The organism is Pseudoxanthomonas sp. CF125, assembly GCF_900104085.1.
Classification (GTDB): domain Bacteria; phylum Pseudomonadota; class Gammaproteobacteria; order Xanthomonadales; family Xanthomonadaceae; genus Pseudoxanthomonas_A.
The window spans coordinates 1,222,331-1,335,425 of the sequence record NZ_FNLD01000001.1 but is presented as its reverse complement, the minus strand read 5'-3'; the positions used below and the strand labels follow the sequence as shown (position 1 = coordinate 1,335,425).

General features: G+C 63.6%; 106 protein-coding genes, 3 tRNA genes and 1 pseudogene (1 of these 110 only partly in view). 45 read left to right on the top strand and 65 right to left on the bottom strand.

All coding sequences use genetic code 11. The features are described from left to right. The 9 genes from bamA to BLR66_RS05960 all read right to left on the bottom strand — a co-directional run. On the bottom strand, positions 1-1,473 hold the 5' portion of the coding sequence (gene bamA / locus BLR66_RS06000) for an outer membrane protein assembly factor BamA (protein ID WP_093284425.1). Its footprint begins 969 nt before the window's first position; 1,473 of the gene's 2,442 nt are visible here — the first part of the coding sequence; its start codon is at positions 1,471-1,473; the stop codon falls past the left edge of the window. A 119-nt stretch (positions 1,474-1,592) separates the two neighbouring features. Then, positions 1,593-2,954 (bottom strand): RIP metalloprotease RseP, encoded by a 1,362-nt coding sequence (rseP, locus tag BLR66_RS05995; protein WP_093281267.1) that lies wholly within the window; start codon positions 2,952-2,954, stop codon positions 1,593-1,595. After that, entirely contained in the window at positions 2,951-4,168 is a 1,218-nt protein-coding gene (gene dxr, locus BLR66_RS05990) for a 1-deoxy-D-xylulose-5-phosphate reductoisomerase (protein ID WP_093281264.1), read from the bottom strand. Before dxr ends, rseP begins: the two co-directional genes overlap by 4 nt. A 1-nt stretch (position 4,169) precedes the next feature. Then, positions 4,170-5,054, bottom strand: a complete 885-nt coding sequence (locus tag BLR66_RS05985) for a phosphatidate cytidylyltransferase (protein ID WP_093281260.1) — start codon at positions 5,052-5,054, stop codon at positions 4,170-4,172. Further along, a complete protein-coding gene (gene uppS, locus BLR66_RS05980; protein ID WP_176943776.1) occupies positions 5,051-5,818 on the bottom strand; it encodes a polyprenyl diphosphate synthase in 768 nt (255 codons plus the stop codon). The genes BLR66_RS05985 and uppS overlap by 4 nt, the downstream gene beginning before the upstream one ends. A 25-nt stretch (positions 5,819-5,843) precedes the next feature. Beyond that, positions 5,844-6,401 carry a ribosome recycling factor gene (gene frr / locus BLR66_RS05975; protein WP_093281254.1) on the bottom strand — a complete coding sequence of 186 codons (558 nt, stop codon included), beginning with the start codon at positions 6,399-6,401 and terminating at the stop codon, positions 5,844-5,846. Between the two features lie 93 nt (positions 6,402-6,494). Beyond that, positions 6,495-7,397: a cation diffusion facilitator family transporter gene (locus BLR66_RS05970; RefSeq protein WP_093281251.1), complete on the bottom strand. Its 903-nt coding sequence runs from the start codon at positions 7,395-7,397 to the stop codon at positions 6,495-6,497. A 213-nt stretch (positions 7,398-7,610) separates the two neighbouring features. After that, positions 7,611-8,336 carry a UMP kinase gene (gene pyrH, locus BLR66_RS05965; protein WP_093281248.1) on the bottom strand — a complete coding sequence of 242 codons (726 nt, stop codon included), beginning with the start codon at positions 8,334-8,336 and terminating at the stop codon, positions 7,611-7,613. A gap of 36 nt (positions 8,337-8,372) precedes the next feature. Next, positions 8,373-8,750 (bottom strand): cupin domain-containing protein, encoded by a 378-nt coding sequence (locus BLR66_RS05960; protein WP_093281245.1) that lies wholly within the window; start codon positions 8,748-8,750, stop codon positions 8,373-8,375. Positions 8,751-8,827: 77 nt separating this feature from the next. Between BLR66_RS05960 and BLR66_RS05955 the strand changes: the two genes are divergently transcribed. Beyond that, positions 8,828-9,523, top strand: a complete 696-nt coding sequence (locus BLR66_RS05955; RefSeq protein ID WP_093281241.1) for an AIM24 family protein — start codon at positions 8,828-8,830, stop codon at positions 9,521-9,523. 163 nt (positions 9,524-9,686) lie between these two features. Here the strand turns inward: BLR66_RS05955 and tsf are convergent, their stop codons facing one another. The 7 genes from tsf to BLR66_RS05920 all read right to left on the bottom strand — a co-directional run bounded on the left by tsf (position 9,687) and on the right by BLR66_RS05920 (position 16,452). Further along, positions 9,687-10,565, bottom strand: a complete 879-nt coding sequence (gene tsf / locus BLR66_RS05950; protein ID WP_093284420.1) for a translation elongation factor Ts — start codon at positions 10,563-10,565, stop codon at positions 9,687-9,689. Positions 10,566-10,717: 152 nt separating this feature from the next. Beyond that, entirely contained in the window at positions 10,718-11,560 is an 843-nt protein-coding gene (gene rpsB / locus BLR66_RS05945; RefSeq protein WP_093281238.1) for a 30S ribosomal protein S2, read from the bottom strand. Between the two features lie 300 nt (positions 11,561-11,860). After that, on the bottom strand, positions 11,861-13,846 hold the full coding sequence (locus tag BLR66_RS05940) for a carboxypeptidase-like regulatory domain-containing protein (protein ID WP_093281234.1): 1,986 nt from the start codon (positions 13,844-13,846) through the stop codon (positions 11,861-11,863). Beyond that, positions 13,843-14,643, bottom strand: a complete 801-nt coding sequence (locus BLR66_RS05935; RefSeq protein ID WP_093281231.1) for a COG1470 family protein — start codon at positions 14,641-14,643, stop codon at positions 13,843-13,845. The genes BLR66_RS05940 and BLR66_RS05935 overlap by 4 nt, the downstream gene beginning before the upstream one ends. Beyond that, on the bottom strand, positions 14,643-15,122 hold the full coding sequence (locus BLR66_RS05930; RefSeq protein ID WP_093281225.1) for a hypothetical protein: 480 nt from the start codon (positions 15,120-15,122) through the stop codon (positions 14,643-14,645). The genes BLR66_RS05935 and BLR66_RS05930 overlap by 1 nt, the downstream gene beginning before the upstream one ends. After that, positions 15,119-15,754: a hypothetical protein gene (locus BLR66_RS05925; RefSeq protein ID WP_093281220.1), complete on the bottom strand. Its 636-nt coding sequence runs from the start codon at positions 15,752-15,754 to the stop codon at positions 15,119-15,121. The genes BLR66_RS05930 and BLR66_RS05925 overlap by 4 nt, the downstream gene beginning before the upstream one ends. Before the next feature lie 74 nt (positions 15,755-15,828). Further along, on the bottom strand, positions 15,829-16,452 hold the full coding sequence (locus BLR66_RS05920; RefSeq protein ID WP_093281215.1) for a hypothetical protein: 624 nt from the start codon (positions 16,450-16,452) through the stop codon (positions 15,829-15,831). 446 nt (positions 16,453-16,898) lie between these two features. Here BLR66_RS05920 and map point away from each other — a divergent pair, with 446 nt between their 5' ends. The 6 genes from map to asnB all read left to right on the top strand — a co-directional run bounded on the left by map (position 16,899) and on the right by asnB (position 24,954). Next, positions 16,899-17,693: a type I methionyl aminopeptidase gene (gene map / locus BLR66_RS05915; RefSeq protein WP_093281212.1), complete on the top strand. Its 795-nt coding sequence runs from the start codon at positions 16,899-16,901 to the stop codon at positions 17,691-17,693. Continuing rightward, positions 17,690-20,314, top strand: coding sequence for a [protein-PII] uridylyltransferase (gene glnD / locus BLR66_RS05910; RefSeq protein WP_343123916.1), 2,625 nt, complete (start codon positions 17,690-17,692; stop codon positions 20,312-20,314). Before map ends, glnD begins: the two co-directional genes overlap by 4 nt. A gap of 19 nt (positions 20,315-20,333) precedes the next feature. Continuing rightward, positions 20,334-21,185 carry a 2,3,4,5-tetrahydropyridine-2,6-dicarboxylate N-succinyltransferase gene (gene dapD, locus BLR66_RS05905; protein ID WP_343123915.1) on the top strand — a complete coding sequence of 284 codons (852 nt, stop codon included), beginning with the start codon at positions 20,334-20,336 and terminating at the stop codon, positions 21,183-21,185. 128 nt (positions 21,186-21,313) lie between these two features. Then, the gene (locus BLR66_RS05900; RefSeq protein ID WP_093281200.1) at positions 21,314-21,673 is read left to right on the top strand and encodes an arsenate reductase; all 360 of its coding nucleotides are present in this window, start codon (positions 21,314-21,316) and stop codon (positions 21,671-21,673) included. Next, on the top strand, positions 21,670-22,800 hold the full coding sequence (gene dapE, locus BLR66_RS05895) for a succinyl-diaminopimelate desuccinylase (RefSeq protein WP_093281195.1): 1,131 nt from the start codon (positions 21,670-21,672) through the stop codon (positions 22,798-22,800). Before BLR66_RS05900 ends, dapE begins: the two co-directional genes overlap by 4 nt. Positions 22,801-23,265: 465 nt before the next feature. Continuing rightward, positions 23,266-24,954, top strand: a complete 1,689-nt coding sequence (gene asnB / locus BLR66_RS05890; RefSeq protein ID WP_093281190.1) for an asparagine synthase B — start codon at positions 23,266-23,268, stop codon at positions 24,952-24,954. Between the two features lie 132 nt (positions 24,955-25,086). Here asnB and BLR66_RS05885 read toward each other — a convergent pair whose 3' ends face one another. Beyond that, positions 25,087-27,477, bottom strand: a complete 2,391-nt coding sequence (locus BLR66_RS05885; protein WP_093281185.1) for a penicillin acylase family protein — start codon at positions 27,475-27,477, stop codon at positions 25,087-25,089. A gap of 142 nt (positions 27,478-27,619) precedes the next feature. Here BLR66_RS05885 and bfr point away from each other — a divergent pair, with 142 nt between their 5' ends. Beyond that, complete coding sequence (gene bfr, locus BLR66_RS05880; RefSeq protein ID WP_093281180.1) at positions 27,620-28,102, top strand: bacterioferritin; 483 nt, start codon at positions 27,620-27,622, stop codon at positions 28,100-28,102. Positions 28,103-28,262: 160 nt separating this feature from the next. Here bfr and parC read toward each other — a convergent pair whose 3' ends face one another. Both parC and BLR66_RS05870 read right to left on the bottom strand, forming a co-directional pair. Then, the gene (parC, locus tag BLR66_RS05875) at positions 28,263-30,509 is read right to left on the bottom strand and encodes a DNA topoisomerase IV subunit A (protein ID WP_093281175.1); all 2,247 of its coding nucleotides are present in this window, start codon (positions 30,507-30,509) and stop codon (positions 28,263-28,265) included. A gap of 110 nt (positions 30,510-30,619) precedes the next feature. After that, positions 30,620-30,706: transfer RNA gene (locus BLR66_RS05870), tRNA-Leu, on the bottom strand. Positions 30,707-30,802: 96 nt separating this feature from the next. Between BLR66_RS05870 and rnr the strand changes: the two genes are divergently transcribed. From rnr to rhtA, 4 genes are all read left to right on the top strand, one after another. Beyond that, on the top strand, positions 30,803-33,277 hold the full coding sequence (rnr, locus tag BLR66_RS05865; protein ID WP_093281171.1) for a ribonuclease R: 2,475 nt from the start codon (positions 30,803-30,805) through the stop codon (positions 33,275-33,277). Positions 33,278-33,443: 166 nt separating this feature from the next. Further along, positions 33,444-34,187: a 23S rRNA (guanosine(2251)-2'-O)-methyltransferase RlmB gene (gene rlmB / locus BLR66_RS05860; RefSeq protein ID WP_093281166.1), complete on the top strand. Its 744-nt coding sequence runs from the start codon at positions 33,444-33,446 to the stop codon at positions 34,185-34,187. Positions 34,188-34,236: 49 nt separating this feature from the next. Further along, complete coding sequence (locus BLR66_RS05855) at positions 34,237-35,439, top strand: DmpA family aminopeptidase (RefSeq protein WP_218119599.1); 1,203 nt, start codon at positions 34,237-34,239, stop codon at positions 35,437-35,439. Positions 35,440-35,515: 76 nt separating this feature from the next. After that, a complete protein-coding gene (gene rhtA / locus BLR66_RS05850) occupies positions 35,516-36,397 on the top strand; it encodes a threonine/homoserine exporter RhtA (protein ID WP_093281161.1) in 882 nt (293 codons plus the stop codon). Between the two features lie 4 nt (positions 36,398-36,401). Here rhtA and rnt read toward each other — a convergent pair whose 3' ends face one another. The 12 genes from rnt to BLR66_RS05790 all read right to left on the bottom strand — a co-directional run bounded on the left by rnt (position 36,402) and on the right by BLR66_RS05790 (position 47,435). Continuing rightward, a complete protein-coding gene (gene rnt / locus BLR66_RS05845; protein ID WP_093281156.1) occupies positions 36,402-37,028 on the bottom strand; it encodes a ribonuclease T in 627 nt (208 codons plus the stop codon). A 131-nt stretch (positions 37,029-37,159) separates the two neighbouring features. Further along, a complete protein-coding gene (locus tag BLR66_RS05840) occupies positions 37,160-37,909 on the bottom strand; it encodes an HvfC family RiPP maturation protein (RefSeq protein WP_093284413.1) in 750 nt (249 codons plus the stop codon). Next, the gene (locus tag BLR66_RS05835) at positions 37,902-38,756 is read right to left on the bottom strand and encodes an HvfB family MNIO-type RiPP peptide maturase (RefSeq protein ID WP_093281152.1); all 855 of its coding nucleotides are present in this window, start codon (positions 38,754-38,756) and stop codon (positions 37,902-37,904) included. The genes BLR66_RS05840 and BLR66_RS05835 overlap by 8 nt, the downstream gene beginning before the upstream one ends. Before the next feature lie 18 nt (positions 38,757-38,774). After that, the gene (locus BLR66_RS05830; protein WP_093281149.1) at positions 38,775-39,209 is read right to left on the bottom strand and encodes an HvfA family oxazolone/thioamide-modified RiPP metallophore; all 435 of its coding nucleotides are present in this window, start codon (positions 39,207-39,209) and stop codon (positions 38,775-38,777) included. A gap of 141 nt (positions 39,210-39,350) precedes the next feature. Continuing rightward, complete coding sequence (locus BLR66_RS05825) at positions 39,351-39,893, bottom strand: RNA polymerase sigma factor (RefSeq protein WP_093281144.1); 543 nt, start codon at positions 39,891-39,893, stop codon at positions 39,351-39,353. A 126-nt stretch (positions 39,894-40,019) separates the two neighbouring features. Continuing rightward, complete coding sequence (phoU, locus tag BLR66_RS05820; protein WP_093281140.1) at positions 40,020-40,730, bottom strand: phosphate signaling complex protein PhoU; 711 nt, start codon at positions 40,728-40,730, stop codon at positions 40,020-40,022. A 37-nt stretch (positions 40,731-40,767) separates the two neighbouring features. After that, positions 40,768-41,625 carry a phosphate ABC transporter ATP-binding protein PstB gene (gene pstB, locus BLR66_RS05815; RefSeq protein ID WP_176943775.1) on the bottom strand — a complete coding sequence of 286 codons (858 nt, stop codon included), beginning with the start codon at positions 41,623-41,625 and terminating at the stop codon, positions 40,768-40,770. Then, positions 41,618-42,487, bottom strand: a complete 870-nt coding sequence (gene pstA / locus BLR66_RS05810) for a phosphate ABC transporter permease PstA (protein WP_093281130.1) — start codon at positions 42,485-42,487, stop codon at positions 41,618-41,620. The genes pstB and pstA overlap by 8 nt, the downstream gene beginning before the upstream one ends. Further along, positions 42,487-43,455 (bottom strand): phosphate ABC transporter permease subunit PstC, encoded by a 969-nt coding sequence (gene pstC / locus BLR66_RS05805; protein ID WP_093281125.1) that lies wholly within the window; start codon positions 43,453-43,455, stop codon positions 42,487-42,489. The genes pstA and pstC overlap by 1 nt, the downstream gene beginning before the upstream one ends. A gap of 141 nt (positions 43,456-43,596) precedes the next feature. Beyond that, on the bottom strand, positions 43,597-44,691 hold the full coding sequence (gene pstS, locus BLR66_RS05800; protein WP_093281120.1) for a phosphate ABC transporter substrate-binding protein PstS: 1,095 nt from the start codon (positions 44,689-44,691) through the stop codon (positions 43,597-43,599). Between the two features lie 322 nt (positions 44,692-45,013). Next, entirely contained in the window at positions 45,014-46,033 is a 1,020-nt protein-coding gene (pstS, locus tag BLR66_RS05795) for a phosphate ABC transporter substrate-binding protein PstS (protein ID WP_176943774.1), read from the bottom strand. Positions 46,034-46,208: 175 nt separating this feature from the next. Further along, entirely contained in the window at positions 46,209-47,435 is a 1,227-nt protein-coding gene (locus tag BLR66_RS05790) for an OprO/OprP family phosphate-selective porin (protein ID WP_093281111.1), read from the bottom strand. A gap of 181 nt (positions 47,436-47,616) precedes the next feature. Here BLR66_RS05790 and arsC point away from each other — a divergent pair, with 181 nt between their 5' ends. Next, positions 47,617-48,054, top strand: a complete 438-nt coding sequence (gene arsC, locus BLR66_RS05785; RefSeq protein ID WP_176943773.1) for an arsenate reductase (glutaredoxin) — start codon at positions 47,617-47,619, stop codon at positions 48,052-48,054. A gap of 169 nt (positions 48,055-48,223) precedes the next feature. Here the strand turns inward: arsC and nth are convergent, their stop codons facing one another. From nth to BLR66_RS05770, 3 genes are read right to left on the bottom strand one after another with little or no spacing between them, the layout of a single operon-like run. Next, positions 48,224-48,901, bottom strand: a complete 678-nt coding sequence (gene nth, locus BLR66_RS05780) for an endonuclease III (protein ID WP_093281106.1) — start codon at positions 48,899-48,901, stop codon at positions 48,224-48,226. Then, positions 48,898-49,206, bottom strand: a complete 309-nt coding sequence (locus BLR66_RS05775) for a hypothetical protein (RefSeq protein WP_093284403.1) — start codon at positions 49,204-49,206, stop codon at positions 48,898-48,900. Before BLR66_RS05775 ends, nth begins: the two co-directional genes overlap by 4 nt. Before the next feature lie 55 nt (positions 49,207-49,261). Continuing rightward, positions 49,262-50,044 (bottom strand): enoyl-CoA hydratase/isomerase family protein, encoded by a 783-nt coding sequence (locus BLR66_RS05770; RefSeq protein ID WP_093281101.1) that lies wholly within the window; start codon positions 50,042-50,044, stop codon positions 49,262-49,264. A gap of 160 nt (positions 50,045-50,204) precedes the next feature. Here BLR66_RS05770 and BLR66_RS05765 point away from each other — a divergent pair, with 160 nt between their 5' ends. The 3 genes from BLR66_RS05765 to BLR66_RS05755 all read left to right on the top strand — a co-directional run bounded on the left by BLR66_RS05765 (position 50,205) and on the right by BLR66_RS05755 (position 52,766). Continuing rightward, a complete protein-coding gene (locus tag BLR66_RS05765) occupies positions 50,205-50,915 on the top strand; it encodes an FKBP-type peptidyl-prolyl cis-trans isomerase N-terminal domain-containing protein (protein WP_093281096.1) in 711 nt (236 codons plus the stop codon). Positions 50,916-51,117: 202 nt separating this feature from the next. Next, a complete protein-coding gene (locus tag BLR66_RS05760) occupies positions 51,118-51,918 on the top strand; it encodes an NUDIX hydrolase (protein ID WP_093284399.1) in 801 nt (266 codons plus the stop codon). Beyond that, positions 51,915-52,766: a sulfurtransferase gene (locus BLR66_RS05755; RefSeq protein ID WP_093281092.1), complete on the top strand. Its 852-nt coding sequence runs from the start codon at positions 51,915-51,917 to the stop codon at positions 52,764-52,766. The genes BLR66_RS05760 and BLR66_RS05755 overlap by 4 nt, the downstream gene beginning before the upstream one ends. Before the next feature lie 66 nt (positions 52,767-52,832). On the opposite strand, the gene BLR66_RS05750 is transcribed toward BLR66_RS05755, so the two are convergent. Beyond that, a complete protein-coding gene (locus tag BLR66_RS05750; RefSeq protein ID WP_093281088.1) occupies positions 52,833-53,609 on the bottom strand; it encodes an enoyl-CoA hydratase/isomerase family protein in 777 nt (258 codons plus the stop codon). Positions 53,610-53,674: 65 nt separating this feature from the next. On the opposite strand from BLR66_RS05750, the gene BLR66_RS05745 reads away from it, so the two are divergent. Beyond that, the gene (locus BLR66_RS05745; protein ID WP_176943815.1) at positions 53,675-54,124 is read left to right on the top strand and encodes a copper chaperone PCu(A)C; all 450 of its coding nucleotides are present in this window, start codon (positions 53,675-53,677) and stop codon (positions 54,122-54,124) included. Positions 54,125-54,335: 211 nt separating this feature from the next. On the opposite strand, the gene BLR66_RS05740 is transcribed toward BLR66_RS05745, so the two are convergent. Together BLR66_RS05740 and uvrA are read right to left on the bottom strand one after the other, a co-directional pair. Beyond that, positions 54,336-54,740: an acyl-CoA thioesterase gene (locus tag BLR66_RS05740; RefSeq protein WP_255402382.1), complete on the bottom strand. Its 405-nt coding sequence runs from the start codon at positions 54,738-54,740 to the stop codon at positions 54,336-54,338. A 14-nt stretch (positions 54,741-54,754) separates the two neighbouring features. Beyond that, positions 54,755-57,733, bottom strand: coding sequence for an excinuclease ABC subunit UvrA (gene uvrA, locus BLR66_RS05735; RefSeq protein WP_093281078.1), 2,979 nt, complete (start codon positions 57,731-57,733; stop codon positions 54,755-54,757). Positions 57,734-58,073: 340 nt separating this feature from the next. Between uvrA and rplU the strand changes: the two genes are divergently transcribed. The 3 genes from rplU to obgE all read left to right on the top strand — a co-directional run bounded on the left by rplU (position 58,074) and on the right by obgE (position 59,969). Continuing rightward, positions 58,074-58,394, top strand: a complete 321-nt coding sequence (rplU, locus tag BLR66_RS05730) for a 50S ribosomal protein L21 (RefSeq protein ID WP_093281073.1) — start codon at positions 58,074-58,076, stop codon at positions 58,392-58,394. 11 nt (positions 58,395-58,405) lie between these two features. Then, a complete protein-coding gene (rpmA, locus tag BLR66_RS05725) occupies positions 58,406-58,666 on the top strand; it encodes a 50S ribosomal protein L27 (protein ID WP_093281069.1) in 261 nt (86 codons plus the stop codon). A 253-nt stretch (positions 58,667-58,919) separates the two neighbouring features. Then, positions 58,920-59,969: a GTPase ObgE gene (gene obgE / locus BLR66_RS05720; protein ID WP_093281063.1), complete on the top strand. Its 1,050-nt coding sequence runs from the start codon at positions 58,920-58,922 to the stop codon at positions 59,967-59,969. A 148-nt stretch (positions 59,970-60,117) separates the two neighbouring features. Here obgE and rpsT read toward each other — a convergent pair whose 3' ends face one another. Beyond that, positions 60,118-60,387, bottom strand: a complete 270-nt coding sequence (gene rpsT / locus BLR66_RS05715; protein ID WP_093281058.1) for a 30S ribosomal protein S20 — start codon at positions 60,385-60,387, stop codon at positions 60,118-60,120. Positions 60,388-60,500: 113 nt separating this feature from the next. Between rpsT and murJ the strand changes: the two genes are divergently transcribed. The 6 genes from murJ (at position 60,501) to BLR66_RS05685 (ending at position 67,679) form a co-directional block, all read left to right on the top strand. Further along, positions 60,501-62,132 carry a murein biosynthesis integral membrane protein MurJ gene (murJ, locus tag BLR66_RS05710; RefSeq protein WP_093281054.1) on the top strand — a complete coding sequence of 544 codons (1,632 nt, stop codon included), beginning with the start codon at positions 60,501-60,503 and terminating at the stop codon, positions 62,130-62,132. A gap of 30 nt (positions 62,133-62,162) precedes the next feature. Continuing rightward, complete coding sequence (locus tag BLR66_RS05705; protein ID WP_093284392.1) at positions 62,163-63,110, top strand: bifunctional riboflavin kinase/FAD synthetase; 948 nt, start codon at positions 62,163-62,165, stop codon at positions 63,108-63,110. Continuing rightward, the gene (ileS, locus tag BLR66_RS05700; protein ID WP_093281049.1) at positions 63,107-65,938 is read left to right on the top strand and encodes an isoleucine--tRNA ligase; all 2,832 of its coding nucleotides are present in this window, start codon (positions 63,107-63,109) and stop codon (positions 65,936-65,938) included. Before BLR66_RS05705 ends, ileS begins: the two co-directional genes overlap by 4 nt. A gap of 168 nt (positions 65,939-66,106) precedes the next feature. Then, on the top strand, positions 66,107-66,610 hold the full coding sequence (gene lspA, locus BLR66_RS05695; protein ID WP_093281044.1) for a signal peptidase II: 504 nt from the start codon (positions 66,107-66,109) through the stop codon (positions 66,608-66,610). Between the two features lie 7 nt (positions 66,611-66,617). Further along, positions 66,618-67,568, top strand: a complete 951-nt coding sequence (gene ispH, locus BLR66_RS05690; protein WP_093281039.1) for a 4-hydroxy-3-methylbut-2-enyl diphosphate reductase — start codon at positions 66,618-66,620, stop codon at positions 67,566-67,568. Between the two features lie 35 nt (positions 67,569-67,603). Beyond that, positions 67,604-67,679, top strand: a tRNA-Thr gene (locus tag BLR66_RS05685). Positions 67,680-67,721: 42 nt separating this feature from the next. On the opposite strand, the gene arsH is transcribed toward BLR66_RS05685, so the two are convergent. The 5 genes from arsH to BLR66_RS05660 all read right to left on the bottom strand — a co-directional run bounded on the left by arsH (position 67,722) and on the right by BLR66_RS05660 (position 70,962). Further along, on the bottom strand, positions 67,722-68,441 hold the full coding sequence (arsH, locus tag BLR66_RS05680; RefSeq protein WP_093281034.1) for an arsenical resistance protein ArsH: 720 nt from the start codon (positions 68,439-68,441) through the stop codon (positions 67,722-67,724). Further along, on the bottom strand, positions 68,434-69,084 hold the full coding sequence (locus tag BLR66_RS05675) for an aquaporin (protein ID WP_093281029.1): 651 nt from the start codon (positions 69,082-69,084) through the stop codon (positions 68,434-68,436). Before BLR66_RS05675 ends, arsH begins: the two co-directional genes overlap by 8 nt. Beyond that, the gene (locus BLR66_RS05670) at positions 69,081-69,584 is read right to left on the bottom strand and encodes an arsenate reductase ArsC (RefSeq protein WP_093281024.1); all 504 of its coding nucleotides are present in this window, start codon (positions 69,582-69,584) and stop codon (positions 69,081-69,083) included. Before BLR66_RS05670 ends, BLR66_RS05675 begins: the two co-directional genes overlap by 4 nt. Positions 69,585-69,605: 21 nt before the next feature. Further along, the gene (locus BLR66_RS05665) at positions 69,606-69,926 is read right to left on the bottom strand and encodes an ArsR/SmtB family transcription factor (protein ID WP_093281020.1); all 321 of its coding nucleotides are present in this window, start codon (positions 69,924-69,926) and stop codon (positions 69,606-69,608) included. Positions 69,927-70,095: 169 nt separating this feature from the next. Further along, positions 70,096-70,962: an ankyrin repeat domain-containing protein gene (locus BLR66_RS05660; protein WP_255402313.1), complete on the bottom strand. Its 867-nt coding sequence runs from the start codon at positions 70,960-70,962 to the stop codon at positions 70,096-70,098. Between the two features lie 148 nt (positions 70,963-71,110). Here BLR66_RS05660 and BLR66_RS05650 point away from each other — a divergent pair, with 148 nt between their 5' ends. From BLR66_RS05650 to BLR66_RS05640, 3 genes are all read left to right on the top strand, one after another. Continuing rightward, complete coding sequence (locus BLR66_RS05650; RefSeq protein ID WP_143014566.1) at positions 71,111-73,618, top strand: Tle-like phospholipase domain-containing protein; 2,508 nt, start codon at positions 71,111-71,113, stop codon at positions 73,616-73,618. A gap of 93 nt (positions 73,619-73,711) precedes the next feature. Next, a complete protein-coding gene (gene radA, locus BLR66_RS05645; RefSeq protein WP_093281006.1) occupies positions 73,712-75,091 on the top strand; it encodes a DNA repair protein RadA in 1,380 nt (459 codons plus the stop codon). Between the two features lie 142 nt (positions 75,092-75,233). Further along, positions 75,234-75,851: a hypothetical protein gene (locus BLR66_RS05640; RefSeq protein ID WP_143014565.1), complete on the top strand. Its 618-nt coding sequence runs from the start codon at positions 75,234-75,236 to the stop codon at positions 75,849-75,851. Positions 75,852-75,894: 43 nt separating this feature from the next. Here the strand turns inward: BLR66_RS05640 and BLR66_RS05635 are convergent, their stop codons facing one another. The 5 genes from BLR66_RS05635 to ccsA form a co-directional block, all read right to left on the bottom strand. After that, positions 75,895-77,484, bottom strand: coding sequence for a DHA2 family efflux MFS transporter permease subunit (locus BLR66_RS05635; RefSeq protein ID WP_093280996.1), 1,590 nt, complete (start codon positions 77,482-77,484; stop codon positions 75,895-75,897). 7 nt (positions 77,485-77,491) lie between these two features. Beyond that, positions 77,492-78,694: an HlyD/EmrA/EmrK family protein gene (locus BLR66_RS05630; protein ID WP_093280991.1), complete on the bottom strand. Its 1,203-nt coding sequence runs from the start codon at positions 78,692-78,694 to the stop codon at positions 77,492-77,494. Then, positions 78,691-80,169, bottom strand: a complete 1,479-nt coding sequence (locus BLR66_RS05625) for an efflux transporter outer membrane subunit (protein WP_093280986.1) — start codon at positions 80,167-80,169, stop codon at positions 78,691-78,693. The genes BLR66_RS05630 and BLR66_RS05625 overlap by 4 nt, the downstream gene beginning before the upstream one ends. Positions 80,170-80,173: 4 nt before the next feature. After that, positions 80,174-80,635 (bottom strand): MarR family winged helix-turn-helix transcriptional regulator, encoded by a 462-nt coding sequence (locus tag BLR66_RS05620; protein WP_093280982.1) that lies wholly within the window; start codon positions 80,633-80,635, stop codon positions 80,174-80,176. A 240-nt stretch (positions 80,636-80,875) separates the two neighbouring features. Then, on the bottom strand, positions 80,876-81,670 hold the full coding sequence (gene ccsA / locus BLR66_RS05615; RefSeq protein ID WP_093280977.1) for a cytochrome C assembly family protein: 795 nt from the start codon (positions 81,668-81,670) through the stop codon (positions 80,876-80,878). Positions 81,671-81,779: 109 nt separating this feature from the next. Between ccsA and ffh the strand changes: the two genes are divergently transcribed. From ffh to rplS, 6 genes are all read left to right on the top strand, one after another. Beyond that, positions 81,780-83,150: a signal recognition particle protein gene (gene ffh, locus BLR66_RS05610; protein ID WP_093280971.1), complete on the top strand. Its 1,371-nt coding sequence runs from the start codon at positions 81,780-81,782 to the stop codon at positions 83,148-83,150. A 25-nt stretch (positions 83,151-83,175) separates the two neighbouring features. Next, the gene (locus tag BLR66_RS05605; RefSeq protein WP_343123914.1) at positions 83,176-84,120 is read left to right on the top strand and encodes an aminotransferase class IV family protein; all 945 of its coding nucleotides are present in this window, start codon (positions 83,176-83,178) and stop codon (positions 84,118-84,120) included. Between the two features lie 161 nt (positions 84,121-84,281). Then, entirely contained in the window at positions 84,282-84,545 is a 264-nt protein-coding gene (gene rpsP, locus BLR66_RS05600; protein ID WP_093280962.1) for a 30S ribosomal protein S16, read from the top strand. Between the two features lie 38 nt (positions 84,546-84,583). Beyond that, positions 84,584-85,096 carry a ribosome maturation factor RimM gene (gene rimM, locus BLR66_RS05595; protein ID WP_093280956.1) on the top strand — a complete coding sequence of 171 codons (513 nt, stop codon included), beginning with the start codon at positions 84,584-84,586 and terminating at the stop codon, positions 85,094-85,096. Beyond that, a complete protein-coding gene (gene trmD, locus BLR66_RS05590) occupies positions 85,096-85,857 on the top strand; it encodes a tRNA (guanosine(37)-N1)-methyltransferase TrmD (protein WP_093280951.1) in 762 nt (253 codons plus the stop codon). Before rimM ends, trmD begins: the two co-directional genes overlap by 1 nt. Before the next feature lie 319 nt (positions 85,858-86,176). Further along, positions 86,177-86,587 (top strand): 50S ribosomal protein L19, encoded by a 411-nt coding sequence (gene rplS / locus BLR66_RS05585; protein ID WP_093280946.1) that lies wholly within the window; start codon positions 86,177-86,179, stop codon positions 86,585-86,587. A gap of 117 nt (positions 86,588-86,704) precedes the next feature. On the opposite strand, the gene BLR66_RS05580 is transcribed toward rplS, so the two are convergent. Both BLR66_RS05580 and BLR66_RS05575 read right to left on the bottom strand, forming a co-directional pair. After that, positions 86,705-87,121, bottom strand: coding sequence for a GFA family protein (locus BLR66_RS05580; RefSeq protein ID WP_093280941.1), 417 nt, complete (start codon positions 87,119-87,121; stop codon positions 86,705-86,707). A gap of 61 nt (positions 87,122-87,182) precedes the next feature. Further along, the gene (locus BLR66_RS05575; RefSeq protein WP_093284389.1) at positions 87,183-87,608 is read right to left on the bottom strand and encodes a GNAT family N-acetyltransferase; all 426 of its coding nucleotides are present in this window, start codon (positions 87,606-87,608) and stop codon (positions 87,183-87,185) included. A 509-nt stretch (positions 87,609-88,117) separates the two neighbouring features. On the opposite strand from BLR66_RS05575, the gene BLR66_RS05565 reads away from it, so the two are divergent. Further along, positions 88,118-88,513: an RNA-binding S4 domain-containing protein gene (locus tag BLR66_RS05565; protein ID WP_093280932.1), complete on the top strand. Its 396-nt coding sequence runs from the start codon at positions 88,118-88,120 to the stop codon at positions 88,511-88,513. 369 nt (positions 88,514-88,882) lie between these two features. Here BLR66_RS05565 and BLR66_RS05560 read toward each other — a convergent pair whose 3' ends face one another. The 3 genes from BLR66_RS05560 to mutS form a co-directional block, all read right to left on the bottom strand. Beyond that, a complete protein-coding gene (locus BLR66_RS05560) occupies positions 88,883-89,500 on the bottom strand; it encodes a DUF937 domain-containing protein (RefSeq protein ID WP_093280927.1) in 618 nt (205 codons plus the stop codon). 211 nt (positions 89,501-89,711) lie between these two features. Continuing rightward, the gene (gene katG, locus BLR66_RS05555; RefSeq protein ID WP_093280922.1) at positions 89,712-91,964 is read right to left on the bottom strand and encodes a catalase/peroxidase HPI; all 2,253 of its coding nucleotides are present in this window, start codon (positions 91,962-91,964) and stop codon (positions 89,712-89,714) included. A gap of 405 nt (positions 91,965-92,369) precedes the next feature. Further along, positions 92,370-94,940: a DNA mismatch repair protein MutS gene (mutS, locus tag BLR66_RS05550; RefSeq protein WP_093280917.1), complete on the bottom strand. Its 2,571-nt coding sequence runs from the start codon at positions 94,938-94,940 to the stop codon at positions 92,370-92,372. A gap of 340 nt (positions 94,941-95,280) precedes the next feature. Here mutS and BLR66_RS05545 point away from each other — a divergent pair, with 340 nt between their 5' ends. The 9 genes from BLR66_RS05545 to BLR66_RS05505 all read left to right on the top strand — a co-directional run bounded on the left by BLR66_RS05545 (position 95,281) and on the right by BLR66_RS05505 (position 105,276). Further along, positions 95,281-97,854 carry a TonB-dependent receptor gene (locus BLR66_RS05545; RefSeq protein WP_255402311.1) on the top strand — a complete coding sequence of 858 codons (2,574 nt, stop codon included), beginning with the start codon at positions 95,281-95,283 and terminating at the stop codon, positions 97,852-97,854. Between the two features lie 136 nt (positions 97,855-97,990). Further along, on the top strand, positions 97,991-98,488 hold the full coding sequence (locus BLR66_RS05540; protein WP_176943772.1) for a CinA family protein: 498 nt from the start codon (positions 97,991-97,993) through the stop codon (positions 98,486-98,488). Positions 98,489-98,578: 90 nt separating this feature from the next. Continuing rightward, positions 98,579-99,541 (top strand): hypothetical protein, encoded by a 963-nt coding sequence (locus tag BLR66_RS05535; protein ID WP_143014564.1) that lies wholly within the window; start codon positions 98,579-98,581, stop codon positions 99,539-99,541. A gap of 17 nt (positions 99,542-99,558) precedes the next feature. Next, positions 99,559-100,194, top strand: a complete 636-nt coding sequence (lexA, locus tag BLR66_RS05530) for a transcriptional repressor LexA (protein ID WP_093280902.1) — start codon at positions 99,559-99,561, stop codon at positions 100,192-100,194. A 212-nt stretch (positions 100,195-100,406) separates the two neighbouring features. Then, positions 100,407-101,441: a recombinase RecA gene (gene recA / locus BLR66_RS05525; protein ID WP_093280897.1), complete on the top strand. Its 1,035-nt coding sequence runs from the start codon at positions 100,407-100,409 to the stop codon at positions 101,439-101,441. 49 nt (positions 101,442-101,490) lie between these two features. Beyond that, on the top strand, positions 101,491-101,988 hold the full coding sequence (locus tag BLR66_RS05520) for a regulatory protein RecX (protein ID WP_093280891.1): 498 nt from the start codon (positions 101,491-101,493) through the stop codon (positions 101,986-101,988). 109 nt (positions 101,989-102,097) lie between these two features. Continuing rightward, positions 102,098-104,746: an alanine--tRNA ligase gene (gene alaS, locus BLR66_RS05515; protein ID WP_093280887.1), complete on the top strand. Its 2,649-nt coding sequence runs from the start codon at positions 102,098-102,100 to the stop codon at positions 104,744-104,746. 145 nt (positions 104,747-104,891) lie between these two features. Further along, entirely contained in the window at positions 104,892-105,104 is a 213-nt protein-coding gene (csrA, locus tag BLR66_RS05510; RefSeq protein ID WP_093280882.1) for a carbon storage regulator CsrA, read from the top strand. Positions 105,105-105,183: 79 nt separating this feature from the next. Continuing rightward, a tRNA-Ser gene (locus tag BLR66_RS05505) sits at positions 105,184-105,276 on the top strand. A gap of 36 nt (positions 105,277-105,312) precedes the next feature. On the opposite strand, the gene BLR66_RS05500 is transcribed toward BLR66_RS05505, so the two are convergent. The 12 genes and pseudogenes from BLR66_RS05500 to BLR66_RS19160 all read right to left on the bottom strand — a co-directional run. Next, a complete protein-coding gene (locus BLR66_RS05500; RefSeq protein ID WP_176943771.1) occupies positions 105,313-105,534 on the bottom strand; it encodes a helix-turn-helix transcriptional regulator in 222 nt (73 codons plus the stop codon). Then, positions 105,521-105,709, bottom strand: a complete 189-nt coding sequence (locus BLR66_RS05495) for a hypothetical protein (RefSeq protein WP_093280878.1) — start codon at positions 105,707-105,709, stop codon at positions 105,521-105,523. The genes BLR66_RS05500 and BLR66_RS05495 overlap by 14 nt, the downstream gene beginning before the upstream one ends. Then, positions 105,709-106,071, bottom strand: coding sequence for a hypothetical protein (locus tag BLR66_RS05490; RefSeq protein ID WP_093280873.1), 363 nt, complete (start codon positions 106,069-106,071; stop codon positions 105,709-105,711). The genes BLR66_RS05495 and BLR66_RS05490 overlap by 1 nt, the downstream gene beginning before the upstream one ends. Positions 106,072-106,444: 373 nt before the next feature. Next, complete coding sequence (locus BLR66_RS05480) at positions 106,445-106,942, bottom strand: hypothetical protein (protein WP_143014563.1); 498 nt, start codon at positions 106,940-106,942, stop codon at positions 106,445-106,447. After that, positions 106,939-107,175, bottom strand: a complete 237-nt coding sequence (locus BLR66_RS05475) for a hypothetical protein (RefSeq protein WP_093280861.1) — start codon at positions 107,173-107,175, stop codon at positions 106,939-106,941. Before BLR66_RS05475 ends, BLR66_RS05480 begins: the two co-directional genes overlap by 4 nt. Positions 107,176-107,434: 259 nt before the next feature. Further along, positions 107,435-109,165: a hypothetical protein gene (locus BLR66_RS05470; protein ID WP_093280856.1), complete on the bottom strand. Its 1,731-nt coding sequence runs from the start codon at positions 109,163-109,165 to the stop codon at positions 107,435-107,437. A gap of 228 nt (positions 109,166-109,393) precedes the next feature. Further along, entirely contained in the window at positions 109,394-110,131 is a 738-nt protein-coding gene (locus tag BLR66_RS05465; RefSeq protein ID WP_093280851.1) for a hypothetical protein, read from the bottom strand. Continuing rightward, complete coding sequence (locus BLR66_RS05460) at positions 110,128-110,511, bottom strand: DUF551 domain-containing protein (RefSeq protein WP_143014562.1); 384 nt, start codon at positions 110,509-110,511, stop codon at positions 110,128-110,130. The genes BLR66_RS05465 and BLR66_RS05460 overlap by 4 nt, the downstream gene beginning before the upstream one ends. A 175-nt stretch (positions 110,512-110,686) precedes the next feature. Beyond that, a complete protein-coding gene (locus BLR66_RS05455) occupies positions 110,687-110,959 on the bottom strand; it encodes a hypothetical protein (RefSeq protein WP_093280841.1) in 273 nt (90 codons plus the stop codon). Continuing rightward, entirely contained in the window at positions 110,956-111,576 is a 621-nt protein-coding gene (locus tag BLR66_RS05450) for a lambda exonuclease family protein (protein ID WP_093280836.1), read from the bottom strand. The genes BLR66_RS05455 and BLR66_RS05450 overlap by 4 nt, the downstream gene beginning before the upstream one ends. Further along, on the bottom strand, positions 111,573-112,412 hold the full coding sequence (locus BLR66_RS05445) for a hypothetical protein (protein ID WP_093280831.1): 840 nt from the start codon (positions 112,410-112,412) through the stop codon (positions 111,573-111,575). The genes BLR66_RS05450 and BLR66_RS05445 overlap by 4 nt, the downstream gene beginning before the upstream one ends. A gap of 420 nt (positions 112,413-112,832) precedes the next feature. Then, positions 112,833-113,095: pseudogene (locus tag BLR66_RS19160) on the bottom strand (hypothetical protein); the annotation flags it as partial.

Genomic DNA, 113,095 nt, shown 5'->3' with positions numbered 1-113,095 from the left:
ATTGACGAAGGAGAACGAATAACGCTGCAGGTAGTCGCTGCGCTGGGCTTCCACCGAGACCCGGTTGCCGCCGCCCAGGAAGTTGTTCTGCGACAGCTGGATGGAGGTGGTAAGGCCGGACAGCTGCGAATAGCCAAGGCCGAACACGAAGCTGCCCGAAGTGGTTTCCTTGACGTTGAAGACCACGTCCACTTCGTCGTTGCTGCCGGGCACCGGCGGCGTTTCCACGTCGACGGTCTCGAAATAGCCCAGGCGCTGCAGGCGGATCTTGGAACGGTCGATGGCGGCCTGCGAATACCAGCTGCCTTCGAACTGGCGCATCTCGCGGCGCAGCACTTCGTCGGCCGAACGGGTATTGCCCTTGAACACGATCCGGCGCACGTTCACGCGCGGGCCGGGGACGACCTGCAGGTTGATGGCGACCGTGCGGTTTTCGCGGTCCACGGTGGGGATCGGATTGACCTGCGAGAAGGCGTAGCCGATGTTGCCCAGGGTCGAGGTGATGGCGTCGGAGGTGTATTCGAGCACCGCCCGCGAGAATATCTGGTCTTTCTTTACAAGCACGAGTCTTTCGATGTCCTCGACCGGAAGAATGGTGTCGCCGGTGACTTTCACATCGGACACCTTGTACTGCTCGCCTTCGGTGATGCCGGCGGTGAGGTACATGTCCCGCTTGTCGGGACTGATCGCCACCTGGGTGGAGTCCAGCGAGAAATCCACGTAGCCGCGGTCGAGGTAGTAGGAGTTCAGCTTCTCGATGTCGCCCGAGAGCTTTTCGCGCGAGTACTGGTCGTCGCGGCGGTACCAGGACAGCCAGTTGCTTTCCTTCGATTCCCAGTTGTCCAGGATGTCCTTGTTCTCGAACTTCTCGGCGCCGATCAGGTTGATGTGGCGGATCTTGGCGGCCTTGCCTTCCTTGACATTGATGGTGATGTCGACCCGGTTGCGGTCCAGCTTGGTCACGGTCGGGTTGATTTCGACGTTGTACTTGCCGCGGTTGTTGTACTGCTTGGTCAGCTCCTGGGTGACGCGGTCCAGGGCCAGACGGTCGAAGGTTTCGCCTTCGGCCAAGCCGATGTCCTGCAGTCCCTTGGTCAGGTCTTCGGTCTTGATGTCCTTGTTGCCGCTCAGAGTCAGCTTGTTGATCGCCGGGCGCTCGGCCACGGTGATCACCAGGATGTCGCCCTGGCGATCGAGTTTGACGTCCTCGAAGAAGCCGGTCCTGTACAGCGCGCGGATCGCTTCGCCGATCTTGGTGGAGTCGACCGTGTCGCCGCGCTCGATCGGCAGGTAGGTGAGTACGGTACCGGCCGAAATGCGCTGCAGGCCGTCGATGCGGATGTCGCTGGCGGTGAAGGCGTCCGCACTGGCGGTCGCCGGCAGGCCGAATTCCGTCGTCTGCGCCCAGGCCGGCAATGCGATGGCCGAGGCCAGGGCTAGGGCGAGCAGGCGGCGGGTGGGGAGTCGCGTCATCATCACATCCGATAAGGTGGGTGCTGCTGTTGCCTGCAAGGGCGCAGGGGTTTGCCGAAAAGGGGCCGGCGGGGAAATCAGGGGAAAGCGAGCCGGGAATATCCGGGAAAGCAGGGCCATCAGGTCACCAGACGGAAAATGTCGTTGTAGAACGCCAGACCCATTAGGCTGGCCAGCATGGCCAGACCCACATATTGCCCGGTGGCCATGGCGCGCTCGCTAAGCGGACTGCCTTTGACCAACTCTATAAGGTAATACAGCAGGTGCCCGCCGTCCAAGACCGGGATCGGCATGAGGTTGATGATGGCCAGGCTCAGCGAGAGCAAAGCCAGGAAATACAGGAACCAGTCGACCCCGCGTTTGGCCGTAGCATTGGCGACTTGGGCGATGGTGATGGGGCCGGAAATATTCTTGATGGAGGCCTGCCCGGTCAGCATGCGGCGAATCATGCCCAGCGAACCGGAAGCCAACTTGCCGGTTTCCCTGAACGCTGCGGGGATCGCGGCCAGCGGGCCGAATTGCTGCTTGGCGTCGTAGGCCGCAGGCTGCAACTGGGCAGGGGGGGCGATGCCCAGGGTCCAGTATTCCTTGCCCGAGTCCGGGTCGCGCCACCAGGCCGGCTGGATGTCGAGCGCCAGGCGTTCGCCGTTGCGTTCGACTTCGATCATGGCGCCGCCGCCCTTGGTGCCCAGTTTCTGCACGAGCGGGGAGATATCGCTGAAGCTGCGGACGGGATCGCCATCGACAGCGGTGATCCGGTCGCCCGGAATCAGCACCTTGGAGGCCGGCGAACCGGGCTGGGTTTTCTCGACCAGTGCCGGGGCCAACTGGTGCTGCCAGGCGAAACCGGCAAGCCCGGCCACGTTTTCCTGGTCGAAGCCGGGCGGTAGATCCGAAAGCGAAAGGTTGCGGGTGTGCTCGACCCCCATCCGATCGGAAACCACGATCTGCGGGTCATGGCGGTCCAGCGCCGCTGTGGTCATGGCCTGCAGGGCGTCGCCCCAGGTGTTGATGACCTGGCCATCGACCGTCTGGATCCTGTCGCCGGCCACAAATCCTGCTTTGGCGGCCAGGCCTTGCGCCTGACCGACCGTGGCGCTGTAGTCCTGCCGCCCGATCACGAACATCGCCCACAGCAGCGCCACGCACAGCACCAGGTTGGCGATGGGCCCGGCCGCTACGATGGCGATGCGTTGCAGCACCGGCTTGCGGTTGAAAGCCTGCGGCAGTTCGGCGGCGGGGACGTCGCCTTCAGCCTCGTCCAGCATCTTCACGTAGCCGCCCAACGGGATGGCGGCGATGGCGAATTCGGTCCCATGGCGGTCGCGGCGCGACCACAGCGGCTTGCCGAAACCGACCGAGAAACGCAGCACTTTTACGCCGCAGCGCTTGGCTACCCAGTAATGGCCGAATTCGTGGAACGTCACCAGGACGCCCAAGGCCACGACCATCCACCAGATTGAGCCAACGATGTCACTCATGCGGGGAGCTTGTGGCCTTGTGATTGCGCTAGTTGTGAGACGGCATGCTGTGTGAGGGCGTGTTCGGTGAGGCGTCGCGCCTGCGCGTCGGCCGCCAGCAGCGCTTCCAGCGATTCGGCCGGGGCTGCGGGCAATCGGGCGAGAGTCTCCTCGACCAGCGCGGGAATGGCTAGGAAACCGATTCGGCCCTGAAGAAAGGCTGAAACAGCGACCTCGTTGGCGGCGTTCAGCACCGCGGGCGCGCTGCCGCCGGCTTCCAGCGCCTGCCAGGCCAGGCGCAGGCAGGGGAAGGCGTCGGTGTCGGGCGCTTCGAAATCGAGCCGGCCCTGGGCCAGCAGATCCAATCCGGCCACGCCCGATTCGATCCGCTGTGGCCAGCCCAGGCCTACCGCCAGCGAGGTGCGCATGTCGGGCAGTCCCATTTGAGCCAGTGTCGAGCCATCGACGAATTCCACCAGCGAATGCACCAGGCTTTGCGGATGCACCAGTACGCCCAGCTTTTCGCCGGGCATGTCGAACAGATGGTGGGCCTCGATCAGTTCAAGGCCCTTGTTCATCAGCGTGGCCGAATCGACCGAGATCTTGGGGCCCATCGACCATTTGGGGTGGGCGATGGCCTGCTCGCGCGTGACCGAGGCCAGCGAATCCCGGCTGCGGCCCCGGAAAGGACCGCCCGAAGCGGTGAGCACGATGCGCCGCACATCGCCCTGAGTCTGGCGTGAACGCAGGCACTGGAAGACGGCGTTGTGCTCGCTGTCGATCGGGATGATTTCGGCATTTGCGCCGTTAGCAGCGGCCATCAGCAGCTCCCCGGCCAGTACCAGCGATTCCTTGTTGGCCAGCAGCAGGCGCTTGCCGGCGCGTGCCGCGGCCAGGGTGGAATGCAGACCGGCGGCGCCCACGATCGCGGCAATGACCGTGTCGCACGCGTCGCCCGAAACCAGGGCCTCCAGCGCGGCGTCCCCGGCATGCGCCTGAGTGTCCAGCCCGGCCTCGCGCAGACCGTCGCGCAGCGCAGCGAAACGCAATGGGTCGGCGATGACCGCGTGGGCAGGGCGATGGGAGACGCAAAGCGCAATCAGTGCATCTACCTGCGTACCGGCGCTGAGCACCGAAGCCCGCAACCGGTCGGGATGGCGCGCGATCACGTCCAGCGCCGAGGCGCCGATCGAGCCGGTGGCTCCAAGTACCGCGATGGCGCGCGCAGAGGTCATGTCAGAAACCGAACAGTTCTTTACCCAGCGCGAAGATCGGCAAAGCTGCCAGCACGCCGTCTAGGCGATCCAGGAAGCCGCCGTGGCCGGGAATCAGAGTGCCCGAATCCTTCGCGCCGACGTGGCGCTTGAGCAGGCTCTCGAACAGATCGCCCACTACCGAGAACAATACCGTGACGACGGCCACTACGATGAAGGCCGGAACCTGGGGAGGGGTCAGCCCGGCGAATGCCGCGAACAGAAGCCCCGCCGCGACGCCGGCCAGCAATCCTCCCAACAGGCCTTCGATGGTCTTGTTGGGGCTGATGCGCGGCGCGAGTTTGCGGTTTCCGAACAACCTGCCGCCGAAATAACGGCCGGCGAAGTAGGCGCCGCTATCGGCGGCCCACACGATGACCAATGCGGCAAGAAGCCAGAGATGGCCCCGCAGGTCGTCCACGCTGTCGGCGGCGGGCGTCTGGAAGTTGTCGGAGTGGATCAGGCAAAGTGCGCACCAGGCGGGAACTACGGCAAGCGTGCCGGCAGCCAGTTTGAAGACCCGCGCGTAGGTCTCGTGGTCGGAGGCGAAGTTGAAGAACCGCAGCCATAACAGAGACAGGAACCACCAGCCCACGCCGGCCAGAACCACGATCTGGAACAGCGCTGGCGAAAGCCCGGACCCGGTGCGCGAAGCCCACAGCAACAGCACCATCAGCATCAGGTTGGCTATGAGCAGCACGGTGCGCGACAACGTGTCGTCGATTTCCGCCAGCTTGAACCATTCCCACAGTCCGATCAGGAACACCAGCGCCACGGCCGCCGACAGCCATTGCGTGGGCAGGAACAGGATGGCGGCGATGGCGACGGGCGCCATGACCAGCGCGGCGATGATTCGGGTTCTGGTCATGCGGATGGTTGCTCCGTGGCGGCATCGGCCACCTGTGCGCTGGTCAGTCCGAAACGACGCTCGCGGCGCGCGTAATCGTCGATGGCCGATTGCAGGGTGGCGGCATCCAGTTCCGGCCAGAGAAGTTCGGTGAACCACAGTTCCGTATAGGCCAGCTGCCACAGCAGGAAGTTGCTGATGCGGTGGTCGCCGCCGGTACGGATGAAAAGATCGGGCGGTGGCAGATCGGACAGCGCCATTCTTGATGCGACCGCCGCTTCGTCGATGTCCTCCACGCGCAACAGGCCTGCGGAGACGTCGGCGGCCAGCGCGCGCGCAGCGGCGGCGATGTCCTGGCGTCCGCCGTAGCTGGCAGCGATGACCAGGTCGAGACGCTGGTTTCCGCGGGTCTGGTTTTCGGCGGCGTCCATGCGTTCGCGGATGCCCAGGGAAAAGCGCTCGCGTTCGCCGATGAAGCGCACGCGCACGCCGCGGCGGTCCAGTTCCTCCACCTCGCGGTCCAGCGCATTCATGAAAAGCTTCATCAGCGCGCCCACTTCTTCCTGCGGCCGCCCCCAGTTTTCGCTGGAGAAAGCGAACAGGGTCAGCGCGCGTACCCCTCGTTCGAGGCAGAAGTCGATGCAGACGTTGACCGCGCGCGCGCCGGCGCGATGGCCGATGATGCGCGGACGCCGGCGGCGCTCGGCCCAACGCCCGTTGCCGTCCATGATGACGGCGAGGTGTCGCGGCACGGCAGCAGGGAGGGGGGTGGATGCGGGCGGCATGGCAGTCATCGGGTATGCGACTGCGTCAGACGGACATCAGTTCCTGTTCTTTGGCCTTCACCACCTCATCGACATCCTTGATCGCCTTGTCGGTGAGCTTCTGGATCTCGTCCTGGGTCTGACGTTCCTCGTCCTCGGTGATTTCCTTTTCCTTCAACAGGTCCTTGACCTGCTGGTTGGCGTCGCGACGGATATTGCGGATGGCGATCTTGGAGTTTTCGCCTTCGCCATGCACATGCTTGGACAGCTCGCGGCGGCGTTCTTCGGTCAGCGCGGGGATATTGATGCGGATCACCGTGCCGGCGGTATTGGGGGTCAGGCCCAGGTCCGAGGCCAGGATCGCTTTTTCCACCGCCGAGACCATCTGCTTTTCCCACGGGCTGATCGTGAGCGAACGCGCATCGGTCACCGTCACGCTGGCGACCTGGGTCAGCGGCATGTCGGAGCCGTAGTAGTTGACTTTCAGATGATCGACCAGCGCGGTGGTGGCGCGGCCGGTGCGCAGTTTGGTCAGGTCGTGACGCAGCGCCTCGATGCTCTTGGCCATGCGCGCCTGGGCGTCTTTCTTGATTTCGTTGAGCATCGCCGGATCCCATAGCAGTTTCTACGAACCCCTGATTATACGGGGTTTGCCTGCTGGACCGGTTGGGGTTCCAGGGCGGCCGGCCTGCCGCGATCAATGCGAATGATGCGGCGCCGCATCGTGCAGGTCGTGCCCGCAGGCCATGCCGCGTTCGATCTGCAAGGTGGCGTGGTTGATGCCGAAACGATGGTCCAGCGCATGCGTGGTGGCGTCGATGAAGGCATCGTGATCCTGGTCTTCCGGACGCACCAGATGCGCGGTAAGGGCGATCTCGTTGGCGCCCAGCGGCCAGATGTGCAAATGATGGACCGCCTTCACCCCGGGTTGGGACGAAAGGAAGGCCTGCACTTCCGACTGGTCGATATTGGCCGGCACCGCGTCCATGGCCGCGTTGAAGCTGTCGCGCAGCAGGCCGAAGGTGCCGACCGCGATCACCACGCTTACCAGCAGGGCAATGGCGGGGTCCAGCCAGGCCCATCCGAACGCCAGCATGCCCGCGCCCGCCAACACCGCCGCCAGCGAGACCGCCGCATCTGCGATCAGGTGCAGGAACGCGCCGCGCTTGTTCAGATCGTGCCCATGCCCGTCGCGCAGCAGCCACGCCGCGCCCAGATTTACGAAGATCCCTATCCCCGCAACCACCATCACCGGTATGGCCGGGATGGAGGGCGGCGCACTGAAGCGCCGGATGGCTTCCCAACCCAATGCCCCGGAAAACGCCATCAACAGGATGGAATTGGCCAGTGGCGACAACAGCGTGGCGCGGCGCCATCCGTAGGTGTGGCTTTGAGTGGGCGGACGTTGCGCCAGCTTGGCGGCTGCCCAGGCCAGCCCCAGCCCCAGCACATCGCCCAGGTTGTGCAGGGCGTCGGAGAGCAGGGCCAGCGAATTGGTGTGGAAACCGTAGCCGGCTTCCAGGGCCGTATAGGCCAAATTGACCACAATGGCCCAGCCGAAGGCTTGCGTAGCGGAGTCGTGGGAGTGGATATGCGCCATGTGCGATAGCCTGGCTAATGCAGCTTGGTGGACACAATTACATCGGGAATCGGCCGGTGCCTCCCCCTTTGAAAAAGGGGGATTGAGGGGGATTTGCTTTTGCTTTTGCTTCGCTGTTGCTCGTCTTAAAGCAAGATCAAGAGCAAATCCCCCCGTAGCCCCCTTTTCCAAAGGGGGCAAAGCAAGAACCTTCCCCAGTTCCCGTTTCCAGTTTTACCCGCGGCCCTTCACCAGCGTGCCGATATTCTCGCCACGCAGGATGCGCATCAGGTTGCCCGGCACCGACAGGTCGTAGATGCGCAGCGGCACGTCGCTGTCGCGGCACAGGGCGAAGGCGGCGGTATCCATGACCTGCAGGTCGCGGCTCAGGACTTCGTCGTAGGTCAGTTGGTCGAAACGCACGGCATCGGGGAACTTGCCGGGGTCGCGGTCGTATACGCCGTCTACCTTGGTCGCTTTCAGCAGAAGGTCCGCACCGATCTCGATCGCGCGCAAGGCCGCGCCCGAGTCGGTGGTGAAGAACGGATTGCCGGTACCGGCGGCGAAAATGGCGATGCGGCCCTTCTCCAGATGGCGCACGGCACGGCGGCGGATGTAGTCCTCGCACACGTCGTTGATCTTCAGCGCGCTCATGACGCGCACGCGCGCACCCAGCTTTTCCAGGGCGTCCTGCATGGCCAGCGCATTGATCACCGTGGCCAGCATGCCCATCTGGTCGCCGGTCACACGGTCCATGCCGCTGGCGGCCAAGCCGGCGCCGCGGAAGATGTTGCCGCCGCCGATCACCAGGCCGATTTCTGCACCCGCTTCGCGCGCCTCGATGATCTCGCGGGCGATGCGTCCGATCACGGCCGGATCGATTCCATAATCCTCGGCCCCCATCAAAGCCTCGCCGGAAAGTTTGAGCAGGATGCGGCGATAGGCGAGGGGAGCGGTCATGGATGCCTCTAGGCGTTGGGTGTCAGCGTGCTCATTCTAGCCGAGCGCATGCCTATCGTCAGGCTCGGGTTCGTAAACCGCGTAGAGTTTGCGTGCGGGTTCCAATACTTCCCATACGCCTTCGAAACCGGCGGGTATGACGAAACTGTCGCCTGCCTGCAGCGTGATCTCGCAGGCGTCGTCGCCGATCAGACGCACGCGCCCGGCCAGCAGATGGCAGAACTCGTGCTCGGCATAACTGACGCGCCACGCGCCCACTTCGCCCTCCCAAAGGCCGCAATGGAAGGCATTGCCCGCATCCGAGTAGGCGTTGGCGACGGTCTGTCTGGGCGTGCCCGCGACCAGCCGTTCGCTGGCCACGGCTTCCGGCGTACTGCCGGTGGTGTGGTGCGGAATGCGGACGATGCCGGGCATGGTCAAGCTCCAGGATGGGAAGGACTTATTATGGCGATCGTGGCGAATCGTCGCCCGTCCATCATCAAGGAGTAGATATGAGTGTGCGTACCCTGCAGGAATTCCTGGCATCGTCGAAGGAAAAAGACGTAGGCAGCGATGCCTTCGAACTGGAAAGCGCGCATATGCTCGAGGTGCGCCTGAACGGCATGGTCTGGGCCAAGGCCGGGTCCATGGTGGCGCGCAAGGGCAGCGTGAAGTTCACCCGCCAGGGCATCATGGAGCAGGGCCTGGGCAACCTGCTGAAGAAAATGGTCAGCGGCGAAGGCATGCAGCTGATGAAGGTGGAAGGCGAGGGCCGCGTGTACCTGGCCGATGCCGGCAAGAAGATCACTTTGCTGCGTTTGGCCGGCGAAGCCATTTTCGTCAACGGCAACGACGTGCTGGCGGTCGAGTCGGGCATCGAAAGCAAGATCACCATGATGCGCAAGGTGGCCGGCATGCTTTCCGGCGGCCTGTTCAACGTGCGCCTGAGCGGCAGCGGCATCGTCGCCATCACTTCGCACTACGAGCCGCTGACGCTGCCGGTCAACGCGCAGACCGGCCCGGTGTTCACCGACCCCAACGCCACCGTCGCCTGGTCGGGCGGGCTTGCGCCGGAAATCGTCACCGATATTTCCCTGGGCACGCTGCTGGGCCGCGGCTCGGGCGAAAGCGTGCAGTTGAGGTTCGCCGGCGAAGGCTGGGTAGTGGTGCAGCCCTACGAAGAAGTGGTGTTCCAGGCCAAGGAATGAAGTAGGTCGGGGCTACGTCCCCGACAAGAGTCATGCGCGCAACCGAAAATCAGGGCCGGCATGGACTTATGGCAAACATCGCGTCGGGGGCGTAGCCCCGACCTACACCAACAAAAAAGCCGCGGAATCCGCGGCTTTTTTGCTTGCTGCGGGGAGCCGGCGCTTACGCCAGGCCCGCCTGCTTCATCACTTCGGCGGCGTAGTCTTCAACCACCTTCTCGATGCCTTCGCCTACAGCCAGACGCTGGAAACCCACCACTTCGGCGCCGGCGGCCTTCAGCACGGCTTCCACGTTCTGGTTGGTGTCCAGCACGTAGGGCTGGCCGTACAAGGTGACTTCGTTGACGATCTTGGCGATCTTGCCGCCGATGATCTTCTCCAGGATGTCGGCCGGCTTGGCCTTGTCCTTGTCGGTCATCTTGGCCAGTTCGATTTCCTTTTCCTTGGCCACGAAGTCGGCCGGCACATCGCTGGCTTTCACGTAGGGCGGATTCATCGCCGCGACGTGCATGGCCAGGCCGCGCGCCAGTTCGGCGTCGCCGCCCTTTACTTCGACCAGCACGCCGATCCTGCCGCCGTGCACATAGGCCGCGACGTTATTGGCGCTGTCCACACGGGCCAGACGGCGGATCAGGATGTTCTCGCCCAGCTTGGCGATGGCGGCGGCGCGGGATTCCTCGACGGTCTCGCCGGAAGCGACTTTGGCCGTCTTCAGTGCGTCGGCATCGGCAGCACCGGAGGACAGGGCGGCCTGGGCCACCGAGTCGGCGAACGACAGGAAGTTGGTGTCCTTGGCGACGAAGTCGGTTTCGGAATTGATTTCGACCAGCACGGCCTTGCCGTCGGCCTGGGCCACGGCGATGCGGCCTTCGGCGGCGACGCGGTCGGCCTTCTTGTCGGCTTTGGCCAGGCCCTGCTTGCGCAGCCACTCGGCGGAGACGTCGATGTCGCCGCCGTTTTCGGTGAGCGCCTTCTTGCACTCCATCATGCCGGCGCCGGTGCGCTCGCGCAGTTCCTTGACCAGGGAAGCTGTGATTTCCACGGAATTACCTCGATATGCGTAGGGCGGGCCCAGGCCCGCCGTTATGAAATAGCCGGTCAATTCGAAACCGGCCATCGCTGAAACAATGGTGGGCCGGGCCCACCCTATGGATAGGCGGCCGCGCATCGTCGCGCGGCCGCATTGCGCCGTGATTACTCGGCGGCTTCCTTGTCGGCCGCTTCGTTCTCGGCTACTTCGGCGTTGGCAGCTGCCGAAGCGGTCTTCTTGGCCGGAGCGCGGCCGCGCGGGGCCTTCTTGCCATCGGCGCCCAGCTCCACGAACTCTTCTTCGCGCACGGAGGCGGAATTGGGAGCGGCGGCCTTGCCTTCCAGCACGGCGTCGGCGGCGGCGCGTGCGTACAGCTGCACGGCGCGGATGGCGTCGTCGTTGCCCGGGATCGGGTAGTCGACCAGGGCCGGGTCGTAGTTGCTGTCGACCACGGCGATCACCGGAATGCCGAGCTTCTTGGCTTCCTTGATGGCGATGTCTTCATGGCCGATGTCGATCACGAACAGCGCGTCGGGCAGGCGGTTCATGTCCTTGATGCCGCCCAGCGAAGCGAACAGCTTTTCGCGCTCGCGGCGCAGGCCCAGCACTTCGTGCTTGACCAGCTTGTCGAAGGTGCCGTCGGTTTCGCCGGCTTCCAGCTCCTTCAGGCGCGCCACCGACTTCTTCACCGTGGCGAAGTTGGTCAGGGTGCCGCCCAGCCAGCGCTGGGTCATATACGGCTGGCCGCTGCGGATGGCTTCTTCCTTCATCGGCTCGCGCGCGCTGCGCTTGGTGCCGAGGAACAGGACGATGCCGCGCCTCTGGGCGATGCCGGAGATGAAGTTCATCGCGTCGGTGAAGAGCGGGACGGTCTTCTCGAGATTGATGATGTGGATCTTGCCGCGGGCGCCGAAGATGTACGGCGCCATCTTGGGATTCCAATAGCGGGTCTGGTGGCCGAAATGGACGCCGGCTTCCAGCATCTGGCGCATGGTGACTTGGGGCATTGCGGTAACTCCTGATGGGGAACCGGCCGCCAGCTTTGGGTAAAGGCGGTTGCCCGACCGCTGAGTGCGGGCAGGCGATGGTTCCGGGGTTGGGCCTCCCTGCGGCTTCCGTGTCCGAACCCCTTGATTCCAAAGGAATCTTGAGGCACCCCGGCACGGGCTGTGGCAGCAGGTGTGTATTTGCCGGTGTCGCCCGGCATGGGCGGTCTTGCGGGTTTGGCCCGACAAAGCCGCGGAATTATAGCCGTCCGTAGCCGCCAGGCGCAAACCGGGCCGGATGCTGAGCCAAGAGCGAGGGACTCAGCGCTGCCTGCGCGCGCCTATCTCCACCCGCGCCGCCTGCCGGACCGCCACCTGCACCACCCGCTGGGCCGCCGTATCGTCGATGTACCAGGGCAATGGCAGATTGTCCGGCACCACGGTCACGCGGTGCGACCCGGCGGCGACCCGCGGGAATTCGAAATTGCCCAGACTGTCGGTGCGCATCGCGTAGCGGCCGTCCAGCAGCACGGTGATGTTGGCGGCCGGTTGTTCGGAGGCGGCGCGCACGCCATCGCCGTTCTCATCCAGGAACAGACTGCCGGCTATCGAGCCGGTGGGGCCGCCGGCTGCGCCGCCCAACACCGCCTGCGGCCGTCCGGCGCTGCGTTCGTAACGCAATGTCAGGAAGACCGAGCGGTCGCGCGGCAACGAGATGAAAGGGGTTTCGGTGACCAGCGGATCGAGGACGAAGGGAGACCGCTGCGAACCGGTGCTCTGGTAGAGCGCCGCGTTCACCGACCAGCGCGGAGTCATGCGCCAGTTCAAGCCCAGATTGAAATCGGTGCCGCGCACCGCGCTATCGCCGTCGCCGTGGGTCCAGCGCGCGCTGCCGTCGATCGACAGGCGCTCGCTTATGTCGCGCCCGCCATACAGCGAAAGCGTGGCGGCGCGGGTCGCTTCGTCCTGATCTTCGTAGCGCAGCTCGCCATAAGCCAGGGAAGCCGAAAGGCGAGTGCCCTGCTGCAAGGGCAGCGCTTGGTCCACGCTGACCTGCCAACTTTCCTGATCGCCGCCGGTGCCGGCCTGATCGATTTGCACGCGGGTCTGGCCCCAGGCGGTGCTCTTGTCCAGGAACAACTGTGCGCTATGGGCGGTGTCGCTGGAATGGCGCAGATTGAGGCTGGCGCCGTAACCGAGCGTGCTGTCGGCTTGGTAACGTGCGTATCCGGTAGCGTAAGTGCCGTCGAAGCCGGCGCCGGAGATGGATTCGATGCGGTCCACGCTGGCGTTCCAGATCCAGCGCGCGTACTGATAGGCGATGCGGTAATAACCGCCCTGGATATCGTTGTTGATCGGCAAGGCGCCCCAGGAGAGGTCGGGCTGCAAGCGGTACCCGCCGTAGTTGTGCGTGTAGCGTCCGCGCCGCGCGCTGGCGTCGATCCACGCGCCCGCAGCGTCGCCGATGTCGCTGTCGCTGGCCAGCAGATTCAGCTGCACGCTGTCGCGTTCGCCCTGCCAGGCGGTAGCGGCGTACAAAGCCTGGGTGTCGCCCGGTTCGAACACCGCTTCGCCGCTATCGTCCGGCACGATGCGGCCATGGGTGCCCAGGAACGATGCGGCGCTGCTCCACTGCGGCGACCATTGCCATTGCGCGCCCAGCGAAGCCGCTTCGCCGTCGGCCAGTTCGAAGCCCACCACTCGTGTGCCGTTGTACAGACCGGCTCGGCCGAAGGAACCTTGCACCAACAGTCCGCGCCGATCGTCCTGCCATTCGCTGCTGACGCCTGCGAAGGCCACGGTAGGCAGGTAGAAACGGTATTGGCTGCGTTGCAGCGGAGTCGATGGGGTGTTCAGCACGCCGAGGCCATTGTTCACGCGCCAGCCGCCATTCAAATACAGATCGCGTTGCCACAGCGTGGCCGCGCCTCCCAGTCCGCCTTGGCTGCCTTGCAGTCCATCGAAACGCTTGCGGTCGCTGTCGAACAAGGTGGCGTCCAACGAGAACGCGCCCCAGTCCGCGGTTTCCCAATGGCCGCCTGCGGAAATTCCGTACTCGTCGTAGCGGTCGCCGCCGCGCTCGTTGCGGCTGGCCAGCAGTTCGATGCGGAATGATCGCGGCAATCCGTTGCCGTCCTGTTCGGCTTCTTCGTCGGGCGGCAACGCTTGCAGATCATGCGTTGCGATGATTCGGTCGCGGTACGCTGGAGCGGCATCGGCCTGCTGCGCGTATGCGGTGCGCATCGCCAGAATGCCGGCGATGCCCAAAGCAAGCGCCAGGCGCGGATGTCCGGTGCGCGGATTCATCGCGACAGGGTCGTCTCGATATCCAGATGCTGCTTGCCCCAGTCCAGGCGGCCTTTCAGCTGCAGGGGATAAGTCAGCGTCGGAGCGGGCGCGTCCTCGCTGTCGCCCTGCGGCGTGAGCGGAATCTCGCGGGTTTCGCCGGGCAGGATGGGCAGCGTGGAGGGTGCGAACGCGAAGGTCTTGCCGCTGCCGTCCTTGCCATCGACAAAACCTTGCAAGCGCGCGTGCGCGTTGCCGTTATTGCGCACCGACAGCATCGGCAGCAGCCGTCCATCGACCGTCCGCAGCTTCTGGCCGGCGATCGCCAGTTGTGCGGCGGCATCGCCAAGGGTGAGGTAGACGATGACGCCGATACGTCCGGACACCGGAATGGCGACGCCGCCGTCCACGCTTTCCGGATCGCCTTCGATCATGATCGCGAAACGGCATTCGCCGCTGGGGGCATCGGCCGGCACCGCCACTTCGAAGCGGTAGCGCTTCTTGCCGTTGGCGGCCATGTTCAGTTCGCCCGCTTCCAATCCCACCCACGGGCGGCAACTGCTCGGCGCCAGCGCCTCGGAGAACTGCACGGTGTCGTCCGCCTGCAGTGTCCAGTCGGCGGTCTTCACCGTGTAGTGCGCGGCGTTGTCGGAAACATTGGTGATTTCGATGACGTTGCGGTAGGTCTCGCCGGGCTTGGCGCTGTCTTCGATCCGCGGTGGGGAAACCAGGGCGGAGAATCCTTGTCCCCAGGCCAGGCCGGGCGCCAGGCAGCAAAAGGCGACGAGGATCCGTCGGAGGTGGCTTTGCGTGAGCATCATGGTGTTCCCAAATCGATTTCGAACGCGAAGGCCAGTTGCTCGTCGCGGCGGAGTTTGCGTCCATCGGCCTGGATCGCCAGGCGCAGGGTGTCTTCCAGGGTGTCGGTCTGAATCGGGCCTGCGTAGACCAGGGTGCGTTCCCCGCTGCGGAGCTCGCCGGGCAACAGACGCCCTCGGGTGCTCCAGCGGGTGGCGATCGCGGCGCCCGGCTGCGTCGGAACGGTCAGATAGATACGCGCCTGATGGCCTTTCCAGGGCGACACATCCAAGCGCACGGCCACGGCGATCTCGCCGGCGACGTTCGAATCCAATTGGCCGCGCCCGGCCGGCGGCTGCGGTTTGAGGCGCAAGGTGCCGCCCAGCACCTGGCTGGCACTGTCGTCCACCCGGTAGGTCTGCGCCACGGCCGGAGCCATGCCGGTTGCGACGAATGCCAATGCCGCCGCCGCTGCGAAGAAGGTCGTGCGCAAGCTCATGGCACGGTCAGCGTGTAGGTCACGCGCCCGTTGTAGACGCCCGAGGCCACCACGTTGTTGTTGCGATAGGAAAAGGAGTGGCAGCTTTCGCGCCAGGTATTGACCGGGAAGCTCGCCAGGGTCTGGGTGCCGCCGGTAAAAGCCCCTGCCGGGAACGGTTGCGCGCCGGTGTCGCCGTTGCCGCTGCTGGTCCAGGTGATCTGCGAGAAGGGAATGCTATCGCCAGCGGCGTTGGTTAGGCTGGCGGGCGCGGTCACGCTCAAAGTGCCGGTGCCGCCCGCAAGCAGGCCGCCGCGGTTGAAGCCGCCCACGTAGATTTGCGCCGGAACATTGCAGAACGCGAAACCGTCGTAGTTGCTGTTCGGCTGGGTGCCGTTGCCGGTCATCGCCAATGCGGTGCCGTTGCCCAGCTGGGCCGCAGGCACGGTGACCGACACCAGGTTGATGCCGCCGCCGCTGCCGGGCGTGCCGTTGCTGGTGAAAGTGCCGGTGTAGACGCCGTTGCCGACCCGCAGGTAGATCGACGGGGTCAGCCCGTTGGAGATGTTGACGGTGAAGCCATGCGCTGTCGATGCGGCCCCGGCAAGAACCAGAGAGCAGAGTGCCGCAGAGATTGAAGTTCGTCGTTTCATGCGGGACTCGGGAAGCAAAAAAAGGGAGCCGGTTACCATTAGCCGGCTCCCTCCAGATCTGGCAGAAGCAGCAGTTACGGCATCGAAGCGGTGTAGGTGACGCGACCGTTGTTGACGCCCACGCCACCGTAGGTGCCCGGCGCCGCGACGGCGCTGTTGGCGTAGGTGTAGGTCCAGCGCGCATCGCGATTCACCACTTTGCCGGTGACCGGGGTCAGGGTCAGGGTGCTGGTGGCACCATCGACCAGGGCCGGGTGCGGCAGCGCCGTCGGCGAGGTCAGCGCCGCTACCGCGGTGCCGATCTGCCCATAGGAGATCGTGTCGCCCGCGCCATTGCCCAGCGCACCCAGAGTGGTGGAGGTGAAGGTGACGTTGCCGTTGTTGCCCACTACCTTGGCGGTCACGGTACCGTTGCCCACGTCGCCCGAGCCGGCGGTAGCGGCCACAGGGGAGCCATCGCCGACATTGGCGGCCGGAACGTTGAAAGAGATCAGGTTGACCGCGGCGTTGGTGGTGAAATCGGCACCGGTACCGACGCGCAGGAACAGGATTTTGGGAACGGTGATCTGGAAGTCCAGACGGGCGGAGGCGGTGATCGGAGTGCCGGTGCCGGTGGTGTAGGTGGACTCGGCGTTGGCCATCATCGGCACGACAGCCAGAACGGCCGCAGCCAAGAGGGTTTTGGTGGAAATACGCATGTTCGATTGATCCTTAAGGGAGTTGGGAAGAACTGAAATCGGTTGCCAGGTTCAACAAGTGCTTGGCGATGCCCGAAAAGGCAATCGTCGGGTTAAATCCCTTTAGAATCAGGCTGATGCCGGCTTCGGGAAAGGGTATAAGCAGAACTCATGCCAACTCCCCAATTCCCCCCCAGCAGCCCCCCATGACCAGCGTCCCGGCAGGAAACTAGTGTGAAGTATTTACGTATAGATATGAGAACCATGTCTCACATTTGTTCAAAATGTGACGTAGTACGTCATTTAAATGCGTTTTGTGCCCCGGTTTTGTGAGTGCACGCCGTCGCTACAGCGCGTGTAGCGGGAAAGATCGGCGCCGACCGTCGATCAATGGGCCCGAAGGCCCGTGAGCCTTGCCTGGCGGGGGCTTTGTTCAGGAGCAAAGCGAAATCGGCGATAATCCACTTATGGCCATCACCCTCAAAACCCCTGAAGACCTAGAACACATGCGCGTCGCCGGCCGTCTGGCCGCCGAAGTGCTCCAGGTGGTCGCCCCTTACGTGAAGCCCGGCGTGACCACCGCCGAGCTGGACCGGGTCTGCCACGACCATATCGTCAACGTGCAGCACGCCATTCCGGCCAATGTCGGCTACGGCGGCGGCCATGGGCGCATCCCGTTCCCGTTCACGGTCTGCACTTCGGTCAACAACGTGATCTGCCATGGCATGCCCAGCGAGGGCAAAGTGCTGAAGGACGGCGACACCGTCAATATCGATGTCACCGTGATCAAGGACGGCTGGCACGGCGACACCAGCCGCATGTACTACGTGGGCACGCCTTCGGTGATGGCCAAGCGTCTGGTGGAAACCACCCGTGAAGCCATGTTCCGCGGCATACGGGCGGTCAAGCCGGGCGCCACGCTGGGCGATGTCGGCCATGCCATCCAGGAATACGCCGAGTCGCAGCGTTTCAGCGTGGTGCGCGAATACTGCGGCCATGGCATCGGCAAGGTCTATCACGACGAACCGCAGGTGCTGCACTACGGCCGGCCTGGCGACGGTGTAGTGCTCAAGCCCGGCATGACCTTCACCATCGAGCCGATGATCAACGAAGGCACGCGCTACACGCGCCTGCTGCCCGACGGTTGGACCGTGGTCACCAAGGACCGCAAGCTTTCCGCGCAGTGGGAACACACCGTGGCGGTGACCGAGGACGGCGTGGAGATCCTGACCCGGGTGCCGGGCGACGACAACGATCTGTGAGCACCACGGCAGCCGCAAAAGAAACTGGAGCGCGGCCGCCGGGTAGCGAAAGCGATGTGGCCTGGTCGGCGCAGGCGCGCGCCACGCTGAACGGCTCGGACGCCAAGCTGGCGAAACGTTTCGATCATGGCGAAGAAGTGGACCGGCTGGTCGCGCTGCGCGCACGCGCGGCCGATCATCTGCTGAAGGACGCATGGTCGCGCTGCATACCCGCCGAGGCGCCGCTGGCCTTGTTCGCGGTCGGCGGCTACGGGCGCGGAGAACTTTTCCCACAGTCCGATATCGATCTGCTGGTGTTGGCCGATAGCGATGCCCAGCAAGCGCAGCACGCCTCGCTTTCGCGTTTTTTCGCGATGCTGTGGGATGCCGGTTTGCCGGTCAGCCATGCGGTGCGTTCGCCCGGCCAGTGCACCGAGGCCGCGTCCGACCAGACCGTGCTCACCGCCTTGATCGAATGGCGTGCGCTATGCGCCGACGAAGCGGCGCAGGCGACGCTGATGGCGGCGATCTCTCCGCAGCAGGTCTGGCCGCCGCGCGATTTCTTCGTGGCCAAGCGCGAGGAGCTGCGCTTGCGCCATGCGCGTTTCGGTGACACCTCGGAGAACCTGGAGCCCAACCTCAAGGATGGGCCCGGCGGTCTGCGCGATCTGCATACGCTGGGCTGGATGGCGCTGCGCACCTTCGGCGTGCGCGAACTGGAACCGCTGATCGGCTTGAGCCATGTCGGTCCCGATGAAGCGGCCGCACTCGCGCGCGAGCGCCGTGCGCTGGGGCGCCTACGTTATGGGCTGCACCTGGTCGCCGGACGTCCGGAAGAACGCTTGCGTTTCGATTACCAGAAGACCCTGGCCGAGCGCCTGGGTTTTGCCGACGACGAGGAAACCCTGGGCGTCGAGAAGATGATGCAGGGTTTCTACCGCAGCGCGGCGATCGTGCGCCGGGTCAGCGACCGTCTGCTGCAGCGGTTCGAAGAGCAGTTCGATGGCGAGGCGCTGCCCGAACCTTTGGACGATTCCTTCGCCTTGCGCCGCGGTTACCTGGCTGCGCGCGATCCGGCTTGGCCGCAGACCGACATTTCCCAGGTCTTCGCGCTTTTCGCAATGTGGGCGGCGCATCCGGAAGTGAGGGGACTGCATTCGCGCACTGCGCGCGCGCTGGCCGAATCGCTGACGCGGCTGCCTTCGTTCGAAGTCGCCAGTGTTGCCCAGCGCGCCGGTTTCATGGCTTTGCTGCGCGCGCCGCGCGCCGTGGAAACGCTCACCCGCATGGCCCGGCTCGGCGTGCTGGGGCAGTGGATTCCGGCATTCTCGCGGGTGTCGGGGCGGATGCAGTTCGATCTGTTCCATGTCTACACCGTGGATCAGCACACGCTGATGGTGCTGCGTAACATCGCCGCGTTTTCGTCGGGCCGTGCCGACGAGCGTTTTTCCATCGCCCACGAAGTCTGGCCGCGCTTACGCAAGCCGGAGTTGCTGCTGATCGCAGGCCTTTTCCACGATATCGCCAAGGGCCGCGGCGGCGATCATTCCGAGCTGGGCGCGGTGGATGCGCGCGAATTCTGCGCGGCGCATGCTCTCAGCGATGCGGATACTTCGCTGATCGCCTGGCTGGTCGAACAGCACCTGCGCATGTCCATCACTGCGCAGAAACAGGACATCTCCGATGCGGAAGTGATCCATCGTTTCGCCACGCTGGTGGGGGACCGCGAACGTCTGGATTATCTGTATCTGCTGACCTGCGCGGACATCGCCGGCACCAGCCCGAAGTTGTGGAACGCGTGGAAGGACCGCTTGCTCGCCGATCTGTACTTCGCTGCACGCCGGGTATTGCGCGAAGGCCTCGAGCGGCCGATCGCGGCCGATGCGCGGATGGAAGAGGCGCGCGAATCGGCGCGCGTGCTGATGGCGGTGCAGGGTTTCGATGCGGCTACCGCCGATGCTTTGTTCGCGATCATGCCGGAGGAGGGCTTCCTGCGTTTCCGTCCCGAACAGATCGCCTGGCAGGCCAGCGCGTTGCGCAACGTGGCCCCTGGCGAAACCCGGGTGCGCGTGCGCCGCATCGCCGATGATGGCAATGCCTTGGAAGTCTTCGTGCATTCGCCGGATCGCAGCGGCCTGTTCGCCGCCATCCTGGCGACGCTGGACCGCATGGGTTTCGGCATCCACCAGGCGCGCGTGCTCGATGGCCCGCACGGCACCATCTTCGATACCTTCGAAGTCCTGCCCGCCGACAGCTATGCCAGTTCCGATCCCGCCGAAGTCGAAGCGGGTCTGGGCGACGCGCTGGACGGCCCGCTGGAGAAAGTGCGCACCTCCCGCCGCGCGGTGCCCAGGCAGCTCAAACATTTCCGCTTCTCTCCCAAAATAGAGTTCGGCGACACGCCCGATGGGCGCCGTACCCTGTTGAGTCTGGTGGCGCCCGACCGTCCCGGCCTGCTGTCCGATGTGGCGCAGGTATTGCGCGCGCAAGGGCTCAACGTGCATGACGCGCGCATCGCCACTTTCGGCGAACGCGCCGAAGACTTGTTCCAGATCACCGACGCCAACGGTCACCCGCTCGACGAACGAACCCAGCAGGCCCTGCGCGACGCGCTGCGGGCCAGCTTCGAAAACATCCCTTGATTGGAAAGATAGGAAACAGATGACCAGCCAGATCCACGACGACGCAGCACTGAAAATCCTCATCGAAGACGCTTTCGAACGGCGCGCCGACCTGGCCGCGGGCGAGATCGAAGCTTCCGTGAAGCCTGCGGTGGAGCGGGTGATCGCCGGTTTGGAATCGGGCGGTTTCCGTGTTGCCGAGCCGGGCGACGGAGGCAAGTGGAAAGTCAACGAATGGCTCAAGAAAGCGGTGCTGCTGTATTTCCGCGTCAACGACATGGCGGTGATCGATTCGCAACCGGCGCCGTTTTGGGACAAGGTCGAGTCGCGTTTTTCGGGTTACGACCAAGCGCGCTTCCGTGAAGCCGGGGTGCGTGTGGTCCCGGGCGCCGTCGCGCGCCGCGGCACGTATTTCGGTAAGGACGTGGTGCTGATGCCCAGTTTCGTCAACATCGGCGCCAGCGTCGGCGAGGGCACCATGGTCGATACCTGGGCCACCGTGGGCTCCTGCGCGCAGATCGGCAAGCATTGCCATCTGTCCGGCGGCGTCGGCATCGGCGGCGTACTGGAACCTTTGCAGGCATCGCCCACCATCATCGAAGACCATTGCTTCGTCGGCGCGCGTTCGGAGGTGGTGGAGGGCGTGGTCGTCGGCCATCACAGCGTGATCGGCATGGGCGTGTTCCTGGGCCAGTCCACGCGGATCTACAACCGCGCTACTCGTGAAGTTTCCTACGGGTATGTGCCGCCGGGAAGCGTGGTGGTGTCCGGTTCGCTGCCAGCGGCGGACGGGTCGCATTCGCTGTATTGCGCGGTGATCGTGAAGCAGGTGGACGCGAAGACGCGGTCGAAGACTTCGATCAACGAGTTGTTGCGCGGGTTGGCGGACTGATTTTTTGCTCGTCATTCCCGCGAAGGCGGGAACCCAGTGACTTCTGCTCCAGTCACGCATACAGCTTGAGTCGCTGGGTCCCCGCCTTCGCGGGGATGACGACGGATAGAACAATAAGAAGACCGGGTATGACTACGCTTTACGGATTGAAAAACTGCGACACCTGCAAGAAAGCCACCAAATGGTTGGACCGCTTCGGCGTGGCGTATTCGTTCATCGACTATCGCGACGAAAAACGTACGCCGGAAACTTTGCTGGAGTGGTCGAAGCAAGCCGGCGGCTGGGATGCGTTGATCAACAAATCCTCGACCACCTGGCGGCAATTGCCTGAAAACCGCAAGACGCCAGGGTCCGACGCCGAATGGAAGCTGCTGCTGAGGGAATACCCGCAGTTGATCCGCCGCCCCGTGGTGGTGACGGACGATGGAGCGATGACGCAGGGCTTCAGCGACAACGGTTTCAAGCAGCGCTTCGGGATCGGAAAATGAGCGATGTCCTTGCGCTGACCAGCGAGTTGATCGGTCGCCGCTCGGTGACGCCGCGTGATGAAGGTTGCCAGGAGTTGATCGCCCAACGATTGCAACGCGCAGGTTTCGATTGCGAACAACTGCGCTTCGGCGAAGTGGACAACCTGTGGGCCACCCACGGCAGCGGCTCGCCGGTGCTGGTGCTGCTTGGCCACACCGACGTGGTGCCGTCCGGGCCGGTCGAAGATTGGGCCAGCGATCCGTTCCAGCCGACGGTCCGCGATGGCGTGCTGTACGGGCGCGGCGCCGCCGACATGAAAGGCAGCGTGGCCGCGTTCGTGATCGCGCTTGAGCAGTTCGTCGCAGCGCATCCGGAACACGCGGGCACGGTCGCGCTGCTGGTCACTTCCGATGAGGAGGGCGATGCCATCGACGGCGTTCGCCGCGTCGCCGACACCTTCCGCGCGCGTGGCCAGGCCATCGACTGGTGCATTACCGGCGAACCGTCCTCGACCCGCAAGCTGGGCGACCTTCTGCGCGTCGGCCGGCGCGGCACGCTGTCGGCCACGCTCACCGTGAAGGGCATCCAGGGTCACGTCGCCTACCCGGACAAGGCGCGCAATCCGATCCACCAGGCCCTGCCGGCACTAGCCGAACTCGCGGCGCGGCGTTGGGACGAGGGATACGAAACCTTCCCGCCCACCAGCCTGCAGATTTCCAACTTCAATGCCGGCACCGGCGCCAACAACGTGATCCCGGGCGAAGCGAAGGTCTTGTTCAACCTGCGCTACAACCCGCACTGGAATGCTGCGCAACTGGAAACCGAGATCGGCGCCGTACTCGGCCGGCATGGGCTCGAATACGAAGCGCACTGGCATCGCGGCGGCGAACCTTTCTATACGCCCGAAGGCCGCTTGCGCGCTGTCGCCAGGGAGGTGTTGGGCGAGTTCGCCGGTGCCGCTCCTGAAGAAAGCACTGCGGGAGGCACTTCGGATGCGCGGTTCATAGCGCCGCTGGGCGCGCAGTGCATCGAGGTCGGCCCGGTCAACGCCAGCATTCATAAGGTGGACGAGAACGTATCGGTCGTCGATCTGGATGCGCTGCCGGGGCTTTACCGGCGGTTGATTGAGAGATTGTTGCTGCCGTAACTAACCCTTCTCCCCTCGGGAGGAGAGCCTGCCCCGTACTTGATACGGGGTGCCCGAAGGGCGGACGCTGCGCAGCAAGCACCCTTGGGGTGTGAGGGTAGGGCGAAGTGAGAATGGTGAAGAACTGTTCCAGTTCCGCGTTCGGCTGGGGCAATTTCACTCCGCCGTACCCTCATCCCAACTTCTCTCAGCCTTGCACACCCTGCGGGCGCAGATGGGAGAGGGGCTAAAAAGCTTGCCAGCGCGCCCTCAAACCGGTTAGTTTCAATCCATGCCCAGCGCTTCCGCCTCCGCCCGCACCAATTCCAACCGCCGCAATAATGCGCGGACGAATAATCGTGCGCGGCCAATGCGGGTCTGCGACTAGGCGAACAGGAACAAGCCGAATCAACAGGAAACCCGCATCGCGAGATGCGGGTTTTTTTCGTTTTACGCCCTTCCAATTTTCATCCCAGGAGCTTCCCCATGTGTTCCATCTTCGGTATTTTCGGCCTGCAATCGGGCGACGACCTGCAGGGCCTGCGACGCCAGTCGCTGGAGCTTTCCCAGCGCCAGCGCCACCGCGGCCCCGACTGGAGCGGCGTGTACACCGACGAAGGCGCGATCCTGGTGCACGAGCGCCTGGCCATCGTCGATCCGGCCGGCGGCTCGCAACCGTTGCGTTCGGCCGATGGCGAACTGGCGCTGGCGGTTAACGGCGAAATCTACAACCATCGCGAACTGAAGAAGGAATTGAAGCAGCCGTACGAATTCCTGACCGGTTCGGATTGCGAAGTGATCAATGCGCTGTACCGAGAGGACGAACCATCGTCTTTTCTCAATCGACTCAACGGCATCTTCGCCTTCGCGTTGTGGGACAAGGTGCGAAAGCGTGCACTGATCGCGCGCGATCCGATGGGCGTCTGTCCGCTGTACTGGGGCCACGACCGCGAAGGGCGGCTATGCGTGGCTTCGGAAATGAAGGCCATCAGCGGCCTCTGCGCCGATGTGGCCCAGTTTCCGCCGGGGCACTACTACGACAATGTGAGCGGCGAACTGGTCAAGTACTACCAGCGCCCCTGGCGGGACTACGACGCGGTCGCCGGCGTGCAGGTGGACAAGCAGGAACTGCGCGAAGCGTTCGAGCGCGCCGTGCATCGCCAGTTGATGACCGACGTGCCCTACGGCGTGCTGTTGTCCGGTGGCCTCGATTCGTCGCTGGTCACTGCAGTGGCTGCGCGCTATGCGCGCCATCGCATCGAGGAGGACGACAAATCGGAAGCCTGGTGGCCACGGTTGCATTCTTTCGCCATCGGCTTGAAGGGTTCTCCCGATCTGGCGGCGGCCGAGGTCGCCGCCAAGGCGCTGGATACCGTGCACCATGGTTTCGAATACACCTTCGAAGAAGGCCTGGACGCGTTGCCTGAAGTGATCCGGCATATCGAAACCTACGACGTGACCACCATCCGTGCTTCGACACCCATGTATCTGCTGGCGCGACGGATCAAGGCGATGGGGGTGAAGATGGTTTTGTCGGGCGAAGGGTCGGACGAGATTTTTGGCGGCTATCTCTATTTCCACAAGGCGCCGAACGGGCGCGAGTTCCATGAAGAACTGGTGCGCAAACTCGATGCGCTCTACAACTACGACTGCCTGCGCGCCAACAAGTCGATGATGGCCTGGGGCGTGGAGCCGCGGGTACCGTTCCTGGATGTCGAATTCATGGAAGTGGCGATGAAGATGGACGCCAAGTACAAAATGATCGACAAGAGCTCGAAGGGCCACGAGCGCATGGAGAAGGGAATCCTGCGGGCGGCGTTCGAAGGCTATCTGCCCGATTCCATCCTCTGGCGGCAAAAAGAGCAGTTCAGCGACGGCGTGGGCTATGGCTGGATCGATGGATTGAAAGCGCATGCCGAAGCGCAAGTCAGCGATCGCGAACTGGCGGCGGCGGCGAAACGGTTCCCGATCAATTCGCCGCTGACCAAGGAGGCTTATTACTACCGCAGTCTGTTCGAGGAGTTCTATCCCAGTCCGGCAGCCGCGGAAACGGTGCCGGGCGGCAAGTCGATCGCGTGTTCGTCGCCGGCGGCGATCGCGTGGGATGCGAGTTTCGCTAGCGCGGCGGATCCGTCTGGCCGGGCGATTGCGGGGGTGCATAACGCGGCGTTGTGATCTACTGTCCTTCTCCCCTCGGGAGAAGGTGCCCGAAGGGGCGGATGAGGGTACGGCGAAATCCAGAGAGTTCGCCTCTCATGACTTCGCCATACCCACACCCCAACCCCTCTCCCGATGTGAGAGGGGCTTTTATGGCTTCAGCGTCAACGTGTACTCCGCTTTCCCCGGCAAAAACGGCGTCGGCCGTCCGTGCACCCAGTCTTCATGGCCCGCTCCCCAGAACGGCGACAAGGGATTGCCGCTTTGGCCGCCGGGCATGTGGATGATGCCGTCGGCTTCGTGGCCGGGCGAGACCACCATACGCTCGCTGGCACCGAACGAAGGGCCTTGCACGCGCGGCATGGCGCCGTCGCCGTGCAGTTGATCGGCGGGCATGCACAACGCGGGCTTGAGCGGTGCGGGCAGGGCATTGGCCAGCGGATGGCAGATCTTCGCCGTGTTGCGTTCTCCCCAGGTGCGTTGTTCCAGCGCGCCCTGTGCGGACAGATCGTCGCGGACCTGGCGTGCGGCGTCTTCCAGTAACGCTTCCCAGCTGGCGAAGCGGCGCGACAGCAGGTTGGCGGGGCGTTCGGTGAGCAATGGCCAGACCACGCCTTCCAACTGCGGCAGGTCGGGCATGATGAAATCTTCGCCGAGCGCAACCTGGGCAGGCGCGGTCAGGCCATCGGCGATGCGGGCATGCACGGCCAGCCTCCAGGCACGGACGATGCGGTAACTGACCGAATCGGTGCTGGCACGTCCTTCCCAGTGGTCCGCGGCCTTGGCCAGTGCGCTCAGCGCCGACGTTTTGTCGTGCTGGCTCTCTTTCTGCAGCAAGGCCCACCAGCGCTGCAGGAATACCGCGCGGTCGTCCAGCTGGATCGCCAGCAGATCTTTTTCGGTGAAGCGTTCGCGCGCGAAAAGATCGTCGCGAATTTGCTTGGCTCGCGCACCCAACGCATAACCGCCGTCGCCGGCGAGCTTGAGGCCCGCGTCGTCCATGGTGCGGTTGTTGGCGGTCCACAGGCGGTTGGAAGGCGGATCAATCAGGCGCGGAGAGGCGGTGGCGTCCGTCGTCCACGGCGAGCAAGTGGCTGGCGCGTCGGCACCGGCAGCAGCAGGCGTGCCGGGAATGGCAAGGTGTTGTTCGGGAGTCGTCGCCAGACAGCCGGGATCGCGTTTCGGGAATCCGCCGATCACCCGCCACCCGATATTGCCGCCGGAATCGGCCACGGTGAAATTCTGCGCCGGGATGCCCGCAACATCGGCCACGGCAAAGGCGCCGGCGACATCGCGGGCGACGGCGAGATCGGTGAACGAAACTCGCAGCGATCCAGGCAGCTGCGGCGTCCAGCGTAGTGCCAGTGCGGTGCCGTTCCTGGACTCGTGCAGGATCGGACCCCATGCGGTCTCGCGCACCACGAAGTCCACTGGCGCCTCACCGGCGACCCTGATGCTTTCGTGGAAATCGGTGCGCTTCAGGCAACCCGAAGCGCGGTCCGGGCACGCGGGCAGTTCCGCCCAGTCGGCCCAGTCGCCGTAGCTGTTGGTGAAACCCCAGGCGATATGGCCGTTGCTGCCGACCACGACCGCCGGAAATCCAGGTAGCGTGAATCCGGAAATATCAACCTTGCCGCCGGGGGCACGCGTATCGGGATACCGCAAGCGCGCACGGAACCAGATGTTGGGCGCGCGCAGGCCAAGGTGCATGTCGTCGGCGACGATGGCGCGGCCATCGACGGTCAGCGTGCCGGTCACGGCCCAGTTGTTGCTGCCTGGGGTGCCTTTTTCGGCCAACGGAGCCAGATCCTTGGTCGCCGGCACGGGCAGCTTGGCCAGATCGACCGCATCGGCCCCGGGCAGTACCGCATTGCCGCGCGGAGCGCCGAACAACGGCGCATCCCATTCGGTGCCATCGTGGGCCAGCAGCGTGTAAAGCGCGGGGGGTACGGTGTTCTTGATTCGCCATAGCGCCAGCTCGCGCGTGTTCTGCGAATCCTGCAGGTCGAAGTACATCGCATAGGCGGTCAGGGCCGAATCGGCCAGTTCCCAGCGCCTGGGCTGCTGGCGCAGCAGCAGGTAGGGCCATGGCCGCGTGCGCAAACCGTCCAGGCCGGCGTTGACGCCGTCGGTATAGGCTTGCAACTGAGCGCGCTTGTTGCCGGCGAAGCCGTCCAGGTCTGCCAGCACCCGCGCACGCATGCGATGTACGCGGCGTTCCTTGTCCAGGTCCAGTGCGATCGGGCCGAACAGTTCCGACAGCTCGCCCGCGGAAGTGCGGCGCATCAGGTCCATCTCGAAATAGCGTTCCTGCGCGTGCACGTAACCGAGCGCGCGCGCCATGTCGGCTTCGTTGGCGGCGTCGATGGTCACCACGCCCAGGGCATCGCGGCTCACCGTGACCGGTGCGGACAAGCCCGGCAGGGCCAGCTCGCCGTCCAGTCTGGGCAGGCTGCCGCGCAGCAGCCACCACCCCGTTCCGACACCTGCGACCACCAGCAACAACAACAGCAGCGCCAGGCGCCTGATCCACTTGAGCATGGTGGGTTCCGGTAAGAGGGCAACGGAGATTGCCGGGCGATTATTCCATGCCGGAGGCGACTGCGGATGCGACTGATTCCGATTGAACCATCGCTTTTCCGGTTGCGGCAAACTCTGCGCCGTCCCCACCCGGAGCGCGCCCGTGAAAGGCCATCCCGAAGTCGTCGAATACCTGAAGCAACTGCTGCGCGGCGAACTCTCCGCCCGCGACCAGTACTTCATCCATTCGCGCCGCTATGAAGACCAGGGCCTGCACGTGCTCTACGAGCGCATCCACCACGAGATGCAGGAAGAGACCGACCACGCCGACGCGCTGCTGCGCCGCATCCTGTTCCTGGAAGGCGATCCGGACATGTCGCCGACGCCGTTCGTGCCCGGCGCGACCGTCGAGGAGATGCTGCGCAAGGACCTGGACCTGGAATATGAAGTGCGCGCCCGCCTGGCCAAGGGCATCGCCCTGTGCGAAACCCACGGCGACTACGTCAGCCGCGCGGTGCTGCTGACGCAGCTCAAGGACACCGAGGAAGACCATGCGCACTGGCTGGAGCAGCAATTGGGCCTGATCAAGCGCTTGGGTATCGAGAATTATCTGTTGACCAAGCTCGGCGAAGGCAAGCCCGAGTAGGTCGGGGCTACGCCCCCGACATCGCTCTGTTGGTGCGCACGCAATGTAGGCTGATTCCGATATCGCGCGCGTCGGGGGCGTAGCCCCGACCTACGTTATTCGACGGCCGCGCCACCATAACGTGTAGCTGCCGGGATGACGAACGCGCCGCAGCGCGGGACTATTGGACGTCGAGTCCATCCACTTTCTGCCATCCTCTAGGCAACAACCCGCCACGAGAAGCGCGCGCACCCACGTATTCATCTAAATCCTTGAACGACAGCGACATCGTGCGCTGTCCGCTCTTCACCAGCAACGTGCTGCCGGGCGATACCGCCGCAACCGCCACCACGCGTTCGGTGCCCAGCTTGGCCTTGGGTATCTCGATGATCTTGTTGCCCTTGCCTTTGTCCAGCTCCGGCAGGTCGGCCAGCGCGAAGGCGAGCAGGTGCCCGGCGCTGGTAACGGCGACGATGCGGTCGGTTTTCGGGTCGGCCGTGTGCGCTGGCTGCAGCACCTTGGCGCCGGCGGACAGATTCAACATCACCTTGCCGGCCTTCTGGCGGCCGGTGAGGTTCTCGAAACGGGTGACGAAGCCGTACCCGTGCGAAGAAGCCAGTACGAAGCGCGCATCGTTGTCGCCGGTGGCCAAGGCCACGAAAGACGCGCCGGAAGCGGGCGAGAAACGGCCGGTCAACGGCTCGCCGTTGCCGCGCGCAGAAGGCAGCGTGTGGGTGGCGGTGGAATAGCTGCGGCCTTCCGAGTCCAGGAACGCTACTTGCTGCGTGCTGCGTCCGCGCACCGCGGCCAGCAGGTTGTCGCCATCGCGGTAGGACATGCCGGCGGCATCCACGTCGTGTCCCTTGGCCGCGCGGATCCAGCCTTTCTCGGACAACACCACGGTCATCGGTTCGCTGGCGACCAGTTCGGTCTCGTCCAGCGCCTGGGCCGCTTCGCGTGCGATCAGCGGAGAGCGGCGCGCATCGCCGAACTTCTTCGCATCGGCCAGCAGTTCGTCCTTGATCAGTTTCTTCAGCTTGGCCTTGGACGCGAGCGTGGAAATCAGCCGGTCGCGTTCGGCGTCCAGTTCGTCCTGTTCGCCGCGGATCTTCATTTCCTCCAGGCGCGCCAGTTGCTTCAGGCGCGTGTCGAGAATGTAATCGGCCTGTTCCTCGCTCAACTCGAAGCGCGCGATCAGGGCGTCGCGGGGTTCGTCCTCGGTGCGGATGATGCGGATCACCTCATCCAGGTTGAGGAAGGCGACTAGCAAGCCTTCCAACAGGTGCAGGCGGCGCTCGACTTTTTCCAGGCGGTGGTTGAGGCGGCGGGTCACCGTGCTGGTGCGGAACTCCAGCCATTCGCCGAGCAGCGTGCGCAAGTTCTTGACCTGCGGCCGGCCGTCCAGCCCGATGATGTTGAGATTGACCCGGTAGCTCTTCTCAAGATCGGTAGTGGCGAACAGGTGGCCCATCAGCTGTTCGGCGTCGACACGATTGGAACGGGTGATCAGCACCACGCGGACCGGGTTGAGGTGGTCGGATTCGTCGCGGATGTCTTCCAGCCACGGCAGTTTCTTGACGCGCATCTGCGCGGCGATCTGTTCGATCACCTTGGACGGCGAGACCTGGTAGGGCAGCGCGTTGATGACGATGTTCTGCCCGCCTTCCTTCTGGAAAGTGGCGCGGGCGCGCACGCTGCCGTTGCCGGTTTCGTAGATCGCGCGCAGGTCGGCGAGCGGGGTGATGATCTCGGCGCTGGTCGGATAGTCGGGGCCGCGCACGTGTTCGCACAGATCGGCGACCGTGGCTTGCGGATCGTCGAGCAGGCGGATGCAGGCGCTGACGATCTCGTTGAGGTTGTGCGGCGGCACGTCGGTGGCCATGCCGACCGCAATGCCGGTGGTGCCGTTCAACAGCAGGTGCGGCAGCCGTGCCGGCATCCAGGTCGGTTCCTGCAGGGTGCCGTCGAAGTTGGGCGTCCAGTCCACCGTACCCTGGCCCAGCTCGCCCAGCAGCACTTCGGCGATGGGGGTCAGTTTGGATTCGGTATAGCGCATGGCCGCGAACGATTTGGGATCGTCGGGCGAGCCGAAGTTGCCCTGGCCCTCGATCAGCGGATAGCGATACGAGAACGGCTGCGCCATCAAAACCAGCGCCTCGTAGCAGGCGCTGTCGCCATGGGGGTGGAACTTGCCGATCACATCGCCCACGGTGCGCGCCGATTTCTTGGGCTTGGCGGTGGCGTTGAGGCCCAGCTCGCTCATCGCGTAGATGATGCGGCGCTGCACCGGCTTCAGGCCGTCGCCGATGAAGGGCAGGGCGCGGTCCAGGACCACGTACATCGAATAGTCCAGGTAGGCGCGTTCGGCGTACTCGCGCAGCGGGATCTGTTCGAAGCCGTGGAAGGTGGGGCGGATGGTCTCTGTCATTGTTCCGTGTGCGTTCGGTGAATCGTGGGTCTCGATTCTAACCGTCGCACCGCGATCCCACGCCTGATAAAGCGAAAACCCCCGCTTGCGCGAGGGTTTTGCTTTTACCTTGGTGCCCAGAAGAGGACTCGAACCTCCACGAAGTTGCCCCCGCTAGCACCTGAAGCTAGTGCGTCTACCAATTCCGCCACCTGGGCAGGTGCAGGGCGCGCATTCTCCGGATTGCGCGGGGCGCTGTCAACGCATGATCCGATGGGCACGGCCCTGATTCAGGCGGGGTGTACCATGGGCCCATGACGAAGAAGCCAACGAAAGGCGGGTCCAAGCCCGCGTCAGGCAAGCCTGGCAAGCCCGATACGCGCGCGAAAAAGACCGGCAGCAGCGGCAAGCAAGCGACCAGATCCAAGCTGCCGCCGTGGATGCCGGACCTGCCCGCCAGCCCGGGCGGCAGCGGCGGCAAGGGTCCGCGCGGTCCCGCCCGTCCGCCGATCTCGCGGCAGCCGCCGCCCCCGCAGCGCGGCAAATTCAGCGATCCGCATGCCGCACGCGAAGCCGAACGCTATGCGGACCCCATCGCCAGCCGTGAGGCCATCCTGGGCGTGCTCAGCGCTGCCGAGGGCCCGCAAACGGCCGAGGACTTGGCCGCCAAGCTCGAACTCACCGCGCCGGACCGCTTCGACGCGCTGGGCAAGCGCCTGGGTGCCATGGTCCGCGACGGTCAGTTGTTGCAGAACCGCCGTGGCGGCTTCGCTCCGGCCAAGCAGATGGATTTGATTCCGGGCGTGGTGATCGCCAATCCCAACGGTTTCGGCTTCCTCAGGCCGGACGAAGGCACCGGCGACGACCTGTTCCTGCCACCCAACGAGATGCGCAAAGTCATGCACGGCGACCGGGCCATGGCCTGCGTCACCGGCATCGACCGCAGCGGCCGCCGTGAAGGCAGCATCGTGGAAGTGCTGGAACGGCGGCTGTCGCGCCTGATCGGCCGTTTCACTCTGGAAGCGGGCATGAGTTACCTGGTTCCCGACGACAAGCGCGTGCAGCGCAATGTGCTGATCCCGCCGGACCAGCGCGGCGACGCGGTGGACGGCCAGTTGGTCGTCGCCGAACTGACTCAGACGCCGGATGCGCGACGTCCGCCGATGGGCCGCATCGTCGCGGTGCTGGGCGACAAGCTGACACCGTCGCTGGTGGTGGAAGCGGCCATTCATGGCCACGAAATCCCGCACGAGTTTCCGCAGGAAGTGCTGGATCAGGCCGCAGCCGTGCCGCTGGTGGTGGAAGAGAAGATGGTGGCCGGGCGCGTGGACCTGCGCGACATGCCGCTGGTGACCATCGACGGCGCCGATGCCAAGGATTTCGACGACGCGGTGTATTGCGAGAGCAATCGCCAGGGGTTGCGCATCAAGAACCGCCAGGGCTACCGCCTGGTGGTCGCCATCGCCGACGTCTCCTACTACGTGCAGCCCGGCACGCCGCTGGATGACGAGGCGCAGAAGCGGGCGACCTCGGTGTACTTCCCCGGCTTCGTGGTGCCGATGCTGCCGGAGACGCTTTCCAACGGCATCTGCTCGCTGAATCCCAAGGTCGACCGCATGTGCTTCGTCTGCGATATGCAGGTGAACAACGAGGGCGAGGTCACCCAGTCCCGGTTCTACGAGGCGGTGATGCGCTCGCACGCGCGCCTGACCTACGACCAGGTGTGGAATGCCGTCGGCGAGAACGACGCAGAGGCGCGCGAGTCCATTGGCGCGCAGCTTCCCCAGGTCGAACGCCTGTACGAGCTTTACCAGCTGCTGGCCAAGGCGCGCGAGAAGCGCGGCGCCATCGAGTTCGAAACCTCCGAAGTGCGTTTCGTGCTGGACAACCGCGGCGAAGTCACCCAGGCCGGCATGCTGCAGCGTAACGACGCGCACAAGCTGATCGAGGAGTGCATGATCGCCGCCAACGTCGAAGCGGCGAAGTATCTGTTGGCCGCCCATATTCCCGCGCCGTACCGCGTGCACGACCGGCCGCCGGAATCCAAGTACGCCGACCTGCTGGAATTCCTGAAGGAATTCAAGCTGAGCCTGCCGCCGTGGGCCAAGGTGCAGCCGCGCGATTTCACCCAGCTGCTGAAAAAGATCCGCGAACGCCCGGACGTGGCGCTGCTGGAATCGGTGGTGCTACGCAGCCAGAGCCTGGCGGTGTACACGCCCGACAACGCGGGCCATTTCGGCCTGGCGCTGGCGGCGTATGCTCACTTCACTTCGCCGATCCGTCGCTATCCCGATCTGCTGGTGCATCGCGCGATCAAGTACGCGCTGAGCGGCGGCAAGCCGGAGAAGTTCCTGTATTCGCAGCACCAGATGGCGGCGCTGTCGCTGCAATGCTCCGAACGCGCGCGCCGCGCCGACGAGGCCGAACGCGAGGTCGATGAACGCTACCGCGCCGCGTGGATGGAGCAGCACGTGGGTGGGCAGTTCGACGGCGTGATCAGCGGGGTGACCAGCTTCGGCCTGTTCGTGGAGTTGAATGAATCCAAGGTCAACGGTCTGGTCCACGTGACCCAGCTGCCGCACGACTATTACCACTTCGATCCGATCCGCAAAACCCTCAGCGGCGAACGCCGCGGCATGGTGTTCCGCCTGGGCGACCAGGTCCGCATCGTGGTGATGAAGGCCAGCCTGGAAGAGCGCAAGATCGACTTCAAGCTGGCCGAGGAGAAGCAGGTACAGGGTTTGCCGCCGCGCGGGCAGCCGGCGAAGCAGAAGAAACAGAAGTACTGACGTTGCTTCTTTCTCCCGCCGGGAGAAGAGCCTGCCCCATACTTGATATGGGGTTGAGGGTACGGCGAAGTCCGCATGTTTGTACTACATGGACTTCGCCGTACCCTCACCCCAACCCCTCTCCCGGTGGGAAAGGGGCTTAAAAGCCAGCATTGACGAGTCTTAGATGAGCAAACAGAACCAATGGATCGCCGGCATCAACGCGGTGGCTTCGGCCATCGAGAACGATGCCGACAACGTGCGGGAAATACTGCTGGAAGCCGGCAGCAAGAACCCGCGCATCACCGAGATCGAAGAGAACGCGCGCCGCAAGGGCATCGAAGTGCGCCGCGTCACCCAGCAGGCGCTGGACGGCGTGGGCGGCTCGGTGCGCCACCAGGGTGCGGTCGCACGCTATGCGGCCGCCAAGACCTGGGACGAGGGCGAGCTGGCGGGACTGATCGAAGCGGCGGAAGGCAAAGCGCTGGTGCTGGTGCTGGATGGCGTGCAGGATCCACACAATCTGGGCGCATGCCTGCGCAGCGCGGCCGCCGCCGGTGCTACCGCAGTAGTGATCCCCAAAGACAAATCAGCGCCGGTGAATGCGACGGTGCGCAAGACTTCGGCCGGCGCAGCGGATCGATTGCCTGTTTTCCCGGTGACCAACCTGGCACGCTGCCTGCGCGATCTGCAGCAACTGGGAGTGTGGATTTACGGATTGGCCGGCGAAGCCGAAGCCTCGCTCTACGACATCGACTTGCGTGGCAACGTGGCGCTGGTGCTGGGCGGCGAGGGCGACGGCATGCGCAGGCTCACCCGCGAACATTGCGACGGGCTGGTGAAGATCCCGATGCCGGGCGATATCGAAAGCCTCAATGTCTCGGTTGCCGCAGGTGTGACCTTGTTCGAAGCGGTGCGTCAGCGCCGATAGGCGCGCACGCCACAGCTCTTCCCACAATCAGAGCGTCCCAGGGGATCGCATGGATAACGCGGCATTGGTCTTGTTCCGCAGTATGACGCTCGCCTTGTTGGCGATCCTATCGATCCAGCCATTAGCGGCGCAAGCGCAGGAACGCATGCGTGCCCGCGAACTCGGCGTCGCTCCCGGTATCTTTTCGCCCGGCAAACTCAACGCCATCACCGATGTGGAAGGCGTGCGGGTAGGGCAGGTGAGCCTGCGGGAAGGAGATACGGTACGCACCGGCGTCACCGCGATTCTTCCGCATGGAGAAAATCTCTATCGTTCGCGCGTGCCAGCGGCGCTGCATGTCGGCAACGGTTTCGGAAAATTCGCCGGCAGCACCCAGCTCAACGAACTGGGCGAGCTGGAAACTCCCATTCTGCTGACCTGCACACTGTGCGTGTGGAAGGCCGCCGATGCCATGGCGGCGTGGATGCTGGAGCAGCCGGAAATGCAGCAGGTACGGTCCATCAATCCGGTCGTGGGCGAAACCAACGATGGCGGACTGAACGATATCCGCGCCCGCCCCGTCACCGCAAAGGCAGTGCGCGATGCGCTGGAAAGCGCGCGCGGCGGAGCAGTAGAGGAAGGCAGCGTCGGAGCCGGTACCGGCACGGTCGCCTTCGGCTGGAAAGGCGGCATAGGCACCTCCTCTCGGGTGTTGCCGGCTTCGCTGGGCGGCTGGACCGTAGGCGTGCTTGTGCAGACCAACTTCGGCGGCGTGCTGCAAGTCGCTGGCGCGCCGGTGGGTCGCGAACTGGGCCGCTATTCCTTCCAGAATGCCGTCGCTTCGTCGACACCGGTTGCGTCCCCGCGCGGTTCCGGACCCGCCGACGATCGCGGCGATGGTTCGGTGATCATCGTCATCGCCACCAACGCGCCGATAGGCGACCGCAATCTGGCGCGGGTGGCTTCGCGCGCGATGATGGGGCTCGGCCGCACCGGTAGCTCCGCATCCAACGGAAGTGGCGACTACGCGCTTGCTTTTTCGACCGCCGCTTCGGTCCGCCGTACGTTCGGCGCGCCCCAACTCACCACGACCGAGCTTGCGAACGAGGAGATGAGCGCCGTTTTCCAGGCCAGCGTCGATGCGGTGGAGGAGGCGGTCTACAACTCGCTGTTCATGGCCACCACCGTCACCGGCAACGGCCAGACCGTCGAGGCGATCCCGCTCGATCGCGTGCGTGAGATCCTGGCGAAGCACGGCATAGGTCCACGCTGAAAATCGAGCTGTCGTGACCGCGTTGGCGCGGCCGGCCACGCTTGCTCACCCTCCACCGTCCACCAAGGTCTTCTGTATGCCTGCTTCACGCCCTGCCGCATCGGTGATGTTGCCCGTGCTGTTGCTGCTGATCGCGATGTTCTCGATCCAGATCGGAGCCAGCCTGGCCAAGGGCCTGTTCCCGGTGGTGGGCGCGATGGGCGCGACTTCCTTGCGCCTGGGTTTCGGAACGCTGCTGTTGTGGCTGGTGCTGCGCCCCTGGCGCATGCCCTGGCGGAGCTTGCCCTGGCGCATGCTGTTGGGCTACGGCATCTCGCTGGGGGTGATGAACTCGCTGTTCTACCTGGCTTTGCAAACGGTGCCCCTGGGCATCGCTATCGCGCTCGAATTCACCGGTCCGCTAGGGCTGGCGCTGCTGGGTTCGCGACGGCTGCGCGATGTCGGCTGGGTGGTGCTGGCGGTCGCCGGATTGCTGTTGCTGATTCCGTGGTCTTCGCAGCATGAGGCGCTGGATCCGTTGGGGGTGGCTTATGCGCTTGGCGCCGGTCTGTGCTGGGCGCTGTACATCGTGTTCGGACAAAAAGCGGGTGCGGAGCATGGTGCGCAGACCGTCGCGCTGGGCGCGGCGATCGCCGCGTTGGTGGCGGTGCCGTGGGGCGTGATGGAGTCGGGCATGGCGTTGCTGGCGCCTGCTTTGCTGCCGCTCGGCATCGGTGTGGCCGTGCTGTCGATGGCCTTGCCCTACAGCCTGGAGATGGTGGCCCTGACCCGTTTGCCGGTGCGCACCTTCGGCATGCTGATGAGCCTGGAGCCGGCCATCGGCGCCTTGTGTGGATTCGCCTTTCTGCATGAGCAACTGGGCTTGCTGCAATGGCTGGCGATCATCGCGGTAGTGATCGCCTCGGCAGGCGCCACGCTGGGCGCACGCGCGCCGTCGGCGGCGCCGGTACCCGACTGACGTCTCAGGCGGGCTTCGGCCACGCGTTGGCGATCTTGCAGAACAAACGCGCCGTCTGCTCGGTGTCGTAGACGGCCGAATGGGCGTCGTCGGCGTTCCATTCCATGCCGGCGGCCTGCACTGCGCGCGCCAGCACGGTCTGGCCGTAGGCCAGGCCGGCCATGGTCACCGTGTCGAAAACGCTGAAAGGGTGGAACGGATTGCGCTTGTGTCCCGAGCGGGCGACGGCGGCGTTGAGGAAATTCAGGTCGAAGTGCGCGTTGTGCCCGACCAGGATCGCGCGCTGGCAACCGTGTTTTTTCATCGCTGCGCGTACCGGCGCGAACACATGCTCCAGCGCTTCCTTCTCGGGCTTTGCCAGGCGGAAAGGATGGTCCAGCACGATGCCGGTGATCTCCAGCGATTTCGGATCGATGTCGGTACCGGGCGCGGGAATCAGATGCGCGCTGGCGGTTTCGCCCATGACGAACGCGCCGCTTTCGTCCAGGTCGATAGGCACCACTGCGATTTCCAGCAGCGCATGGCGATTCCAGTCGAAGCCGCCGGTTTCCACGTCCACGACCACGGGCAGGAAGCCGCGGAAACGGCGGGACATGGGGGTGGTCGGCAAGGGTTCGTCTGGGCTGGTCATCGCAACAAGCCTAACAGAGCCCGCAAGCGGTCTCCCGGTTGTCCGTAGGAGCTGCGTAAGCTGCGACCAGCAATTAGCCGTATGCGGAAGCCTTGGACGAGCCGTTCTCCCGGTCGCAGCTTACGCAGCTCCTACGGTTTGCTGCCCGGGATCGTGCCTTCCTCGCGCATGCGCACGAGCATGGCGCGGCCTTGCTCGATGAAGGCGGGCAAGTCGGCGACGCCGGCTTCTGCGGCCAGTTGCTCCAGCGCCTGGCGGCCGCTGCTTTCGCCTACGCGCAGAATCTCGATCAGACGGTAAACCAAAGGCGAGATTTCCGCGAAACGGATCTCGTACTGCGCATCGCGCCTTACCAGCAGCAGCGTGGGCGTTTCCGGCGGCGTCTCGGGTTGGTAGTCCGGACCGATGCGCTGCACCGGCCAGGCGTAGGCCAGGGCCCACGCAGTGGGCGAGAGCACAGGTACGCCGGCCAGCAGATCGCCGGCCGCATCGTGGGCGGGGATTTCGTCGTCGGCTATCTGCAAGCCAAGCTCCACCCATTCGTAGTGCGCCATTTCGGCCAACCACGCCGGATCGTCGGTTCCGCTTTCCGCGCGTTCCTGCAGGAAACGGATGAACTCCCGGCCTATCTCGGCGAACAGCGGCGTGTGGCTGCGGTGCTGCGCATAGAACCGGCGCGCGAGCGTGCGCCAACGCTGCTCGCCCAGGGTCTTGCGGATGACGGGAAAATTGCCGGACAGCAGCCCTTCGATGTTGTTGAAGAAAAGATCGCGGTAGATCGCCAGGCGGCGATTCTCCAGCCCGGGAGGCGGCGCATGGGCGTCGGGGTCGCGCAGATGCGCGGCCAGTTCGAACTGTTGCCGGTGCAGCGTTTCAGCCACGGGCGGCAACCGGAATTTCTGCCCTGCCAGCGGCGCGCTGCAGTTCGCGGATGCGCTCCACTTCGGCCAGCAATACCGGCATGGCGGGGAAGTTGAAGTCGCGCTCCAGCAAGGTCGGATGCACGCCATGCAGCCGGTAGGCGCTTTGCAGCAGCGACCAGACCTCTTCTTTCACTGCGGCGCCATGGGTGTCGACCTTCAGATCGTCCGCTTCGTCGTAATGGCCAGCGATATGGTACGAGGCGATGCGTGCCGTCGGCATGCGCGCCAGGAAATCGTGGGCGTCGTAGCCATGGTTGATGGCGTTGACGTAGATGTTGTTGACGTCCAGCAACAGGTCGCAATCGGCTTCAGCCAGCACTGCATTGACGAAATCCACTTCGTCCATGGCCTGGTAGGGGGCGGCGTAGTAGGAGACGTTCTCCACTGCGATGCGCCGGCCCAGGATCTCCTGCACACGGCGGATGCGGGCGGCGACGTGTCGCACGGCTTCTTCGGTGAAGGGGATCGGCATCAGATCGTAGAGATGGCCGTCGTCGGTGCAGTAGCTCAGGTGTTCGCTGTAAAGGGCGACCTGGTGGCGGTCCAGGAAGCGGCGCACGCGCGCCAGGAAGGTCTCATCCAGCGGCGTTACGCCGCCGAGCGAGAGGGAAAGCCCATGGCAGGTAATGGGGTGGCGTGCGGACAGTTGCTCCAGCGCCGCACCGTACTTGCCGCCGATCCCGATCCAGTTGTCCGGGGCGCATTCGAGGAAATCGAACGCGCCCGCGGGCGCTTCCTGCAACGCGCCCAGCAGGGCGCGCCGCAGGCCTATTCCGGCACTGGCATCTGGCAGAGTCGGTTTCATCCAATCAGTACGACGGAATCAGATGCTGCCGCCGCACTTGCCTTCGCCGCACTTGCCTTCGGCATGGTCGGCTTTGGCATCGGTCTTCTTCTTGTCCGCGCCGCACTTGCCTTCGCCGCATTTGCCTTCGGCATGGGCCTTGTGTTCGGCTGCGTCGATGAAGCCGTCCTTGTTGGTGTCGATGCCGTCGAACTTGTCGGCCTTGTCGGCGTGGGCCGCGGTGAACTCGGCGCGCGAAACCTTGCCGTCCTTGTCGGTGTCGACTTTCTCCATGCCGCACTTGCCTTCGCCGCACTTGCCCTCGGCGGCTTTTTCACCGGCGTCTGCGGTGGCCGACAGCAGGTAACCCTGGGCCAGCGGCTGCATGGCGAACGCAGAAGCGGACAGGGCCAGTCCACCGACGAGGGCGGCGGAGAGGGCGAGGGAAACGGGTTTCTGGTTGGACTTGCTCATGGCATTGCTCCTGGGGATGCGGGTTGGCCGCGGGTTGTGGTGGAAGTGTAGCGGTGATGGATTAGCGGTCTGTGTGCACTGCGGCAACGCGGGCTTTGCGCAATCGGTCGTGCGGGGCCGCTACAAGGACGGATTCGGCATTCATGCCGGGCCTGCGGGGGTCAGGTACTCCCGGGTCAGTACGCGCGCCCGGTGCAGGCGCGATTTGGCCGCTTCGCGGTTCAGCCCCAGGCGCTGTGCCAGTTCCTCGATGGAATAGCCTTCCAGGTCGCGCAGCAGGATGATCTCGCGGTAGTGAGGGGGCAGCGATTCCAGCGCCGCGGCCACGTCGTGGCGCAGTTCCACCGGTTCGAAACTGCAGGTTGGCTGGATATCCTCGGTGATTGCATCGCCCGTCAGCATGCGTAACCCGCGTTTCAGGCGATTGCACTCGCGTTTGACGATGCGGAACAGCCAGGAAGCGAAGGATTCCAGCACGCGCAGGTCGCCGATCCGGCGCGAAACCAGGATCATGCTTTCCTGCACCGCATCCTCGGTGTCGTTGATATTGCAGTGGTATTCGGCGTAACGGCGCAGGTTCTGCCGCGACTGGGCAAGCACTCGCTGCAGTGCGGCAAGATCGCCGGCACGGGCGGCGGCCAGATCGTCGGCCGAATAGTGGGTGCTCGCGATTACGCTGTTCATTCCCTCTCCGTGACCACAGCATGCCGCCGTTGCGTCATGCCTGACAGTGACAAAAGAGAGGGGTAGGGCGGGGAAGGATTCGCGGCCGCCCGTGCTGGTTATCGGCGATTCATGCTGCCGGCGCGGTCAGACTGCGCCGGTGGTGCTGGTGTCGTCGCGCTTGTCGCGCGGGGGCAGCGGCTGGTCGCCGTGGATCAGGAACCAGATGTTCTCGGCGATGTTGGTGGCGTGGTCGCCGATGCGTTCCAGGTTCTTGGCCATGAACAGCAGGTGCGTGCAAGGGGTGATGTTGCGCGCGTCCTCCATCATGTACGTCAGCAGCTCGCGGAACAGGGCGGTGTACTGCGCGTCCAGTTCGGCATCGCGCGCACGCACCATCAGGGCGCGGTCGGCGTCGCCTTCGCGGTAGGCCTCCAGCACATCGCTGACCTGGCGCGCGGCCAGCCGTCCCAGCGCGCGCAGGTTGGTGGTGTGGGGAACCGGTGGCGACACGTTCAGCGCGATGGAGCGTTTGGCCACGTTGGCCGCGTAGTCGCCGATGCGTTCGATATCGGAAGGAATGCGCAGGCCGGCCAGGATCTCGCGCAGGTCGCGCGCCATCGGCCCGCGCAGCGCCAGCTGCATCACGTCGTGGCTGATCTTGGATTCGAGTTTGTCGATCTCGACATCGTTGGCGATGATGCGCTGCGCGGCGCGGTCGTCGCGGCGTTCCACCACGTCCAGCGCGGCTTCCAGCTGGGCGACGGCCATCCCGCCCATGTGCAGGATCTCGCCGACCAGGCGGCGCTGCTCTTCGTCGTAGCTTTTGACGATGTGTTCGTGCGGTTGGGTGCTCATGGCGTTCGCTCCTGATTCCTGTATGTCGTGACGGCGATCAGCCGAAACGCCCGGTTATGTAGTCTTCCGTCTGCTGCTTCTTGGGACTGGAGAAGATGTTCGAGGTCACATCGTGCTCGATCAGGTCGCCCAGGTACATGAAGGCGGTGTAGTCGGAAACGCGCGCGGCCTGTTGCATGTTGTGGGTGACGATGGCGATGGTGTAGTCCTTCTTCAGCTCCTCGACCAGTTGTTCGATGCGGCTGGTGGAGATGGGGTCCAGCGCCGAGGTCGGTTCGTCCAGCAGCAGCACGTCCGGTTTCAGCGCCACCGCACGCGCGATGCACAGGCGTTGTTGCTGGCCGCCGGAAAGGCCCAGCGCGCTCTGGCCCAGCTTGTCCTTCACCTCGCCCCACAGCGCGCCCTGGTTGAGCGCGTGTTCCACGCGGTCGTTCATGTCGGCCTTGGAGATGTTCTCGTGGTGGCGGATGGCGTAGGCGATGTTCTCGTAAATGGTCATCGGAAACGGCACCGGCTTCTGGAACACCATGCCGACCTTGCTGCGCAGCCGGTTCATCGGATACTTCGGCGACAGGATGTTTTCGCCGTCCAGGATCACTTCGCCCTTGGCCTCCATCTTCGGGTACAGGGCGTAGATGCGGTTGAAGATGCGCAGCAGCGTCGACTTGCCGCAACCGGAGGGGCCGATCAGCGCAGTCACGCGCTTCTCGGGGATCTCCAGGTTGATGCTTTTCAGCGCATGGAACTTGTCGTAGTAGAAATCCAGCCCCTTGGCTTCCAGCTTCACCGGAGACGGCGGGATCGCGCCGCGCTCGGTGGTCACCGTGGTGATCCGCTGGGTGGAATCGTTGCGTTGAACGTCGTTCATGGCCGGGTCCGAAAAGAGATTAGTCATTGGAGATCTTGTTGCGCAGCAGGATGCCGCGCGCACTCAGGCTGATGAGGAGTACGAATACGGTCAGGACCAATGCGCCGGCCCAGGCCAATGTCTGCCAGGATTCGTACGGACTGCCGGCGAACTGGTTCATCACCACCGGTACGCTCGCCATCGGCTGGGTGATGTTTGCGTTCCAGTACTGGCTGCCGAAGGCGGTGAACAGCAGCGGGGCGGTTTCGCCGCTGATGCGCGCCAGCGCCAGCAGGATGCCGGTGACGATGCCGGCCGATGCGCTGCGGTACAGCACCTGCACGATCACCTTCCATTGCGGCACGCCCAGCGACAGGGCCGCCTCGCGCATCTGCGAGGGCACCAGGCGCAGCATTTCGTCGGTGGTGCGCACTACCACCGGCAATACGATGAAGGCCAAGGCCAGCGCGCCGGCCAACGCGGAGAAACCGCCGCCGAATTGCATGATGAAGAGGGTGTACACGAACAGGCCCAGTACGATCGACGGCGCCGACAACAGGATGTCGTTGACGAAACGCACCACGGTGCCGGCCTTGCGCGCATTGCCGTATTCGGCCAGCCAGGTGCCGGCCAGCACGCCCAGTGGCGTGCCGATCGCTATCGCCAGGCCGCACATCACCGCGCTGCCGAAGAACGCGTTGGCCAGGCCGCCTTCCTGCATCGGTGGCGGAGTCATCTGGGTGAACAGCTGCCAGTTGATGCCGGCGATGCCTTTGGCGACCAGGGTCCACAGGATCCAGGCCAGGAAGAACAGGCCGAACAGCGCGGTGGCGCAGGACAGCACCAAGGCGATCACATTGACGATGCTGCGGCGGCGATAGAGGCCGGCGGCGGCTTTGTTGGCGCTCATCAGTTGCCCTCCTTGCGCGAGAGTTGCATCAGCATGTAGCGAGCGATCGCCAGTACGATGAAAGTGACGATGAACAGCACGAAGCCCAGCAGCAGCAGCGCGGACCGATAGGTTTCGGTGGCCTCGCCGAAGTCGTTGGCGATCAATGCGGCGATGGTGGTGCCCGGCTCGAGCAGCGAAGCGGATAGGCTGACGGTGTTGCCGATGACGAAGGCCACCGCCATGGTTTCGCCGAGCGCGCGGCCCAGGCCCAGGAAGATGCCGCCGATCACCGCCGAACGCGTATAGGGCAGCACGATGTCCCAGCTGACTTCCCATTTCGTCGAACCCAGCGCATAGGCCGATTCCTTCAACCGCTGCGGCACGGTCAGGAACACTTCGCGCATCACCGAACTGATGAATGGAACGACCATGATCGCCAGCACGAAACCCGCGGTCAGCACGCCGATGCCCAAGGGCGGCCCACGGAAGAACACGCCGATGTAGGGGATGGTGCCGATGTGGTCGTTGAGCCAGGGAGTGCCGTATTCGGTCATCACCGGCACCAGCACGAACAGGCCCCACATGCCGTAGATGATGGAGGGAATGCCGGCTAGCAACTCGATCGCCGTGCCCACCGGACCGCGCAGCCAGCGCGGGGCGACCTCGGTGAGGAAGAAGGCGATGCCGAAACTCACCGGTACCGCGATCAGCATAGCGATCACGGCGGTGACGATGGTGCCGTAGATGGGCGCCAGCGCACCGTACTTGTTCTCGACCGGATTCCATTCCGAGGAATAGAAGAAGCTGAGCCCCTGCATCTGCAGCACTTCGCGGCCGCCCCACAGCATGGACAGGGCGGCGGTGGCCAGCGCCACCAGCACGAAGGCCACGGTACCGGTCAATACCCAGCGGAACAGGCGGTCGTTGCGCGCGTCGGCGAGATCGCGCTTGCTATGGGGAACGATGGAGGTGGCGATGGCGTTCATGGATTCCTAGGATCGTCATTCCCGCGAAGGCGGGAACCCAGTGACTTATTTTTTCCGGTGGAGACAAAGGCCAAGTCGCTGGATCCCCGCCTGCGCGGGGATGACGGATTGGCAAAGCCGCGTTTCACGCGGGCCAATCCGTCACTTGAATTCGCTGGCCCAGTACGCTTCGATCTGCTTCACCAGTTCCGGCGGCAACGGCACGTAGTGCAGTTCGCTGGCCTGCGCCTGGCCGTTCTCGAAGGCCCACTTGAAGAAGGCCAGAGTGTCGGCGCTGCGCTTGGCGTCCTTCGGCTGCTTGTACATCAGCATGAAGTTGGTGGCGGTGATCGGCCACGCATTGGCGCCCGGGGCATTGGTGATGACCAGATTGAAATCCTTGGCGTTGGCCCAGTCGGCGCTGGCGGCCGCGGCGGCGAAAGTCTCCGCATTGGGCTGCACGTAATTGCCGGCCGCGTTCTGCAGCGAGGCGTACGGCATCTGGTTCTGCAGCGCGTAAGCCAGCTCGACGTAACCGATGGAACCCTTGATCTGCTTCACGTACGAAGCAACGCCCTCGTTGCCCTTGCCGCCCACGCCGCCCGGCCATTGCACCGACGTGCCTTCGCCGACCTTGGTCTTCCATTCCGGGCTGACCTTGGACAGGTAGTTGGAGAAATTGAAGGTGGTGCCCGAACCGTCCGAGCGATGCACGATGCTGATCTTGTCGGCCGGCAGAGCCACTCCCGGGTTGGCGCCGGCAATGGCCGGGTCGTTCCAAGTGGCGATCTTGCCCAGGAAGATGTCGGCCAACAGCGCGCCGGTCAGTTTCAGTTGGCCGGGCTGCAGGCCTTCCACATTGATCACCGGAACGACGCCGCCGATCGCGGACGGGAATTGACCCAGGCCGGACTGAGCCAGTTCTTCAGGGGAAAGCGGTTTGTCGGTGGAACCGAAATCCACGGTGCCGGCCTTGATCTGGGCGATGCCGCCGCCAGAGCCGATGGACTGGTAATTGATCTTGGCGCCGGTGGCGGAGTTGTAGTCGGCAGACCACTTGGACACCAGCGGATAGATGAAGGAAGCGCCTGCGCCGGAGATCTCGGCGGCGTTGGGGTTGTTCGCCGCGGCGGTGGAAGCGGCGCCTGCTTCCGGTGCGCCAGCGGCCGGCGCGGCATTTTCGGCGGGTTTGCAGGCCACAAGAATCAGCGTGACGGAAAGGGTGAGCAGGGCGGCGCGCGCCGGCTTCAGGTTCATGGTGATGGCTCCGTATAACCAGGGCGCCGACGATAACGTCGGCAGGTACGCCATGAAATGATGTTTTTGTTACACGCGTATGACGCCGTATTTGTGAAGTCCGTCACCCGCGCAGGCAGGGCCTCTGGCGGTGGTTGCGGGCTCGCACGGCAGGCGCATCCGCCGTTTTCTGCGCCGATTGGACTTCGGTACCCCTGGGCGGGGCGGATAACCGCATGACGCTTTTTCGACGCCGAAACAGAAAAAGGGCGCGGATCTTGCGATCCACGCCCTTCGAACGACCTTGGGGGGAGAGAGAGCCCGTCGTTCAATACGCCATTGCTCAGTAAGCCATGTTCTGCGACCAATAGGTTTCGATCTGCTGCACCAGGCCGGCCGGCAGCGGCACATAGCCCAGCGCCTTGGCCTGGCCGTCGCCGCTCTTGTAGACCCAGCGGAAGAATTCCTTGGCGCCCTTGGCACCGGCGACGTTCTTGGGTTGCTTGTACATCAGGATGAAGTTGGTGGCGGTGATCGGCCAGGACTGGGCGCCCGGCGCGTTGGTCATCACCAGATAGAAATCCTTGGACGAACCCCATTCGGCGCTCTCGGCGGCAGCGGCGAAGCTGTCGTCGCTGGGCACGATGAAGTTGCCGGCGGCGTTCTTCATGCGCGAATAGGTCATCTTGTTCTGCAGTGCGTAGGACAGTTCGACGTAGCCGATGCCGCCCTTGATCTGCTTCACGTAAGCGGCCACGCCTTCGTTGCCCTTGCCGCCGATGCCCACCGGCCACTTGACCGAGGTGCCTTCGCCGACCTTGCTCTTCCACTCGGCGTTGACCTTGGACAGGTAGTTGACGAAGTTGAAGGTGGTGCCCGAACCGTCGGAGCGGTGCACGACCGTGATCTTGGTGTCGGGCAGCTGCACGCCGCCGTTGAGGGCGACGATGGCCGGATCGTTCCACTTGGTGATCTTGCCCAGGAAGATGTTGCCCAGGGTCTCGCCGTCCAGCTTCAGCGCGCCAGCGGCCACGCCGGGGACGTTGAGCACCGGCACAATGCCGCCGATCACCGACGGGAACTGCGCCAGGCCGAACTTGGCCAGTTCATCGGGTTTCAACGGCGCATCGGAGGAACCGAAATCGACCGTACCGGCCTTGATCTGGGCGATACCGCCGCCGGAGCCGATGGACTGGTAGTTGACCTGCTTGCTGGAGGCCTTTTTGTAGTCGGCCGACCACTTGGACATGGCCGGATACACGAACGAGGCGCCGGCGCCGGTGACATCGGCGGCCATTGCACTGGTCGAGAATGCGGCCGCAAGGGCCAGCACCGCGACGCGGGATTTGAGGGAGTTGAACACGGGTGGCTCCTGGTTAGGAAATACGCGGCTCGTGCCGCTGGTGCGCATTCCACGACGTTTGCGTGACAACGACGTGTCTTGAATGCGACAGAAATATGACAACCGAAGATGATGGCCATCAAAAAAAGAAGCGCGGCTTTCGCCGCGCTTCCGTTGTTGCTTGGGTAGTCGCTGATTACCAGTAGAACTGAATGCGCGCTTCGGTGATGTTGGGGTTGTCGTCGACGTTGCGGCGGAAGCCCACTGCGTTGTTGTACTTCTGCTGATCGACCATCACGTAGTTCAGCATGAACTTGAAGTTGGAGCGCCAGTACCAGTTCACGCCGACGGTCCAGGAATCCATCTTGCCGCCCAGCACGCCGGTGACGATCGGCGCTGCGGTCGGGGTGGCGCCAGGGGTCACGCTGCCGTCGTTCAGATCCAGGGTGTCGTAACGCAGACCGACCTGCCACAGACCCTTGGTCGGATCGTCAGGAAGGTTGGTGACCGGCACGCCCGCCTTGTAGCCCCAGGTTTCGCCGGAGATGTTCCACAAGCCGGAGACATAGAAGCCGTCGCCGCTGAAATCGTCGAAGCCGCCGTAACGCTGCACGTCGGTCTTCATGTATTCGGCCTGCACCTTGACCGGACCGGTGACCCAAAGCGCTTCGGCCCCGATGTTGCTGACGCGGTCGCTGTTGCGCAGACCGGTGCTGCCCGTATCCACATAGCGGACGGGGGTCAGGTCAGCCAGCGGACGGGCGCGCAGACGCAGGAAATCGGCGTCGGTGTCGCGGTCCAGGTAGGACAGACCGAAGTGCAGGATGCTGCCGGTTTCGTTGATCGGCGCCCAGTAGCCGCGCAGGGCGTAGCCGCCGCCATGCTCGCGGTTGCGGGTCAGTTCGCGGCCGAAATAGCTGGCCGTCAGGGCCCAGTTGGCGTCGCCGTAGTTGTATTGGACGCCGACGCGGCGCGGGGTGCCCAGGCTGTTGGTGATGGAGGACTTGGCGATGAAGTCGTTGTTCTTGGTGCTGGACAGCTCCTCCATCGTTGCGCCCGGCTGTTTGAACTGGCCGACCTGGATGAAGTGGTTGGCGTTGTTGCCGAACTTGTACTTGACGTTGGCGTCCAGGAATTTGTCGTCCTTGGCGTCGTAGCCCAGCACCCATTCGATATTGCCCGGACCCTTGCCCTTGAGCACCAGCTCGGCGCGGCGCAGTTCGTTGTCCGAATCGTCGCCGTCCGGCAGGTCGCCGTTGTAATTGGTGAAATCGTTGTCGAAGCTGTTGTAGTCGGCCTGCACCAGGCCTTCAAAGGAGACTTCCGAGCCGCCGATCACGTCGATGGCGATTTCGGCGTGCGCAGCGGGGGCGACCAGCGCCGCAAGCAGGGCGAGAGACAAAGTGGAACGCGACAGTTTCATGGGAAAGGCCCTTCGGGCGTGGGAAGATGCCGCGCAGGCTAATCCGTGAACTTTGCGTTATTGTGACAAAGCTGTCTTATTTCGTCGCGATGACACTTTTTATGCATCGGCGGTGGCGATCGGACCCCGAATCGGCTCCACGGGGGCATGATGCGCGTCTGTTTCTCATCAGGAAGGTACCGTGAGTCCCTCCGCCATCGACATCGTCATCTATCACAACCCCGATTGCGGTACTTCGCGCAATACACTGGCGATGATCCGCAACGCGGGCATCGAACCCCACGTCATCGAGTACCTCAAGACCCCTCCCAGCCGCGGCATGCTGGTTTCGCTGCTGAGGCGCATGGGAATAGGCGCGCGGGCGTTGTTGCGCGAGAAGGGCACGCCGTACCACGAACTCGGCCTGGGCGATGAGTCGCTGGGCGAAGAGGCTTTACTCGAAGCGATGGTTTCCCACCCTCTGCTCATCAATCGGCCCATCGTGGTCTCGCCGCTGGGCGTGGCGTTGTGCCGGCCTTCCGAGCGGGTGCTCGATCTGCTGCCGCAACCGCAGCAGAGCGCCTTCGCGAAAGAAGACGGCGAACAGGTCGTCGATGCGCAGGGCCGTCGCGTTAGCTGACTAATGCCAGCGACCGGCAGACGTGGGAGCGGCGTCCCGCTGCGAGCTTTGTAGGTCGGGGCTACGCCCCCGACGCATGGATTTTGGCCAAGAGGAATTTCGGCCAAGAGCTCGCGGCGGGACGCCGCTCCCACGTGTATTCCAGGTGCCGCCTCCTATCAGAGGCCGATCAGCGATTCGATTCGTCCGGCGTCTTGTCTTTGAAGCGGCACAGGTCGCGGATCACGCACTGCGGGCAATCGGGCTTTCTCGCTTTGCACACATAGCGCCCATGCAGGATGAGCCAGTGATGGGCGTCCTGCTTGTAGTCGTCCGGTACTACTTTCATCAACTTGTTTTCGACCGCGCGCACGTCCTTGCCCAGGGCCAATCCCGTGCGGTTGGCGACGCGGAAGATGTGCGTGTCCACGGCGATGGTCGGCTCGCCGAAGGCGGTGTTCATGACCACATTGGCGGTCTTGCGGCCCACGCCGGGCAAGGCTTCCAGCGCGGCACGGTCGCGTGGCACTTCGCCGCCGTGCTGCTCCACCAGGATGCGGCAGGTGGCGATGACGTTCTTGGTTTTGGCGTTGAACAGGCCGATGGTGGCGATATAAGGCTTCAGGCCTTCCTCGCCCAGCGTAAGGAGGGCTGCAGGAGTATTGGCGACCGGAAAGAGTTTCCGCGTGGCCTTGTTGACGCCCACATCGGTGGCCTGCGCGGACAGGATCACCGCCACCAGCAGTTCGAAAGGGGTGCTGTACGCCAACTCGGTGGTGGGATGCGGGTTGAGTTCGGCCAGGCGCGAAAACAACTCACGAACTTCATCGGATTTCAGCGACCTGCTGCGCTTGGCGGCGATGGTCATCGCTTCGTGCGCTCCGCGGCCTTGGCCTTGGCGCGCGCCAGGATGGCGGCAGCAGCGGCGGGCAGCGCGCTTTTTCTTTCGGGCAGAGACGAGGCGCGCCGCGCTTCGCGTTCTTCAGCGCGCCGCGCCAGTCTCGCCTTGCGGGCAAGATATCGATCGCGCGCCGCCCAGGCGGTGGCCAGACGCTTCTGCTCTGCGGCCACTCGCGCAACGACGATGGGATCGCAGGCAGGGCAGGGAGCAAAGCTCATCAGCTCTGCATCGATCGCACCATCGATGTCGTCGGCCGCCAGCAATCGCGACAGGAGTTCGCCGCTGCTGCAGTCATGCGGATCGCCGGTTGCTTCCGTTTCCACGGATTCAAGTCCCAGTGAAGACGGGCTTGCGACGCTCCAGGAACGCGCGCGTGCCTTCGCGCATATCGTCCGTAGAAAACATCAGCCCGAATTGCGCGGTTTCGTACTGCAGACCTTCCTCGATGGCGCATTCACCACCCACGTTCACCGCATCGAGCGTGCCGCGCAATGCCAACGGCGCCGCTTGCGCGAGTTGTTCGGCCACTTTGAGCGTCTCGGCCTCGAGATCGGCGGCCGCAACCACGCGATTGACGATGCCCAGCTGCAGCGCGCGTGCGGCATCGATCGAGGCGCCCAGCAGGCAGAGTTCCAGCGTGGCCGCGCGGCCGGTCAGGCGCAGCAGGCGCTGGGTGCCGCCGAATCCGGGAATCAGGCCCAGATTGATTTCAGGCTGTCCCAGCTTGGCCGTATCGGCCGCAATCCGCAGGTGGCAGGCCATGGCCAGTTCCAGCCCGCCGCCCAGTGCGAATCCGTTCACCATTGCGATGACCGGCTTGGGCATGGTCTCGATCCGGCGCATCACGCGCTGGCCGCGCAGCGAGAAGTCGCGGCCTTCGGTGGGTCGCAGACCCGACATTTCGGCGATATCGGCCCCGGCCACAAAAGCCTTCGGACCGGCGCCGGTCAACACCAGCACCCTTGTGCCTGGGTCCTCTGCCGCGTCGTTGAAGGCCGCAAACAGCGCATCCAGGGTCGCTCCATTGAGAGCATTGAGCTTGTCGGGACGGTTGACGGTGATCCGCAGGATGCCGTCCTGGTGGCGGGTGGTAACGGGGGAGTCGGTCATGGTCGCTGTCGATAATGTGAGGAAATCAGGCGGAACTTAAGGCCCGCAAGCGGGTCACAAGCCCCGTCGTCACTGGCGGTTAAGCCCCCCGGCGGCTATCCTAGCGCGTCCTACTGGGGCGGTTCGACCGCCCCATTCCATAACCGGAGGTTTGTTGATAATGAAGTTGCGTTTGCTTGCCGCCACCCTTGCGGCCATGACCCTGGTAGCCGGCTCCGCCTTCGCGCAAACCACGCCGGCGCCCGATAAAAATGCACTGAGCTACGCGCTTGGTTACGACCTTGGCCGCAACCTTGTCGAAAGCGGCGAAGCCGTCGACATCAATACGGTCGTCAAGGCCCTGCAGGAAGGCTACGGCAAGAAGGAGCCCACCGTTCCCGTGGCCCAGCTGCGTACCGCCGTGGAAACCATGCAGAAGCGCCAGATGGAAAAGGCCAAGGCCGCGTTCGACAAGGCTTCGGCCGAGAACAAGACCAAGAGCGACGCCTTCCTGGCCCAGAACAAGAGCAAGGCCGGCGTACAGAGCCTGCCGGGCGGCATCCAGTACCGCGTGATCGAAGCCGGAAGCGGCGCCAAGCCGACCCAGGCCAGCAACGTGACCATGCAGTACAAGGGTTCGCTGAGCGACGGCCGCACCTTCGTCGATACCTTCAGCCCGCAGCAGGGCCAGACCACGGCGCCCGCGCCGATGGCGATCAAGGTCAGCGAAATTCCGCTGGCGGGTCTGCGCGAAGCCATCGTGCAGATGCCCACCGGCGCCCGCTGGGAAGTGGTGCTGCCGGCCGACAAGGCCTACGGCAACACCCCGCAATCGCCCGTCGGCCCGAACCAGGCCGTGGTTTTCGAGGTCAAGCTGGTCAGCGTCAAGTGACGTTTCGGCCCGCCTGCGCATAGCGCAGGCGGCTTTGCCGAAACGTCATCCCCGCGAAAGCGGGGATCCAGCGACTTGGGTAGCCAAGTCCTGTAGTCCCGCTACGCCGGCCCAGTGCCGGCGTAGCCTTTTTCTGAAGTGCTGTTTTGTTCCGGGCAATGCGCGCTGTACAGGCGCTATGCTCCGGTTGGTGTCCGATTCGATGAATTCCGCTTACCGCGCCGTGCTCAGCCCGTGCATCGGCGTTTGTACCCTGGCTGACGACGGGCTATGCCAAGGTTGTCTGCGGACGACCGCAGAGATTGCCCGCTGGTCGCAAATGAACGATGACGAACGCCTGCGTTTGATGGAGGTCCTACCCGGACGCGAGCAGTCGCGCGCGGGTTTCGAGTCGCTGCTGCGCGAACGCGAGGCTTTGCTCGGGGCCTTGCATCCGTTGACCGCGATGCCGACGCGGGACGGCTGGAACCATGAGGAACTGGTCGATCTGCTGCCTCCTGGACCTCCGGTCGAATCGGCGGTGCTGGCGGGGCTGGTGCCGCGCAAGCACGGCACGCAGGTATTGCTGACCCGCCGCACCGACGGCCTGCGCCACCATGGCGGTCAGGTCAGTTTCCCGGGCGGCCGCATAGAAACCAGCGATCTCAATCCGGTCGCCGCAGCCATCCGCGAAAGCAACGAAGAGATCGCGCTCACCGCCAGGCAGATATCCCCGCTCGGGTTTCTCGATCCTTTCACTACCATCAGCGGTTTCCGGGTGATGCCGGTCGTAGCGGTGATCGATCCAGCCTACGTCGCGGTGCCTAATCCGGACGAAGTGGCGGACGTGTTCGAAGTGCCGCTGGATTTCCTGATGGCGCCGGAAAACCTGCGCCGGGTGGAAGTGGACTACCGTGGACGTCGCCGTGCGGTGCTGGAGTACGACTGGCCGGGCCAGCGCATCTGGGGCGCGACTGCGGCCATGTTGTTCAACTTGCGCGAAAGACTGACGGGTATCGCATGAAGTGGACCACTTTGATCGACCCGCAGGACCTGGCCGCCGAGCTCGGCAACAGCGACCTGCGCATCGTGGACGCGCGATTCTCGCTCGTCGATCCGGCGCAGGGTCGTCCCGGTTACGAGCAATCGCATATTCCGCGCGCGATGTATGCCGATCTCAACGAGGATCTTTCGGACCTGCGGAAGACCGGGCAGGGCAGGCATCCGCTGCCGGAAGACGAAGACTTCACCCGCAAGCTCGGCCAATGGGGCATCGCGCCCCACCATCAGGTCGTGGTGTACGACGCGGGCGATGGCAGCATGGCGGCCGCGCGGCTGTGGTGGCTGCTGAAATTGCTGGGCCACGAACGCGTCGCGGTATTGAACGGCGGACTGGGCGCCTGGCGCGCCGGCCAGTTGCCGGAAACCGGCGAAACGACCCGCATCGATGAAGCCGCACCCTACCCGGCGCGGTTCGATCCCGCAGCGATCGCCCATGCCGATGAAGTGCTGTCGCGTCTCGGCGAGCCCACGGGCTGGCTGTTCGATGTCCGTGCCGCGGAGCGTTTCCGCGGCGAGGTGGAGCCTTTGGACCCGGTTGCCGGGCATGTTCCCGGTGCGTTGAATCATCCGTTCTCGCAGAACCTGCGCGATGGCCGCTTCAAATCGCCCGCGGAACTGCGTGATCAGCTTGCGCCGATGCTGTCCGAACGCAAGCCCGAAGAAGTCGTGGTGATGTGCGGCTCCGGCGTCACAGCCTGCCATTTGCTCCTGGCCATGGAGCACGCCGGCCTGCACGGCGCGCGCGTCTATGCGGGCTCATGGAGCGGCTGGATCAGCGATCGGTCGCGGCCCGTAGCTACCGGCCCGTAGGTCGGGGCTACGCCCCCGACGCGCGGGGAAAACTGTTCGCCCTGGAGTCGGGGGCGTAGCCCCGACCTACTTGCGCAATTTTGCGATCAAGGCCTGCAACGCCGTCTGCGTGTCCGGCGCATACCAGGCTTCGATGAAGCGGTCCATCTGGATGTTATCGGGATGCAACGCGGCCACCAGGTCAGCGCGCGCGATGGTGCGGGTCTGCAGCATCGGATGGGTGGGCAGCTGCAACAACCGTTGCAGCCAGGCCACCGCGCGCGGCACCACTTCATTGCCGGCGACCAGCTCGTCGATCAGTCCGATCTCGAGCGCGCGATCGGCGGGCACCAGTTCGCCGGCCACCAGCAGACGTTCGGCGCGATAGATGCCGACCACCCTGCGGAGCAATTGCTGGATGCCTTCCGGCGCCACCAGCCCGACCTGGGTTTCATTGAGGCCGATGGCGAAGGGCCGCGCGGGGTCCGGACTGCGCGCCATGATCCGATAGTCGCAGCACAGGGCCAGCACGCAGCCGCCGGCGGGAGAGTGCCCGGTCAGTGCGGCCACCACCGGCACCCGCGATTCGGCCAGGGTGCGGGCCGCGCCGAAAAAGGCATGCCAACTGTCCAGCAAGGCGTGGCGGTCCTCGCCGTGCGACATCAGGTGAGGCACGTCCAGGCCGGCGGAAAAAACTTTTTCGTTGCCGGACAGCACGATGCCGTGCACGCCGTCGGCCACCGCCGCATTCAGTGCCACGATCAGCGCCCGGCACAGATCGGTGTTGAGCGCATTGACCGGCGCACGCGCCAGGCGGAGCTCGCGGATCGCGCCATGGGCGATGATTTCGACGAGTGCGGTCATTCACTTTCTCCGGTGGGTCCGGCGGATATCATAAGCGCATGGACAAAAGACATCATGGCAAGTGGATGCGGGCCGGGCGGAAGCTCGCGAAATACGCGGTTGCGCTTCTATTGACTGCCGCTGCGCTGCAGGCGAGCGCGAAAGAGTGCGCACCGGCGATGAAGGAGGGCTGGGTGCGGTTGCCGCCCGCGGCCATGCCGATGATGGCCGGGTTCGGCCGTATCGCCAATCCCTGTCCGATGCCGGTAGTCATCGTGTCGGCCAGCAGCCCGGCCTTCGGCGACGTGTCGATCCACGAAACCCGCAACGTGGACGGCGTCAACCGCATGCGCGAGATAGAACAGCTGCGTATCGCGCCCGACGATGCGGCCACGCTCAAGCCCGGCGGCCTGCATCTGATGCTGATGCAGCCGCGCGCGCCGTTGAAGGAAGGCAGCAAGGTGGTGGTGAACTTCAAGCTGCAGGACGGGCGGGAGATTTTGTCGGAGCTGGTGGTGAGGAAGCCTGCGCCGTAGCGCTCGTAGCGCTATCGGCTGCATGAGCGAGCGGTTATGAATCGCCGGGCAATTTGGCGGGGAAGCCCCATGCTCCGTAACCCGTTCGTGGTGAGCCTGTCGAACCACGCTCTTAGCGGGTAGTCAAAGCCTTCTATTCGAGATTTAGGCGAAAGGCGTGGTTCGACAAGCTCACCACGAACGGGTTTTTTTCTAACATCAGTTTCTAGCGTTAGACAGCGCAAGCAGCTTTTATAGCTTCCGGCAACGGCACGCTCTTTCCGGTCTGCGTATCTATCCACACCATCACCACATTGCCGTCGGAATACAGCACGGCTCCATCGGTCGAAGACGACATGCGATGACCCATGGTCAGGCTGCTGTTGCCGATTTTCTCGATGAACAACTCCACGGCGATCTCGTTCGGCCATTCGATCGGTCGCCGGTAGTTGACGTTGCTCGCCACCAGCACGGGCGCGATGCGGTCGGCCAGTGAGACTCCCGGAATTCCCGCAAGCCATTGCACCCGCGCTTCTTCCAGATAGCGCAGATACTGCGCGTTGTTGACATGGTTGAACGCATCCATGTCCCCCCAGCGCACGCTGATGACGACACGCGCGATCGGCCCACCCTGCAAGCCTGCCTGGCCGGTCACTTGGCCGCCTTCTTCTTCGCGGTCTTCTTCGCTGCGCTCGCTGCAGCCTTGGCATCCTTGGCTTCCTGCTTGAGCACCGATTTGCGTTGCGGCAGCACTGCTGGCTTGGCCAGCGCAGCCGGCTTCTCACCCTTGGCGGCCTTCGACTTGGGCAACAGTTTGGCCAGGAACTGCCCGGTGTACGACGCCGGGTGCGCGGCGATCTGTTCGGGCGTGCCGGTGGCCAGGATCTGTCCGCCGCGGTGGCCGCCTTCCGGGCCCAGGTCCACCACCCAGTCGGCGGTCTTGATCACGTCCAGGTTGTGTTCGATCACCACGATGGTGTTGCCGTCGTCGCGCAGCTTGTGCAGCACCGCCAGCAGATGCTCGATATCGTGGAAGTGCAGGCCGGTGGTCGGCTCGTCCAGGATGTAGAGCGTGCGTCCGGTGTCGCGACGCGACAGTTCCTTCGACAGCTTCACGCGCTGCGCTTCGCCGCCGGACAGCGTGGTCGCGCTCTGGCCCAGCTTGATGTAGCTCAGGCCCACGTCGATCAGCGTCTCCAGCTTGCGGGCCAGCGCAGGCACGGGCTCGAACAGTTTCAGCGCGTCCTCGACCGTCATCTCCAGGATGTCGCTGATGTTGTGGCCCTTGTAGGTGATCTCCAGCGTCTCGCGGTTGTAGCGCTTGCCATGGCAGACATCGCAAGGCACATACACGTCGGGCAGGAAGTGCATCTCGACCTTGATCAGGCCGTCGCCCTGGCAGGCTTCGCAACGGCCGCCGCGCACGTTGAAACTGAAACGGCCCGGCGAATAACCGCGCGCGCGCGATTCGGGAACCTGCGCGAACAGCTCGCGCAAGGGCGTGAACAAGCCGGTGTAGGTCGCCGGGTTGGAGCGCGGCGTGCGTCCGATCGGCGACTGGTCGATGTCCACGACCTTGTCGAACAGGTCCAGGCCTTCCACCTCGCGATACGGCGCCGGCTTGTGCGAAGCGCCGTTGATCTCGTTGGCCGCCAGCGTGTACAGCGTGTCGTTGATCAGCGTGGACTTGCCGGAACCGGATACGCCGGTGATGCAGGTGAACAGGCCCGCGGCGATATCCAGGTCGACCTCTTTGAGGTTGTTGCCGCTGGCGCCGCGCAGATGCAGGGTCATCTTCGGGTTCGGCTTATGGCGCAGGTTGGGAATCTCGATGCGGCGCTTGCCCGACAGGAACTGCCCGGTCAGCGAGCGCGGTGCTTTCAGGATGTCGGCCAGCTGCCCTTCGGCCACGATCTCGCCGCCATGCACACCGGCGTACGGACCGATATCGAGGATGTAATCGGCGGCGCGGATAGCGTCCTCGTCGTGTTCCACCACGATCACTGTGTTGCCCAAGTCGCGCAGGCGGGTCAGCGTGCCCAGCAGGCGTTCGTTGTCGCGCTGGTGCAAACCTATGCTGGGTTCGTCCAGCACGTACATCACGCCCACCAGTCCGGCGCCGATCTGCGAGGCCAGGCGGATGCGCTGCGCTTCGCCGCCGGAGAGTGTGTCGGCCTTGCGTTCCAGGGTCAGATAGTCGAGACCGACATCGACCAGGAAACCGAGGCGTTCGCCGATCTCCTTGACGATCTTGGTCGCGATCTCGCCACGCCAGCCCGGCAGCGAAAGCTTGCGGAAGAACGCCAGCGCTTCGTCGACCGGCAGCACCACCAGTTCCGGTAGCGCACGATCGGCCACGAAGACATTGCGCGCCGATTTATTGAGCCGCGCGCCGCCGCAATCGGGGCAGGGCTGGTCGCTGATGTACTTGGCCAGTTCCTCGCGCACCGCCGCCGATTCGGTTTCGCGATAACGGCGATCCAGATTCGGCACGATGCCTTCGAACTTGTGCTTGCGCTGGTTGCGCCCGCCCGAATCGGTGAGATAAGTGAAGGTGATCAGCTCGCTGCCGCTGCCGTACAGCACAGCCTGGCGCACGCTTTCGGACAGCGACTGCCACGGCGCGTCCACGTCGAACTGGTAGTGCTTGGCCAGCGATGCGATCAGCTGGAAGTAGTAGGCGTTGCGCCGGTCCCAGCCGCGCACTGCACCAGCGGAAAGCGAGAGTTCCGGGTGCACCACCACGCGCGCCGGATCGAAGAACTGGGCCACGCCCAGGCCGTCGCAGGTCGGGCAGGCGCCAACCGGTGAGTTGAACGAGAACAGGCGCGGTTCCAGCTCCGGCAGCGAGTAATCGCAGACCGGGCAGCTGTATTTGGAAGAGAACAGCAGCGGCGCGGTGTCGGCGTTGTCCAGCGATTGCACCGAAGCCATACCATCGCCCAGTTTCAGTGCAGTCTCGAAACTTTCGGCCAGACGCTGCTTGATGTCCTCGCGTGGCTTGAAGCGATCGATCACCGCCTCGATGGTGTGCTTCTGGCGCAGGGCGAGCGCCGGTACCGCATCGATCTCGTAAAGCTCGCCATCCACGCGCACGCGCACGTAACCCTGCGCGCGCAGCTGGTCGAAGACCTGAGCGTGTTCGCCTTTGCGTTCGCGGATCACCGGCGCCAGCATCATGTAGCGCTGCTCGCCATCGAGCGCGAGCACCTGGTCCACCATCTGGCTGACCGTCTGCGCCTCCAGCGGATAGCCGTGGTCCGGGCAGCGCGGCAGGCCCACGCGCGCGTAGAGCAGGCGCAGGTAGTCGTAGATCTCGGTGATGGTGCCGACCGTGGAGCGGGGGTTGTGCGAGGTCGACTTCTGCTCGATCGATATCGCCGGCGACAGACCCTCGATGTGGTCTACATCGGGCTTCTCCATCACGCTCAGGAACTGGCGCGCGTAGGCCGACAGCGACTCGACGTAGCGGCGCTGCCCTTCGGCATAGATGGTGTCGAATGCGAGCGACGACTTGCCCGACCCGGACAGGCCGGTGATCACGATCAGCTTGTCTCGCGGCAGGTCGAGATCGATATTCTTGAGGTTATGCGTCCGCGCGCCGCGAATGCGGATGAAGTCCATGGCCATCGGGTGGGGGATCCGGTCAGCGAACAGGGAAGCGTAGCGATCCCTCGATCTGGGGGCAAATGCCCATATTAAAAGGCGGTCTGGCCGCGCTGGGCGGTGGCGGACAGGAAGGTGGACGGGCCGTGGGAGCGGCGTCCCGCCGCGAGCTCTCAATGGGGCGTCGACTCCCTCGGAGCCGGCCGGAGGCCGGTGGAAGCCCGCGGCCGGACGCCGCTCCCACCCCCAAGCAGGCTCGGGAGGCTGGAATGTTGACCCTAACCTGCTGAAAGGCTTACAATTCCGCTTCTGTCCGCCCTCGATGGCGGCAGGGTCAATAAAATAACTACAGAAGGAAACACCCATGTACGCAGTTCTAGTCACCGGCGGTAAGCAATACCGCGTGATGACGGGCGAAACGATTCGCGTCGAGAAGCTCGAAACCGAAGCTGGCAAGGAGATCAAGTTCGACCAGATCCTGATGCTGGGCGACGGCGAGGGCGTCAAGCTCGGCGACGCGCTGAAAGGCGCTTCGGTCACCGCCACCGTCAAGTCCCATGGTCGCGCCGACAAGGTGCGCATCATCAAGTTCCGCCGCCGCAAGCACCACAAGAAGCAAATGGGCCACCGGCAGCACTACACCGAAATCGAAATCACCGGCATCGCCGGTGGTGACAGTAAGTAAGGAGATAAGTCATGGCACATAAAAAGGGCGTAGGCTCCTCGCGCAACGGCCGCGACTCCAATCCGAAGATGCTGGGCGTCAAGATCTACGGCGGCCAGGCCATCGACGCAGGCAACATCATCGTGCGCCAGCGCGGCACCGAGTTCCATCCGGGTCCGGGCGTGGGCCTGGGCCGCGACCACACGCTGTTCGCGCTGGTCGACGGCAAGGTCGAGTTCTCGGTGAAGGGCGCCAAAAAGCGCCGCACCGTGAGCGTCGTCGCCGAGGCGTAAGCTTTCGCGGCAACGAGCGAATGGCCCCGCCGCGTGCGGGGCTTTTCGTTTCTTGCCCGGCAATTCCGAACAATCAAGCACCAACGCAATAAATCGATCGTCATCCCAGCGGAAGCCGGGATCCATTTTGACTTTGCTCTGGATTCGCAGGGTGCAAAGTCAAAATCAAAATCAAGATGGATCCCAGCTTTCGCTGGGATGACGACTTCCAAGATATCTAGCTGTTCCTAAACCAACTTCCGAACCAATCCTTATGAAACTCGTAGACGAAGCAGAAATTGATGTCATAGCCGGCAATGGCGGCGACGGCTGCATCGGCTTCCGTCGCGAGAAGTTCATCCCGCTGGGCGGGCCGGACGGCGGCGACGGCGGCAACGGCGGCAGCGTGTGGATCGAGGCCGACGAGAACATCAGCACCTTGGTCGACTTCCGTCACCAGCGCATCTTCAAGGCTCAGCGCGGCGAGAACGGCATGGGCCAGCAGCGCTACGGCAAGGGCGGCGACGACCTGGTCATCACCGTGCCGGTCGGCACGGCCATCACCAACGTCAGCACCGACGAACTGATCGGCGACCTGACCCAGCACGGCGACCGCCTGCTGGTGGCCAAGGGCGGCAAGGGCGGCCTGGGCAACATGCATTTCAAGAGCTCGGTGACGCGCTCGCCGCGCCGGGCCACACCGGGCGACGAGGGCGAGGCGCGCACCCTGAAGATGGAGTTGAAGCTGCTGGCCGACGTGGGCTTGCTGGGCTTCCCCAATGCCGGCAAGAGCACCTTCATCCGGGCCGTGTCCGCAGCGACGCCCAAGGTCGCGGACTACCCGTTCACCACCCTGTACCCCAATCTGGGCGTGGTCAGCGTGGAAGCCCACCGCAGCTTCGTGATCGCCGATATCCCCGGGCTGATCCAGGGCGCTGCCGACGGCGCCGGCCTGGGCGCGATGTTCCTGCGCCACCTGCAGCGCACCCGCCTGCTGCTGCACCTGGTGGACATGGCGCCGATGGAGGGCGGGGTGGAGATCTCCCCGGCCGAACAGGTCCGCGCGATCGAGCACGAGTTGGAAAAGCACGATCCGGAACTGCTGCAGAAGCCGCGCTGGCTGGTGCTGAACAAGGCCGACCTGATGTTCGAAGACGAGGCCGCCACCCGCGCCGCCGAAGTGATCGCCGAATTGGGCTGGACCCAGCCCTGGTACGTGACCTCCGCCGTCTCGCGCGAAGGCACCTGGCCGATCATGAAAGACGTGATGGCCTTCTTCGACCGTCTCAAAGAGGACGAGCAGGAAGCGCGCGATGCCGGCTGAGGCCGAAGCCGTGTCTTGCTTCTTTGTAGAGCCGAGCTTGCTCGGCTGCTTTTCGCGTAAGGGTAAAAGCAGCCGAGCAAGCTCAGCTCTACGAAAAGCAAAAAACCCGGCCGAAGCCGGGTTTCTCGGTATTGCGGATCGCTGCGTATCAGGCGGCTTGCAGGGCCTTGATGCGGGCGGTCAGGCGGCTCTTGTGACGGGCGGCCTTGTTCTTGTGGATCAGACCGCGCGAGCTGAAGCGGTCCAGGATCGGCTGAGCCACAGCGAAGGCAGCCTGGGCGCCGGCGGCGTCGTTGGCGTCCAGCGCCTTGAGCACTTTCTTGACGGCGGTGCGCAGCATCGAACGCTGGCCGGTGTTGCGCATATTGCGCACGACGGCCTGCTTGGCGCGCTTCTTGGCGGACTTGATATTTGCCACGGTGGGTATCCTAGGAAATCGTTGGGTGGAGCGGTAATGGGCGGAATGCGGAAAAACGAACGCGAAATTATGGGGTATTCAAGGACTTGGGTCAACCCGGCGGGAAGGCGCCCATGAGCGGCAAGGGTCTGCTGCGTTCCACGGCCGTTTTCAGCTCCATGACCTTCCTGTCCCGGCTGTCCGGGCTGGTCCGGGACCAGATCTACGCGGCGGTTTTCGGGGCCGGACCGGCCATGGACGCCTTCGTGGTGGCCTTCCGCATCCCCAATTTCATGCGGCGGCTGTCGGCGGAAGGGTCGTTTTCCATGGCTTTCGTGCCGGTGCTGGCCGAGTACAAGGCCAGGGGCGACCAGCGGGCGGTGAAAGAACTGGTGGACCGGGTCGCCGGCACCCTCACCGCGGCCCTGCTGGTGCTGACCGCGGTCGCGGTGCTGGCGGCGCCCTGGGTGATGCGGCTTTTCGCTCCTGGCTTCGAGGTGGGCAGCGAGCAGGCCCGCCTAGCGACGGAAATGCTGCGGATTACGTTCCCGTACGCGCTGTTCATCTCTCTGGCCTCGCTGGCCGGCGGGATTCTCAACACCTACGGGAGATTCGCGATACCGGCCGTCTCGCCCGTATTGATGAACGTTTCGATGATCGCGGCGGCGCTATGGCTGACGCCGTTGATGCCGCGCTGGGGGCTGGACCCCATTCTCGCCCTGGCCTGGGGCGTATTCGCCGCGGGTGTCCTGCAACTGGCGTTCCAACTGCCGTCGCTGGCGAAGCTGGGCCTGTTGCCGAGGCCGCGATGGGGAGCCGCGGACGCGGGCGTCCGCAAAATCATGAAGCTGATGGTGCCGACCTTGTTCGGCTCCTCCGTCGCACAGGTGAACCTGTTGCTGAACACCCTGATGGCTTCGTTCCTGGTGGGTGGCAGCGTTACCTGGCTCTACTACAGCGACCGCTTGCTGGAATTCCCCCTGGGCATGTTCGGCGTCGCCATCGGCACGGTGATCCTGCCGCACTTGTCCAGCCGTCACGCTTCCACCGATCCGGCGGGCTTCTCGAAGGGCCTGGACTGGGGATTCAGGCTCTGCCTGCTGATCGGCATTCCGGCATGCGTCGGCCTGGTGATGTGCGCGCAGCCGCTGATGTCGACCTTGTTCCAATATCGCGAGTTCGATGCGGTGGATACCCGCATGAGCAGCCTCAGCCTGATGACCCAATCGATGGCGGTGCCGGCGTTCCTGCTGGTCAAAGTGCTGGCTCCTGCCTTTTATTCGCGACAGGACACACGTACCCCGGTCAAGGCAGCCGTGGTCTCGGTGGCGGCCAACGCCTTGTTCACCGCATTGTTGTTCGCGTCTGTGCTGGCCTTCACCGACGCTGGCCAGGCTGCGCTGGCCAAAAGCGGCGGCAGGTGGTTCGCAGCTCTGGAACACTTGCCCGGCATGCATGCCTTGCTCGCGCTGGCCATCGCTCTGGCCGGGTGGCTGAACGCACTGCAGCTGTGGTGGTACCTGCGGCGAGCGGCGGTGTACGAAGTGCAGCCCGGATGGAGGAAATTCATCCGCCAGATCGTTGTCGCCAGCCTGGCCATGATCCTGGTGCTGGCAGCGCTTCTGTGGCTCTGGCAGGACTGGACGCCATGGTCCTGGTGGCAGCGGGGCTGGCGTTTGGCCGTGTTGGTCGGGTCTGGCGGTGCCATTTACGGGGCATTGCTGTGGCTGCAGGGCATTCGTCCCCGCGACCTGCGCGGACATTGAGTTGCGGCTGCCCGGCTATACTTCATGACGATGAGCAGGCTGTTTCGTGACGTCGATGGTGGGGCGTTGTTCCCGCACGGTAGCGTGGTCTGCATCGGCGCCTTCGACGGTCTGCACCTGGGCCATCGGGCGCTGGTGCGCCACGCCGTCGCCCGTGCCCGCGATTTGTCCTTGCCGGCGGTGGCGCTGAGCTTCGAGCCGCTGCCGCGCGAGTTCTTTTCCCGCGACCTGCCGCCGCCGCGCCTGACCCTGGCGCGAGGCAAGTACCAGGGCCTGCGCGACCTGGGCGCGGACAGCGTCGGCCTGCTGCGGTTCGACGCGCGCCTGTCGGCCATGAGCGCGGAGGAATTCGTGCGCAAACTGCTGATCGGACGGCTCGGCGCGCGCGAGGTCTGGATCGGCCCGGATTTCCGCTTCGGCCATCGGCGCGGCGGCGATCTGCCCTTGTTGAAGCAGATGGGCAGGGAACTCGGCTTTTCGGCCGATGAAATCGAACCCGTGCTGCTGCAGGGCGAACGCGTCTCCAGCACCCGTATCCGCGAAGCCCTGCGAAGCGGCGACTTCACCGATGCCTCGCGCCTGCTGGGCCGCGCTTATTCGATCGGCGGACGCGTGGTCCGCGGCAAACAGCTCGGCCGCACGCTGGGTTTCCCCACCGCCAACCTGCGGTTTCCGAAAGTGCCGGCGCTTTCCGGCATCTACGCGACCTGGGTGCATGGAGTGGGCGAGCGCCCCCATGCTTCGGTGTCGAGTTTCGGCACGCGTCCCACCGTCGACGGCGTCGAACCTTTGCTGGAAGCGCACCTGTTCGATTTCGACGGCGATCTGTACGGTCGCCATATCGAAGTCGAATTCGTCGCCAAGCTGCGCGACGAACTCAAATTCCCCGATCTGCCTTCGCTGACCGAGCAGATGCAACGCGACGCCGAAACCGCGCGCCGCCTCCTTTCCGAACAACGACTACGAGCGACCGCGTGACCCAGGATTACAAAGCAACGCTGCACCTGCCCGCCACGGAATTCCCGATGCGCGGCGACCTGCCCAAGCGCGAACCGCAGACCCTGGCGCGCTGGGAGGCCGATGGCCTGTACGCGCAGCTGCGCGCCAACGCCAAGGGCCGGCCGTTGTTCGTGCTGCACGACGGCCCGCCCTACGCCAACGGCGCCATCCACCTGGGCCATGCGGTCAACAAGATACTCAAGGACATCATCGTCAAATCGAAGTACGTAGCGGGTTTCGACGCGCCGTACGTGCCGGGATGGGATTGCCATGGCCTGCCGATCGAGATCGCGGTGGAAAAGAAACACGGCAAGGTCGGCGTGAAGCTCGACGCTGCGCAATTCCGCGAAAAATGCCGCGAGTTCGCCAACGAACAGATCGACATCCAGCGCCGCGACTTCAAGCGCCTGGGCGTGATCGGCGATTGGGAAAACCCGTACCTCACGCTCAATTTCAAGTTCGAGGCCGACGAAATCCGCGCATTGTCCAAGATCGTGGCCAACGGCCACCTGTTGCGCGGCGCCAAGCCTGTGCATTGGTGTTTCGACTGCGGCTCGGCGCTGGCCGAGGCCGAGATCGAATACCAGGACAAGGTTTCGCCGGCGGTGGACGTCGCCTACATCGTGCGCGATGCCAAGGCATTGGCGGCGGCGTTCGACGTGACCGTGCCGCAAGGGGTGGAAGTGGCGGTGCCGATCTGGACCACCACCCCCTGGACGCTTCCCGCCTCGCTGGCCGTGTCGCTGGGTCCGGACCTGGATTACGCGCTGGTCGAAGGACCGGCGCACAACGGCCAGCGGCGCTGGCTGGTGGTCGCCGAAGCGCTCGCCGCGCGCGCGCTGCAGCGTTATGGCGTCGCCGAGCCGGTGACGCATGCGCACGCCAAGGGTAGCGCGCTGGAAGGCGTGGTGTTGAAGCATCCCTTCTATGCCGAACGCGAGATCCCGGTGATCCTGGGCGATCACGTCTCCGCCGAAGACGGCACCGGCGCCGTGCACACCGCGCCGGGGCATGGCCAGGAAGACTTCGTGGTCGGCCAGAAATACGGCCTGATCGAACGCTACACCGCGGCGCAGATGAATCCGGTGGACGGGCGCGGCGTGTACCTGCCGTCCACGCCGCCTGCCGGCAAGCTCGTACTTGCTGGATTGCATATCTGGAAAGCCAACGACGCCATCGTCGAAGTGCTGCGCGAAAGCGGCGCGCTGCTCGCCTTCCACAAGCTGGAGCACAGCTACCCGCATTGCTGGCGCCACCGCACGCCGGTGGTGTTCCGGGCCACGCCGCAATGGTTCATCTCGATGGAACAGGCGCATCTGCGTCGTGACGCTCTGGCCGCGATCAAGCACGTGAAGTGGTATCCCGCCTGGGGCGAAGCGCGTATCGCCGGCATGATCGAAGGCCGACCCGATTGGTGCATCAGCCGCCAGCGCACCTGGGGCGTGCCGATCACTTTGTTCGTACACCGCGAAACCGGCGAGCCGCATCCTCGCACGGTGGAGCTCATGCGCGTGGTGGCCGACAAAGTGGAGCAGGGCGGTGTGGACGTCTGGTATGCGCTGGACGCAGCCAAACTGCTGGGCGAGGAAGCCAAGGAATACGAGAAGACCACCGACATCCTGGATGTGTGGTTCGACTCCGGCGTCACCCATGAAGGCGTGCTGCTGGATCGCGGCTTCGGCAAGCCGGCCGATCTGTATCTGGAAGGTTCGGACCAGCATCGCGGCTGGTTCCAGTCTTCGCTGCTCACCGGCGTGGCCATCGACAAGCACGCGCCTTACCGGCAGTGCCTCACCCACGGTTTCACCGTGGACGAGAACGGCCGCAAGATGTCCAAGTCGCTGGGCAACGGCATCGAGCCGCAGGACATCATGAAGACGCTGGGCGCGGACATCCTGCGTCTGTGGATAGCCTCGGCCGACTACAGCAACGAGATGTCGCTGTCGCAGGAAATCCTGAAGCGCAATGCCGACGCCTACCGCCGTCTGCGCAATACGGCGCGTTTTTTGCTGAGCAATCTGGACGGTTTCGATCCCGTGCGCGATCTGGTGGCGCCCGCAGACATGGTGGCGCTGGATCGCTGGGTCGTGCACCGCGCCTTCGAAGTGCAGCAGAAGATCGTCGCGGCCTACGAGCGCTACGACTTCGCCGAAATCGTGCAGACCCTGCTCAATTTCTGCAGCGTCGATCTGGGTTCGCTGTACCTGGACGTGACCAAGGACCGCCTGTACACCATGCGGGAAGATTCGCGCGGCCGCCGTTCGGCGCAGAGCGCGATGTTCCATATCCTGGAGGCGTTCACGCGCTGGGTCGCGCCGATCCTCAGCTTCACCGCCGACGAAATCTGGGGTTTCCTGCCGGGCGAACGCGCGGCCAACGTGCTGTTCACCACCTGGTACGACGGCCTGGTGCCGCTGCCTGCGGACGCGCCGTTGTCGGCCGAAGACTTCGACAAGCTTCTGGCGCTGCGCGAGCAGATGGCCAAGGTGCTGGAACCGATGCGCGCCAACGGCGTGATCGGCGCGGCGCTGGACGCGGAAATCGCGGTGTCGGCGAACGCCGAAACGGCCGCCAAGTGGCAACCGCTTGCCGAGGAGCTCCGCTTCCTGTTCATCAGCGGCGATGTCAGCGTTTCGGCGGTCAATGCCGACGAGGTGTTCGTGCTGGCGCAGCCGAGCACCAAGGCCAAATGCGTGCGCTGCTGGCACCATCGCGCCGACGTCGGTGTGGATGCGCGGCACCCGGAGCTGTGCGGCCGCTGCGTCTCCAATATCGAAGGTCCGGGCGAAGACAGGAAGTGGTTCTGATCTTGCGTTTCCTTCTCCCTCCGGGAGAAGGTGGCGCGAAGCGACGGATGAGGGAGGGAGCTGTCCGCGCCAGAGTTTTTCCGTGATCTGAAAATCCATTCCCTCATCCGCCCCTGCGGGGCACCTTCTCCCGGTGGGAGAAGGGAACAAACGAAGGCGTCGTCCCACATGTCCAATCACCCCAAACCCAGCGCCCTCACCTGGCTGATCCTGTCCATCGTCGTCATCGCTCTGGACCAGCTGAGCAAAGCTTGGGTGCTGGCGAAGCTGCCGGAATACACCGCTATCCCGGTGATCGAGGGCTTCTGGAACTGGTACCGCACCTACAACACCGGGGCTGCGTTCAGCTTTCTGAGCGATGCGGGCGGCTGGCAGATCTGGTTCTTCACGATCCTCGCTGTCGCCATCAGCGGCTTGCTGGGATTCTGGCTGTCGCGCACGGCGCGCGGGGACTGGCGCCAGGCGGCGCCCTATGCGCTGGTGATCGGCGGGGCACTGGGCAACGTCATCGATCGCCTGATGCATGGGCACGTGGTCGATTTCATCCAGTGGCACTGGCGCGAGCACTATTGGCCGGCCTTCAACCTGGCCGATTCGGCCATTGTCGGGGGCGCCATCGGCATCGCTCTGTTCGGTCTGTTTGACGGCAAGCGCAAGGCCAAAGGTCCATAATCGCGCCATGGACATCCTTCTCGCCAATCCCAGGGGTTTCTGCGCCGGTGTCGACCGCGCCATCGAGATCGTCAAACGCGCCATCGAAACCCTGGGCGCGCCGATCTACGTCCGCCACGAAGTGGTCCACAACCGCTTCGTGGTGGAAGACCTGCGCAATCGCGGCGCGGTGTTCGTGGAAGAGCTCGACGAAGTGCCCGACAACGCCACGGTGATCTTCAGCGCGCACGGCGTATCGCAGGCGGTGCGCGCCGAAGCCGCTTCGCGCGGCCTGAAGATCTTCGATGCGACCTGTCCGTTGGTCACCAAGGTCCATTTCGAAGTCGCGCGCCATTGCCGCGCCGGCCGCGATGTGGTGCTGATCGGCCATGCCGGGCACCCGGAAGTGGAAGGCACCATGGGTCAGTGGAACAGCGAAGATGGGGCAGGGAAGATCTACCTGGTGGAAGACCTGGAGGGCGTGGCCACGCTGCAAGTGGAACAGCCGCAGAACCTGGCCTATACCACCCAGACCACGCTGTCGGTGGACGACACCCGCGGCATCATCGAAGCGCTGCAGGCCCGTTTCCCCGAGATGCAGGGCCCGCGCCACGACGACATCTGCTATGCCACCCAGAACCGCCAGGACGCCGTGCGCGAGCTGGCCGCGCGTTGCGACCTGATGCTGGTGGTGGGTTCGCCCAACAGTTCCAATTCCAACCGTTTGCGCGAGCTGGCCGAGCGCGAGGGCGTGGAGGCTTACCTGATAGATGGGGCCGCGGAAATCGAGCCGTCGTGGGTGGCGGGCAAGAGCCGCATCGGCGTCACCGCCGGCGCTTCAGCCCCCGACGTGCTGGTGCAGGGCGTGATCGAGCGCCTGCGCGAACTGGGCGCCAGCGGGGTAGCCGAGCTGGACGGAGAGCCGGAGAGCATGGTTTTCGCCCTGCCCAAGGAACTCCGCCTGCAGCTGGTGAATTGACCCCACCCCCTGCGACCCCTAGAATTCACGGCCTCGCCGGAATAGCTCAGTTGGTAGAGCGCGTCATTCGTAATGATGAGGTCGTAGGTTCGATTCCTATTTCCGGCACCAGATTCCGCAAAAAGGCCGCCTCGAAAGGGCGGCCTTTTTTTGCTAAATGGCCCGGAAACCGACGCGCTTGGACAGCGCTTCGGCGCTTTCTTTCCTTTCGCTGTAGCGATCCACGAGATAGGGAGAAACGTCGCGCGTGAGCAGGGTGAACTTCATCAGCTCCTCCATCACGTCCACAACGCGATCGTAGAAAGCCGACGGCTTCATCCGGCCAGCGTCGTCGAATTCATTGAAGGCCTTGGCGACCGATGATTGGTTGGGGATCGTGAGCATCCGCATCCATCGCCCGAGTATTCGGAGTTGATTGACGGCATTGAACGATTGCGAGCCGCCGGACACCTGCATCACCGCAAGCGTCTTTCCTTGCGTCGGGCGCACCGAGCCCTGCGACAAAGGTATCCAGTCGATTTGCGCTTTCATGATTCCCGACATCGCGCCATGACGCTCGGGCGAGCTCCAGACCATGCCTTCGGCCCATTGGGCGAGCTGGCGAAGTTCCTGCACCTTCGGGTGCGTATCCGGTTCGGCATCGGGCAACGGTAGGCCCGTGGGGTCGAATACGCGTGTTTCCGCGCCCATCGCTTCGAGCAGGCGTGCAGCCTCAAGAGCCAGGAGCTTGCTGAAAGACCGCTTGCGAAGCGAACCGTACAGCAACAGGAAGCGGGGTGGGTGAGTCGCTCTGGCAGGCGGCGAAAGCTGCTCCAAATTGGGGGGCGCGAACAGCTCGGTGTCGATGTTCGGCAATAACACGGAGTCACGCATGATCGGTGGACCCCAAGAGTTTGTTGATAGCCATTGCCATCGTCGCGCCGATGCCTTCGGCAATCACGAACCCGGGAACGTCGTGGGGAGAGATGCCGGCGAAACTATCGCTGAACATCCGCCCGAAGGCGGCTGCGGGATTGGCGAAAGAGGTTGACGAAGTGAACCAGTAGGCGGCGCCGATGTAGGCGGCAACCATCGCCGCAACGCGTGCGGACGGCGCGCGCAGAACGACGAGCAGCAGGCCGGCGGTTGCGACTATCTCGCCCAACCATTGACCGATTCCCGCGCGGGCTTTCGTCGAGAATTCCAGGACAGGCAGTTCGAACATCGCATTGGCCAGCCAGGCGCCGCATGCGGCACCGGCCAGTTGAGCGACTACGTAGCCAGGCAGCATCGTCCAGGGCAAACCGCCGCGTGCGGCCATGACCGCGCTAACCGCCGGGTTCATGTGCGCGCCGCTGATGGGGCCGAATACCTCGATCAGGACGTAGAGCCCGCCGATGGTCGCCAGGGTGTTCGCAATCAAGGCGATGGCATCGTTTCCGCCCGCCAGGCGCTCGGCCATGATCCCGGAACCTACTACCGTTGCCAGCAGAAGCCCGGTAGCCAGGAATTCGGACAGCAGCCGCTTCGAAGTCATTCCGCGCCGACCTTGCCGATTTCCCTGAGTTTGGCCTGCGCCGCCAAGTGGTCCAGGCTTTGCAGCGGCAGAGAAAGCAGTAGCTCGATGCGTCGGCGTAGCGTGGCGAAAGCGGCGGTGTAGGCGTGGCGACGGGTCTCTTCATCGCCGGTAACGGAAACGGGATCGGGGACGCCCCAGTGCGCTATTGCAGGGTGTCCCAACCAAACCGGGCAGGATTCGCCGGCCGCGTTGTCGCAGACGGTGATGACCATGTCCATCTCGGGTGCGCCCTCGGCAGCGAATTCATCCCAGTTCTTGCTGCGGATATCGCTGGTGTCGTAGCCGATAGCTTCGGCAAGCTCCTGTGCCATAGGCTGAACCCTTCCGCTCGGGTTGCTGCCCGCACTGAATGCCTTGAATCGTCCCTTGCCCAGGACGTTGAGGATCGCTTCGGCCATGATGCTCCGGGCTGAGTTGCCGGTGCAGAGAAACAGAACGTTGTAGGTTTTGTCTTTCATTTCGATTCCAAGGGTCGTCGATCAACGCAGAACTTTCTTGAGTGAGGGCGCGCAGGATTTGCCGCCGCAGCAGTTCTCCGTCAGGAAGCCGATCAGGCCGTTCATGCGGCCGTAGTCGGCACGTATCCGGATGACGCGTCCTTCTCTTTCGTCGTTGACGAGCCCCGCCGCGCGCAATTGGTTCAAATGGGCCGTGAGCGTGGCGGCTGGCAAGTCCAGCGCGTCGCGAAGCTCGCCGACCGCCATGCCGTCCGGGCCTGCCTGTACCAGGGCCCGATAGGCGGCAAGTCGATGGTCGTGGGCCAGGGCGCGAAGGGCTTCGACTGTTTCGGACGTGTCCATATTTCCATAATTCCGGAATAATGGAATTATTGCAAGGGTTTGTTTCAAATCGGTTGCAGGCAACCCCGCTTTGACTCGGCCGGATATGCGGCCGTCGAAGCCGAGCCAGTATTAGTTAGTCTTTTCGATGCGTCCGTGCTTTCTTTCCTTGCAGCGAGACGCCTGGACTTTACAAAAGCGGAATGTCTTTTTCTTCGCTTGGTAAATTGAGTTGTTGTCTTTTTTGTTTGAGATATGCAGGCATCGGAGGTCGACGAATCCCACGCTCGGTCAACAGTCGCTGGCATTTTCTTTGCCAGTCGATCATTTGTGGCTTGACCGGCAGCCAGAAAATGCTTTCCAGAATAGGCATTCTCCCTTCATTGGCTGATCGGGCCTGGGCAATCATTTTCCTGGAGGGGTCGGCACCATGTTGTAGCAACCAATACACTTTGTCGAAATCACCCATGCCCGAATACCAGCTCACCACGGTATCGTAGTCTTCCGGCACATAAAGCCCTTCATTTATATCCGCGCCTTTCTCGATTAGGAGTTGTACGTTCTTCCATTGGTCGCGCAGATAAGCGACATGGGTCAGAGTTTCACCATTTGAATTACGAGTGTTGGGGTCGCCGCCATAGTCGAGCAGCATGGCGAGATATCGTGAGTCCGCGTCGCCTGCCGCGAAGACCAGGGCGTTGTTGCGTTGCTGACCGCTCGTGCGTTGTGAATCCACCCGGCGCGCATTAGGGTCGGCGCCGTTATCCAGCAATAGCTTCAAACCCGGCAGGTTTTTGTTGAATACAGGCCAAGCCACCATGGGCATGGCGCTCTCGTCGAAGATCGCATCCGGGTTGACGCCTTCTTGCTTGATCAGCCGCTGAACGTCGGCCGCATCGTTGCGATCGACTGCTTCGGCCAGTTCAAGTGCCTTGCCTTGAAAATAGTTGCTGGCAGGAAAGCGCTTAACAGCGGCTTCAGGTGAGGGTTGTGCTCGGCATGCAGCCAGAGTGACTGATAGCAGCAATGCTAACGTGAGGTTACCAAAAGCGGACAAATATCTATTCCGTGACATTGTTCGATTTCCTTTCTTGTTGCATCGATAACCAACCCACCTTGGAGATACGTTCGATTGACACGGGCAGCGGGCAGTGGCAGGTTGAACAGCGTTGATTGTCGTGTCAACCCAAGGCAAGGAGCCGAACATGACTACGCCCACCGTGACTGTCGGGCCAGTACTCCCGTCCCAGGATCCACGGACGCTGGAGGAGAAGATACTGCAGGTGCAGCAGCGGAACGAATTGCTGTCCTCTATGCGTGCGCAGTCGGCACAATCCGGTGATTTGCAGCTTTCCCGTCAGGCCGATGCGCTAGAGCGGCAGTATCACGTCCGGGATGTTGCGGGGGTGGCCGACGATGTCTACGAATCGGCGGCTCACCGCCCCTCTCTAGCGCTGGGTTGGATACGCGCGAGCGAGCATCCGGAACTTCTACGTCAGGCGGGCGTGAATTGGACCGACCAGCAGGTCAAGCAGTATCTACAGCCCGACGATTCCAATTTCCGCGCCGAGATTTATTTGCCCGATCCTCGTGTCTACGGTCCTGAGACCAAGCCAATAGTTTGTTACAAGGGTTCCAACGGGGCCGTAGTTGCGCATGACGGCGACGGAAAGGAGATTAGTCGAGAATCGGCGGCAGAGGATTGGCTGAATAACGGTCTTCAGGGTGCCGGATTGGAAAGCGATTACTACAACAGAGCAATGGAGCTCGCTGTACGTTTTCAGAGAGATTTTGGTTCGGGATTCGAGATCGCTGGCCATTCTCTAGGAGGGGGGCAGGGTTCGGCTGCTTCAGCAGTGACAGGCATTCCTGCGATTACCTTCAATTCCTCTGGGTTGAACCCAGCAACGCCGCAGCGTTACGCCGAGAAGAACGGACTCTCGGTTATAGATACCAGTCAAACGGTGACCGCCTACCAAGTCAGCGGCGAAGTTCTCACCGACGGCCAAACCATGATCGGCCGCATGGACGCATTGCAACGGATGCAGATGGGCGCGGTGGCCACCATGGCGGCCGATGTTTCGCGCCTGCCGGAAGCGCGGCAGCTGCTGACCACGCAATTGGGACAACTCCTGCCGCATAGCAAACAAGCCCAGCAGGACGCGCTGGGTCTGATCGACTACCTTGCCGAGCATTCCGGCAGCAAGACTCTGAAGCAGGTACCCACGGCAGCCGGGCAGATACAGCCCATGCTTGAAGCCAAGATGCGGGACGCCCAGGGCAACCTGATCGATCGCCCCAAGGAACCGGCGATCAGCGAAGTGGCCAAGGACGCAGGGCCGCTGCTGAACGTGTTGAGCGGAGCGGTGGCGGGAGCGTACGTGGGAAAGCGGGCGGGCGAGGGAGTCGCTGCCGCCGGCAAGGTTACCGATGTTGCCTTGGACACCTTGGGTGACGGCTATCGGGTGGGCGGCAAGGTCACCGGCCAGGCCGCCGAACTCGGCGCGCAGACCTTCGGAAAGGTATCCGGTTTGCAAGTGCGCGTTGGCGGCGAAGCGGTCGCGCAAGTTCGCGTGGCGACGGGATACCTGGAAGCTGCGGTACCGATGGCGCAATGCGTGACCCAGCGCTGGGGCAATGAAACCAGCAACGCGTTGCTGCGGGCCGCGAGCCATCTGCCTTTCGCCGACAAGATCGCACCGGGCCTGCGCCAGGAAGCGGATCGGCGCGATCAGGCCACCGACACGTATTGCGACCTCAAGGCCGCACAGGCCAGAGGAGCGCTGGACCATGCCGGACGCGACGCGCACAGCGTCCGGCAGGCCGCCGGCCACGGCGCGCAGCTGCTGGAACAGACCGCCAACCAGACTGGCGCGAATTTGCGGAAATCCGCCGAGCACGCCGGAGCCAACATCGATCAGGCATTCGATCAAGCCGGGCGCGGAGTGCGCAATCTGACCGGGCATGCGCCCACGGCCCTGGCGGTAACCGGAGCAGGAGTGGGCGGCGTCCTTGCCGCGGAAGCGACCTATCTCGGCCCTGGCGGCCTGATGAACGCCTGGCAGACACGGTCGGTCATCAAGCACGCGGCGGGTGCAGGTAATGAAGCCACCCAACGGCATCTGATGACGGAAACGGTGATCCCAAGCCTGGACGCGCGCACCCAGTCGCTTGAGCACACAGCGGTCAAGCAGCTGATGCAATCGGCGCCGGTCCGGGAATCCAACGGGCAGGCACCGGCAATGGATTCGCAATCGGCGCCTTCGCAGCAAAAGAGCGATACGCGGCCGCACGCCTCCCTGAGCAACGGCGTCCTGCTCAATGATCCGGGGCACCCGGATCATTCCCTGTTCCGCGATGCGGCACGCGGCGTTCACGCCATCGACGTCAAACACAACCGCACGCCCGATCTGCGCAGCGACCAGCTGAGCGGCCATCTGGCCGTGGCGGCCAAGGAGCAGGGCTTACGCGGAATCGACCACGTGGTGATGAGCAGCGATGCCAAGCTTACTTTCGCGGTGCAAGGACGGCCGGACGACCCTGCCCACCGGCGTGCCAGCGTGGACACCATGCAAGGTTTGAATACCCCGCTGGCCCAAAGCACACAGCAAATGGCGGACGCGAGCATCCGGCAGGAACAAACGCGGAATTCCGCGCTGACCCAGCAGCAGGAAACCGAAGTCGTCACCCGGGCCGCCCTGCGGATGGCCTGACAGGCTAACGAAGCCGACTTCGCCCGGCGCCAGTCTCGCCCTGCGCGATGGCGCGCGTCTATCCTGTGCGCTGGTTCGCCGAACGAAAACATCATGGCCAAGAGCAAGACCGCCTACGTCTGCAGCGAATGCGGCGCCGAACACAACAAGTGGCAGGGCCAGTGCGCCGAATGCGGCGCCTGGAACACCTTGTCCGAAATCGTGCTGGAGCCGGCCGCCGGCGCACCAGCGGCATCGCGGCGCAGCGGCTGGGCGGGCAAGCTGGAAGCGCCGCAGATCACCGCGCTCAAGGACGTGCGCAGCAGCGAGGAAGCTCGCGTTTCCACCGGTATAGGCGAATTCGACCGCGTGCTGGGCGGCGGACTGGTCGAGGGCGCGGTGGTGCTGGTCGGTGGCGACCCGGGCATCGGCAAATCGACCTTGTTGCTGCAGGCGATGGCGCAGATGTCGCAATCGCTGCCGTCGCTTTACGTGACCGGCGAAGAATCGCTGGCGCAGGTGGCCGGCCGCGCCTTGCGTCTGGGACTGCCCATGGAGGGGTTGCAGGCGCTGGCCGAAACCGGAATCGAGAAGATCCTGGATCATGCCGTCGCCGCGCAACCCAAGGTGATCGTCGCCGATTCGGTGCAGACGCTGTGGACCGATTCGCTGACCGCGGCGCCGGGTTCGGTAAGCCAGGTGCGCGAAAGCGCGGCGCGTCTGGTGCGTTACGCCAAAGAAACCGGCACAGCCGTGTTCCTGATCGGTCATGTCACCAAAGAGGGCGGCATCGCCGGCCCGCGCGTGCTCGAACACATGGTCGATGCGGTGCTGTATTTCGAGGGCGAGAGCGGCAGCCGCTTCCGCGTACTGCGCGCTTTCAAGAACCGTTTCGGCGCGGTCAACGAACTGGGCGTCTTCGCGATGGGCGAGAAGGGCCTGAAGGAAGTTCCTAATCCTTCAGCGATCTTCCTCTCCGGCGGTAGCACCCAGCAACCTGGAAGCTGCGTGATGGTTACGCGAGAAGGCACGCGTCCGCTGCTGGTGGAAGTGCAGGCTCTGGTCGATTCATCCCCGCTGTCCAATCCGCGCCGCGTGGCAGTCGGATTGGAGCAGAACCGCTTGGCTATGCTGCTGGCGGTACTGCATCGCCATGGCGGCATCGTCACCAGCGACCAGGATGTGTTCGTCAACGTAGTCGGCGGCATCCGTGTACAGGAAACCGCCGCCGACCTGCCGGTATTGCTGGCCGTGTTGTCGTCGTTGCGCGACAAACCGTTGCCGGAGAAGACCATCGCCTTCGGCGAAGTTGGGTTGTCCGGCGAGATCCGCCCAATCCCCAATGGCGAGGAGCGTTTGCGCGAAGCGGCCACGCATGGATTCAAGCGGGCGATCGTGGCCAAAGGTAATGCGCCGAAGTCGGGCGCATTCAAGGCGATGGAAGTGATCGCTGTGGAGCGGCTGTCCGACGCGCTTGAAGCGGTGTCGGCGTAAGAAGTGCCGTGAGTGGACTCGTCGCAAAAGTGAGTCCTGTCACTTATGGTCTCCAACTCTCGGAGGCGAACAAAACTGGAGGCTATATAGCCTAAAATCCGATGGAACAGCCAACAGTTGTCCATCAATCAAGGAGCAGGTCATGAATGGAATAAAGGATATTTTTTCGCGCGGACTGGCAATTATTTTTTGTGCGGCGCTGTTATCGACCGCATCGATGCCTGCCGTCGCACTCGCGCCGGCGCCCGAGGAGAGGATGGGTATCGCCGGGCCGATTAAGTTCGGCGACGAATCATACCGCTTGGCCTGGACCAGCCATCCTTCCCCGGTTTTTTACAAGCAGGAGTACCTGACGGCCGGGCAATCGCCGGAACGCTACGACAGCATGTTGATGATCGACTTCATCGCTTCCGGGACGACTGTCGCGGAATCGGCGCAGGCGATGGTTCATAGCCTGGAAGCGCGAAAGGAAAACGATCCCTTGGTCAACTACGACATGATCGTCAGCGAAGCCGGTGATCAGATCATTCTGGATTTCGTATTGTCCGCTGCTGGCGCAGACGGGCAGATGATCTTGGAATGGAATGCCTATCGCTACTCGGTGCAAGGATCTGGAGTAAGGATGGTCGGCATCAGCCGTCGCGTCTACGGAGACGATGTTGCTCCATTCCTTAAAAATGAGCTTCGCACGGTTCGCGCGCGCGATATCGACTTGTTGTCGAAGCTGACATTGCCGGCAATCCGTATCGCCGCACCCTGAAGTTTCCGGACAAGCCGGCGGTCACGTCGGCTTGTCCTTAAAGTCAGTGGCCGCCAGAGGCCGCACCGCCGCCCATCTTCGCCGCGAAAGGCGGTTTGGCGAACCACACGAATAGGATCACCACTAGAAACAGAATGCCCAGCATGTGGAAGATCTCGTTGAAGCCGATCTGCGTGGCTTGTTGCGAAATCATCTGGTTCAACACCACCGCGCCGCGTTGCACGTCGCCGTTGCCCAGCGTCTGCACGGTCTGCATCGTCGCCGGGTCGTAGGCTGATATGTGCTCGGTCAACTGCGCATGATGGATGGTCGTGCGCTGGCTCCACGCCCAGGTGGTCAAGGATGCGGCGAAGCTGCCGCCCAGCGTGCGCACGAACGTCGCCAAGCCGGAGCCTGCGGCGATTTCATGCGGCTCAAGGTCCGACAACAGGATGGTCAGCACCGGCATGAAGAACAGGGCCACGCCCAGGCCCTGCACCAGTTGCACCATGGCCACGCGTTCGAAGTCCACCTCCAGGTTGAAACCGGAGCGGAAGAAGCTGGTCGCGGCCATGACGATGAAGGCGAACGTGGCCAACCAGCGCAAGTCCATTTTGGTTGCGTACTTGCCCACGAACGGCGTCAGCAACACCGGCAGGATGCCGATCGGCGCGCTGGCGAAGCCGGCCCAGATGGCGGTGTAGCCTAGATTGCGCTGCAGCCACAGCGGCACTAGCAAGCCGACCGCGAAGAATGCCGCGTAGGCCATCACCATGGCCGCAGTGCCCGCAGCGAAGTTGCGGTGGCGGAACAGGCGCAGGTTGACGATGGGATCCTTGTCGGTGAGCTCCCAGATCACGAATACCGTCAATGCAACCGCCGCGATAAGCGCAAGGGCGACGATCTTGGTGGAATTGAACCAGTCCTCGTCGTTGCCCAGGTCCAGCAGGATCTGCAGCGCGCCCACGCCCAGCACCAGCATCGACAAGCCCATGTAGTCCATCTTCGGCCGTTCCAGTTTTTCCGGACGGCCCTTCAATTGCCGGCCGACCACGATGCTGGAGAAGATGCCGATGGGTATGTTGATGAAGAAAATCCACTCCCAGCTGTAGTTGTCGGTGATCCAGCCGCCGAGGATGGGTCCGGCGATGGGCGCGACCACAGTGACCATGGCCAGCAAGGCGATGGCCTGTCCGCGCTTCTGCGGTGGATAGATGGAGATCAGCAGTGCCTGCGTCACCGGATACATCGGACCACAGACGAAACCCTGCAACGCGCGCGCCGCCACCAGCAGGCCCATGCTGTTGGCCAGTCCGCACAGCAGCGAGGCGATGACGAAAGCCAGCGTGGCCCACATGAACACCTTGCGCTCGCCGAAACGGCGGACCATGAAGCCGGTCAGCGGCAGCGCGATAGCGTTGCTCACTGCGAACGAGGTGATGACCCACGTGGCCTGGTTGGAGCTGGCGCCCAGGTTGCCGGAGATGGTCGGCAACGACACGTTGGCGATGGTGGTGTCCAGCACCTGCATGAACGACGCCAGCGCCAGACCAATGGTAGTCAGCGCCAGATTCGGAGGCGCGAACGGCTTGGCTACTGGTTCCGGCGTCACCGGCAAGCCGAAGCCTTCTTCCTCTGCTGCGATGGTGGCCATGTGCGGATCAGTTGCGTGCGGAAGCGGGCAGGTTGTTTTCGATGATCTGGGTGATCAGCGCATCGGCGGCGGCCAGCTGCCGCTGGTAGGCCAGCGTGGCCAGGATCGGCTTCACGTCCTTGCGCGCAAGAGCCAGCGACGGGCCGGCCTGATCGCGCACGGCTACGTCCACGCTCATGCTCAAGCCAAGGCGCAGCGGGTGCTCGGCAAGCTGCTTGGGATCCAGTTCGATGCGCACGGGAACGCGTTGCACGATCTTGATCCAGTTGCCGCTGGCGTTCTGCGCCGGCAGCAGCGAGAACGAACTGCCGGTGCCCATGCCGAGCGCGGCGATCTTGCCGTTGTATTCCACATCGCTGCCGTAAAGATCCGAATGCACTTCGACCGGCTGGCCGATGCGCATGTGGCCCAGTTGGGTTTCCTTGAAGTTGGCTTCCACCCACACTTGTTCCAGTGGCACGATGGTCATCAGGGTGGTACCGGGTTGTACGCGCTGACCCAGTTGCACTTGGCGCTTGGCCACGTAACCGGAAACGGGCGCGACGATGGCCGAGCGCTGCAGATTCAAATACGCCTGGCGAAGCTGAGAGGCCGCCACCTGCACCTGCGGCTGTTTGGACAGGGTGGTGGCGTCGACCAGCGCGCGGCTGCGCGACAGGTTGCCGCGCGAGCTGCCAAGCGCCGCTTCGGCCGACGCGAGCACATCGCGTGCGTGTGCCAGTTCTTCGCTGGAAACCGCGCCGCTGGCCACCAGGCCGCTGCGACGCGCGACGTCGGCGCGTGCCTGTGCCACCGCGACTTCGCGTGCGCGCAGATCCGACTGCCCGGCATCGACGCTGCTATAAAAGCCGCGGACCTGGCGCACGGTGCCGGCGAGATTGGCCACCGACTGGTCGTAGGCGACCTGCGCATCGTTGGCGTCCAGGTGCACCAGCGCCTGTCCGGCTTCGACCTTCATGCCGTCGTCCGCATCGATGCTGATCACCGTGCCGCTGGTCTGCGGCACGATGCTGACCACGTTGCCCTGCACGTAGGCATCGTCGGTGTCCTGGTGCCAGCGCGCGTACATCAGGTAGTAGGCCAGCCAGGCGATGGCGCCCACGATCACCAGCAGCGCGACGATGCCCAGCGCGCGCTTGCGCTTGCTGTTCTTCGGCGCGGCGGGTGCGGCGGCGGGAGTGGAAGCTTCGGGATTGATCTGGGAAGTCATGGCGTGGCCGTGGTATTGGCGATGGAGGTATGGGGTTGTTCAAAGATCAGACCGCCGCCCAGGGCGCGGTCCAGGTCGATGCCTGCGTTGAGGCGCTGCGCCTGCAGCGCCGCGATCTGCTGATCCAGTTGCAGCAGTGGCCGCTGCGCGGCTAGTACGTCGAGCTGCGTGCCAAGGCCGGCGCGGTAGCGGGTCTGCGCAAGATCCCAGGCCGACTTCGCCGCAGCCAGCGCCCGCTGCGAGGTTTCGATCTGTTGATCGAGCGAACGCGAAGTCTGCAGCGCATCGGTGACTTCGTGCAGCGCGCCGACCAACGACTGGTTGTAGTTGGCGACGGCCAGGTCGTAGTCGGCATCGCTGGCGTCCAGTTGGCCGCGCAGTCGTCCACCGTCGAAAATCGGCAGGCTGATGGCGGGACCGCCGAGACCCAGCAAGGCGTCGCTGCTGAAAAGATCCGAGAGTCCGCCCGAAGCTAGGCCTACGATCGCGCTGAGATTGATGCTGGGTTTGAACGATGCTTTGCTGGCATCGATGCCGCGGCTTGCGGCTTCCACACGCCAGCGCGCGGCCACCACGTCCGGACGATGTCCCAGCAACTCGCTGGGCAGCACTTGCGGTACCGTGAGAGTGCGCGCTTGCAACACTGTCGGGCGGGCAATCGCCAGTCCGCGGTCCGGGCCCTGGCCAAGCAACGCAGCCAGCGCGGTGCGTGCCATATCAATCTGCTGCTGCGCCGCTTGCGCCTGCTGTTCGGCGCTGGCGATGGTGCTTTCGGCCTGGCGCAGCTGCAATTGGTTGTCCAGGCCCGCCTTGACCCGTTGTTCGCCCAGGCTGCGCAGATGCGTGGCGCGTTCGTGCTCGCGCGTGGCTACGTCCAGCGCCGCGTAGGCTTGGGCCAGCCCGACATAGGTGCGGGCGATGTTGGAAGACAGCGTCAGGCGCGCCGCCTGTGCATCGACTTCGGCCGCCTTGGCCTGGCCGACCGCGGCTTCGAACTGCGCGCGCTTGCCGCCCCACAGATCCAATCCGTACTTGAAGTTCAGCATCAGCACCGTGCTGCCGATGTACGAACCGCCCAACGGTTCCGGCGCCAGCGTTTCGGGCAACTGCACGCCCGAATACTGCCCGCTTGCACTCAGCGTCGGCTTGCGCTCCGCATCGGCCAACCCGGCTTGGGCTTGTGCCTTGCGCAGGCGCGCATCAGCGGCTTCAAGCGACGGCGTGCCTTGCAAGGCTTCGTCGATCAGCGCATCCAGCTGCGGATCGCCGAGCGCGCTCCACCAGTTCTGACGCGGAAAATCGGCCGCGCTGAGCGCGCCGCTGGAAAGGCTGTGGCTGGAAGACAAACTGTCCGCGTCGCGCAGCGCAGTCTTGGGTTCCAGACCATGGGTGCTGGCGCAACCGGCCAGCAACAGGCCGAGGGCCAATGCGGAAAGCGCCGGCTTCAGGCCGCGCGCAGAGAGGGGAGTGCGCATGGGATCAATCGTCGTTGGCGGTAGGGGGCGTAAGGTTCTGCAAAACCTGATTCAGCAGGCGGAACAGTTGTTCGCGTTCGCCGTCATCCAGGCCCTGCATGGCACGGGCGCGAACTCGCTCGCCGCAGTGCTGGATGTCGGACCAGATGGCCTGGCCCGCCTCGGTCAGCACGATGTGGAGTGCGCGACGGTCGCCGGGGTCGGCGATGCGCCGTAACAGGCCACGGGTCTCCAGCTTGTCCAGCAGTCGCGTCATGGCGCCCGGGTTGACCTGCGCCCAGCGGGCCAGGTCGGTAACCCCGTCGGACGAATCCGTAGCCAGACGCTTGATGGTCACGAATTGGCTGTAGGTGAGTTCATGGCCGGCGGCGGCCATTTCGCGGGCCATGTCGGCCCACATGGCGTCGCGGACCTGCCGGAAAAGCAGGCCCATGTTGGCTTCAGGGGTTTGGGAGGAGGGGCTCATGGCGGGCAAATATCCTCGCCCGTGCAATAATTGTCAAGGCAAATATTGTTTCAGCAACGAAATGCTGCGTCGCAGTAAGCGAGGTGCGCCGGAGGTTTGGCTACCGAGAATGCGGTCCAGCCCTTGTAGGAGCTGCGTAAGCTGCGACGTTTAAGCTGCGACGTTGAGGAGGCACATGCGGGATCCGTGCCACCGGTAATGTTCGGTCGCAGCTTACGCAGCTCCTACGAGTCCGATTGCCTAAGTGGCCCGCTCCAGGACCAGCTCCAGCACGAACTTGCTGCCGAAGAAGGCCAGCAGCAGCAGAGCCATGGCGGCCAGGGTCCAGCGCACCGCCTTGTTGCCGCGCCAGCCGTAGCGCCAGCGGCCTACCAGCAAGGCACCGAAGGCCAGCCAGGACAGCACGCTGAGCACGGTCTTGTGGATCAGATGCTGGGCAAACAGGTTTTCCACGAACAGCATGCCGGTCAGCAGGGTCGCGGTCAGCAACAGGAAGCCGACACTGATGGTGCGGAACAGAAGTTCTTCCAGTTCGGTCAGCGGCGGCAGGGCGCGTAACCAGGCATGGAACTCGCGGCGGCGCAGCGCGCGTTCCTGTGCCCACAGCATGACCGCCAGCAGTGCGGCGATCGCCAGCGTCGCGTAGGCCAGCAAAGCCATCCAGGCATGCAGCTGCAGACGCCAATCCAGGCCGGGTGAGGGCTCATGGCCATACAGGTGATAGACCATCAGCAGTGCCGCGGCCAGCGGGAAAGACAGCACGCCCAGCCCTGCCATGCGCCCCTGCGCGCCGACGGCCGTGGTCATGGCCGCCATGCCCAGCCCGACCAGCGACAGCGCGGAGAAGAAATGCATGTCCGGGCCTCCGGGTGTGCGCCAGGCCACCAGCAGGTGATAGAGCCCATGCAAGGCGACGCCGGCAAGCGCTGGCCATAGCCAAGCGCGGCTGGCGGACACCTGGTCCTGCGCTACCGCGCGCACCAGCATGCCGGTGGCGAGCAGATAGAAAACGACGGCCGCGAGCGAGATCCACATGCCAGCAGTTTGGCATAGCGCGCCGTTTCCGAGAACCGTTCTCGATTGGGAAGTCGGGCCGGGTGGGTGCCGTTATACTTCGCCCTTCTTTTGATCACGGCTTTCGCGCATGTTCGAGTCCCTTACCCAGCGTCTTTCCGGCACCATCGAGCGCCTGCGCGGCCGTGGCCGCCTGAGCGAGGAAAACATCCGCGAGGCCACCCGCGAAGTGCGCATCGCCCTGCTCGAAGCGGACGTGGCCCTGCCGGTGGTGCAGGCCCTGATCGAACGCATCAAGGTGCGCGCGGTCGGCCAGGAAGTGCTGAAGAGCCTCACCCCGGGCCAGGCGCTGATCAAGATCGTCCGCGACGAACTGACCGCGGTGATGGGTTCGGCCGCTACCGACCTCAATCTCAACGTACCGGCGCCGGCGGTGATCCTGATGGCCGGCCTGCAGGGCGCGGGCAAGACCACCACCGTGGCCAAGCTGGCCAAGCACCTGAAGGAAAAGCGCAAAAAGAAGGTGATGGTGGTCAGCGCCGACGTCTACCGTCCCGCCGCCATCGAGCAGCTGAAAACGCTGGCCCAGCAGGTGGACGTGCTGTTCTTCCCGTCCGATGCGTCGCAGAAGCCGGTTGATATCGTCAAAGCCGCGATCGCCGATGCGCGCAAGTCGTTCGCCGACGTGCTGATCGTCGACACCGCCGGCCGCCTGGCCATCGACGAAGCGATGATGTCGGAAATCAAGGCGCTGCATGCGGCCATCAATCCGGTCGAAACTCTGTTCGTTGTGGACTCGATGACCGGCCAGGACGCGGCCACCACCGCCAAGGCATTCTCCGAAGCGCTGCCGCTGACCGGTGTGGTGCTGACCAAGACCGACGGCGATGCGCGCGGCGGTGCTGCGCTGTCGGTACGTTACGTCACCGGCAAGCCGATCAAGTTCATCGGCGTGGGCGAAAAGCCGGACGGCCTGGATATCTTCCACCCCGACCGCGTCGCCAGCCGCATCCTGGATATGGGCGACGTGCTGTCGCTGGTCGAACAGGTGGAACAGAACGTCGACCAGGAAAAAGCCGCCAAGCTCGCGGCCAAGGTCGCCAAGGGCAAGAAGTTCGACCTCAACGACATGCGCGATCAACTCGAGCAAATGCAGAACATGGGCGGCATCAGCGGCCTGATGGACAAGCTGCCCGGCATGGGCCAGGTGCCCGAGAACGTGAAGCAGCAGGTCACCGGCAAGGAAGTGCCGCGCATGGTCGCCATCATCGGCTCGATGACCAAGAAGGAACGCCGCAATCCCGCATTGCTCAACGGCTCGCGCCGCGCCCGCATCGCCCGCGGTTCCGGCACCACGCCGGCCGACGTCAATCGCCTGCTCAAGCAGTACCAGCAGATGGAAAAGATGATGGGCAAGCTGGCCGGCGGCGGCATGAAGGGCCTGATGCGCGGCATGAAGGGCATGATGGGCGCACGCGGCGGCGGTATGCCGTTCCGTTGAGGTTCCTGCCAGCGTCGGTGCGGCAATGGGCCGACAGTTCCGCGACGTAAAAATCGTTGCCGTCATCCCCGCGAAGGCGGGGACCCAGCGACTTCAAACTCGCAGGAGCCAAGTCGCTGGATTCCCGCCTTCGCGGGAACGACGGTTTTCAGTTTTCTTGAAAAAAACCGGAATCGGCATGCACGCAGCTTTATTCAACGGACGACCGGCAAACGTGGACGAGCTGCGTGCTCTCGCGCTGGTCAACTATGGCCACTTCACTTCCATGCAGGTGCGCGACCGTGCGGTGCAAGGACTGGAATTGCACCGGAAGCGGCTGGAAGCGGCGACGCGCGAACTGTTCGGCGCCGAATTGGATTTTCCGTCCGTGCGCGAACAAATGCGCCAAGCCATCGCCGATAGCCCGGACTGCACCTTGCGCGCCACGGTGTTCTCGCGAAGCTTCGACTATCGCAAGCCGACGGGAAGCTTCGCTCCTGAAGTATTGATCTCGCTCTCGCCTCCCGCGTCGTCATCGGCCCGCGCGCTGCGGGTGAAATCGTTCGAGTTCCAGCGGCCGTTCCCGCATATCAAGCATGTGGGCACGTTCCCCTTGTTCCATTACCGCCGGCTGGCACTGGGGCAGGGCTACGACGATGCGCTGTTCGTCGATGGCCAAGGCAGGGTCTCGGAAGGATCGGTCTGGAATCTGGGTCTCTGGGATGGCGCGCAGATAGTGTGGCCCGAGGCTCCTGCGCTGCGCGGGACGTCCGAGCAGCTGCTGCAGGCGGGCCTGCGGGAGTCCGGGGTCGCGCAAGTCGTTCGCAGGATCCGTCTGCCTGATCTGGGCGGGTTTCGGGCCGCATTCACCAGCAATGCCAGCGGAATCCAGTCAATCGCAAGTATTGATGAGACGGAATTCGAGGCCGACCCCAAGCTTTCATCGATTCTGCAGAAAGCGTTGGAAACCCAAGCCTGGCAAGCTTTGTAGAGCCGAGCTTGCGCGGCTTGCTCTTTCCATGGGCCGCCAGCCGAGCAAGCTCGGCTCTACGAAACGGAGGGTTGGCAGGCTTTCCTTCCGCAATTCAATGGCTTAGAATTGTCGGTTCACCGCGCCGCAATGGCGACTGGGCAACACAGGAAAGCATCACAATGGTCAAGATTCGCCTTACCCGTGGCGGCGCCAAGAAGCGTCCGTTCTACCACATCATCGTCACCGACTCGCGCAGCGCGCGCGACGGCCGCAACATCGAACGCCTGGGTTACTACAACCCGGTTGCCTCGGGCAACGAAAAGCGCATCGAGCTGGACACCGCACGCGTCGACCATTGGGTCGGCCAGGGCGCGCAGATGACCGACAAGGTCCGCAACCTGTACAAGGAAGCGGGCAAGGTCGCGGCACAGGCTTCGGCCTGATCCGCTAGGACGGCGCGTCGAGCGCCGTCCTCTTCCCCATGAGCGATAACGAACGTCGGATCCTGCTGGGCAGGATCGTCGGCGCCTTCGGCATACGCGGTCAGATCAAGATCGAGTCCTGGACGGAGCCGCGCGATGCGATCTTCCGCTACCAGCCGTGGATCCTGATCGACGCCGCCGGCCGCGAGCGCCAGTTCGAAGGCGCGCGCGGCAAGGAATCGGGCAAGCATCTGGTGGCCACGTTTCCGGACGTGACCGACCGCGACGTGGTCGAAGCCATGCGCGGCACCGACATCTATGTGCCGCGTTCGGCATTGCCTCCGCCCAAGGCGGGCGAATTCTATTGGGTCGACCTGGAAGGATTCCGGGTGGTCAATGTGGAAGGCGTGGACTTCGGCACCGTTTCGCACCTGTTTTCCACCGGCGCCAACGACGTGCTGTCGATCCGTGGCGACCGCGACCGCATGGTTCCGTTCGTCGAACCGGATTTCGTCAAATCGGTGGATTTCGAAGCCGGGCTTATCACCGTGGATTGGGATCCGGATTTCTGATGCGCATCGACGTGGTCAGTCTGTTCCCCGAATTCATCGCGCAATGCGCGGGTTTCGGGGTGGTCGGCCGCGCCCAGGAGCGTCAGCTGCTGTCGCTGCAGGGCTGGAACCCGCGCGACTATGCCGAGGGCAATTACCGCCGGGTAGACGACCGCCCCTTCGGCGGCGGGCCGGGCATGGTGATGATGATCGAGCCGTTGCAGGCCTGCCTGTCGGCCGCGCGCGCGGACAGCGAGTTGCCGGCCAGGGTGATCTATCTGACGCCGCAGGGCGCGCCTTTGACCCAGCGCAAGGTCCGCGAACTTGCCGTGCTGCCGCGTCTGGTCCTGCTTTGCGGGCGCTATGAGGGTGTAGATGAGCGCCTGGTGGCCGCCGAAGTGGACGAAGAGATTTCCATCGGCGACTACGTGTTGTCCGGGGGGGAGCTGGCCGCGGCTGTGGTGATCGACGCGGTGGCAAGACTTCAGGAGGGCGCGCTGAACGATGCCGAATCGGCGGCACAGGACAGTTTCGAGGCCGACGGCTTGTTGGACTGCCCCCATTTCACCCACCCGGCCAGCCATGCCTTGGGCGAAGTGCCGGCAGTCCTGCGCTCCGGCGACCATGCGGCCATCGCGCGCTGGCGCCGCCAGCAGGCCCTGGGGCGGACCTGGCTGCGCCGGCCGGAACTGCTGGACGAGGCCTCCCTGTCCAAAGCTGACCGGGCGCTGCTGGAGGCGTTCCGAAATTCCCTTCCCCCATCGGGGGAAGGTGGCGCGTAGCGCCGGATGGGGGTACGGCGGAGTGGGGTGCTGGCAGGTTGGGGAATGGACGCAAGCGGCTTTGCGGACTTGGTGAGGAAGCCACAGCCTGTGTATCCGGACTCCGCCGTACCCTCACCCCAACCCCTCTCCCGATGGGAGAGGGGCTAAAGTCGGCTAACCCTTTGCTCCAGCGGCGAATTTTGGGTTAGAATACGCGGCTCGCCTGCCGGAACCCGGGTAGGCGGAACCCCACAATAATATCGTGCAGCACAATCCGGTGACTGCATCAGTTTCCAGTTGTCGAACGACACGCCCACGACACTCATACGGTGCCACCATGACCAAGCTCAACATGAACATCCTGGCTGATTTCGAAGCCGCCCAGATCAAGCGCGAACTGCCCGCTTTCGGCCCCGGCGACACCGTCGTGGTGAACGTGAAGGTCAAGGAAGGCAACCGCGAGCGCGTGCAGGCCTACGAAGGCGTGGTGATCGGCAAGAAGAACGCCGGCCTCAACTCCGCTTTCACCGTGCGCAAGATCTCGCACGGCTTCGGCGTCGAGCGCGTGTTCCAGACCCACAGCTCCACCATCGACTCGGTGGAAGTGAAGCGCCGCGGCAAGGTCCGCGCCGGCAAGCTGTACTACCTGCGCGATCTGGAAGGTAAGGCCGCCCGCATCAAGGAAGACCTGGCCGCCGGCCAGCAGGCCAAGGCCGCCAAGCTGGCTGCCGCTGCTGCCGCCGAATAAGCGGGTACTTCCCGGCATCAACGAAACGGCCACCTCAGGGTGGCCGTTTTGCTTTGCGCCATTCGGAGCGACTTCGGTTTGAGAGCGTCGTCGGGCCTCGTCGTGTGCAGCAGGGCGTCACTCTGGTTCGCCGGGGAACTGGGCAGCGCCTTGAGGGATGGTTATTCCGGGCAGCATGCGCGAAGTCCAGATGTGCACGGCCTGCCGAAGATCGACGGGTTCATCCAAGGAGCCGCCTTTCACGCTGACAGTGTCGGTGGAACCGCGCCGTTGATGCCATAGCCGGGACCCGCAGTCCGGACAGAATGCGCAGTCGAGCGTGTTGCCGGTGTCGGTCGGCCGCGACCAGAACTTCGGGGTTCCCTGGGTCAAGCGCAACGAGTCGTACGGGACGATGAAAGAGATGCCGAAAGCGGAGGCCGATTGTTTCCGGCACTCTCTGCAATGGCATATGTAAAGTTCCAGGGGACCGCCGGAAACTTCGTAGCGGATCGAGCCGCATTGGCAACCGCCTAGTGAAACGCTGTCGCTCATTGCTTGTCCTTACACTTGAATTGGGCGAATTCGCGAAGCGGCTTGCATGGGTTGCCAGGCTTCATTGCGTATATCCATCCGCTGCTGCTTTTTGCGGGTCGGCAAAAATGGCCATGGCTGTGTTCATGCGACGGAAGCCGAATTTGGCATAGAACGGCTCACGACCAGGAACGGCATACAGGATGATCTTGCGATGGCCTCTGGAAAGGTCAACCAATCTTTGTATGAGCTCTTTTCCCAGGCCGGAGCCCTGATAGGAAGGGTGGACCACAATGTCGCAGAGATAAGAACAGTCCACTCCGTCGGCAACGGCGCGTCCGGCCGCAATAATTCTTTCGTCATCGAACGCGAGGCTTTTGAACATGCTGTTCGAATAGGCGGTCTTCAACCAATCACCGCTCTTGATGCCAAGAGGGGCGATGCGATAGAGCTCGGACATCTCATCCCAATCGACCTTGTCTATTGTTTGCGTCCAATGAATTGCCATGATGTCCCTCAACGAAGCCTAACGTCGGGTTAAGCCAATCCACGAAGTCTCGTGGAAACTTTTGTCAGGCCGGGGCTGCCAGGCTCTTGGTATCTTCATATCAAACTGTGCTCCTGTAGAGCGTCTACCCACACTGCCTCACCACACTCGACGAAGTATGAACTGAGAATATTGGCGACATCCGGATGATCCAGATCATCCGCTTCTGTGAGCCGAACGAGATTATGAGAATCGGAGAAAGACATTTTCACCGGCGTGTTGCTCCACTCCGGGTAGCAGCATCCGTAGCCATCAAATGAGATCCTGACCAGATATAGCTGCCCGCTCTCGTCCGTATCGAAGTCCGCGAATACGCTGCCGTCTTGCAGCGCGAAACAGAGCTTGCATGGACGAGTAGGCATAACCGGGAAGACGCGAACGTGCATTTGCTTCTTTGGCCTAACTATTGTTTATACGGCACCCACACCGTGATGACGGATAATATCCCGCTTCCACGACGTCTTTCTCCAATGACCGAATCCCCCTCCATCCGCCTGGACATCTGGCTCTGGGCCGCGCGCTTCTTCAAGACCCGCAGCCTGGCCAAGCAGGCCGTGGAAACCGGGAAAGTGGAGGCGGGCGGGCAGCGCGCGAAACCGTCGCGGATGGTGCGGGTTGGCGATGGCTTGAAGATATCGCGCGGCGAGGAGCGCTTCGAAATCCAGGTGCTGGCGCTCAGCGAGCAGCGCGGACCAGCCAGCGTTGCGCAGACGCTCTATGCCGAAACCGAAGAATCGCGCGCGCAACGCGAACAGGTACGCGAGCAGCGCGCTGCCGAGCGTAACGGCTATCGCGCGCCGGAGCATAAGCCGGACAAGCGGGCGCGGCGGTTGATACAGGCGTTGGGGGATCTGGACGCGTTGTAGTTCGGAGAATCGAATTGAGCTGAGCTCAAATCTTCACATCCGTTCGTGGTGAGCCTGTCGAACCACGCTCTTTGCGATTTGTTTCAATCTCTGCGGGCTAGATCCCAACTGCCTGCGCTGTAAACATCCAGGTAGGGCGGGCATTGCCCGCCGCGCCTTTGGCGAGTCAAGACCCTGGTGGGCAGTGCCCGCCCTACTGGAAATACCCCACAGCTTGCTGCCGGGTTGTTCATTTGGCAGGCAGTTGACCTTTCCCTCGAAAAGCGTGGTTCGACAGGCTCACCACGAACGGGATTTTCTATCGGCCGCACAATAAAAAAACGCCGGTATCGCTACCGGCGCTTTCTTGTGATTGAGCGGAGAGAAAACTCAGCGCTTGCCGCCCAGCAATCCACCGCCGATCTTCAACAGATCGCCCAGACCCAACTGGCCATCGCCATCCTGGTCCAGCACCGCACCCAGCAAGCCGCCGCCCAGGCCGCCCTGCTGCTGCGCGACTTCGCGTTCCTGGCCGAGCACCTGGCTGAGGCCGCTAGGATTCGCATTGCCCTGGCTCATGAAACGCTGCGCCAGGAACGACAGCACGATCGGGGCCAGGATCTTCATCAGCTGACCGGCTTTGTCGCCGCCCAGGCCGGTGGCCTGGCCCAGGCTGGCCTCGGCGCGCGGTTGGGCGCCGCCGAAGATGTGGCCGAGAATCGCCGCACCGTTGTTCTGCGCCGCCGGGGCCGCGCTGCCGCCCAGAACCGCGCCCAGCACGCTGCCCAGGTCCAGGCCGGTGTGATCGCGCTGCAGCGCGCCGAACAGGGCTTCGGCGCCCTGGGGTTCGGCGGCGTTCTTGCCCAGCGCACCCAGCAGCAGCGGCAACGCCGCGCTGATGGCGCTGGCGGTCTGCATCTGGCCGGTGCCCAGTTGTTGGGAAACCTGCTGCAACGGTGCGCCCTGCAATTGCTGGAACAGTTCTTCGGCGAGGCTGTTGGTGCTCATGTCGGGCGTCCTCCAGGACGTGGGTATGAAGCGGACGGCCATGCTATCCCTATTCGGAGCAGGCCTGTACTCACACTTTGCCCTCAGGCCGGAGCGAAGGGTGTGCTGGCGCTCAAAAAAGGGCGCGAAAATCGCGCCCTTTCCATGTTGCTTGGCCTCCTGCCGTCAGTCGGCTGCGCCGATGCCCGAAGAGGAACCTGTTCCTCCCGGATCAGGCAAGATCAAAGCGATCCAGGTTCATCACCTTGGTCCAGGCAGCCACGAAATCCTCGACGAACTTGTGCTGCGCATCGGAACTTGCATATACCTCGGAAAGCGCGCGCAGCACGGAGTTGGAACCAAACACCAGGTCGATGCGGCTCGCGGTCCACTTGTTGGCGCCGGTCTTGCGGTCGCGGCCCTCGAAGGCTTCGCGTGCCTCAGAGGCCGGTTTCCATTCCGTGCCCATGTCCAGCAGGTTGACGAAGAAGTCGTTGCTCAGCGTGCCCGGTCGATCAGTGAACGCACCGTGCTTGCCGCCACCGGCATCCGCGCCCAGCACGCGCAGGCCGCCAACCAGCACCGTCAGCTCCGGCGCGGTAAGAGTGAGCAGTTGCGCTCGATCGACCAGCAGCGCTTCGGCAGGCACGCCGTAACGTCCCTTGGTGTAATTGCGGAAGCCGTCGGCGATCGGCTCCAGCACCGCGAACGATTCGACGTCGGTCTGGTCCTGACGCGCATCCGCACGCCCTGGCGTGAATGGCACGCTGATGTCGTTGCCCGCTGCTTTCGCCGCCTGCTCCACGCCGACGCCGCCGGCCAGTACGATCAGGTCGGCCAGCGAGATTTTCTTGCCGCCGCTCGCTTCCAGGTTGAACTCCGACTGGATGCGTTCCAGCGCTTTCAGCACCTTCGCCAGTTGCCCGGGTTGGTTCACTTCCCAGTCCTTCTGCGGGGCAAGGCGGATGCGTGCGCCATTGGCACCGCCGCGTTTGTCGCTACCGCGGAAGGTCGATGCCGAGGCCCACGCGGTGGAGACCAGTTCGGATATCGACAGACCGGACGCGGCGATCTTCGTCTTGAGCGCGGAGATGTCGGCTGCGTCCACCAGAGCGTGGTCGACGGTGGGAATCGGGTCTTGCCACACCAATTCTTCCTTCGGCACTTCCGGGCCCAGGTAGCGCGCGCGCGGCCCCATGTCGCGATGGGTCAGTTTGAACCAGGCGCGAGCGAAGGCATCGGCGAAAGACTGTGGATTCTCAAGGAAGCGCTTTGAGATCGGCCCATAGATCGGATCGAAGCGCAGCGACAGATCGGTGGTGAGCATCTTCGGGCGCTGCTTCCTGGAGGCGTCATGCGCGTGCGGCACGTCCTCGGGCGCACCCTTGGCCACCCATTGGTGTGCGCCGGCCGGCGATTTCTCCAACTCCCACTCGAAGCCGAATAGGTTCTCGAAGAACTTGTTGCTCCACAGCGTCGGGGTCTGGGTCCAGGTGACCTCGATGCCGGAGGTGATGGTGTCGCCACCCTTGCCGCTGCCGAACTTGTTGTGCCAACCGAAACCCTGGGCCTCCAGCTCGTCCGCTTCGGGCTCGGGGCCGACGTTATCGGCTGGGCCGGCGCCATGCGTCTTGCCAAACGTGTGGCCACCGGCGATCAGGGCGACGGTTTCCTCGTCGTCCATCGCCATGCGGGCGAAGGTATCGCGGATGTCCTTCGCCGCCAGCAGCGGATCGGGGTTGCCGTCGGGGCCTTCCGGGTTGACGTAGATCAGGCCCATCTGCACGGCGGCCAGCGGGTTCTCGAGATTTCGGCTGTGCACGTCGCCATCGGCCTTGTCGTCGGACACCAGCACGGCCTGGTCGCCACCTTTCGCCACGCCCGGGTCGCCGTGCGCGTAGCGCACGTCGCCGCCCAGCCACGTGGTCTCGCGGCCCCAGTACACGTCCTGGTCGGGTTCCCACACGTCGGGGCGGCCGCCGCCGAAACCGAAGGTGCGGAAGCCCATCGTTTCCAATGCGACATTGCCGGCGAGGATCATCAGATCGGCCCAGGAAATTTTCTGGCCGTACTTCTGCTTGATCGGCCACAGCAGGCGGCGCGCCTTGTCCAGGCTTACGTTGTCCGGCCAGCTATTGAGCGGTGCGAAACGTTGCTGCCCGCGGCCGCCGCCGCCGCGGCCGTCCTGGATACGGTAGGTGCCGGCGCTGTGCCAGGCCATGCGGATGAAGAGGCCACCGTAGTGGCCGAAGTCGGCCGGCCACCAGTCCTGCGAATCCGTCATCAGCTCGCGCAGATCCTTCTTCAGCGAGTGGTAGTCGAGCTTCTTGAACTCCTCTGCGTAGTCGAAATCCCCACCCAACGGATTGGACTTGGCGGAATGCTGGTTCAACAGATCCAGCCGCAGTTGCTTGGGCCACCAGTCGCGGTTGGTCGTGCCGCCGCCGGCGGATTGGTGGAACGGGCACTTCGCTTCGGTAGACATGGTTCTTTACCTCTGGCAGTTGGGGTTTTCGGTTTGGGATTGTTTTGGCGTGCGAACATCCGATGCGATCGCTGTTATGCGGTCACGTTCCGGCGCATGTGCGCAGTTTCCATGTGGATACACGAGCCTCATGACGGGCTGGCGGCGGATCGCGTTCCGCGACGCCTTCGGGCACGGCAGGAGCAATGGGTGGCCAACTTTCCTGCGGAGGTGCACATGGCTGGCGTCCTTTGACGTTGGCGATCAGCCAGCAGGTTAGCCAATGCGATCGATTAATGAAAATCGTTTTTCGCAACCAATTCGATAGTGTCGTTCAATGGTGCGATGCGCAATCGTAGGTCGGGGCTACGCCCCCGACGCACGGGATACTCAAACGACACGAGCGTCGGGGGGCGTAGCCCCGACCTACAGCAGGGATTTGAGGCGGTAGAGCGCTTCCAGAGCTTGCTTGGGCGTCAACTCATCGGGGTCGATTGCGGCCAGTGCCTCCTGGGCCGCAGAGGTTGCTGGGGCGAATAGGCCGAATTGTTGCGGTGCGTCCAATGCCTGCGGCGCCATCTGCGCGGCATGGCTTTCGCCGCCGCGTTGTTCGAGTTCCGCCAGCCGACGACGCGCCTGCTGCACCGTGGCCTTCGGCAGGCCCGCCAACGCGGCGACCTGCAGGCCGAAGCTGCGATCGGCCGGGCCGTCCTTTACCGCATGCATGAACACCAGCGAGTCGCCGCCGTTCTTATCGTGATGCTCCACCGCATCCAGATGCACGTTGGCGATGCCGCTGCCGGGTTCGGCCAGCGCGGTGAGTTCGAAATAATGGGTGGCGAACAATGTGTAGCAGCGGTTGATCGCGGCCAGGTGCCGCGCCACCGCATCGGCCAGCGCCAGTCCGTCGTAGGTCGAAGTGCCGCGGCCGATTTCGTCCATCAGCACCAGCGATTGCTCGGTGGCGTGATGCAGGATGTAGCTGGTCTCGGCCATTTCCACCATGAAAGTGGATTGTCCGCGCGCCAGGTCGTCGCCGGCGCCGATGCGGGTGAGGATGCGGTCGGTCGGTCCGATAACCGCGCGCGAGGCAGGCACGAAGCTGCCGATGTGGGCCAGCAGCACGATCAGCGCGTTCTGGCGCATGTAGGTGCTCTTGCCGCCCATGTTGGGGCCGGTGATGATCAGCATGCGTGGTTCGCCGCCGTGATCGTCGCCGCCCAGCACCAGATCGTTGGGTTCGAAGGGTTCCTCGCGCACCGCTTCCACTACCGGGTGGCGGCCGCGTTCGATGCGCAGGCCCGGTTTATCGCTCAGTTCGGGTTGCGACCAGTCCAAAGCCTGTGCGCGTTCGCTGAAGCCGGCCAGCACGTCGAGCTCGCTCAACGCCGAGGCGCAGCGCTTCAGCGGCTCAAGCGCTACGCCCAGCGTGTCGAGAAGTTGCTCGTACAGGAGTTTTTCGCGCGACAGCGAACGCTCGCGCGCCGACAGCACTTTGTCTTCGAAGGATTTGAGTTCTTCGGTGATGTAGCGCTCGGCGTTGCTCAGCGTCTGCCGACGGGTGTAGTGCACGGGCGCGCGTTCGGACAGCGCCTTGCTGATCTCGATGTAATAGCCATGCACGCGGTTGTAGCCGACCTTGAGCGAGTTGATGCCGCTGCTTTCGCGCTCGCGCGTCTCCAGGTCGATCAGGAACTGGTCGGCATGGGTGCTCAGGCGGCGCAGTTCGTCCAGCTCGGCATCGTAGTCGGCGGCGATCACGCCGCCGTCGCTGAGTTTCATCGGCGGCTGCTCGGCGATGGCGGCGGCCAGCAGGTGCGCGGTGTCGGTGTGTTCGCCCAGTTCGGCCGAAAGCGCCCGCAGCCGGGGGGAATCGAGCGGGGCGAGCGTTGCGCGGATGCCGGGCAACATGGCCAGACCGTCGCGCAAGGTCGACAGATCGCGCGGGCGCGCCGAACGCAGCGCCACGCGGGTGAGGATGCGCTCGATATCGCCCAACGCGCGGAAGCGTTCGCGCAGCGCGTCGTCGGCGCGGCTTTCGATCAGCGCCGCCACGGCCTGGTGCCGTTGGTCCAGTACCTGGCGGTCGCGCAATGGACGGTGCAGCCAGCGCCGCAGCAGGCGCCCGCCCATCGGACTGACGGTGGAGTCCAGCACGCCGAGCAGGGTGTGCTTGGTGTCGCCATCGACGCGCGTGTCCAGCTCCAGGTGCCGGCGCGTGGCCGCATTCATGGCGATCGCATCGCCCGCCGATTCCACCGCGATCGCGGTCAGATGAGGCAGACGCTGCTTCTGGGTTTCTTCCACATAGCCGAGCAGGGCGCCGGCGGCGGCCGTGGCGAGAGGGCGGTCATCGATGCCGAAACCGCTCAGGTCGTGCAGGCGGAAGAACTGCAGCAGCTGGCGGCGCCCGCTGTCGGCGTCGAACAGCCAGGGCGCGCGCCGGCGCAGACCGGTGCGCGCGGTCAGGAACGCGGGCCAGCCTTCCTCATCTGCGATCAGCAGCTCGGCCGGTTCCAGGCGCGAGAGTTCGGCCTCCAGCGCATCGGCGCCGTCGACTTCGTTGACCAGGAAACGGCCGCCGGCCAGGTCGGCCCATGCCAGCCCATAGCCTGACTTTCCACGCGACACGGCCATCAGCAAGGTGTCGCGGCGCTCGTTCAACAGCGCCTCGTCGGTCACCGTGCCGGGAGTGACGATGCGCACCACCTTGCGCTCCACCAGGCCCTTGGCCAGCGCGGGGTCGCCGATCTGTTCGCAGATCGCCACCGATTCGCCCAGGGCCACCAGCCGCGCCAGATAGCCTTCGTAGGCGTGCACCGGCACCCCGGCCATCGGGATCGGCGCGCCGGCCGAACTGCCGCGCTGGGTCAGGGTGATGTCCAGCAGCCGCGCGGCCTTGCGGGCGTCGTCGTAGAACAGCTCGTAGAAGTCGCCCATGCGGAACAGCAACAGCAGGTCCGGATACTCCGCCTTGGCGGCGAAGAATTGCTTCATGAGCGGCGTGTGGGTGAGGGTCGCCGGATCGCTCACGGTCGGGTATCAACAATCAAGGTCAAGGCCGGAGCTGCGGGTGGAAAGAAGAAGTTTAGCGGTCTGCGGGTGGGCCCGCGAATCGATTGACACACTCAAGCCATCCCGATTGGGGAAACTTGGTATGGGTGCACTGCAAAATGCCGAACCGTAAAGATAGTGTTAAGTTCGGGAGGTGACGTGGGGAAGCGTCCGCTATCACATATTTTTGGGGACTAAAGAACAAAACACCGCTTTATCAAAACTTGCGATTCGATGACCCTGGGAGGGGATAACAATGGTCGTTGCAAAACCGCAGCACAAGATGCTGGCAGTCGCTGTATTCACGGCGCTTTTTGCCGTATCGCAGGCGCAAGCCCAACAGGCCGCGTCGCCGGCGAAAGCCGATGACGAGCCCACCACGCTGGCCACCATGACGGTGACCGCGCAGAAGCGCGAAGAAGCGATGCAGGACGTGCCGATTTCGGTCACCGCCCTGCCCGAGCAGCTGCTGAAAGACACCGGCGTGCGCGATATCAAGGATCTGCAGGTGCTGGTTCCCGGCCTGACCGTGACCAGCACCCAGAGCGAAGCCCTGACCACCGCGCGTATCCGCGGCATCGGCACGGTGGGCGACAACGCCGGCCTGGAGTCTTCGGTCGGTGTGGTCATCGATGGCGTCTACCGCGCCCGTAACGGCGTGGGCTTCGGCGACCTGGGCGAGCTCGAACGGGTGGAAGTGCTGAAGGGCCCGCAGGGCACCGTGTTCGGCAAGAACACCTCGGCCGGCGTGATCAATATCATCACCCGCCGCCCCAGCTATTCGCAGAGCGCCGAGGGCGAGATCACCGTCGGCAACTACGGCGCCATCGGCGTGTCCGGTTCCTACAACGATGCGTTGTCCGATAACGCCGCATTTCGCATATATGCCACCAAGCGCAAGCGCGACGGCTTCCTGGATGTCGAAACCTCGCGTGGGCCGCGCACGCTGGATGAGGACGGCGACCAGAACTTCCACTCCATCCGTGCCCAGTTGCTGCTGGAACCGACCGATAACCTGGACATCAACTTCATCGGCGACTTCACCAGCCGCGAAGAGAACTGCTGCTCGGCCGTGCAGACGGTGGTCGGCTCAACCGCCGCCATCATCAACGGCGTGGGCGGGGCGGGCTCCATCCCGACGGTCGCCGATCCGTTCGCGCGCATCGCCCACAGCAACCGCAGCACCGAGCAGGACATGAAGGACAAGGGCATCTCGGCCGAAGTCAATTGGGAATCGCCGTGGTTCGGCGGTGCGACCCTGACTTCGATCACCGCGCTGCGCGACTGGCAGTCGATCAATGCGCTGGACTTCGACTACACCGGCGCCGACCTGCTGTACCGGAACGCGAACGAAGACGAATCGCTGACCCGCTTCGAGACCTTCAGCCAGGAATTCCGCCTGACCGGCGCCACCGACAGCATCGACTGGATGGTGGGTGCGTTCTACGCCGACGAAGATCTGACCCGCCACGACTCCTACAGCATCGGTGTCGGTTACGAGCCCTTCCTGTCCACAGCCCTGCTGGCGCGGATCAACCCGGCGCTGGCGGCATCGCCGACCGCGCCGCTGTTCCTGTCGCAGACCACCGGCCGCGCCTTCGGCACCACCTTCGCACCGGGTCTGGGCGCGCTGGATCGCTATGACCAGAACGCCAAGAGCCTGGCGCTGTTCACTAACAACACCTGGCATGCGACCGATGCGCTCGACCTGACCCTGGGCCTGCGCTACACCCGGGAAAAGAAGACCCTGGACTCGGTCTACTCCAATCCGAACGGCGCGCCGGCCTGCGCGTCGTATTTCGGTCCCACCGGGGCGCCCAGCGCGGCTGCGATCGGCCGCATCGCCACCGCCCTGACCACCCGTGGCATTCCGTTCGCCTCCTTGCCGGCCGCGCAGCAGCAGGCGCTGATCGGCAACATCATCGGCTTCAGCTGCCTGCCCTGGGCCAACGCGCTGCACAACGGCCGTTCGACCCAGCAGGAGCGCGAAGAGAAGGAATGGTCCGGCACGCTCAAGGCGGCCTATCGCTGGAACGAGAACGTGATGACCTACGTTTCGGCGGCGCGCGGCTACAAGGGCGGCGGCTTCAATCTCGACCGCGTGCAGACCTCCAACGGCCTGTCCAGCGGCGGGCAGGGCATCATCCCGGTCAACGACACTTCGTTCGACGGCGAGTTCGTGGACAGCTACGAGCTGGGCGCCAAGACCACTTGGCTGGACGGCAATCTGCTGCTCAACGCGACCTTGTTCCACCAGACCTACGAAGATTTCCAGCTCAACAGCTTCCTGGGCACCAGCTTCGTGGTCCGTTCGATTCCCAAGGTCACTTCGCGCGGCGTGGATACCGAAATCCTGTGGCAGCCCAGCAAGGGCCTGATGCTGCAGGGCGGCCTGATGTACGCCGACACCTTCTACGGCGACGAAAGGCCCACGCCCGATTTCGTGGCCCCCGATGGAGCCTTGTACAAGCTGCCCGGCAACAAGACCAGCTTCGCACCGGAGTGGTCGGGCACTGCGTCGGCGACCTACGAATGGGATTTCGGCGCGAGCCTGGTGGGCCGTTTCAACATCGGCGCCAAGTACACCTCGGAATTCAATACCGGTTCCGATCTGGATGTGGAGAAGATGCAGGACGCCTATACGGTGGTCAACGCCCGCTTCGGCATCGGCGCCAAGAGCAAGCGCTGGATGCTGGAATTCTGGGGCCTGAACATCTTCGACGAAGAGTATGTGCAGGTGGGTTTCGACGGTCCACTGCAGACCGCCAGCGCCACTCCGAACGATCCGCGCAATACCTACAACGCCTTCCTGGGTGCGCCGCGCACCTATGGCGTGACCTTCCGCATCCAGTACTGATCGCACAAGGTCGGAAAACCAGCGGCCCGCCACGGAAGTGGCGGGCCGTTTTCGTCCGGCATGAGCGCATGCGGCAGACAGACGCCCGCTTTTCCGCTACAACGGCAGCGCCGTCGCCATTCCGTAAAAGCCGCCAATGTCCATCCCCAACGACCACGATCTGCTCGCGCTCGCCCAGAACCTCGGCGTGCGCCTGCGCGATACGCACCATCGTTTGGTGACGGCGGAAAGCTGTACGGGCGGCTGGATCGCCAAGGCGGTGACCGATATCGCCGGCTCGTCGGATTGGTTCGATTGCGGCATGGCCGCCTACAGCTACGAGGCCAAGCAGGCGCTGCTGGGCGTGCGTGCGGAGACGCTGGAAGTCCACGGCGCGGTCAGCAGGGAGACCGTGATCGAAATGGTGTCCGGCGCCCTGGTCAACTCGGGCGCCAGCATCGCCGTGGCGGTCACCGGCATCGCCGGGCCCGGCGGCGGCAGCGAGGGCAAGCCGGTGGGAACGGTGTGGATAGGCTGGAAACGGCGTGGTGGCTATGCGCGGGCCGAGGTTTTCCACTTCGATGGCGATCGCGAAGCGGTGCGCAGGCAGACCGTGGCCGCTGCGCTGCAGGGATTGGATGCGTTGGCGGGCTGAGCGGAATTGAAACTCTGGAGTCGGGGAAGTTGGTGCTGGGTCGCATTCGCATTGTTGACTGGAGGCTGGTGCACTGGCTGGCTTTGGTTCTTGCTGGCGCTGACCTGGGGCATGCCCGGCATCCTCACGATGGAGTCCGATCGGGGTGCTTTGGAGCTGCTGGAATTCGCTACCGTGCGTCCCTATCCGCAGGTGCTGTTAGCGGTATTTCTCTTCTTCATGTTGCCGCCACTGCTGCTAGGCGCATTGCGCAATTGGTGGGACCGCGATGGGCGCGCTCGCGCAGCGCTGGCATGGCCATGGCGCGCGCCGGCTTTCTGGCTGCCGGGCGTGCTGTGGTGCGTGGGCTGGGCTGCGGTGTCGTTCGTTCTTCATGACAGCGACGGGCTGGAACTGGTCGCAATGGCCGCTTCGACGCTCGTCTTCGTCGCGGCGCCGTTTTCCTGCCTGAATCCTCGCACGCTCGACGATGCGGCTCCTGCGCGCTGGTGGCGGCCTGGTTGGCCGGGGATGCGGGCGCTGGCAATGTGTTTGGCGCTATGGGCGGCATACGCGCTGGCAAGTTTCGCGGTCGGGGAAGTGATCGCTATCGGCCCCGCAGCCTGGACGATGGTGTTGCTGTCGGTCCTGGATGAGTTGCTATCGGCCTGTTTTCTGGTCATAGCCATTGCGATTTGGCTCAACCGGGGACATTGGCGAGCCGTCCGAAGCGATCTGTTGAGCATTTGGCGCAACGGTTTCATCGGCGAGTACGTCTGGCAAAGCGCGGCCATTGCGGTTGTCTTCATTGCATTGGCGTTTCCTATATTGGTGTGTGCAATCCAGGCGATCTTCGTCATTCCTCAATACGAGCAATGGGCGCACGCGACAGGCGCGCAACTTCCGACCGGCTTGCGATTGCTGGTGGAGGCTTACCGCGCCAACGGCATCTTGCTGTTTGTTCTGGCCGTTCCGTTAGGGCTGTATTTCACCCTGGTCCAAGGGCGGCTGATTAGGCAGCACGGGGTCGGGAAGGGGGATAGTCACGAAATAGTTGCTTTCCCATTTCGTTAGTAGTATTACTACTAACCATGAATCTGACCGACACCCAGCAAGCCATCCTGGCCATGATCGCCGAGCGCATCGGCGCCGATGGCGTGCCGCCTTCCCAGGCAGAGATCGCCAAGGCCTTCGGCTTCAGCGGGGTTCGTGCCGCCCAGTACCATATCGAGGCGCTTGAGGCCGCCGGCGCAATCCGCCGGATCCCCGGGCAGGCGCGTGGCATTCGTCTGGTCCACGACGACACCGACATTCCTGTACCCGAAGCCATCCTTCCTGATAACGCGCTGCGTTTGCCGGTACTGGGGCGCGTGGCAGCGGGCCTGCCGATCGGCGCAGACATCCGTTCCGATGATTTCGTGCTGCTGGATCGCGCCTTCTTCGCTCCGGCGCCGGATTACCTGCTGAAAGTGCAGGGCGATTCCATGCGCGACGAAGGCATCTTCGACGGCGACCTGATCGGCGTACATCGCACCCCGGATGCGCGTTCCGGACAGATCGTAGTGGCGCGTATCGACGATGAGATCACCGTCAAGCTCCTGAAAATAGGCAAGGACCGCATCCGTCTGCTGCCGCGCAATCCCGACTATTCGCCGATCGAGGTCATGCCCGATCAGGATTTCGCCATCGAAGGCCTCTATTGCGGTCTGGTGCGTCCCAATCGCTGATATCGCAGCGGTCCCATCGTTCGTCCCACTAATAAATAAGAAAAAGGTTTTATTTATCAAACAGGAAATTTCCGACACGTCTTCAAGCCGTTGTCCGCTAGCCCCAGTCCGCGTTGCAAAGTTAATTTCGATCACGGCACATCGCGTCGCAACCTGTGCGACCCATGGCCGCTAAATTGCCCTCAACCCGACAAACCACCAAGGACACTACGATGGACGAGAACAAGAAGCGCGCACTTTCCGCGGCCCTGACCCAGATCGAACGCCAGTTCGGCAAGGGCTCGGTGATGCGCATGGGCGACCAGATCATCGAAGCGGTTGAGGCCATTCCCACCGGCTCGCTGATGCTGGATATCGCACTCGGCATCGGCGGTCTGCCCAAGGGCCGCGTGGTGGAAATCTACGGTCCCGAATCCTCCGGCAAGACCACTCTGGCCCTGCAGACCATCGCCCAGTGCCAGAAGCGCGGCGGCACCGCTGCTTTCATCGATGCCGAGCATGCGTTGGACCCGATCTACGCTGCGAAGTTGGGCGTCAATGTCGACGACTTGCTGCTGTCGCAGCCGGATACGGGCGAACAGGCGCTGGAAATCTGCGACATGCTGGTCCGCTCCAACGCCGTGGACATGGTGGTCATCGACTCGGTCGCCGCTTTGACGCCCAAAGCCGAAATCGAGGGAGAAATGGGCGACCAGCTGCCCGGCCTGCAGGCCCGGTTGATGAGCCAGGCGCTGCGCAAGCTGACCGGCAACATCAAGCGTTCCAACTGCATGGTGCTGTTCATCAACCAGCTGCGCATGAAGATCGGCGCGATGATGCCTGGCCAGAGTCCGGAAGTGACCACCGGCGGCAACGCGCTGAAGTTCTATGCCTCGGTGCGCCTGGATATCCGCCGCATCGGCGCGATCAAGAAAGGCGACGAGATCATCGGCAACCAGACCAAGATCAAAGTGGTCAAGAACAAGCTGGCGCCTCCGTTCAAGCAGGTCATCACCGAGATCCTGTACGGCGAAGGCATCAGCCGCGAGGGCGAACTGATCGACATGGGTGTCGAGGCCAAGCTGGTGGACAAGGCGGGCGCCTGGTACAGCTATGGCGACGAACGCATCGGCCAGGGCAAGGACAATTCGCGCCAGTACCTTAAGGACAACCCGCAGGTCGCCACGCGCCTGGAAGGCGAGCTGCGCGACAAGTTCCAGCCGACCGAAGTCAAGCCGGACGAGGTCGAAGAGGACGCAGAGATTTGATCGGGATTGGCGCAAGGACGCGCCGCTTTTTCGATCGGGATTCAATCACTTGTCAGAAACCGACATTCCCGCATCGGGCTCACGCAGGCGCAAACCGCGTGAGCTGACCCCAGTCCAGCGCGCACTGGCGTTGCTGGTCCGCCGTGAACATTCGCGCAAGGAACTGGCGCGCAAGCTGGCCGAACGTGGGGTCGAGCAGGAAGCGGCAGCGGCGGCAGTGGAGAAGCTGACCGGCGATGGTTGGCAGAGCGATGCGCGTTTTGCCGAAATGCTGGTTCGCACCCGGGTGGCGCATGGGCAAGGTCCTTTGCGTATCCGCGCTGAGCTGGGAACCCATGGACTCGACAGCAGCACCATCGATGCGGCCATGGGAGCCTTCGATGGCGACTGGCGCCAGGCGGCACACGATCTGGCGCGCCGCCGCTTCGGCCTGGATTTGGCAAGGGCCGATGGGGCCTTGCGGCGCAAGGCCGCCGATTTCCTGTACCGGCGCGGTTTCGATGGCGATACAGTGAGGGCGGCCCTGCGGGGCGACCGGGAGGACTGATCGGGCCCGGCCTGCTAACCTTTGCGGATTGGGTTGTCTGCTCCAGCACGCGTCCGCATCTTGTGGGTATCGCGCGCACCAGACGTGCCCGCCCGCCACAGCCAGCCAGATGACCACTTCCAAGCTAAGCAGCAGCCAGATCCGCAGCGATTTCCTCGAATTCTTCCGTGGCAAGGGCCATACCATCGTGCCTTCGGCCCCGCTGGTGCCCGGCAACGACCCGACCCTGCTGTTCACCAACTCAGGCATGGTCCAGTTCAAGGACGTGTTCCTGGGCGCGGAGAAGCGCAGCTACGTGCGCGCGGCCGACGTCCAGCGCTGCCTGCGCGCGGGCGGCAAGCACAACGACCTGGATTCGGTCGGCTATACCGCACGCCACCACACCTTCTTCGAAATGCTGGGCAACTGGTCCTTCGGCGACTATTTCAAGAAAGACGCCATCGCCTGGGCCTGGGAACTGCTGACCGAAGTCTGGAAGCTACCCAAGGAGCGCCTGCTGGTCACGGTCTACCACACCGATGACGAGGCTTATGAGCTGTGGAACAAGATGGTCGGCATCCCCGCCGAACGCATCGTCCGCATCGGCGACAACAAGGGCGCGCCTTACGCCTCCGACAACTTCTGGCAGATGGCCGACACCGGCCCGTGCGGTCCATGCACCGAAATCTTCTACGACCACGGCGACCACATCGCCGGTGGCCCGCCCGGTTCGCCGGACGAGGACGGCGACCGCTTCATCGAAATCTGGAACCTGGTGTTCATGCAGTTCGACCGCCAGCCCGACGGCACACTGGTGCCGCTGCCCGCGCCCTGCGTGGACACGGGTATGGGCATGGAGCGCCTTGCCGCGATCCTGCAGCACGTGCACACCAACTACGAAATCGACATCTTCCAGACCCTGATCGCCAAGGCCTCCGAGCTGACCGGCACCGCGGACCTGGAGAACAAGTCGCTGCGCGTGATCGCCGACCACATCCGCGCCTGCTCGTTCCTGATCGTCGATGGCGTGCTGCCGTCCAACGAGGGCCGCGGCTACGTGCTGCGCCGGATCATCCGCCGCGCCCTGCGCCATGGCTGGATGCTGGGCGTACGCCAGCCGTTCTTCCACAAGATGGTGCCGACCCTGGTCGCGCTGATGGGCGAAGCCTATCCGGAGCTGCCGGCGGCGCAGGACCTGGTGGAGCGCGCCTTGAAGGCCGAGGAAGAGCGCTTCGCCGAGACCCTGGATTCGGGCATGCGCATCTTCGATGACGTGGCCTCGCGCGCCAAGGGAGTGATTCCGGGCGTGGATGCCTTCCGCCTGTACGACACCTACGGCTTCCCCGTGGACCTGACCGCCGACATCGCGCGCGAGCGTGGGCTGTCGGTAGACATGGCCGGCTTCGATGCAGCGATGGAACAGCAGCGCGAAACCGCTCGCGCTGCAGGCAAGTTCTCTTCCGGCTCGGGCTTGCCCGCGGAGCTGGTGGCGAAGTTGAAGCCGACCGAATTCCTGGGCTACGACGCGCTGGACGCCGGCGGACTGGTGGTGGCCGCGCTGTTGAAGGACGGGCGCCCGGCCGACTCAGTGGGCGCCGGCGACGAGGCTGTGGTGATTCTGGACCGCACGCCTTTCTACGCCGAATCCGGCGGCCAGGTCGGCGATACCGGCGTGTTGGCCGAGCAGGGCGTCAAGTTCGAAGTAAGCGATACGCTGAAATACGCCGGTCAGTTCCATGGCCATGTCGGCAGGGTTGCGGCCGGCAGCCTGAAGGTCGGAGACCACGTGCTGGGTTCGGTCGATGCGCCGCGCCGCGCCGCCATCATCCTCAATCATTCCGCCACGCACTTGCTGCACGCGGCTTTGCGGGAGCTGCTGGGCACGCATGTGCAGCAGAAGGGCTCGCTGGTGGCGCCGGACCGGCTGCGCTTCGACTTCGCGCACTTCCAACCGGTGGCCGCGGCCGAATTGGCCGAGATCGAGCGCCGCGTTAATGCGCAAATCCGCGCCAACCATGCCGCCGAAGTGCACAACATGGGGATGCAGGAAGCCCTGGATTTCGGCGCCATGGCCCTGTTCGGCGAGAAATACGGCGAGCACGTGCGCGTGCTGAAGATGGGCGGCTATTCCACCGAACTCTGCGGCGGTACCCACGTGGGCCGCACGGGCGATATCGGCCTGTTCAAGATCGTAAGCGAGGGCGGCGTGTCGTCGGGCGTGCGCCGCATCGAAGCGGTGACCGGGCAGGGCGCGCTCGATCTGGTTTCCGCGGAAGAACAGCGCCTGCAGGAGGCGGCGGCCCTGCTGGGCGGCAGCGCCGGCGAGGTGGTCGAGAAGGTGCGGCAGCTGACCGAGCGCCAGAAAAAGCTGGAGCGCGAGCTTGAGGGCCTTAAAGCCAAGGCGGCCTCCGGCGCCACCGCGGATTTGGCGGGCTCGGCGGTGGAAATCGAAGGCGTGCGCGTGCTGGCTGCCCGGCTGGAAGGGTTCGATGCCAAGGCGCTGCGCGATGCCATGGACCGGCTCAAACAGCAATTGGGTGACGCTGTCATCGTCCTGGCAGGTGCAGCCGATGGCAAGGCTTCGCTGGTGGCCGGGGTGAATGGCTCTGCAATGGGCCGGGTCAAGGCGGGGGAACTGCTGGCGCATATCGCCAGTCTCACCGGGGGCAAGGGCGGCGGCCGCCCGGATCTCGCCCAGGGTGGTGGCGAGGACGGGCCCGCCCTTGCCTCGGCACTAGCAGACGTTCCGGCATGGGTAGCCCAACGGATACGGCCCTGAATACACGAAACATGAGCTTGCGGGCCGTAGTGGCCGGCCGTTACCATGTTTCACGTTGATGAATGAATCAGGAAGCGTTTATGCCTCCGTTAAGGCTAAAACGCCCTCCCGGCACTACTCTTGCCGGATTAAGGAGACAAATTAAATGTTGATTTTGACTCGCCGAGTTGGCGAAACTTTGATGATCGGCGACTCGGTCACCGTGACCGTGCTGGGCGTCAAGGGCAATCAGGTGCGCATTGGCATCACTGCGCCCAAGGACGTGGCTGTGCATCGCGAAGAAATTTATCAGCGCATCCAACGCGGTGAAGATGCCAACACGCCTGCGCAACCCGCAGAAACCAGCTCATCCAGCTGACGATTTCGTTTGCCGTCACCTCAGTCAGCCGGTATCCTAAACGGCTGAGGCGGTGCATTGCTGTCCGCTTCGAAATCCCGGAGAGTTGCCCGAGCGGCTGAAGGGGCTCCCCTGCTAAGGGAGTATAGGGTCAAAAGCCTTATCGAGGGTTCGAATCCCTCACTCTCCGCCAATCGATTGAATAAGCCGCTGATTCTAGCGGCTTTTTTCATGCCGCAATATCCTGCCCCATGTTTCGCCCCATGTTGTGGAGCTTGATGCGTTCGGCGATCCAGGCATCCACCTCGGACTCAATCCAGAGTGATCGCGTGCCGAACTTCGCCGGCTTCGGGAACTGACCTTGGTTGACAAGGCGGTAGATCATGCTGGGGCAGAGGCCCACGCGTCCCCGTACGCCCTGCATCGTCAGGAAGGACTCAGCGGCTCCCATCGTCGTCTCCTTTCCCGTTCAACTTGTCGGCGTGGCGTTGCGCCACTTCACGATCCTCAAACCAAATGATCCGGCCATTTTCATCGCGGGCAAGATCCTGCTGCGGACCGTGCTTGCGATGCCTTAGCACCACGAGCGTGAGCGAGCCGCTGGTTTCAACTGCCCAGTCAGCCATCACCCCGCCTCCCGGCCTGGGAGGAGTCGCGCTGCCAATTCTTGTGAGTAGGGCAGCGATAGGTAGTGCTTTGCTCGATCAGCCATTTTGCCCTTGGCAGCACCTTCCACGTACTCGGCAAACTCGACCGCCTGAGCACATGCGACTTCTAGTTCCTCAACGCGCTCCTGTAGGCGCAGGTTCGCCATGCCTGACATGGTGGAAATGTCTTCCTCTTCCAGCATGTATTCGGACAGGCCGTCGAACTCTGTCCGCGTCAGATAGGTGCGCTCGACCGGAACGGAGTTTCCAGATTTAAACCGGGACTCCAGTTCGGCCATGAACTTCAACTGACGCCCTAAGATGGCAGGCCAGTTACTCACGCCCCACCCCTCGCCCCGGCCCCGTGGAGGGCGGCTGCTTCGTCAGGGTTCTCATCGCGCCATTGCTGCCAGCTTTCGTCGGCCAGCTTATGCGCGATCCAGTCCGGATGGTCCGCCGTCGCAAGGTAGGTGTGCTTCCCGTAGCGGCACGCCTTGCACAATCGCACGTTGTCTCGCTTGTCGCCTGCGTACTCGCTGTGTTCCGTGCAGACGTACAGCCCACACCCATGCTCGCCGCCGTATGGCTCTCCACCGCAGACGTAGCCGAGTCCACGATCTATCTCCGCTGTGCATCCGGGGTGGTCGCAATAGGCTGGCACGCCATAGCCTATGTCACGCTTCCAGTTTGAGTCGTAGCCGACTGACCAGCCCATTATATTTTTCTCCTGTTGGCTGCGACACAATCGTTCCATCCGTTGCAATACCCAGTCGCGGCATCCTGCTTAGCGCCGCCTCCACGCTCATAATAGAACGGTGCAGTCTCAATCGCCCCCACCTCACCGCCCCCAGCGCGGGAAGGGGTGGCCAGCTCGCGCAGCGCCTTTTCTATTTCGTAGCGGCACAACGCAGCGTCGCCTTCTTCCGTGTCGTAGTCGCGACCTTCCTTGCCCTCGGCATATGCCAGATCCCAGTAGCGGTCAATTAACTCCTGAAGTTGGCGGCGAGGACCGTTGTCTATCAGATTTGCCGATATTTGAGAGACAACGTGGTTTGTCTCTAACGGATGAGGTACAACCGGCTCAGCCCTCCCCGCCAGGGCTTCGGCGGCAGCAGTCTGTATTGCCACCATCTTCCGGTACGCCATAGGCGGAATGTCATCGCCGAATGTTCCGAGCCAAGTTTCTATCTGCTGCACCAGCGGCGTGGTCATGTCTTGCTCCATGGGTTCTTGAATCCGAAAACGTCCTGAAGGAATTGATACGGCTTTGTGGTGCGGACGCCAAGTATTCGGGCGGGTAGCCGGTCTGATATCAGATTGTTTATAGGCTCGATATCAACCCCCACCGCCCTCCAGTGATCCAAGTGCTTCGGATCGGCCATCACCCGGAACCCATAAGGACCGTCCTTCGTCTGCACGGTTAGGGACATTAGCTGGGTGGTCATGGTTGCTCTCCTTCGCTCGGATCGTAGCGGCGTCCTTCTGGATGCACGTCACGTCGTCCAGTGGTTGGTTCGTGTCCACACTTTACGCACGACCAATGCACGGCCTTGTTGTCGTGCCCGCACTTGATGCAGTTCCAAGGACTTGCCTTCCCTGGATTCGCAGAAAGCGGGCTATTACCGTAACTTCCCACAGATTCTTCATTCAGCGCATTGAACCAGTTGGATTCGCGTAGTTCCCTATTGAAGTCTCTGGGATGCATCACTCACCCTCCGCCGAACCGGGCGCGGCTGCGCAATCCAGCATCGCGTTTATTTCGTTTAGCGCCATGTCTCGGAAACTGATTTCGCGCCAGCGACCCTCACACACCGACATTTGCCCGCCGTCAGGGTGACGATTTACCCGTGCGCAATAAGCTTCCGCCCATTCCTTCGTTGCGCGATTTGGGACCAGCACTTGGCCGCCGTTTACTGCTGGGTCCACTGCTACCGCGACGTGCCAGTCGATGACCCTGCCGATTGTTTTGTAAGGCGGCTCATCGATTGGGGCATCCATTGCGGCTATAGCTAAATGATCCAGCACCGCGCTACGCCATGCATCCACCACCATGCCGTCGGGGATTTCGGTGGGTGGGTGGAGGTATAGCGCTTGGGTCCGTTTCGATTCCGGCTCAGCCTCATGCGTGGCGACGATCATCCCGCCGTGCTCGCGGACCATCATCAGCTCGTAGGGATCGACCCACACGACCGCCTCACCCACGCGCGGATTGGAAAGGGCGGCGCGCACTGCACGCAATCCAGCTTTGGTCGCCGCGTTCGTGTTGTCCTGCATCCGGCCCGGATAGTCTGGCCGTGTGATCGGCTCTAACCGGTCGAACTCAGCAACGTGCGTGTCATAGAACAGCTTGAACAGTTCGTCATCCCCATCAGGGGCGGCAGGGGCCGGAACATGAGGGCCATTGCATTTCCACGGCGTATTGCAGTTGGGGCACATGTAGTCTCCAGCATCGGTGCCATCTGTAGAGACAACGCCCGTAGCTTCCACGCCAGTAGAAACAACGGCAGGGTCCGGAGTGGTGGCTGGCGTCGTGATGCCCATAGCCTTTTTGATGGCCTGCCTGATTGTTAGGCAGGCGTCTCCGATCAGATGCCAGTGGTGTCCAGACAACATCAGCGGAGAAGGCCCCGTTCCGCCACTGTTGCCGAGTGACGTTGAAGGCATGTAGTCAATTGGTCGTGCCTGCTTGTCCAGCCAGTTCAGCATTTCAGTATCCCCCACCCCTTCCCCCTGCGATCCGGCAAGGGCGGCACGAAGTAAGCGCGCCTGCTTCCGGGCGGACTTGATAGTGGTTTCGTGATCTTCAAATAGGCCCTCCGCATAGTCATCCAGGTAATCAGCTATCAACGCGATGTCATAGGTCGGTCGTGCCAATTTAGTGACTCGTTCTGCTATAGCTCTTTCGGTGTTGGTGATTTCAATTTGGCTGGCCAATGCAACGCCAAGCGCATGAATGGCGTCCGCTGCCTCTCGATCCAGCCTGCTGTGGTAGTAGCGCTGGCCGTTGCAGTGATACTTGGCAGGCTCCAATATCGCGTCTGGCGGCAAATAGTCATCCGTGTCCCGCTGCGTATACGTACGCTCACGCAGCATGTTTTCGACACTATCGAAGCCACCTGCGGTTTCCCCCTTCCCGGCCTGGATGGCGCGGGCGGTTTCCATTGATTCCATCGCAGAGATATCGTCATCAGCCAACGCCCGCACCGCCTCCAGCTTGGACAGCAATTCGTCGCGCTCGGTTAGAAGTTCGCCGTAATCCCTCCAGCATTCGGAGTATTTGCTTTCCGCGTTCTCCCATAGGGATTCCGGAACAAGCTTGTCTCCAACCTTCAGTCCCATTCGGTTGACTATGGATGCGATAGACTCAGTGCCAGCCCACAGCAACGTGTAGACAGGGCCAATCTCCGCCACTACCCGACCGGCTGACTCGCTCATGGCTGTTCCTTGTGATTTAGAAGTTTGAATAGCGCTGATGCCGTAGTATCTCCGAAGGTCTCCCTTGCCCAACCTTCGCGTGCCGCTGTAACCGACTTGTAGCCACAAGTCATGCACTCCGGGATGTCTTTCGTGCGAAACCCAAAGCGTCCGCCCCATCCTGGGCCGTTTGGCCGAACCTCAACGCCAGCCGCATTAGCAAACTGGCGAAGGGACTTGATGCGTGAATTACTCACGGCCCTCCCCCTCACTGGCCTCAGAGCGGACACCGCCCTTGCCAAGCCTAAGCCGCGCAAACTCAATCAGTAGCGCGTACTCCCGGCCTATCTGTGAATCCATGCCGTGCGTCTTTGCGACCGCAGCAAGAAATTCATAGTCGCTTCCGATGAAGCAGCCGCGCGTGACAAGCAGCCCTTCCTTTGCGTGATAGACGGTCAGCGTCCCTTGCCCGCTGCCGACGTTGCTTGTCCATGTGATTGACGCATTGCCGTAGACCCGCGCATCGCCGGAGACCCGCGCATTGCCGTAGACCCGCGCATCGCCGGAGACCCACGCATCGCCGGAGACCCGCGCATCGCCGGAGACCCGCGCATCGCCGGAGACCCACGCATCGCCGTAGACCCACGCATTGCCGGAGACCCGCGCATCGCCGGAGACCCACGCATCGCCGTAGACCCACGCATTGCCGTAGACCCACGCATCGCCGGAGACCCGCGCATTGCCGTAGACCCGCGCATCGCCGTAGACCCGCGCATCGCCGGAGACCCGCGCATTGCCGGAGACCCGCGCATTGCCGGAGACCCACGCATCGCCGTAGACCTGCGACAAGTTCTTTTCGGATTCTATGTATCCGCCAAGTTCACCAGCGGCAATCAGTCCGAACGCAACCACACACTGTATGCGGAACAACTTGCGGCCCATCCACTCGATGGAATCCTCTTTTACCAGCTTATATTTCTTGCTCATGTTGATTCCTTGGTTGAGTCATAGCGGACGGCTTGGGCGGCGGGCGGGGTTGGCAGCGGTTGCCAATGGGTGGGCTCCCACGGTCCAGATACGTCTAAGTACGCTTCGTAATGCGCATACTCGGCATAGTCATCCGGCTCCGTGGTTAAGAACTGATTCAATTCATCGTCCCAGTGCGCCACACCAGCTATAAATCCAGCCTTTATGCCAAGGAAATAACTCCCATCTCTCGGCGCACTCTCAATCGGCAACCACTCATCCGCCCGCGCATTCGCCGCTCTCCAGTCCTGCGAGCGGAACCAGTTGACGAGAGAGGCTATGAATGCGGCATTCTCATCCCGCTGTTCTCGATCCTTGTCACCGATCTGTTGCTGCGTCACAACCACAACGTCACCTCCGGCAGTCTCAACTGAACCAACTTGCCCGAGATCGGTTGCGTGATGCCACGGGCCAGGCGTCGCACGCTCACTCAGCGCTCGGCATCCGTAACAACAGACTCCGGCAGATTGGGGGTGGGGGTTGTCATGGGCTGCTCCTGGGTGCTGTCGCTGCAAATCAGAAAGGCACGTCGTCGGACTGATCAGATACGGACGCTGACCGCTGCGGACGCTCCGACTTGCTTGCGGCCTTATCCTTGTCTTCGGCGAACAGACTCAACTTGCCATCCCACCAAGCGCCCACCGGGATTGCATGGAACTCCAAGCTGATATTTCCGTCATCCCACTTAGTGGCCCGACCCACGTTGATCCACTGCCTCTTTTCCTCGCCATCGCGAGTGGTGTACGGACGGCCTGCGGTGACGTTGTAGCGTTCGACTGGTGCGCTCATGTTGCTTTCCTCATGTTGATAAGTTCGGAACAGATTGCGGTGATTTCGGCGTCTGCCTTGATGCAGGCTTCTTCCAAGGTTTTGATTGCGATTTCGTCGCGGTTGACGCGCTCAATGGCTAGCTGAAGTCCGGTCGGGAATCGCGGGTCGTAGCTCACTACGTCGCACCATTCGCGCTCAGCGACCCATAGCTGCCCCTGCACCTGCCAGCGGTACTCTTGGGCGTGTGCTCCATTGCGCAGGGCGTACAGGTGTTTTGCCTGCGCCGACGGGCATTTGATTTCCAGTAAGCCCTTGTCGCCGATCAGGCCATCCGGAGATATGCCCACGAAGGACAGCCGTGGATGCACGATGAAAGCGACCTGATCGACCAACTCTCCGGTGTGCGCCTCGTAAGCGCCTCGGGCTAGCGGCTCCAGTTCGCTACCACGCCTCATGGCGTCGTTCTGGAACGTCGTTTCCGGTTCTCCGGTCAGACGTTCCAGTGCCACGGTGACGATCAGATTGGCGCGGCTAGTGGACGGCCCGGACTTCGTTGTCGCCATCAAATCGGCGAACCTGGAGCCGGTGAGTTTGCCGGCGCGCAAGGCCAGCCATTCGGCGCTTCCCTGGATCACTTGGCATCCTCCAGCATTTGGTCTGCGGAGGCTGCTGTGTCCTTGAAGTCCTGCATACGGTCACGCACTAGGGCGCGGTCGTTGGCTGGGAAGTCAGTCCAGAAGGACCGGAAGTGTTCGGTGCCCTTGGCTGCTGCTGCCTTGCACTCGGCGATAGCTGCGTCACGCTCCGGACTGTCCTGCGGCGTTGCCTGCTGCACGGCAACCGCTGCCGGCTTGGCGCGCTGTTGCCCAACAATCTCCGCGATCACTTCCTCCGGAAGATCCTCAATATCCTGCGTGAACAGATCGGAGGCAGCGGTGCAGGTAATGACCGCATCCACCTGACCGCGCTTCTTAGCCATCTTCAGGATGGTGTTAGCCACGTCAGCCGGATTGGTGCGAACCTGTTTCTTCTGCTCGACCTTGCCCTGATACTTACTGAACTTCACGCGGCGGCGATTCTCCGGCGTTGCGTCAAATTCCTCCGGACAGACCGCCAACCGCCATGCGTACTTGTCTTCCTGGCTGCTGCACTCGCCGATGCCCGCGCCGATGAACGCGCCGGACATGGAAGTCAGGCGGACCTTAACCCGGTAGTGAACCTCACCGTCGCGGCTCAGATCCTCGACCTCCGGATCGCCGGCCAGTCGGAAGGTTGCCATCAGCTTTTCAGCGCCGGCCTTGTAGAGGCTCTTGGACTTCGTGCCCGGAATGGTCCCGTAGTGGGTGCCGTCCTGCATGACTTCCTTCATCACGTCCTGCATGAGGTTCACTTGGGCGCGAACGTCCGCAGCCGTGAGTGAGCGCTGGCCGTAGTTCTCTACTGCGGGTTGAAACTGGACTACCTGATTCATTTCACTTTTCCAGAATTAGAATGCGCATCCTTGCGCGTGACGGAGAACAAGCCTCCAGTAGGCCGGGCAGGAGGGCGCCCGACAGTTGCTTGTGACGCCTCTATCGCCATGCGGAAGTTGTCGCCGGCATAGATCGGCTTGCTGAGTTGGGGCCAGGCGCTCATCGACTAGCCCCTCACGGCGCTGGTAACCAACGCCTTGACATGCGGCGCAAACCCTGCATCACGCGGCTGAGCGGTGGCTATTGCCAGCCCGAACGCAGTGACGAAGATCACGCCGCACGCGATATCGAACCCATGCCGGCGCAAGTACCACGCGGCGTTCCCTGTGGTGCGGCTAAGCGCCTTGTAGATCGTGCTGCGGTAGTCGTCGTGCCGGTGCGGCGGGTGAGGAGTTGCGCCTTCCAGGATTAGGGTGGGGTTACGGCACATAAACCACCGCCTTGCCGCCGCGCAGCACGTACCACGTATCTGCCTCAATTCCGTTTTCACCGACCTTGCTGGCGAATACAGAGAGAATTTCTCGGTTCTTGCCGCGCTCCACAAGGAAGATCGCGCCAGCTTTGCCAGCCTTGGCCGCTCCGTCTCCCGCGTTAGCCGCGACGGCGTTAACTCCCTTGGCTTCACACTGGGCGTAGTAGCCGCTGGTGGCGCTGTTGGCGTAGTCGCCGCTGGTGGCGCTGT

Excerpts from the sequence above, each read along its gene's own strand:
- map (WP_093281212.1), top strand. The coding sequence starts at position 16,899 with ATGGCCATCACCCTCAAAACCCCTGAAGACCTAGAACACATGCGCGTC.
- BLR66_RS05750 (WP_093281088.1), bottom strand. The coding sequence starts at position 53,609 with ATGACCGCACTCGTCGAAATCATCGCCCATGGCGCGATCCGCGAGCTC.
- BLR66_RS05885 (WP_093281185.1), bottom strand. The coding sequence starts at position 27,477 with ATGCTCAAGTGGATCAGGCGCCTGGCGCTGCTGTTGTTGTTGCTGGTG.
- dapE (WP_093281195.1), top strand. The coding sequence starts at position 21,670 with ATGAGCGATGTCCTTGCGCTGACCAGCGAGTTGATCGGTCGCCGCTCG.
- recA (WP_093280897.1), top strand. The coding sequence starts at position 100,407 with ATGGACGAGAACAAGAAGCGCGCACTTTCCGCGGCCCTGACCCAGATC.
- rnt (WP_093281156.1), bottom strand. The coding sequence starts at position 37,028 with ATGACCAGCCCAGACGAACCCTTGCCGACCACCCCCATGTCCCGCCGT.
- rimM (WP_093280956.1), top strand. The coding sequence starts at position 84,584 with ATGAGCGATAACGAACGTCGGATCCTGCTGGGCAGGATCGTCGGCGCC.
- nth (WP_093281106.1), bottom strand. The coding sequence starts at position 48,901 with ATGACCATCGCCGCCAAGCGCAGCAGGTCGCTGAAATCCGATGAAGTT.
- BLR66_RS05635 (WP_093280996.1), bottom strand. The coding sequence starts at position 77,484 with ATGGCCACCATCGCAGCAGAGGAAGAAGGCTTCGGCTTGCCGGTGACG.
- rnr (WP_093281171.1), top strand. The coding sequence starts at position 30,803 with ATGACGAAGAAGCCAACGAAAGGCGGGTCCAAGCCCGCGTCAGGCAAG.
- BLR66_RS05480 (WP_143014563.1), bottom strand. The coding sequence starts at position 106,942 with ATGACCACGCCGCTGGTGCAGCAGATAGAAACTTGGCTCGGAACATTC.
- frr (WP_093281254.1), bottom strand. The coding sequence starts at position 6,401 with ATGCTCAACGAAATCAAGAAAGACGCCCAGGCGCGCATGGCCAAGAGC.
- lexA (WP_093280902.1), top strand. The coding sequence starts at position 99,559 with ATGAATCTGACCGACACCCAGCAAGCCATCCTGGCCATGATCGCCGAG.
- BLR66_RS05640 (WP_143014565.1), top strand. The coding sequence starts at position 75,234 with ATGAATGGAATAAAGGATATTTTTTCGCGCGGACTGGCAATTATTTTT.
- ffh (WP_093280971.1), top strand. The coding sequence starts at position 81,780 with ATGTTCGAGTCCCTTACCCAGCGTCTTTCCGGCACCATCGAGCGCCTG.
- BLR66_RS05900 (WP_093281200.1), top strand. The coding sequence starts at position 21,314 with ATGACTACGCTTTACGGATTGAAAAACTGCGACACCTGCAAGAAAGCC.
- rlmB (WP_093281166.1), top strand. The coding sequence starts at position 33,444 with ATGAGCAAACAGAACCAATGGATCGCCGGCATCAACGCGGTGGCTTCG.
- BLR66_RS05675 (WP_093281029.1), bottom strand. The coding sequence starts at position 69,084 with ATGACTTCGAAGCGGCTGCTGTCCGAATTCCTGGCTACCGGGCTTCTG.
- pstB (WP_176943775.1), bottom strand. The coding sequence starts at position 41,625 with ATGACTAATCTCTTTTCGGACCCGGCCATGAACGACGTTCAACGCAAC.
- ccsA (WP_093280977.1), bottom strand. The coding sequence starts at position 81,670 with ATGTGGATCTCGCTCGCGGCCGTCGTTTTCTATCTGCTCGCCACCGGC.
- BLR66_RS05580 (WP_093280941.1), bottom strand. The coding sequence starts at position 87,121 with ATGAGCGACAGCGTTTCACTAGGCGGTTGCCAATGCGGCTCGATCCGC.
- rpsB (WP_093281238.1), bottom strand. The coding sequence starts at position 11,560 with ATGCCCCAAGTCACCATGCGCCAGATGCTGGAAGCCGGCGTCCATTTC.
- BLR66_RS05545 (WP_255402311.1), top strand. The coding sequence starts at position 95,281 with ATGCTGGCAGTCGCTGTATTCACGGCGCTTTTTGCCGTATCGCAGGCG.
- BLR66_RS05650 (WP_143014566.1), top strand. The coding sequence starts at position 71,111 with ATGACTACGCCCACCGTGACTGTCGGGCCAGTACTCCCGTCCCAGGAT.
- rpmA (WP_093281069.1), top strand. The coding sequence starts at position 58,406 with ATGGCACATAAAAAGGGCGTAGGCTCCTCGCGCAACGGCCGCGACTCC.
- BLR66_RS05760 (WP_093284399.1), top strand. The coding sequence starts at position 51,118 with ATGAATTCCGCTTACCGCGCCGTGCTCAGCCCGTGCATCGGCGTTTGT.
- lspA (WP_093281044.1), top strand. The coding sequence starts at position 66,107 with ATGTCCAATCACCCCAAACCCAGCGCCCTCACCTGGCTGATCCTGTCC.
- dxr (WP_093281264.1), bottom strand. The coding sequence starts at position 4,168 with ATGACCTCTGCGCGCGCCATCGCGGTACTTGGAGCCACCGGCTCGATC.
- katG (WP_093280922.1), bottom strand. The coding sequence starts at position 91,964 with ATGTCTACCGAAGCGAAGTGCCCGTTCCACCAATCCGCCGGCGGCGGC.
- BLR66_RS05620 (WP_093280982.1), bottom strand. The coding sequence starts at position 80,635 with ATGAGCCCCTCCTCCCAAACCCCTGAAGCCAACATGGGCCTGCTTTTC.
- rplS (WP_093280946.1), top strand. The coding sequence starts at position 86,177 with ATGACCAAGCTCAACATGAACATCCTGGCTGATTTCGAAGCCGCCCAG.
- obgE (WP_093281063.1), top strand. The coding sequence starts at position 58,920 with ATGAAACTCGTAGACGAAGCAGAAATTGATGTCATAGCCGGCAATGGC.
- BLR66_RS05920 (WP_093281215.1), bottom strand. The coding sequence starts at position 16,452 with ATGCGTATTTCCACCAAAACCCTCTTGGCTGCGGCCGTTCTGGCTGTC.
- BLR66_RS05445 (WP_093280831.1), bottom strand. The coding sequence starts at position 112,412 with ATGAATCAGGTAGTCCAGTTTCAACCCGCAGTAGAGAACTACGGCCAG.
- BLR66_RS05830 (WP_093281149.1), bottom strand. The coding sequence starts at position 39,209 with ATGAGCAAGTCCAACCAGAAACCCGTTTCCCTCGCCCTCTCCGCCGCC.
- murJ (WP_093281054.1), top strand. The coding sequence starts at position 60,501 with ATGAGCGGCAAGGGTCTGCTGCGTTCCACGGCCGTTTTCAGCTCCATG.
- BLR66_RS05475 (WP_093280861.1), bottom strand. The coding sequence starts at position 107,175 with ATGACCACCCAGCTAATGTCCCTAACCGTGCAGACGAAGGACGGTCCT.
- parC (WP_093281175.1), bottom strand. The coding sequence starts at position 30,509 with ATGACAGAGACCATCCGCCCCACCTTCCACGGCTTCGAACAGATCCCG.
- pstS (WP_093281120.1), bottom strand. The coding sequence starts at position 44,691 with ATGAACCTGAAGCCGGCGCGCGCCGCCCTGCTCACCCTTTCCGTCACG.
- phoU (WP_093281140.1), bottom strand. The coding sequence starts at position 40,730 with ATGAGCACCCAACCGCACGAACACATCGTCAAAAGCTACGACGAAGAG.
- pstC (WP_093281125.1), bottom strand. The coding sequence starts at position 43,455 with ATGAACGCCATCGCCACCTCCATCGTTCCCCATAGCAAGCGCGATCTC.
- rpsP (WP_093280962.1), top strand. The coding sequence starts at position 84,282 with ATGGTCAAGATTCGCCTTACCCGTGGCGGCGCCAAGAAGCGTCCGTTC.
- BLR66_RS05940 (WP_093281234.1), bottom strand. The coding sequence starts at position 13,846 with ATGAATCCGCGCACCGGACATCCGCGCCTGGCGCTTGCTTTGGGCATC.
- BLR66_RS05825 (WP_093281144.1), bottom strand. The coding sequence starts at position 39,893 with ATGAACAGCGTAATCGCGAGCACCCACTATTCGGCCGACGATCTGGCC.
- BLR66_RS05745 (WP_176943815.1), top strand. The coding sequence starts at position 53,675 with ATGCGGGCCGGGCGGAAGCTCGCGAAATACGCGGTTGCGCTTCTATTG.
- BLR66_RS05855 (WP_218119599.1), top strand. The coding sequence starts at position 34,237 with ATGGATAACGCGGCATTGGTCTTGTTCCGCAGTATGACGCTCGCCTTG.
- radA (WP_093281006.1), top strand. The coding sequence starts at position 73,712 with ATGGCCAAGAGCAAGACCGCCTACGTCTGCAGCGAATGCGGCGCCGAA.
- BLR66_RS05670 (WP_093281024.1), bottom strand. The coding sequence starts at position 69,584 with ATGAAAGACAAAACCTACAACGTTCTGTTTCTCTGCACCGGCAACTCA.
- rplU (WP_093281073.1), top strand. The coding sequence starts at position 58,074 with ATGTACGCAGTTCTAGTCACCGGCGGTAAGCAATACCGCGTGATGACG.
- BLR66_RS05560 (WP_093280927.1), bottom strand. The coding sequence starts at position 89,500 with ATGAGCACCAACAGCCTCGCCGAAGAACTGTTCCAGCAATTGCAGGGC.
- BLR66_RS05630 (WP_093280991.1), bottom strand. The coding sequence starts at position 78,694 with ATGACTTCCCAGATCAATCCCGAAGCTTCCACTCCCGCCGCCGCACCC.
- dapD (WP_343123915.1), top strand. The coding sequence starts at position 20,334 with ATGACCAGCCAGATCCACGACGACGCAGCACTGAAAATCCTCATCGAA.
- pyrH (WP_093281248.1), bottom strand. The coding sequence starts at position 8,336 with ATGACCGCTCCCCTCGCCTATCGCCGCATCCTGCTCAAACTTTCCGGC.
- BLR66_RS05705 (WP_093284392.1), top strand. The coding sequence starts at position 62,163 with ATGAGCAGGCTGTTTCGTGACGTCGATGGTGGGGCGTTGTTCCCGCAC.
- BLR66_RS05835 (WP_093281152.1), bottom strand. The coding sequence starts at position 38,756 with ATGAAACCGACTCTGCCAGATGCCAGTGCCGGAATAGGCCTGCGGCGC.
- BLR66_RS05465 (WP_093280851.1), bottom strand. The coding sequence starts at position 110,131 with ATGAGCAAGAAATATAAGCTGGTAAAAGAGGATTCCATCGAGTGGATG.
- asnB (WP_093281190.1), top strand. The coding sequence starts at position 23,266 with ATGTGTTCCATCTTCGGTATTTTCGGCCTGCAATCGGGCGACGACCTG.
- arsH (WP_093281034.1), bottom strand. The coding sequence starts at position 68,441 with ATGCGTGACTCCGTGTTATTGCCGAACATCGACACCGAGCTGTTCGCG.
- BLR66_RS05495 (WP_093280878.1), bottom strand. The coding sequence starts at position 105,709 with ATGGCTGACTGGGCAGTTGAAACCAGCGGCTCGCTCACGCTCGTGGTG.
- BLR66_RS05470 (WP_093280856.1), bottom strand. The coding sequence starts at position 109,165 with ATGAGCGAGTCAGCCGGTCGGGTAGTGGCGGAGATTGGCCCTGTCTAC.
- pstA (WP_093281130.1), bottom strand. The coding sequence starts at position 42,487 with ATGAGCGCCAACAAAGCCGCCGCCGGCCTCTATCGCCGCCGCAGCATC.
- ispH (WP_093281039.1), top strand. The coding sequence starts at position 66,618 with ATGGACATCCTTCTCGCCAATCCCAGGGGTTTCTGCGCCGGTGTCGAC.
- csrA (WP_093280882.1), top strand. The coding sequence starts at position 104,892 with ATGTTGATTTTGACTCGCCGAGTTGGCGAAACTTTGATGATCGGCGAC.
- BLR66_RS05925 (WP_093281220.1), bottom strand. The coding sequence starts at position 15,754 with ATGAAACGACGAACTTCAATCTCTGCGGCACTCTGCTCTCTGGTTCTT.
- BLR66_RS05790 (WP_093281111.1), bottom strand. The coding sequence starts at position 47,435 with ATGAAACTGTCGCGTTCCACTTTGTCTCTCGCCCTGCTTGCGGCGCTG.
- BLR66_RS05955 (WP_093281241.1), top strand. The coding sequence starts at position 8,828 with ATGAGTGTGCGTACCCTGCAGGAATTCCTGGCATCGTCGAAGGAAAAA.
- BLR66_RS05935 (WP_093281231.1), bottom strand. The coding sequence starts at position 14,643 with ATGCTCACGCAAAGCCACCTCCGACGGATCCTCGTCGCCTTTTGCTGC.
- BLR66_RS05970 (WP_093281251.1), bottom strand. The coding sequence starts at position 7,397 with ATGGCGCATATCCACTCCCACGACTCCGCTACGCAAGCCTTCGGCTGG.
- rhtA (WP_093281161.1), top strand. The coding sequence starts at position 35,516 with ATGCCTGCTTCACGCCCTGCCGCATCGGTGATGTTGCCCGTGCTGTTG.
- BLR66_RS05625 (WP_093280986.1), bottom strand. The coding sequence starts at position 80,169 with ATGCGCACTCCCCTCTCTGCGCGCGGCCTGAAGCCGGCGCTTTCCGCA.
- BLR66_RS05575 (WP_093284389.1), bottom strand. The coding sequence starts at position 87,608 with ATGGCAATTCATTGGACGCAAACAATAGACAAGGTCGATTGGGATGAG.
- BLR66_RS05960 (WP_093281245.1), bottom strand. The coding sequence starts at position 8,750 with ATGCCCGGCATCGTCCGCATTCCGCACCACACCACCGGCAGTACGCCG.
- BLR66_RS05765 (WP_093281096.1), top strand. The coding sequence starts at position 50,205 with ATGAAGTTGCGTTTGCTTGCCGCCACCCTTGCGGCCATGACCCTGGTA.
- BLR66_RS05455 (WP_093280841.1), bottom strand. The coding sequence starts at position 110,959 with ATGAGCGCACCAGTCGAACGCTACAACGTCACCGCAGGCCGTCCGTAC.
- BLR66_RS05605 (WP_343123914.1), top strand. The coding sequence starts at position 83,176 with ATGGGCCGACAGTTCCGCGACGTAAAAATCGTTGCCGTCATCCCCGCG.
- BLR66_RS05500 (WP_176943771.1), bottom strand. The coding sequence starts at position 105,534 with ATGGGAGCCGCTGAGTCCTTCCTGACGATGCAGGGCGTACGGGGACGC.
- BLR66_RS05565 (WP_093280932.1), top strand. The coding sequence starts at position 88,118 with ATGACCGAATCCCCCTCCATCCGCCTGGACATCTGGCTCTGGGCCGCG.
- mutS (WP_093280917.1), bottom strand. The coding sequence starts at position 94,940 with ATGAAGCAATTCTTCGCCGCCAAGGCGGAGTATCCGGACCTGCTGTTG.
- BLR66_RS05930 (WP_093281225.1), bottom strand. The coding sequence starts at position 15,122 with ATGAGCTTGCGCACGACCTTCTTCGCAGCGGCGGCGGCATTGGCATTC.
- alaS (WP_093280887.1), top strand. The coding sequence starts at position 102,098 with ATGACCACTTCCAAGCTAAGCAGCAGCCAGATCCGCAGCGATTTCCTC.
- BLR66_RS05665 (WP_093281020.1), bottom strand. The coding sequence starts at position 69,926 with ATGGACACGTCCGAAACAGTCGAAGCCCTTCGCGCCCTGGCCCACGAC.
- BLR66_RS05770 (WP_093281101.1), bottom strand. The coding sequence starts at position 50,044 with ATGACCGACTCCCCCGTTACCACCCGCCACCAGGACGGCATCCTGCGG.
- trmD (WP_093280951.1), top strand. The coding sequence starts at position 85,096 with ATGCGCATCGACGTGGTCAGTCTGTTCCCCGAATTCATCGCGCAATGC.
- rseP (WP_093281267.1), bottom strand. The coding sequence starts at position 2,954 with ATGAGTGACATCGTTGGCTCAATCTGGTGGATGGTCGTGGCCTTGGGC.
- uppS (WP_176943776.1), bottom strand. The coding sequence starts at position 5,818 with ATGCCGCCCGCATCCACCCCCCTCCCTGCTGCCGTGCCGCGACACCTC.
- BLR66_RS05755 (WP_093281092.1), top strand. The coding sequence starts at position 51,915 with ATGAAGTGGACCACTTTGATCGACCCGCAGGACCTGGCCGCCGAGCTC.
- uvrA (WP_093281078.1), bottom strand. The coding sequence starts at position 57,733 with ATGGCCATGGACTTCATCCGCATTCGCGGCGCGCGGACGCATAACCTC.
- BLR66_RS05540 (WP_176943772.1), top strand. The coding sequence starts at position 97,991 with ATGTCCATCCCCAACGACCACGATCTGCTCGCGCTCGCCCAGAACCTC.
- BLR66_RS05985 (WP_093281260.1), bottom strand. The coding sequence starts at position 5,054 with ATGACCAGAACCCGAATCATCGCCGCGCTGGTCATGGCGCCCGTCGCC.